Here is a 115,343-nt window from a genome sequence, read left to right as displayed (position 1 = left end):
TAAAGGGAGAATCAATTGTACAAGATAGAAGCTGGGGCAAATTCCTATCTAGGAGCTCAAAGATTAATTTCATTTTATAACACAAAAGAAAAAAACGCCTGTGTAACCATTTGGCACACAGGCGTTTTTGAGCTATTCCCTGTAAAACAGGCTAGAAACGATTACCCTTTCAAGACGCCCAACTCATGGCCTACCTCAATGAAAGCAGCGATGGCGCGGTCAATGTGCTCTTGCGTATGCTCTGCAGACAACTGAACCCTGATGCGGGCTGCGCCTTTAGCTACCACTGGGTAATAGAACCCAACTACGTAAATGCCTTTCTCCAGCATCTTCGCGGCGAAGTCCTGGGCTAGTTTGGCGTCATACAGCATTACCGGCACAATAGGGTGCACGCCCGGCTTAATGTCAAAGCCGGCGGCAGTCATTTTGTCTCTAAAATACAGGGTGTTTTTCTCCAGACGGTCACGCAGTTCAGTGCTGGAGCTCAACAAATCCAACACGGCCAGCGATGCACCTACAATAGAGGGAGCCAAGGAGTTAGAGAACAGATACGGGCGCGAGCGCTGACGCAACATGTCCACAATCTCTTTTCTACCGGAGGTAAAGCCGCCCATGGCGCCGCCCAGGGCCTTGCCCAAGGTACCCGTAATGATGTCCACGCGGCCCATTACGTTGTGGTGCTCATGCGTACCGCGGCCGGTCTTGCCAATAAAGCCGGAAGAGTGGCACTCATCGACCATGACCAACGCTTTGTATTGGTCTGCCAGGTCGCAGATTTTATCCAGCTGGGCAATGGTGCCGTCCATGGAGAAAGAGCCGTCTGTGACAATGATGCGGTGCTTGGCGTCTTGGCTTTCCTGTAGTTTGGCTTCCAGGTCGGCCATGTTATTGTGCTCATAGCGGTAGCGCTGGGCTTTACACAGACGCACGCCGTCAATGATGGACGCGTGGTTCAAGGCATCAGAGATGATGGCACTCTGCTCATCAAACAAAGGCTCAAACACGCCGCCGTTGGCGTCAAACGCAGCCGCGTACAAGATGGTGTCCTCGGTGCCCAGGAACTCGGCAATCTTGGCCTCCAGCTCCTTGTGGATGTCCTGGGTGCCGCAAATGAAACGCACCGAGCTCATGCCGTAGCCGTGGGTGTCAATGGTCTTTTTGGCGGCCTCAATCACCGCCGGGTGCGAGGAAAGGCCCAGGTAGTTGTTGGCGCAGAAGTTCAAAACCTCACCGGTCTGCTGGGTTTTAATCTCAGCGTGCTGGGGAGTGGTGATGATGCGCTCTCTTTTATATAAACCGGCGGCCTCAATGTCTGCCAGCTGTTGCTGTAAATCTGGTTGTAAGGTTTCGTACATGGTTGCTCGTTATTGGTGGTTGGTTATTGGCTCCTGTAAAGAGCGCCTTATCCTCTGTAAAAGTAATCAATCATTTGGGGTTTCCATCGCCTTCTGCTGAGGGGCTGGGTCTTTTGAAAATAGGCCTCGGCCGGGGCGTTTTGGGCGAAGGAGTTTCTTCAGGTGCACCTTCTGCACTTGGCATATCTTCCGTTTTTGGCCTATTTTCTGGATTCTGAGCCGAAAATGATACGTCCTTTGGCTTATCCTGTACAGACTCTGTGCTTAAGGCTGGTCGTTTGAAGACTGGGCGCGGCCTTGGCGGTTTGGCCGAAGGAATTACTTCAATAGTTGGTGCCTCCGGTTGCTCAGGCAAGGGTTGCTTTGAAGAAGATAGCTCTTCAGTGCTTCCCTCCCCTTTCACTTCCGCCGATGGCCTTTTAAACACCGGCCTAGGTCTGGGCGTGGCAGGTTTTGCGTCTGCGGTAGAAGTAGACACAGCTCCTGACTCAAGTTCCGTTTTTGGGCTGTTTTCTGGATTTGAGGCCAAAAACGGTTCCTGGCCATCTACCTCATCAGCCTTGGTTTCAGGGGTAGCCGCAGGACGCTTGAACACGGGTCTAGGTTTGGGCGGTTTAGGCGAATCACCCGCCGGGCTTTCTGCTTTTGGTTCGGGTGCCTTCTCTTTTGTTGGTTGGTCAGGTGCGGCGGCAGATGGCCGTTTGAAAACAGGGCGTGGTCTAGGCGCTGTGACAGGCGTTTCCGGTGCAGACTCAGATTTTTCCTCAGAAGCAGCAATTTCCTCTGCCGCTTGGGCTGGCCGCTTAAAGACCGGTCTGGGCTTGGCTGGTTTAGGGATTTCTTGCGAAACAGCTTCTTCCGTTTTCTTCTCCTCTAGCACTGACGCAGACTGTTGCGCAACTATCTCGGCAGGCTGTCTGGAAACGGGGGCTTGTTCTGAAGTAGGCTCAGCGGGTACAGCAGAAGGCGCGCGGCGGATGACCGGCTTCGGCTTGGCGGGAGCAGCAACAGCTTCTGCGGCGGATACCTGGGCCAGATGGAACCTTCGGCGAACGTCGTTGAGCACCATCTTCACCGAGTTGTAAAAACTATTGGGGTGCATTTGGGCGTATAGCGTCTGCCACTGCGCGTACCGGGGGGCATCCTCGGCCGCGAAGGCCGACTCTTCAATGCGCCGCTTAACCAGAAACTCTGAGAAGGTCATAGAGAGAGTACGCGTGGTTCTATGTTCAAAGATACAAAAGGCTAAGAGCCACGCCCATATTTTTTGATGCCCCAGATATAACGTACATTTGTTTGCTATAATTTCAACCCCGCATGACAACGACCGACGACACGATTCTGGTGATAGGCGCCTGTGGCCAATTAGGCTCTGAACTCACCCTAGAACTGAGAAAATTATACGGCAATGCCAACGTAGTGGCCGCCGACATCCAAGAACCCAAACAAGCCGACCTGCGCGACTCAGGCCCTTTTGCCATTGCCGACGTGCTGGACGCCACTCGCTTGGCAGATCTGTTCGCCCAATACAAGTTCAAGCAGGTCTACCATCTGGCGGCCATTCTTTCTGCCACCGGTGAGAAGAACCCCAAGTTTGCCTGGAAACTCAACATGGACGGCCTCATCAATGTGCTGGATTTGTGTCTGGAGCATAAAGTAGAGCGCGTGTACTGGCCTTCGTCTATTGCCGTCTTCGGGCCAAACACGCCGCGCCAAGACACCCCGCAACATACCGTCATGGACCCCAACACGGTGTACGGCATTAGTAAGCAGGCTGGTGAGCGCTGGTGCGAATACTACTTTGAGAAATACGGCCTGGACGTGCGCAGCTTGCGCTACCCAGGTTTGATTGGTTGGAAAGCGCTTCCGGGCGGAGGTACCACAGACTACGCCGTGGACATTTATCACCAAGCTTTGGACAAAGGCACCTATGAGTGTTTCTTGAGCGAAGGCACCTACCTGCCCATGATGTACATGTCTGACGCCATCAAAGCCACGCTGGATTTGATGCACGCCCCGGCCGAGAAAGTGAAAGTACGTTCAAGCTACAACCTGAGCGCCATCAGCTTCTCGCCGAAGGAGATTACCGCTAGCATTCAGCGTCATTTGCCAGACTTCACCATCACCTATAAGCCAGACAGCCGCCAGCAGATAGCAGACTCCTGGCCGCAGAGCATTGATGACAGCGCCGCCCGCCAAGACTGGGGCTGGCAACCAGAGTTTGAACTGGACACCATGACCGATGACATGCTCCTGAACCTAAAGCAAATGCGCACCGAAGCGGTGGAGAAGTAAGAAGCAGATAAGTACATACAGATATAAGAATCCCTGCTGAAGCAAGACTTCGGCAGGGATTCTTTGTTTTTGCCCTGTTTTCCAGAAAACGGCTCAAAAACAAACATTTCAAATTTTCCTGACCCAAGCCTCTAGACTCAGAAGGCAAGACTTTTAGAAAAACCTTTCCAGCTACAATTCAGTTAGAAATCGCGGCGGCTTCAGGCGCGCAAGGGCTATGATTGTAAACACGCATGAGAAAGGCTGGGAGGTTATCTACCAACAGGCGCACGCCTTGCTGGCCGCCGAGCTTGGCTTTGCCTGGCGAGTGGCAGACCGGCCTTTGCACTTCATGAAAACCTTGGCTGCCATTGCCCAGCATGATGACGGTCAAAAGGACTGGACGAGCAGTTACTACCTCACCGCGGCTGGGGCGCCCGCTAACTTCACGCAGCTGCCTTTCTCTCTGGAACAGGCGCAGCAGGTTATGAAGGAAGCCAAGTTCCAGGGGCACTGGCGAAGTCTGCTCACCAGCATGCACCTGTCCTTTCTGCATGAGAACGTGCGCGGGCAACATAAAACCTGGGACGCCTTTTTAGACGAGCAACTAGCCTTGCAGGGCACCTGCCGCAGACAACTAAAAATCAACAAAAGCCAGGCGCAGTACGCGTATGACTTCATGCAATGGTGTGACCGGTTCTCTTTGATTCTCTGCCGCCGCGAACTCCCCGAAATGGAGCGCGCCCTGGAGATAAGCCAAGGCCCTGACGGCGTAAAATATGAAGTTAAGCAGTTGACCAGCGGTGAGGTGCAGGTACACCCGTGGCCGTTCCAAGACAAGGAACTGGAAGTAAGCGTTGAGGCCTGTTATCTTGCGCAGCTGCGCTTCTCTAATGCCAAAGAGTTGGCCAAAGCCTTACAAGAGGCGCCCGTGAACCTGCTTAGTTGGAAGATCATTCCGCGCTAAGCACGGTCCGTGCCATCTAGGCAGAAGACAATTTCAAGGACTCTGTGGCACCTAACGTATAATCTCAACCTCTCTGGGCTATCCTCGTTAGAAAAAGAAGATTACCCACTAATAAAACAATGGCCATACAAACGTCTTCTGACGCAGAGCTGCGATCAATTATATTTAAGAAGGAACGGGTGCTTGTGAAATTCATTGATGACCAATGCGCCATCTGCAAGCAACTGGCTCCTGCTTTAGAGAGGTTCGCGCGAGACCCCAAATACCAAGGCATCACCTTTCTGCGCATGGAAGCCTCAGAAAACCCCGTGTCCAGCAAGGAGGTGAAACTGACCGGTACCCCCTTCTTCGCTACGTATTACAACGGTACGCTCAAGCACTGCGGCCTGGTCTCCAATGAAGAAGATGTGAAAGCGCTGCTAGACTCGCTGCTTACTTGTTGTGACTAATGCAGTTTGGCTTTTCATTTAACCGCGCCTAGAAGCTTCACCTCTTGGGGTTTAGCCGTATCTTTGGGCATGCGTGTACCGTTTCCTGTTTTCTTCTGGAGTGTGTTGGGCCTAACCTGGATGTCGGGTTGCCAGTCCAATACATCGTTTTCTACCCAGGCCCCTACCGCCGCCGCTGTCACGGAGCAGCCGATGCCCGAGCGCCGCGTGTCTACCATCAACCTGCCGGTCACCTTGCCTACCTTTTTGCTGGAGCAGATGCTGAACGAGCAGTTTACGGGCGTGGTCTACCAAGACGATGACATCACAGATGATGACATGGCCGTGAAAGTGACCAAGACCGGCCCCATCAAACTCAAAGCTGAGTTCAGCAAACTCTATGTGGAGGTGCCTCTACGCATCTGGGCCAAAGGCCGCTGGCAATGGACCGCCTGTGAGCTGTGCAAAAACATCCAGAAGTCTGAGGAAACCGAGTTTGACATGGTGGTGCGCACTGAGAGCCGCCTGCAGATGCTGCCCAACTACCAGATTAAAAGCTATACCACCGGTGACTTCTCCTGGGGAGCGCGCAAACCCACCATTTCCCTGGGCCCGTTGAACATTAACTTGGCCCCGTTTATTGAGCCCAAGCTGAAAGCCCAGATAGCGCCGCTGCTCAAACAACTGGACAGCCAACTACAACAGCAACTCAACCTGCAGAGCTACCTCACCGAGGCCTGGCGCCAGCTGCAGCAACCGCTGTCTGTCCATGACGCCTACAACGCCTGGCTCACGGTAGAACCCAAGGCCATTAGAATCACGCCACTGGAGCTGCAGAAAAACCAACTAAGCTTGAACGTGGGCATTGATGCGTTTATCTCGGTGACCACCGGCAAAAAACCTACCCAGACGCTGCAGCCACAGCTTCCGGCTTTTACCCCGGTGCGCACCCTGCCGCAAGAGGCCCAGATTGCCGTCACTACAGACCTGCCCTACACCTACCTCACGCAGATGGCGCAGAAAGAAGTGAGAAACCAGACTTTTAAATTTGAGGAAGGCAAGCACCAGCTCACCATCCATGACATTGACATCAGTGGGACGGGGTCTAAACTGTTGCTGGCCCTGGACCTAAGCGGAAGCGCCAAATCTGGTTTCATCACCAAGAAGTTTCAGGGAAAGGTCTACTTACAGGGCACGCCCTTTTATGAGGCCGCCAGCCAAAGCATCAAGGTGAAAGACCTCCAGTACGAAGTCAAAACCCGCGACCAGCTCCTGAACACCGCCAACTGGCTGCTGCAAAACAAATTCAGGACGCAGCTAGAAAGCCAGATGACCGTCTCCATCAAGGACCAGATGGCCTCCATCAAACAAGGATTGCAGGACGGGCTCAAAGAAAACCGGTTGCACCAGCACGCGCTCATGCGCGGCAGCGTCCTTTCCTTTGCGCCAGATACGCTGTTCCTCACTCCCACCGGCATCAGGGCCCTGTTCAACGCCTCGGGCAAGGTGGCGCTGTCTTTAGATTAATTCAACGGTAAGATCATTTCCATAAAACTCCCCTTCGGTGTCTACACTTTTGGGGAGTTTTCGTTTTCGGGCTATTTCTTGGAAAACAGGCCAAAAACGGAGACAGAGTCTGCAGATATTGTCTAACTACTTGGGTATAAGTTTCTTTCAACACGACTAACATAGGACGGAACAGCACGCATTGGTGATTCTATTCTATTCTGAATTTAACCATGGCTTCTGGTTCACGTAAGGGGTAAAGCAACTAATATTACGTTTTTCCATTATTCGCCTATGGCTAAATATACATTTAAGGACATCTTCTCGCTGGTGAAGGACTCGGCGGGACAGTTTATGGAGAACAACTCGCTGCGTTTGGCGGCGGCGTTGGCGTATAACACCATCTTCTCGTTGCCCCCGTTACTGTACATTGTGATAGCTACGGCGGGATATTTCTTCGGGGAGAAAGCCGTGTCTGGGCAGTTGTATGACCAGCTGAACGAGTTTATTGGCAATGACGCCGCCTTGCAACTAGAAGAGTCCCTCAAAAACGTGAAGGTAGAAGGCGGTAGCACCGTGGCCACCTGGATAGGGATTGCCACCCTGATTTTTGCCTCTACCACCATCTTTGTGACCCTGCAAGAGTCTCTCAACAACGTCTGGAACCTGAAGACCAAACCCAAAAATGGCATGCTCAAGCTGGCCATGGACCGCATCCTCTCCTTCGGGATGATCTTGAGCGTGGCTTTCTTGCTGCTGGTGAGTTTGGTGATCAGCGCCTTGCTGGGCGTCTTGACCGAGTACCTGCAGCAGCTGTTGCCGGGCATTGCCGTCTTCTTCATCTACCTGCTGGACTTTGTAGTGTCCATGGGGTTTATCACGCTGCTGTTCGCGCTTATTTATAAATACTTGCCAGACGCCATCATACGGTGGCGCGACGTGTGGGTGGGTGCCATGGTTACCGCCTTCCTGTTTTTGCTGGGCAAATACCTCATTGGCTGGTATATTGGCCAGAGCGATTTGGGCAGTACCTACGGGGCCGCTGGTTCCATTGTCATTCTGCTTACGTGGGTGTATTACTCGTCCTTGATTGTCTTTTTTGGCGCCGAAGTCACCCAGCAGTACGCTGACCGGTTCGGCCAGCCCGTGGTGCCCAACCATAACTCGGTGCGCATTGAGGTGCGCGAGGTACCATACGCAGACTCAGATGAGGCTAAGGCTGGACGTCCGCCTGCAGAAGGCAGGTTCAGGAGCTAACTCGTTTTTGCTTTAATTTCCATAAAACGGCCCAGAAACGGAAATAAACCTCCGTGGTTTCTGGGCCGTTTGCTATTTTTGCGGCCTATTCCTTCCCCCTATGGCCGCTGGCATCCATCACCTTGAATTCTGGGTTTCTGACCTCTCCCGCTCCTTTCCGTTTTACCAAGGCTTGTTCCAACGCATAGGCTGGACCCAGCTCAACCACTTTTCCTTCGCCACTAAAAGCTGTGACTTTTACCTGATAGAGAAGCCCGGCATGGTGCGGCAGGATGCAGTGGGCGTTCGGCATGTATGCTTCCAGGCAGAGGATGAGGCCATGGTACATGCAGTGGGTGCTTACTTGAAGGAGATTGGCGCCGACATCGTTAGAGGTCCCGTAGTGATGGACTATTCTGAAGGGTACCTCACCGTTGACTTCCGGGACCCAGATGGCTATGTGCTGGAAGTAGCCTACACACCTCACCACAGCTTCGCGCCTTGAGCAGATATTTTCAACCTTAATGACACATAACTCCTTCATTATCTATTGCTTATCCTTCTTCTTAAGAATTCGCAAAAAACAATGAACCAATCTTCGGGTTATTTCATTTTGGCAGTAGGAAATCTAAATCATATAATTTATTTTAGAAGAACATAGGGGTAAAACAAGATTTAGAGGTCACCATAAAAGAAGGTTGTGGGGCCATGTTAAGGCAGCTTTTCTCCATGTTTTCCGTATAAGATTACCATCCCCTAGTATTTCTGATTCATTTTTCAACTCTGGTATGCGGCGGCTCTTAATGCTCCTCTTCTTCTGTCCGTTATGGACGTATGCTTGCCAAGGCAAACTTGAGCCAGATACCCCGCGCGTAACAGCCAGCAATAACAAACCTAAAAAGGCCGCAGCCAGACCGGCTCCGCAGCGCTTCTACAACAACACCTTAGCGGTAGATGCCTTCTACCAGAAAAACGAGTTCAACCTGGAGTCTAACCCCGAAGTGCGCCGAGCGGCAGATTTCATCTCTAACCCGTTTTTGTTAGAGCCAGAGCCAGCTCTTAAGCATTATGTGGCGCAGGTAAAGTCGCGCTACAAGATTGTGCGGGACACGGTGGCCAACCTGCACAACGCCAAATACATTGACACCCTATTCCACCTAAACTTTGACTCCAGCACGGTAGAACTGTATTACCCTGTGTACACGCAGCAGTACCTACTTTCTTACGCCGATGTAAAGAGCCAGAACCTGACCCTGCGCAACGGCATCAAAGTAGGTATGACCCGTGATGAGCTCATCCAGAAACTGCAAGGCTACAAGCTCTACATCAAAGAGCAGAAGAACGTGATTGAGGTCTGCGACTGGGAACGAAACTCCTGGCTGCGCTTCCATCTCTCCAAAGGCCGCGTGACCAGCATCCAGTATGAGGGGTATGTGGACTAGCTTCAATTAAAAACTATGAATTTGAAATCGGGGTGTGCCTTAATGGTATCCTCGATATAAAGGAAAATGGACTAGGCGAACCAATGCGGTTCGCCTAGTCCATTTTTGACCTATTTTCAGGGAAACAGGCCAAAAACGGCTACTCTCCTCCTCCCAACTTTCCCTTGCTAAGCCACAACCTCGCTCCCAATTCATACTTTCTAGATTTTAATCTCTAATTTTAAATATGGCTTTGGAGGTTAGACAGACAAGAGACGGCTCTACTACATTATTTGTACCTGAGTTGAATGAGCATTACCACTCAGTGCACGGGGCCTTGCAGGAGAGCCTGCATGTGTTCATTAAGATGGGCCTGGAAGATGCCTTGACGCGTACAGCCACTGTGCGCATTCTGGAAGTGGGCTTCGGGACGGGCCTCAATGCCTTGCTCACCTTGCAGCATACGCTGGCCACCAAAGCCGAGGTAGTTTATGACACGCTGGAGAAGTACCCGCTTTCAATGGAGATGGTAAACCAGTTAGGCTTTGACAAATTCATCCTCAACCCAGAGCTGCTGGACTTCTTCACGCCGTTGCACGCCGAGCCTTGGGAACAGCCCGTGGCCATCACACCGCAGTTCATGCTCCGCAAACTGGAAACCGATTTAGAGGCCTTCGCCCCGGCGCCAGAGAGCTATAATTTGGTGTATTTTGACGCCTTCGCGCCAGAGAAACAGCCGCACCTCTGGACGGACGCCATCTTCCAGAAGATGTATGATGCCTTAGCACCCGGCGGGACCCTGGTCACCTACTGCGCCAAAGGCAGCTTCAAGCGCAGCCTCAAAGCGGCCGGTTTCAAAGTAGAGGCTTTGCCGGGCCCTCCGGGCAAGCGTGAGATGACCCGCGGGGGCAAACCAACCTAGTAACAATCCATTAAATACTTGTAAAAAACTGAGAGGCAGGCCATAATTAAAGAGAATGTGGCCATGGTGTTGTATATTCCTGCATACAAACTAACAACTCCACGTTTTACATGAAAACCCTTTATTTCCTGGCGGCCTTTCTACTGGCTGGCTTGGGGTTACAGGCCCAAACGGCTGGGCAACAGGCCAAAGGCAATTATCAGCTGGCGGCCCGCTTCTCCCCAAAAAAATTAGAAAAGATCATCTTCACCACCAACCTGGACCCACACTGGCTTAAGAAGACGGATCAGTTCTGGTACCAATATGAGACCACCAACGGTAAGAACTGGTACGTGGTGGACCCGGCTACCAAGAGCAAGCGCGCCATCTTTGACCTGGACAAAGTAGCGGCGGCCATCACGGTGATTGTAAAAGACCCATTTGACGCCCAGCATTTGCCCATTGAGAACCTCAAGTTCACCGAGGATGAGAAAAGCGTGCAGTTTGAGGTGAAAAGCTCTGTAGATGTGGTGAAGAAAGACCGCATTGACAAAAAGGCCGCCGACTCTCTAGAGAAGAAAACGCACTACTTCCAATACAACCTGGCCACTCGTCAACTGACGGAGTTGAAGGACTACCAAAAACCGAAGCGCAAGCCGATGTGGGCGTCCATCTCTCCAGACCAGAAGTTCATCATCTTTGCCAAGAACTTTAACCTGTACTGGATGGACAAGGCCAACTATGAGAAGGCCTTGAAGAACGAAAAGGACTCTACCATTGTGGAGCACCAACTGACCAAAGATGGCGTGGAGTTCTACAGCTACGGCGGTGACTCTAACGGTGAGACCAACGTAGAGCAGGAGAAAAACAAAAACAACCGCAAGCCTACGTTTGTGCTATGGTCCCCAGACTCCAAGCAATTCATGCTCACCCGCACAGACTCGCGCAAGGTGAAAGACCTATGGGTGATTCATAACACGGCGGCAGGCCGTCCGGCGCTGGAAACCTACAAGTACCAGATGCCCGGCGAGAAGGAAGCACCTATCAGGGAGATGGTGTTGTTCAACTTCGCAGAGAAGACCCACAAGAAAATCAACACGGCCGCTTTCAAGGACCAGGAGGTTTCTGTATGGCCAGCCCCGGCTAAGCAAAGCTCAAGAGATGATGAGTTCCGTCCAAACGTATGGCACGGCACGGCCAACAAAGTGTACTTCACCCGCACCAGCCGTGACTTAAAGAAGATTGACGTTTGCGTATTAGACATTCCGGCTGGCACCGTGAAGCCGTTGATTGAAGAGCGTTTCAATACCTATGTAGAAGTGTCCAGAGTAGGTCTGGTGAACGGTGGCAATGAGATGATTCATTGGTCTGAGCGTGACGGCTGGGGCCATTTCTACCTGTATGACGGTAACGGAAAATTGAAGAACCAGATTACGTCTGGTCCTTTCCACACCGAGGAACTGGTTGCCATTGATGAGAAAGCCCGCGTGTTGTATTTCTCGGCCAACGGCCGCGAAGCCAAGGAAGATCCGTACTTCATGCACCTGTACCGCATCAACTTTGACGGTTCTGGTTTGAAGCTCTTGAACAAAGGCGATTTTGACCACAACATGAGCCTAAGCGACAGCCGCCGCTACTTCGTGGACAATTTCTCTAGAGTGAACACCGTACCGGCAGCCGCTTTGTATGACAACAACGGCAAGAAAGTGATGGACCTGGAGAAATCTGACTTCTCCCGCTTAATGACCACAGGCTACAAATTCCCGGAGCCGTTCAAGGTGAAGGCAGACGATGGCGTGACGGATTTGTACGGCGTTATGTACAAGCCCTATGACTTTGACTCTACCAAGAAATACCCTATCATCCAATACATCTACCCAGGCCCGCAAACCGAGGCCGTAAACAAGGCCTTCAGCCGCGGCATGGACCGCGTAGACCGTTTGGCCCAGCTTGGCTTTATTGTGATTACCGTGGGGAATCGTGGTGGTCATCCGGCCCGTTCTAAGTGGTACCACACCTACGGTTACGGCAACCTACGCGACTACGGCTTGGCAGACAAGAAAGCCGCCGTAGAGCAGTTGGCAGACGAGCATCCATACATTGACGCGAACCGAGTAGGCATCACCGGCCACTCGGGTGGTGGTTTCATGTCTACCGCCGCCATGTTGGTATACCCAGACTTCTTTAAAGTGGCCGTTTCTGGCGCGGGTAACCATGAAAACAACATCTACAACCGCTGGTGGTCAGAGAAACACCATGGCGTGAAAGAAGTGATTACCGCCAAAGGAGATACTACCTTCCAGTACTCTATTGACAAGAATCCAGACTTGGCCAAAAACTTGAAGGGTCGCTTGCTATTGACCCATGGCGATGTGGACAACAACGTGCACCCAGCCAACACCATCAGAATGGCCAACGCCCTGATGAAGGCCAACAAGCGCTTTGACTTTGTCATGATGCCCGGCCAACGCCACGGCTACGGCGACATGACCGAATACTCTTTCTGGATGACGGCTGACTATTTCACCAAGTACCTGCTGGGTGACTTCTCACAGCCCGTTGACATCACAGAGATTAACCGCGATTTAGAGCAAAACAACAAGGCTGGCACCGGCGCACGCCGCGCAACACCCGAAGACGAGGAATAAACTCCTTTTCTTACTCTGATTAAAAAGCCAGTAGCCGTTAAACGCTACTGGCTTTTTGCTTTTAATCTACCCAGGCGCCAGAAATGCGTATGCAACTGGAAATACCCGTGGCCTATGAAAAAGCTCTTCTCCTGTATTTGCCTTGTGCTCCTATTTGGATGTTTCTCCTGCTCCAGAGACAACAACACCCAGTATGAGTCTGTGCCTGTGGTAGAATCTGACAACCAAGTGTTAGGCGTTTCCTCCAAGGCTAAGTATCAGGTGTTTATGGCTAAGTTGCCGATAATGCCACTACCCTTCACCGCCAAGTGTGGGTTCAAATATGATGAGGCCAAGACCCCAGACTCCACTACCGTAGGCAAATATGTAAAGGAGTTTGAGAAGGTCTACAAGAAGATACAGGTGAGCCCCAACGTAGAGGCTATCTTGGCCATCTATCCCACAGACGACCTTCTGCCCCGCCTCAGGACCTTTGACCACCAGGGTGCCGTCCTGGACGAGCAGGACCTCAAGTTCAACCCCTGCGGCGAGGAACCCGGCTTTCAGCACAGCGAGCAGCTCACCATCCAGAAAGACCTCACCATTGTGGTTCTGGACAGCACCGCCCGCTGGCAGTTTGACGCCGCCTACCAGGAGATTCCCAAAACCAGAAAGCTCACCGTAACCAAAAAAATCTTTAAAGTACTGGACTCCGGCGAAATCATAGAAGTCAAGTAAGACCTGATTTTTGTCCGTACTTTTGCCCTTCGCTCTAGTCAACCTGTATATGAAAGAATTCAAGAAATACTTCATCGTGCCTGCCTCACCAAAAGAGGTCTACGAAGCCCTTACCAACCCCACCGTTCTGGAAACCTGGACCGGCGACCCCGCAGAAATGTCCACCACCCCCGGCTCTGAATTCTCACTTTGGGAAGGCAGCATCGTCGGCAAGAATCTGGAATTCGAGCAAAACCGGAAGATTGTGCAGCAATGGTATTTCGGGGAGCAGGAAGAACCCTCCATTGTCACCATCAAAACCCACGCCCACAAACTAGGAACCTCTCTGGAGGTGAAGCAGACCAACATCCCTGATGAGGATTATGAAGACCTGGTAGAAGGCTGGGAAGAAAGCTACGTAGGCAACCTCATCACTTTCTTTGAAGGATAATTTCTTTAGTCCCGAGTCGCGAGTTCTGAGTCACGAGTCAATCTTAGTAACCCCATTTTTGACCTTTTTCCCAGAAAACAGGTCAAAAACGGGGTTTGCTGGTTAAATGCTTACCCGCCCATTCCACTTCCCATTTTTCCTTCTCCTCTTTGTCATCCTGAAAGGACCTTGTGGGCGAACTAGACATGCGTGTCATTTAACGCTAATACTGCCTAAACACTGATTTTCTTTGTAGAGACAACGGCACTGCCTTGTCTCTCACGCATCTCTTTCTTCTGCTAGTTTAATCAGGTGATGTAAACACCCCTCTGCTAAGCTCCGCTCGCTACCTCAAACTCTCGTTTGGGCAATCCTCAAGGGGAGAATTGGTGTTGGTGGCAATATTGCGATGTAGATGATTTTTCTAGTGTCTACTTTCAGGAAAAACGGTATATCTGAGTCGGAGTAATCACCGCATCCAAAGTCAAGTCCAAGGGATGGACGTCTTCAATCTGGGGGATGGGTGGCTCTAGAGACAAACCTTGTTTTTGGCTTGATTTGGGTAAAAGAGCCAGAAAACGGTCATAGAAGCCTTTGCCGTATCCCACGCGATGACCCTGCAAGTCAAAGGCCAACAGCGGCACCAGCACCAAGTCAATCTCCTCTTCTGAAATCTGTTGCGCCTGCACGGGCTCGGGGATTCCCCATTTATTGACAAGCAGCTGGGTGGTGGGCGTAAGCAGGTAGTGCGTCATGCTGCAGTCCTCCAGATGCGAGACAGACGTGGCCACCCGAACCTCCGGAAACTCAGTCCACAGCCTATGAATGATGTGCCAGGTATTGATTTCGCGATGCTGTTGGATAGGCAGAAACACGTGCACCGTCTGCCCGGCGCGTGGGGCAAAGGCCTCGAAAAACCGGTCGGACAGTTGCTGACTGAGCTCCTCCACTTCGGCCTCAGAGAGGCTGCGGCGCTTGGCGAGGTAGGCTTTCCTGAGGTCAGACTTGCGCATGGATTAGTCTTCCTGCAACACAGTGAACTGGTGCGCGAACGGCTGGAACGCCTCTACCAAATGCTGGATGAAGTCTGGGTTGTTGGTCTGGTATGACAGCAGATTGTCCACGCGCTCCTGTAGCACCCCCGTCGGGAAGAGTTTGTCTTTGAGGTTGGCCAGTTGGTTGTAGGCCGTGTCATTCTTGTTCTCGATGGCTTTGTTCAGCTTCTTCTCCAGCATCTGTAGGCTTTGGCTGGCCTTCTGCGCCTCTGCGCCGACGGCTTTCACCAGCGTGGGGTCAATGCTTTGGGCCAGCTCTTCTACCTGCTTGTACGCGGTTTCCAACGCGTGGCGTTGGGCTTCCAGGCTCAGTTCTTCCTGATTCAACAGTTCGGCCAGTCGCTTCTTCAACTCAGGCATTTCCCTGAACATCTCCAAAGGCGTAAGCCCTAGCTTCTCCAAACGCTGGGCGTTGGGCTTGGTCAGGTACATGGCCGAGTTGCGTAACATCACCGCCGGGAACGGCACTTGGAACGCCTCAAAAATCCCTTTCAACTGAAACCAGTACGCCACTTCGGCGCCGCCGCCAATGTAGGCTAGGTTGGGCAGCACCATTTCCTGATACAAAGGCCGCAACACCACGTTCGGGCTGAAGCGCTCTGGATGCTCTTGCAGGTGTTGCAAGATTTCTGCCTCGGTGAAAACCAAAGGAGTGTTCAAGACTTTATAATGACCGTCTTCCTGCACAATGCGTTCGCGCAGTTGGTTATCCAGGTAGAACAGGTTAATCTCACGGGTCATGACCTGCGGCTTGTAGCCTTGGGCTTGCAGAGCCTCATTGGTGCGGGTGATGGCTTTATAGGAGGCCTGCTCCGTCAGTTCTTTCTGCGCTGCGGGGATAAACAGTCTCTTAAAGGCAGGGCTGTCGCCGTCTATGCAGACCACGCCGTACGCCCCAAACAGACCGGTGACAATCTTGCGCGTAGCCTCGGCTAGGGTGGAGCTGTTGGTATAGGCTTCCTCAAACAGTTCGTACTGCTCTGGCAGGGCGTCCAGGATTTCATTCAGGCCATCGGTGGCAAACCGCCCCACGGCGCCTTTCTCCTCGCTCTCCCAGGTATACGTCTTCCCGAAGAGCGTGAAATGGTTCACCTCCGCAAAGTCATGGTCCTCGGTGGCCATCCAATACACAGGCACAAACGTCTGGTCTGGGTAGGCTTGCTGCAGCGCGCGGGCGGCAGTGATGGCCGTCACAATCTTGTAGATGAAGTACAGCGGACCGGTGAAGATGTTGAGCTGATGGCCGGTGGTGATGGTATAAGTCTGCTCCTGGCTTAGCGCCGAGATGTTGGCCTGCACCGCCTCTGGCACCTCTACGCCTTGGTACTGGCGCTGTAGTTCCTCTACCAGAACCTGGCGCTGGGCGGCTGGGTACTGGCGCTCTTCCATAATCTTGGAGAAGGCAGACACCTCAGGAAAATGCTGGTAGAAGGGCTGGAGCTTGGCATCTCTGTTGAGATAATCCACAACCAATTTAGAGAAGGCACCGGTGGCGCTATAGTCAATACAAGAAACTTTCATACGGGGAGCGGTCGTCGTTTTTTAACAACCTGCGCTGCAAAGGTAAACGCTATTTTGAGATTTGCGTTCGGTCTTGTCGGTCTGCCTCCTTAGAACTGGTTCCTTGCAGGAAACCAACAAAAAAACCTCACAAAGCACGGGGCTCTGTGAGGTTCTATACTTTCGTTTTCGGCCTGATTTCTGGAAACTAAGCCAAAAACGGATTATTCTGAAACAGCGTCTGCCGTGGCAATGTGCTTGGACTCATGCACGCCGCTAACCACTTCGCCGTACAGGTCAAAGTCAGAAGAATCCGTGATTTTCACGTTGGCGAAGTCTCCCAGACGCACATAGGCGCTGTCTGCGGGCACCAATACTTCATTGTCTACCTCTGGAGAGTCATACTGGGTACGGCCCACGTAGTAGCCGCTCTCCTTGCGGTCAAACAGAACCTTATAGGTGTTGCCTACTTTAGCCTCGTTCAACTCCATGGAGATGCCCTGCTGTAGTTCCATTATGGTATCGGCGCGCTCCTGCTTCACCTCATCTGGCACGTTGTCCTCCAGGCTGAAGGCGTGCGTGTTCTCCTCATGCGAGTACGTGAAGATACCCAGACGGTCAAAGCGTGACTCCTCCACCCACTGGTACATCTCCTCAAAATCCTTCTGCGTCTCACCGGGGTGACCGGCAATCAAGGTAGTTCTAAGCGCAATGTCTGGCACGCGCTGACGGATGGTGTCTACCAGCTCCAGCGTACGGCGCTTAGAGATACCGCGGCGCATGGTCTTGAGCATATTGTCTGAGATGTGCTGCAAAGGCATGTCCAAGTACTTGCAGATGTTAGAGCGCTCGGCCATCACATCCAAAGCATCCATCGGGAACTGGGACGGGTAGGCGTACTGCATTCTAATCCACTCAATGCCGTTCACATCTGACAAACGCTGTAGCAGTTCGGCTAGCTTGCGCTCACCGTAGTGCTGTAAACCGTAATAGGTCAGGTCTTGGGCAATAAGAATAAGTTCTTTGGTACCCATGTTGGCCAAGCGCGTGGCTTCCTTCACTAGCTCCTCCATGGGGCGGTCCATGTGCTTGCCGCGCATCAAGGGGATGGCGCAGAACGAGCAGGGACGGTTACAGCCCTCAGCTATTTTAAAGTAGGCGTAGTGCTTAGGGGTGGTGATTAAGCGCTCACCTATCAATTCATGCTTGTAGTTGGCCTCCAGTGTTTTCAATAACTGCGGCAACTCCATGGTACCAAAAAAAGCGTCTACCTGCGGAATCTCGGCTTCCAGGGAATCTTTGTAGCGTTGAGAAAGGCAACCGGTCACGTAGAGTTTGTCAATGGCGCCAGCGTCTTTGGCATCTGCGTAGCGCAGAATGGTGTCAATAGACTCCTGCTTGGCATTGTCAATGAAGCCGCAGGTGTTCACAATGATGATGTTGGCGTCGTCTTTCTCAGAGTCATGCACTACATCAAACTCATTGGCCTGCAACTGGCCCATCAGCACCTCTGAGTCTACCAGATTTTTGGAGCAACCCAGGGTGATAACGTTGTATTTGTCTTGTTTAAGGGATCTTACTTTCACGTGCCTTCTACTTTAGCCTGTTGTCTTTGATGGAAGGGCAACAACCAAACAGGCTCTTTTGGTTTAGTCTGCGCCCAATAAACTAGATATTTAAAAGAGAAAACGGCTGTAAGCCTGCTTTCTGTGTCTTGTCTTCTTTGCTATTTTGACCCAGCCGAGTGACTGCGCCAGAAGTAACTATTTCCTTTTCGGCCTCTTTTCTGGAAAACAGCCTAAAAACGGCTTATTTGTTTTTGGAGAACAGAGAGTCCACAAATTCGCGCTTGTCAAACACCTGCAGGTCCTCTACGCGCTCCCCTACACCAATGTACTTGACAGGAATCTTGAACTCGTCTGAGATGCCAATGATGACGCCTCCTTTGGCCGTTCCGTCCAATTTGGTTACCGCTAAAGCAGTTACTTCGGTGGCTTTGGTGAACTCACGGGCTTGGATGACCGCATTTTGACCGGTGCTACCGTCTAAGACTAGCAACACCTCATGCGGCGCGGCGTCAATGACTTTCTGCATCACGCGCTTGATTTTAGTAAGCTCGTTCATGAGACCCACCTTGGTGTGTAGACGACCGGCGGTGTCAATGATAACTACGTCAGCGCCCATCTCCACGCCTTTCTTCACGGCGTCATATGCCACAGAAGCCGGGTCTGTGTTCATGCCGTGGTCCACTACCGGAATGCCCACGCGGTCTCCCCAAATTTTGAGTTGGTCCACAGCGGCAGCCCTAAACGTATCACCCGCACCCAACACTACCTTCTTACCAGCCTTGTGGAACTGGGAGGCCAGCTTACCAATGGTGGTGGTCTTGCCCACGCCGTTTACGCCCACTACCATAATCACGTACGGCTGTCCGCCGGTGTCTGGAAGGGTGAAGTCAGCGGCAATCCCGCCCTTGTTCTCTTCCATGAGCTCCATAATCTCTTCGCGCAGGATGCGGTCCAGGTCAGAAGTGCCCACGTATTTGTCACGGGCTACGCGTTTCTCAATGCGCTCAATGATTTTGACGGTGGTCCCAATCCCCACGTCTGCGTGCACCAGCACCGTCTCCAGCTCATCCAAGACCTCCTCGTCCACTTTGGACTTACCCACCACCGCTTTGCTAAGCTGGTCCAGGAAACTGGTCTTGGTTTTCTCAAGGCCTTTGTCCAGAGATTCTTTTTTGTCTTTACTGAAGAAACCGAAAAGTGCCATAGCGGTGGGTGGGAACGGTTAGGATAGGTTGGAAGTAAAAAGGGTCGAATACCAAAAAAGTCCCTGGTATGGAGGGACTTTTACAGGTATATCTTGATTGCGATATAAGGCAATTATTTTTTAAGAGCGTCTTGAACTTGGTCAATCGGCACCATCTCTTCTCTAAAAGTGTAAGCGCCAGTCTTAGGAGACTTAACTGCTTTAATCACCTTCGCCCAGTCTTTACCAGTGGCGGTCTTTAGGGTTGCTACTACTTTCTTAGCCATGGTTATTTAATTTCTTTATGAACGGTAACTTTCTTCATGAAAGGATTGAATTTCTTCATCTCCATACGCTCAGGAGTGTTCTTTCTGTTTTTGGTAGTGATATACCGAGACATGCCAGGTACGCCGGAGTTTTTCTGCTCAGTGCACTCCAAAATCACCTGAACTCTATTGCCTTTAGCTTTCTTTGCCATCGCGAAGTTGATTTTTTATTTAGGACTGCAAATATACAGCCTTAGTTACTTAATTACAAATACGATACTACTTTTTTAGTCAAGTATCACCTAATGCCCGCGGCACAGCTTCCTAACCTTTTGCAAAGCTACCATTTTTGCGCTATTTCTGCTAAAACAGGCCAAAAACGGTGGACTTTATTCTTCTATTTTAACACCGGCAGTTTGAAATCATCCAGCGCACTTGGCTTTGCCATGGTGGCTTCAATGTCTTTCACGGTTCTGGGCGCGCCTTTGGACAGGTTTTCCCAGCCAGTGTTGGTGATGAGGATATCGTCTTCAATGCGCACGCCTATACCCCACCATTTCTTGTCCACGGGGCTCCCCTCCGGGATATAGATGCCGGGCTCCACCGTGATGACGGTATTATGTTTAAACGGCCCGTAAGAGCCTCTGTCATGCACGTCCAGCCCCAGGTAATGGGACACACCGTGCATGGTGTAGCGGCGGGCCTCTTCCGGTTTCTTGATGATGCCTAGTTTAATCAAACCCTCGGCCATCACCTTCTGAGCGGCCTCATTAGGTGCCTGAAAGGAGTTGCCCACTTTGCACTGCTGGAAACCGGCTTCCTGCGCGGCGTACACCAGTTCATAAATCTGCTTCTGCTCAGGGGAGAATTTGCCGTTGGCCGGAATAGTGCGGGTCACATCGGCGGTGTAGCCATGGTACTCAGCGCCCAGGTCCATCAAAAGCAGGTCATTGCCAATGCGTGGCTTCTCATTCTCAATGTAGTGCAAAATGCACCCGTTGTTGCCAGCCCCTACAATAGAGGGATAGCCTTCATATTCGGCGCCGTATTTCTTGTAGACGTACTCATGAATGCCCTGTATCTCGGTTTCGGACATGTCTGGCTTGGCGGCTTTCATTACCTCCACCTGCCCAATAGCCGACATGGCGATGGCTTTGCGCAACAGCACCAATTCTTCCGTAGTCTTTTCTTCACGCAACTGGTTGAGCATGCCTTCCAGTGAAGACGTGTCTAATTTTTCTCTCGGGATGCTGGCGACTACCGCGGCCCTGGCGGGTGCGTCTTTGGCGGCTACGTAGGCTTTCAGGATGGCATTGTTGGCCAACGCGGGATTGGACTCCATCTGGCGTTTCACCTCTTGCTGTACCTGCGCACCGGCCTGGGCGTCATATTGCCTAATGGCGCTGTAGATTTCCTGATGCTCCAGACTCTTGCCTTCGCGCAACCCTATCTTCTGCTTGAACTGCGCCAACAGGTCATACAGGTCACCGCGGTCTCTGGCTTCATTGCGCACATCATGTGGCAGCTCAAAGAACAGCACCTGTTGCAGGTTGGTGGTGTCCAGCTTAAAGGCGGCGAAGTCTGTGTTAGGAAGCGCAACAGCAAAACCCAGTTGTTGCTTCATTCCCTCGGTGCCCAGGCGCTTGCCGTTCCAGGACTCTGCCTGCGGGTTGCGGGGCTGCGCGAAGACCACTTCATTGGTGCTCTGTCCGTTTATGGTCTGGTTTTCTGAAAACAGAAGCAAAACGGAGTTGGCCTCTTTGTACCCGGTGAGGTAGTAGAAGTCTGGGTTCTGGTGGTAATGGAAGTCCACGTCATTGGCGCGGTTTCTTACCGGGGCAGAAAAGAAAACGGCAACGGAGCGAGCCGGCAGCAGTTGCCGCAGTTGCTCTCTCCGTTGCCGGTGAAATTCTTTGGTTAAAAAGTCCGTGGGCTTGTCTGAGGAAGCCATTGACTGCCCCATCGCCCCAAGCGGAAGCGACACTAGCAGTAAAAACCATAAGTGCCGCATGCTTTTCATATGCTTACTAGTAAACGATGTATCCTTCGTCTTTTGCTTTCTTCAATACAGCCGCAATACCGTTCTTAGAGATGGTACGGATAGCAGAGGTAGAAACTTTCAAAGTCACCCATGCATCTTCTTCTGGGATGTAGAAGCGCTTCTTCTGTAAGTTCGGGAAAAACTTACGCTTTGTTTTGTTGTTGGCGTGCGATACGCGGTTACCTACCTGCGTTCTTTTACCGGTTAAATCACAAACTCGTGCCATTGTATCGTTAGTATCGTTTATTACAAAAGGGACGCAAATATCCGCAAAAAGATAGATAATGTCAAAGCCCCCGCTAAACTTTTTTCTTTAATCCGTTCTAAAAAAGCAGATTAACCGCTTTTACCGTCACCCTTACTTGGGGTATTTGGCTTTTTTTTGGCCTCTTTCTGGTACCCATACGGGCAGTGCTTGCACCCGCTCTGGCAGCAGTAGCCGCGCCGCAGGTGGTACTGCTCCGTGAAAACCATCAAGCCCTGCTCATTGAAATACGTGTCTCCCGGTTGCAAAGGGAGCGGCTTTGGTCTCATGCCACAAAGGTACAAATGAAGTTGCCAATCAGAAAGCAGTAGATCTCTCCTCTCGTTTTCAGGCTACTTTCTGGAAAACAGCTCAAAAACGAAATGGCCCAGGTAAACTTAATTACCAAACTCCCCGGCTTGCCTCAGGCCATTATATAGATGTTTCACCTGGACATCGCCAAAGCCATAAACACCTTCTCTTTTGAAGAACTCCTTGAATACCTCCGGAAAATGGGTAATGCCTGAAGCCAGGATTTCCCTCACTACGCGTTCAGGCCGACCGGAATGGCCATCCCTGGAAACACGGTCTACCTGCGCCTGACACACTTCCTGCAGACGGTGAAAGCAAGCCGAGGTACTCGTTGACAACTCCAGCAAGGTGCGCGCCTCCTGCTGTTGGTACGCCCGCCAGAGGTCATTGCCTAGCTTTACATCCTCCTGCGCGAACGGCACTTTCTGTTGATAGGCCTGCTCCAGCCTTTTGGCAGAAGAACGCCCGAATCCCTGCCAATGATCTTCGCCTTCCTTGATTATCGGGAAGACCCGATAGACCTGTGGTGCTTGCTGCCGGGTGGCCAGCAGTGAGAGGATAAACCAGAGATTAGCTTGGCAAAAGAGGTCGTCCTCAAACCAAAGGCATACCTCTGCGTTGGCAGGCACCTGGATAAGTTTCTCTAGTTCCTTCGCTACTTTCAGAAAATACTCTTCTCGCTTGGCCCCGAAGGTTACAGCCAGATAAGCGGCTCTTTCTTCCCAGAACTGAGCCAAGTTTTGACTGGCAACTGGTCCGTTTACAAGGCCTTCGCGGCATACAATTACCTCACCAGAAAGGTTGGTTTCTTTAAAAGTGGCGGCCAGGCTGTCACCATTCAAGACATGGAATTGCATGGAAGTTGTGTTGAGTTAGGACATGGCATCAAAACAGCGGCATTAGGTTCTACGGCTACGTCAGGCTTGCAGTAGAGGCGGTTCTCTTTCTATTTCCTTATTAAATATACTAAATCTCATATGCTACCCTGTTGCCAAGGGGCTGAAGTAAAGAGTTTTCTTTACTTTTATCACGAAGAAAGAATCTTCGTACAGAATAGAATCTGGATTGCTTTCCTTGTACAGAGGCCGTCCTTCACCACAGTAAACGTTTTAGCATATGGATACATTGTCAATTACCTCTAGCCAACAGGCCATTGAACTGGAAGATAAGTACGGTGCCCACAATTACCACCCGTTGCCGGTTGTATTGAACCGCGGCGAAGGTGTTTTCTTATGGGATGTGGAAGGCAAGCGCTATTATGATTTCCTGAGTGCCTACAGCGCTATGAACCAGGGCCACTGTCACCCGCGCATCATTAGCGCCCTGACGGAGCAAGTCCAACAACTGACCTTAACGTCTCGCGCCTTTTACAATGACAAACTGGGCGCCTGTGAGAAATACCTCTCTGAGCTGTTTGGCTATGACAAGGTCTTGATGATGAACTCTGGTGCCGAGGCCGTAGAAACCGCTCTGAAACTGGCGCGCAAGTGGGGCTACACCCAGAAGGGGATTCCCGCGCATGAGGCAGAGATCATTGTGGTGGAGCACAACTTCCACGGGCGTACCACCGGTATCATCTCCTTCTCTACAGACCCTAGCAGCACTACCGGTTTTGGGCCGTACATGCCTGGTTACAAAGTAGTGCCGTATGACAACCTGGAGGCCCTTGAGCAAGCCTTGCAAGAGAACCTACACGTGTGTGGGTTTATGGTGGAGCCTATCCAAGGAGAGGCTGGCGTGGTGGTTCCCTCTGAAGGCTATCTGGCCAAAGCCCGCGAACTGTGCAAGAAATACAACGTCCTGTTCATTGTAGACGAAATCCAGACAGGCATTGGCCGTACCGGTAAAATGCTGGCCTCTGACTACGAAGACGCCAAACCAGACATCTTGATTCTGGGCAAGGCCCTTTCTGGCGGTGTGTTGCCTATCTCGGTGGCCCTGGCCAATGATGAGGTCATGCTGAGCATTCAGCCGGGCGAACACGGCTCTACCTTTGGCGGGAACCCACTGGCTTGCGCTGTGGCCATGGCTGCCCTAGACGTAATCAAAGACGAAAAACTAACGGAGAATGCCTTCAAGCTGGGTGAGATCTTTAGAAGCCGCATGAACGAGTTAAAAGACCGCCACCCAGAACTGGTGACGCTGGTACGCGGCCGCGGTCTGTTGAATGCAGTCATCATTCAACCTACCGCAGATGGCCGCACTGCTTGGGATGTATGCGTTAAACTGAAGGACAACGGCCTATTGGCCAAACCAACCCACGGCGATATCATCCGTTTTGCGCCGCCGCTGGTCATCACAGAAGAGCAGTTGCATGAGTGCTGTGATATCATTGAGAAGACTCTAGCCGAGTTCTAAATTTCGTCATTCATACTAACTCATAAACAGCCGCCTCCCCAAAAGGCGGCTGTTTTCATTTGAAGCCTATTTTCTGGAAAATAAGCCAAAAACGACGGCGCCCCTCTTTTATCTAAGCCGAAATTCCTTCATAAAAGAATTGTGGCATACCAAGATGCAGGACTGTACCTTTGCGGGGTAGCGCTAATAGGCAGTGCAGATTCTTACGCGTCATGCACACTATTTTGACCGCTCTTTTGTTAAATCAGCAGCGAGTCCGCCTCCCATACAGGCCCACTTGCCCAAAACCGTATAAGCTGCTATGAACCATTTAACCCGTCGGCCCCGCCGAAACCGTAAATCAGACGTCATCCGTAATTTGGTACAGGAGAACCATGTAAGCACGCAGGATCTCATCTACCCGCTTTTTGTCACCGAAGGCCAGAACCAGACCGTGAATATTCCATCCATGCCAGGCATCTCGCGTTTCACGCTGGACAGATTGCTGGACGAGGTAGGCCAATGCGTGGATTTGGGCATCAAGACCTTCGCGCCATTCCCTAACATTCCCGAAGCTAAGAAAGACCGCTTCGCCTTGGAAAGCAAGAATCCAAAAGGTCTCTACCTGCGCACCATCGCTGAGATCAAGCGCCAGTTCCCAGACGTAGTCCTAGCCACCGATGTGGCCATGGACCCGTACAGCTCAGACGGCCATGACGGCGTGGTAGACAACGGCGAAATCATCAACGACGCTTCTCTGGAAGTGCTGGGTCAAATGGCTTTAGCTCAGGCTCAAGCCGGTGCTGATATCATTGCCCCATCAGACATGATGGACGGCCGTGTGGCCCACATTAGGAATGTGTTGGACAAGCACGCCTTTTACAATGTGTCTATCATGAGCTACACCGCCAAGTACGCCAGCGCCTACTATGGCCCGTTCAGAGACGCCTTGGAGTCTGCTCCTAAACACGGCGACAAGAAGACCTACCAGATGAATCCCGCCAACAGCCGCGAAGCCTTGATAGAAGCAGAACTGGACACGCAAGAAGGCGCCGATTATCTGATGGTAAAACCAGCCTTGTCTTATCTAGACGTGATTAAACTGCTACGCGACAATTCCCACCTGCCTATTGTGGCCTACAACGTGAGCGGCGAGTACGCCATGGTGAAAGCCGCCGCCCAGAATGGCTGGATTGACGGCGAAAAGATTATGTTGGAGAACCTCTTGAGCATGAAGCGCGCGGGCGCAGATATCATCTTGACGTACTTTGCCAAAGAGTTTGCTCAATATATGAAAAAATAAAACCGTTTTTTGGCCTGATTTGACCAAAACAGGCCAAAAACGAAAGCAACAAAAAAGGCGGCTTCTGTGCAGAGGCCGCCTTTTTTGTTGATTGATTTAGTGTCGATTATTTGATATAAGCCACGCGTTTGGTTTCGCGTTTTCCGTCTACAGTCAATTGGTACAAATATGTGCCAGAAGCTAGTTCTTGTCCGGCTTTGCCTTTCCCGTTCCAAGTGGCAGTGTGTCTACCAGCCGTCAATTTGCCATTCACCAAGGTAGTCACCGCTTTCCCGGTTAGGTCAAACAAGGTCAAGTTCACCTGAGACGCTTTGGTCAAGGTAAATGGAATAGTTGTCGTCATGCCCTTCCGAAACGGGTTAGGATAGCTTTGTCCTAAACCTGGCGCAATAGCCAGATCCACTTCCTCAGCGGCAGCCAATGGACCGTCATAGCGGGCACTGTAAACCCCATTGCCATGTGTTCCTACAACTACTAAATCATCTGTTGTCCTACTTATAACCATATCTACCGGCACTTGTCCGATTGATGTATTACCTTCTCTCACCCAGTTAGTAGCGGTTCCATCTAAGCTAGAAGTGGCATATAAACCGGTACTAGTTCCTACAAAATATTTAATGTTGCCATTAGTGCTTGGCAAAATGCTCACCCAGCGCGTAGATGGACCGCTGCCAGAACCATTGGGGTTCTCTTCTAAGTTACCAGCAACGGCCGTCCAAGAGTTTCCTCCATCGGTGGTATAGAATAAACTTACAATCCCGTAGTTAGTGAAAGTAGCCACCACTTTGTTGGCATCACGAGGATCAACAGCAATACAGCCTATGTTTCCTGCAGGGAAATTAGATCCTGTTATCTCAATTTTTGTTGGCGCCACACCTAATCCGTATTGAATTTTATATAGCTTTCCAGCTCTAGTACCAAAATAAACCACATTAGCTGGCACCTTACTTACGCCTACAGCAGAGATAACCTCATTAGTATTTAAGGCAGCAATTACATCCCAGCCAACCGTGGTTTGCACCTCACCTCTAGGAAGCGCATCTATGTTCTTATGCCTCCAAAGCGTGTCTCCTGCAGGAAGATAAAGAGTGTGTTCGTTGTTAGGGTCAACGTTGTACGGATTTATAAACAAATACCCTTTTGCCTTTGGCGGATTAATGCGGCTATATTCGCCTGTATATCCATCTTGGTTAAAGATAAATCTATAGATAATAGCGTTTTGGGCAGACACTAACAAGGAATGCTCTGTAACCGCAGCAAATGCTCCATCACCTCCAAAAGCCTCCTGCCAAGGCTGTGTTTCACTTCTCTCTTCTACGTACCAACTTCCATTGTCTTGCATTCCACCAACTATAAAGTTGTCAATGGAGTTTAAGTCCATGGCTACTGTGTAGAACTGAGTAGTTAAGTAACCACGGTTAAGTGACGTCCATTCTACTTGACTTGCTAACACATTGGTTGTTTTACTTATACCACCATCATGCGCAGAGTAAACAACTCTTGGGTTAGTCAAAGAAAATGAAACCTCATGTTGATCTGGATGGTGGGCAGGATATAGATTGTAACTTAAATTATCAGCAACATATCCTCCTATTTTTTTGGTGGTGGAGGTAGACGTGAATCCATTAGTAGATATATAAAGATTTGTTCCCCCTAGAATCACCACATTAGAGTTATCTGGCTTCACTTTTACTACCATGTTATAACCGCCTTGTAAATCTAAATTGCCAGATTTACCGCCAAGCATAGGAATATTAGCACTCAGGTTAGTCCAAGTTCCTCCTGCGCCAGACCCATCTCCAGACAAGTACTCATATTTCCATAGATTGGGAGTTTCTGCTCCAGAAGAATTCTCTGAATAGACAAAATAATAAACAATGTTTTCATTAGATGGAGAAATGTCCATCACAATACGCTCATAAATAGCAGGCCAAGAAGCTGGTGTGATATTTGTCCATGTAGTGCCGTTTGTTGACCTAAAGGCTCCTTTTTCCGTAGCTGTCCCCAATGAGCCAGACAATTGACTGAGACCGGCATACATTACACCGGTAGAACTTATATCAAGGTCTGCAAAATAAGGAGCGTTACCAGAAGAAGGAATATTTGCCCCAAATCCTAATACAGGCGTCCAATTTACTCCTCCATTTACTGACCTACGAATCCCCCCATAAATGGCGGCTAGTACCTCATCCTGTGTTGAGTTTGCAGGGTTAGTAGCTACTCTATAAGTATATTCAAAAGCGTTATTGAAGGTGGTAGTAACAGTGGTCTGGGTGGAGGACAATGGATTCCAAGTCGCGCCATTGTCAACAGATTTAAAAATTCCGTTCCCATAATAACTTGCCCCTGATTTGCTTGCCGAGTTTCCTAATATCTCACCAGAGCCATAGTACCACACGTTTGTCTTTCCCGGTCTCTTATCTTGTGCAACTGTAGTGACACTGTGAAGCTGATTGGGGTCTGTGGTTTTTGACCAAGTAGTGCCTCCGTTAGTACTGCGCCACATGCCACCGGACACTCCGCCAGCCAATAGCACATTCTCATTAGAGACGTCAAACGCAAACGCACGTGTACGCCCACCCACATTATATGGCCCCCGATGGCTCCAATTAGCCGAAGCCATCTTAGTAAATGGGCTTTTCTGGCGCAAAATCTGTTCTGCTGTAGGAATACGCGAAGAGAAAGCCAATTCTCGCTCTCTAATGTTCTCAGGAATTTTACCTGTATTTGGATCTTTTAAGCGCTCAAACTCATAATTATCACGTGCATTAGGATCATCCTTTGTTCCTATTGACTTATTTTTGTGTAGTCTAGCTCCTCTGGCGTCAACAACAATTTTCTCAGCACCTTTTTTAGAAGAGAAGTTTGAAGGGTATAATGGCCCGGGCAAGAAAGAAGCCATGCAAAGAATGGCTCCGAAGAGAAGTAGCAAGGCACTGGACATTCCAAACTGCCGTTGCTGATGCGTAATTTTCATGCAATAAGAATAGAGGTTTTGTTTGTTTTAAGCTTGGTAGTAAAAGGTATGCGGTACAATTTATGGATGTATGCTAAACTCATGCATCACAAAGGCAGTTCCCTCTAAACCAGGTTGACTAATCTTTGCGTCCAATTTTTTTCCTACGGTCACAGCTGGCCTCTCATGAGACGCTTGCAGAGTCATAGGAAAATGCACCGTTAACCGTTGTCCTTCGGCTATGCTGGCGGTAAAAGCCGCGCCATAGCCAATGATTTTTTCTACTAGTACCTCTGCGCGGCAGGGGGATTGTCCGCAGGGGCCAGTATCAGATTTATCCAAAACAGGGAGCACCTTGACCACTTGCAATAGAACATGCACTTGTCCGGGAGCTATGGGCTCTTGGTCTGGCAAGGCTGGTCTGGCCGCAGAAGCGCCTAAGCTTTTGCCTGCTGTTGTAGTGGTACCGTCTTGGGGTTTGTCCATGCGTTGGCAGCTGGTTCCCAGAAGAAAAAGCAGCAAAGTAAAAGAAACCAATACCCTCTTTAGCAACCACATAGAAACCACTTGAAAACAAATATAATGATAATGCACAGGTTTAAAGCAGTTTATCATATCCTTTTTTGACCTTCTGCGTAGGTGTTCACAATCTGGCAGAAGAAAAAGCGCCTGTTTGCCATCATTCCGCAGATTATATCCCCTAGCCTGTTTATATATTATTTTTCTATTTTTTATGCGTGTGCCCCACCTCTACCGGCTCTGCGGATGGTTGCTTTCTTTAGCCTTGCTCTCCTCTTGTGATTTAATAGACTACCACCCCTACGCTGGTAACATAGACTACAAAAACCTTACCCAAGAAAACCTTCATAAAATCAAGGAACTGGAAGCCTCATACTCGGCTGCTACGCCGTTGCGTTTTGCCTTTACCGGAGACACCCAGGGCTACTACTCAGAAACCGAGGACATGGTAGCGGACATGAACCGCCGCGACATCGCCTTTGTGCTGCACGCCGGCGACCTGACCAATTATGCCTTCACAGATGAGTTTGAGCGCATGCACAAGGCGCTAGCCAAGCTTAAGGTACCCTACCTGACGGTGGTGGGCAACCATGACTGCCTAGGCGAGGGCAAGAAACTCTATCAGCGTATGTATGGCCCATTTGATTACTCCTTCACCTTCGGGCCGAACAAGTTTATTTTCCTGAACACCAATTTCCTGGAGTTTGATGACAAGGTGCCAGACGTGACGTGGCTGGAGCAGGAACTGAAGAATGCCCCGGGCACGCCCAACAAATTCGTTATCTCGCACATGGCGCCTAACAACTCAGAGGCCAACCCCAACAAAGAGCAAAAATACGCCAGCCTCATGCGCCAATATGATGTGCAGATTTCCATGCACGGCCACACCCATAATTACCGCCTGGAAGACCTGTACAAGGACGGCATCCCGTACCTAACCGTAGACGCGGCCATTAAGCGCAGCTACATGCTAGTGACGGTAATAGGCAGCACTATAACCTTAGAGCGAATCAAATTCTAGCACATGACACGTCCTTATTCCTCTAAGTCTTTACTGGGCTTCATCTTCCTGTTGCTTCCTTTTCTGGCAAGCGCCCAAGACAAAGCAGACCGACCCAAAAACAAATGGTATGCACCAGATTACCTGGTATTGCAGCATGCAGGCCTCATTGGCTTACTGTCTGCCGGCCCAGGCTATGACTTTGGCAAGCATGACAGAACCAACATGGAAGTAATGTACGGGTTCACGCCCGGCTATGACATCAAGCACACCAACCACACCTTTACGCTGCGCACCTATTACCAGTCTAATCCCAAGCCGCTGTTCAAAGACGTGAAGATTAGCTGGATTAGGGTTGGCGCTGGGTTGAGCTTCACCATGGGCGAACAGTTTGAGCACTTCTTCCCGGAGCGCTACCCAGAAGGCTACTACATCTGGCCTACCGCCGCGCGCTTCCTGCCGTTTGTAGGCACTTCCATTGGCCGTGATTTTGCCGGGAAGGAAAAACCACATTATGCCGAGTTCTACACCGAACTGGGCACCAGTGACGTTATGCTCGTGGACAAATACCGCAACTCGGGCATTTCTATGGGTGATATTGTCAACCTGTCCTTCGGGCTGCGGTACATGCTGTAAGCGTTTTTGGCCTGTTTTCTGGGAAAGAGGCCAAAAACGAAGAACACTTTTCATTTGACCAAGGTGATAGGTTTCTTGACGCCAATCTGCCATTTTTGCGAAGGCTTTCTATCTTTCCCTGAAGCTGTGCGTCTATGAGCTTTCTGTATTTAAAATCCCTTCATATCATCTTTGTAGTGACCTGGTTTGCCGGCCTGTTCTACATTGTGCGCCTGTTTGTGTACTTCGCAGAGACTGCCCAGAAACCAGAGCCCGAAAAATCCATCCTACAGACCCAGTTTGCCTTGATGCAAAAGCGGTTGTGGTACGGCATTACCTGGCCTTCGGCGATTTTGACGGTGATCATGGGATTGAGCTTGTTACATTACTATCCGCAGATACCGGGTTGGCTGTGGGCCAAATTGGGTTTTGTAGTTGGTCTGCTCGCCTATCATCTCTACTGTCACCGCATCTTCAGACAGCACCAGCGCGGCGAAATCAAGCAGTCCTCCACCCAACTAAGGGTCTGGAATGAAGTAGCCACTCTTTTTCTAGTAGCCATCGTCTTCTTGGTGGTGATGAAGAGTGGTTTGGATGCCACCTGGGGCGTGGTGGGGTTCATTGGCCTTTCAGTGGTACTCATGTTGGCCATCATGGCTTACAAAAAACTCCGGAAGGCGTAATTCTCCATCTGCACTAATTATTGCGAAAGCCGTTTTTGGCCTGCTTTCTGAGAAACAAGCCAAAAACGGCTTTTCAATGTACATTCAACTAATCTAGACGGCCTGACTGAACATGGGTTTCTGTGGCGCGCCAGCCGCGGGTGCTTTCAAATACAAGTCAAAGGCAGCGCAAACAGACCTTAGAAAGTTCTTCCCCAAGGCGGTCAGCTGCAATCCAAATGGGTTAAGTTCTATGAGTCCATCCTGCGCCAAGACATGCAAAGCGGGGTAAATGTTTTCCTTCACAAACTCCTGCGAAGCCGTATGCAGCCAAGTCGTTTTGCCGTGGCAGGCAATGTCCAGGATATGGCGGCGCATCTGGGCGTCTAATTCTGTGAGCAGGTAGCCTTTGAACTGCGGCCATTCGCCCATGACTAGCAAGGCGTAATATTCCTCCACGGTTTTCACGTTCTGCATGTAGCCCATGCCCAAATCACTGATGGAAGACACGCCCAAGCCTAGCATGAGTTGGGTCTGATTGGTGGTATAGCCCATGAAGTTTCTATGCAGACGCTCTTCTTTCTGAGCCACGCACAAGGCCTCCTGTGGGAACGCGAAATGGTCCATGCCCACATCCTCATAACCAGCTTCTAACAAAAGCTGAGTTCCTAATTGATAGAGGGCCAGTTTATCGGAGTCTTTGGGCAGGTCTTCTTCTGAGTAAGCACGCTGCGACTTTTCTTTCCAGGGAACGTGGGCGTAGCTATAGTAGGCAATTCGGTCTGGTCTTAGTTTAATCACTTCCTGGAACGTCTGCGCAATGCTTTCCAGCGTCTGGAACGGTAGACCATAGATCAAGTCATAGTTGATAGACGTGTAGCCAATGGCCCGCGCCTGCTGGGTGGCTTGCACCAGATTCGCCAACGGCTGAATTCTATGAATGGCCACTTGCACTTTCTCTGAGAGGTCCTGCACACCGTAACTCACCCGCCTGAAGCCCACGTTGTACAAGGCCTGCAAATGCTCAAGGGTAGTGTTGTTGGGATGCCCCTCAAAGCTGAACTCGTGGTTTGGATGCACCTCGGCGCCGTCTAGTAGGGCTTCAATCAAGCGGGTTAAATGCTCTGGGCTAAAGAACGTGGGTGTGCCTCCGCCTAAATGAATCTCCCGGATGACCGGTTTCTCTGGCAACAGTGCTTTGTACTTGTCCCACTCTTGCAAAACGGCTTTCAGGTAGATGGGCTCTACGCCGTGGTTTTTGGTGATGCGCTTGTTACAGCCACAGTAGGTGCACAGGCTCTCGCAGAAAGGCAGGTGCACGTACAGACTAATGCCTTCCTGCTGATTGGTGGCCTTGAAGGTTTGCAAGAGCACCTCTTGCCAGTCTTGGGTGGCTGGAAGTTGGTCGCCCCAGAAAGGAACCGTTGGATAGCTGGTATACCTTGGTACAGGTACGTTGTATTTTTTAAGCAGAGAAGCAGAGGCCATACGCTGGGGAATTCTTTGTTGGTGGATACAAAGTTCTGGCGTATGGCTAGCGCCCATGACCTGTTTGCGTCATAGCGCAGGTTGATTCTTATCAGTTTTGGACTGGCTTAAAATAAGAAACGGCCCCAAAGGGGCCGGCTCTACACAAACAACCAAAATATTTTTATACCTCGCCCTTAGGCTGGGCTATTCTTGTAACCATCTCAATTTCTGCATCCAGGGACGGGCCAAAGCCTCTAATCCCTTCCGGGCGAAACTCTCTTGTTCTTCTGAAAGGTCTTCCTGCTCCTCTGCCTCTGGCAGGTCTGCGGTTCTCACCTGAAAACCTTTCACCTGCAACAAACTTCTGTCTAAGGCGCAATGGCTGGCATAGATTTCTACCTGCACCGGCACACAGACATTGATCAATCCCAGCACCACTAATGAAGAGAGTAAAAAGAATCGCATATGCGCAGACTGTTGTTAAGGTGTAAACCAAGGTGCCTGTTAAGCGGCCAAGTGTTCAAGTAAAAGACTGTGTTTCTCTCTCACCGTTGCACGCTGTCCTAATCTTTAGGCAAGTAACAATTGGCAAGCCCTATGCCAATTTATAAAAACACTTGATTATCAATTATTTACACAATTAACCACGCCGTGAAAGTGTACGATTATGAACAAGCATGATATGAAACCGAACACCAAACCGTACGGTTTTATGCTGTTTTCTGGGAAGGAGGTGAAAACGGCAAGAACTGAGGTCTCCCGTAAGTTGAGCGCCTGACTGAGCCGCTGGCAGGATTATGGAAGTTAATAAATGCTTGAGCTGTCTTCCTGCAGAACAGCCTCTCTTGTAAAAGAAAGGCTGTTCTGCAGTAGCGTTTTAGTTTTTTTTGATTAGGCAGCGGTTTTCAGTTAGCTCCATTTACCGGACTATAATTGTTTTAGAGAAGCATAACCTACGTTCACGCCTAACGGCTACTGTATCAGTGTTTTTAAAATACTCTTGCTCAAAGTCATCAACTCGTCCCCTGATAACATTTAACCCTTTCTCCTTGGCAACAAATCTATACGTTGCTTTAAAATTCTTTCCTTTTATCGTGTCTTGTTGGCTTGGGTCAACTAGTTTAAAGAACTCATCATAACCACCTATCAATAACTGCATACTTTGTTTAAGCTTAGGTTTTTCTAATGTAACCGTGAGAAAGCAAGTGTCATTCAATCTAACCTCATTACAGTTACTACTCACACTAACATAATAACTACTGTCCTTCATAATTCTCCCAAGCTCATCAAATTTGATAACTTGACTTAATTCCTTTCTGCCATTTGGCTCATACAGATTAACAACATGGTGATCCATTGCCGTAAGACTTCCATCTTCCCTATAGAACTTTACCCACCCAACTGCTATATCGTTTTTATATTGAGCCTCAACCTCTAATTTACCATTGGGGTAATAATACTTTGCAGGCCCTTGAAGAAGGTTATTCTTATACATAATCCTACCCGCAACTTGCCCATGTTCATAATAGTCTATCATTTCCCCTTCATTTAGCCCGTCTTTAAAGTAGGAGATAGTCTCCACTTTGCCACTAGGATAAAAACGCACTCGTTTACCGTGCCATTCTCCATTAAGGATTTCTGTTTGGGCCTTTATTTCTCCATTTGGATAATACTCATACTGCACATATCCTTCCCTATTTGAGCATGATGTGCAAAATAGTGTCATGAGTAGTAAAACAAGCCACTTATTCACTGTCCGGATATTTACAAATTCTTTCACTTTTCAGTATTAATTAAGGCAAAGGAGTGCCTCTAATAATCAGAACAGCCTCTCCTTCACAAGAGAGGCTGTTCTGATTTCTATCCGTTTTCGGCCTGTTTCTATAGAAACAGGCCGAAAACGCTAATCCATCATATCTGCGGGTCTGGGGGCGGCAGGGGCTACGTCTGGGTTCCAGCTCATGGGGTAGTTCTGGTCCAGCAACTCTAAGGCCTCGTTGGTTAAATAGAGCGGCTTAAAGGTGTCAATCATGACGGCCAGTTCATGCGTCTCTTTCTTGCCAATGCTGGCCTCTACCGTACCCGGGTGCGGACCGTGCGGCAGGCCGCTTGGGTGGATGGTAAACGACCCGATGTCCACGCCCTTGCGGCTCATGAAGTTGCCTTCTACGTAGTACAGGATTTCGTCTGAATCTACGTTGGAGTGGTTGTAAGGCGCCGGAATGGCCAATGGATGATAGTCAAACAAACGCGGCACGAAGGAGCACACCACAAATCCCTGCGTCTCAAAGGTCTGGTGCACGGGAGGCGGCTGGTGAATGCGGCCGGTAATGGGCTCAAAGTCATGGATGGACAACGCGTACGGATAGAAGTAGCCGTCCCAGCCCACCACATCCAGCGGTGAGAAGCCATAATGGTACTGATGCAGGAAGCCTTCCTTTTTGATCTGTACCAGATAATCGCCGGGAGCATCATCCTGGATAAGTTCATGCGGCGCTCTAATGTCACGCTCACAGTACGGTGAATGTTCCAGCAACTGCCCGAAGTGGTTTCTATAGCGGCGCACCGTCTCTACCGGACTGAAGCTCTCGGTGATGAGTAGGCGTACGGGGCCTTCGTTCCACTTCCATTGGTGGATGATGGTTCTGGGAATGACTACGTAGTCACCAGCCCGTACCTCCAGGCGGCCCATCTGGGACAGCAACTCACCCGAGCCCTCATGGATAAACACAATCTCATCTGCCAGCGCATTCTTGTAGAAATACGTCATCTCGCGCTCCACCGGCAAGCAGATAGAGATCACGCAGTCATTGTTCATCAAGACCGTCTTGCGCGCGCTCAAATAGTCCTGGCCCGTAGATTCGCCTTTGAAGGGACGCAAATGGTAGGGCGCCAGCGGCACATTGGACTTGGTTGGCGCGTACGGCACCGGTTCATCTATGCGCGTAATCTTGGTAGGCGGGTTCTTGTGGTACAGCAAGGAAGAAACCCCACTGAAGCCCAGGGTACCCACCAACTGCTCATGGTACAGACTGCCGTCGGGCTGCCTGAACTGCGTGTGCCGTTTATGCGGGAAGGTGCCTAGCTTATGATAATATGCCATTACAAAATGAATGATTGAGTGATGGAAGGAATGAGTGAATGCACTCTTGTTTACAGCATCGTTTTTGGCTTGGTTTCCAGGAAACAGGCCAAAAACGACAGAGCGCGCTTAAAAAGTAAAGAAAACAAAAAAGCGCAACAGGTTTGGTTTCCCGTTGCGCTTTCTGGCTTATTTTCCTAAACTAATTTGCCTGGCCTGCCCAAAGGAGTTCAGCGCCTTCTGGAAATCAGCATCCAGTTCGTTGAGTACTGGATAGAAGCCATCAGCCTGATAAATGCTTCTGGCCACAAAGGCTTTCAAATTGTTCTTGATGACTCTGTTAGAGCGCTGTAGTTCTTTCGAGTCTACTTTTACCCCGGCCAGACTGGCGTCTTTTAACATGCTCTGCACCATGGCGTCCGTGACCGTAAAGGTTGACTTAAACTGCGGTAACGGCATTTTCTCCAGTTCTTTCTTATGATCTCTGTAGTAAGTCAAGGCATACTCACGTAGTACGTTCTTGCGGTACAGTTCTACCAGCAGGTTGGTATACTCCATGGTATCCCTCGGCACGAACACGTCTGGCATAATCCCGCCGCCGCCATACACTAAACGGCCTTTGTCTGTCTTGTACTTCAAAGAGTCATTAAACTTGATGCTGTCTTGGCTGAAGAACTCGCCGTGCTTGTAGCGCTCCTCCAACTCGTTTTCATAGTCGTCTGAGGTCTCTGGGCTGTACGGTTTCTGGATGGAACGACCGCTAGGCGTGTAGTACCTGGAGATGGTCAAGCGCAACTCGCCGCCGTCTGACAGAGAGATGGGCACCTGCACCAAACCTTTGCCAAAAGAGCGCCTGCCCACAATCAGGGCACGGTCATGGTCCTGCAGGGCGCCGGCCAGAATCTCTGAGGCACTAGCGCTGCCTTCGTTCACCAACACCACCAGGTCACCGCTTTCAAAGTCGCCGCGGGCGCGGGCGTAGTAGTCAGCATCATATTTAGAGCCTTTGCCGTCTGTGTACACTAGTTTCTTGGTGCCCGAGATAAATTCATCAGCCATGCGCGTGGCATGGTCCAGGTAGCCGCCGGGATTATCCCGTAGGTCCAGCACCAGACGCTTCATGCCTTGTTTTTTCAGGCCCGTGAGCTTCTGCTTAAACTCGTCATAGGTGCCGTTAGAGAAGCGGCTCACTTTGATATATCCGGTCTGGTCATCTACCATGTACCCCACGTCTACAGATACAGACGGAATCTTGCGGCGCGTCACGTTGAAGGCAATCGGTTTTTTCTCGCCGCGGCGTAGGATGGTCAGGGTCACTTTTGAGTTGCGGGGACCGCGCAGCTTGGCGAAGACCTTCTCCGTGGTCAGGTTTCCGCCGGTCATGCTCTCGTTGTCTACTTTGATGATCTTGTCACCGGCCTGAATGCCTACTTGCTCAGAAGGTCCGCCGCTCATGGGCGCAATTACGTACAGCGTGTCTCTAAAGATGTTAAACTCCACGCCAATGCCGTCAAAATCGCTTTCTAAGTAAGACTTGGCCAGGCTCAGTTCTTTGGCCGGAATATAAGACGAATGCGGGTCCAGCTTTTCCAGCATTTGGGCAATGGCGTACTCAGACAACTCCTCGGTGTTGACGGTGTCCACGTACTCGCGGTCTATGTAGCTGAGGATCTCCCTGAACTTAAGGTAGCCGCGGGCCGTGCCTTCTGGGTTGCTGGCGCTGGGCCTGAAAATGGTAGCCCCCAGCAAAACGCCCAATGCCACCGCCAAGCCTAGAAAGAGCGGTAACCGTATTTGGAAAGTGGAATTTTTAATCTTTTCAGCCATGGTAAAAGGTAAAACAGGTAATGGGTGGCAATGTTCTGTCGCAAATACAATTGCTAGATAAGCAGAAAAGATGTAAACCGCCAGATGCCTCCCTCATAATACAAAATTCACCTCTTGAAAGTTGCGTCTGCCAGCTTGCTTACTTGTTTAGGTTAGTGACCATTTTCTTTAAGGCGCGGGCGTAGGTATGGCGGTATTTGCCTCTACCCTGCGTGGTATCTGCGCTGGAGGTGACCGGACGGGCCTGTACCCGGTTTGCCGTGGCCATGGCCACTTGCGTTAACTGGTCATCGGGCCAGGTGTCTTTGAGGGCGCGCAGGCATTTGTAAACCAGCTCGGCGTCTTCAGACTTGGCCTCCAGCAATTGCTTGGTGTAAAAACCGATGGCCTCTAGCAGCTGCGGGTTGCTAGGATCCTGGTAATAATGCCCGAACAGGTGGTTACGTAGCATGACGTTGGCGGCCTGCTGCTGCAGAATAAACAAGTACGGCTCATCTTCATGCACCAGCAGCAGTTCTCTGTATTGGCGGTCTAGTTTGGTCCAAGGGTCCTGCATCACATGCATCATAGACAAGCGCTCCACCTGCTTTAAGGGGTCTTTGGTGTCACCTTCGGGCAGGCTCAGGCTGGCCAGGTTAAAGCCTTCTGGAAAGGTAATGTCAAAGTCTGCCTCTAAGCCCGTTTCATCTTCTGGGGTGCTGGGCGCCGAAGCAGTTTCTGTCTGGGTAGTGGCTTCTGTTTGAATTTCTTCTTTTGGTTCTGGCTTACAGCTGGCAAAACCAAGGCCCAAGGAAATAGCTATTACATATAGGCTTCGGCCGCTCACGTTCATTAAAGTCATATCTGGAGTATTTGTGGCTGTCTGTACACAACAGCATTCTTTTCTAAAGTAAAGCACTTTCTTTCTATTTGAGAAATGGCCGGCCTCATCTTGCCGCTTTCTTTCTAGCCAGGTTCCGTTTTTGGCCTGTTTCCTGGAAATTAGCCCGAAAACGATGCGGTCCTACCCCTCCCAAGGAGATGGGATGCAGTAGCCTGGGTCATGGGGCAGCTACATCACCGGTCCTCGTGCTCGCCAGTTTGGAAGGTGACTTTGTCTGCCTCTAGTTGCTGGCGCTGTTCTGGGGTGAGGGGCTGCAGGTGCTTGAGATCGGGTTGGCCGGCATTGACCCAGGCGGTGTACCAGTAGCTGGCCACCAGGTGCGTGGCTAAGCGCATCTGGCGCTCTACTTGTCCCTGCAGGGCCTGGTGGTACTCCTTGCTGAACTCCCTGGAATAGACTTTGACGGTGGTGCTGCCGCGTTCCTCCAGGCTGTATTTCTTGTCCTCGGCTAAGCGCTGGGTCACTTGCAGCTCAAATGTGAAGACAGAATCCAGGGCAGCGTTGGAGCGGGCTACGATCTCCCAGGAGGTGCGGCTGGGGCTTTTGAGCAATTGAGGCGGACCTAAAAAGAAGTCATAGCCCTGGCTCCAGAGTTCGGGGAGGCGGCTCTCCCAGAGGCCATGGATGCCGCGTTGATTGGTGAACTGGCCGTTGTAGTTCTTGGTGGTGTGCAAAGGCACGCAGGCGTCTGCCACGTAATGTCCTAGTTCCGCGGAAATTCTTAAAATGCGTTGCACATCATGTTGCTTGAAAGCCTCGGTGAGTTGGTACTGCATAAGGTTGATGTGCCAGGGCACGATGCCGTGCCGTTGCAGGCTATCCAACGTGAACTGCTCCACGGCGGCCTCCCAGTTGCGCGGCAGCTTGTGGGCGGCGCTGTCGCCGTAGACGTCCAGGTCAATGAAGTGGCGGGCGCCTTCCTCGGGCACGGCATAGCGGCGTTTGTCGGGGGCCACGGCTTGTTCTGTGAGGTAGGCCACGTGCTGTTTGTAGAAACCTATCATCTCTGGCGGCAAGGTGAAGACCGCCTGCCGATTGATGCGCTGGTGGGCGTAAAATCCCCACGCCCCTGCAGACGTGACAGCCGTAAAAAGGAGTGAGAACAGCAGCAATACTCGTGACATGCAGAATTATACGTGAATCAACGGTTCAGTTTTCCCGGGAAGGCTTCTTATATTGACGGAGCCTTAGACTAAACTCCTCTCCTTTTCATCTTAACCCGAAGACGCCATGGCTACCATCACCCCTATTTTCAGGATATTTGATTACCAGAAGGCTCTTGAGTTCTACGTCTCTTGGCTGGGCTTTAAAGTAGACTGGGAAGACAAGCCTGACAATGCGCCACATTATTTACAGGTCTCCCTGCAAGACATGCACCTGCACCTCACCGAGCACCACGGCGACTGCACCCCCGGCGCCCGGGCCTACATCAGCCTCTTCAAAGACCTCAAGGAATACCACCACCAACTCCTGGCCAAGCCTTACAAGTTCAACCGACCAGAACTAGAAGCCACCACCCTAGGCGGCAACACGCTCGCCATGGAAGTGATAGACCCGTTTGGAAACAGGCTGACGTTTCATGGGAGGTAGAAGGGAAATTAAAGTCTTTTACTTTTGTCATCCTGAAAGGATCTTGTGGCCAAACTAACAAAGCGTTTACTACATGTTGTTACAGCTTGCAACCAAGATCCTTTCAGGATGACAAGGGAGGATTAGATTCTCTTGCAAACCCCTGTCATGTTTCTATCTTGGGAATCGATTCCCGTTTTCAGCTATGGCCAGATTATTTTTCAAATCACTCCTGCTTTCCCTTCTTATGGCAACCTGTGTTCCCGTTTTCAGTTCTTTTGGGCAGGAGGTAGATAAAAACTTTATAGTGGTTAAAAATATCTTGGCCCAATCTCCCAATACACAGGTTCTTCATCTAAAATTAGATAGCCTATACAAAAAGGGAATCCCCTCCAGAAGCAAGCTTTCTTTGGTATTTACCAGAGACATAGATTTTAACCACCAACATCAAAGGGTTAACTTCGGGGTAAACTTTGGTTATTTTCAAATAGACCTAATCACACATAATGATTCTATTCTAATGTCAGTGCTATCTCATAAAGACAATAGAAAACTACGCAGTATCCGCATTCAAGAAGAAGCGATAAATACATATTTAGCTACCAGAAACAGCTTCTACAAAAGCAGTAAAACCAGCAAGGAGGTAGCCGTTGAAATTTCTAAAGAGTTGGTGTATGCCTTTTATTGCGGAGATGGGTCGCCTAAAACAGAAGAGGGAAAACAAATAGAACGGCTGGTCAAAAATTCCAACACTCAGAAATTAGGAGAAATGCTAACCAGTCTGAGTGTGGAAACCCAGTCCTTTGCCGTAACGGGCTTTGAAATGCTTTCTTCTTTAGAAAAGAAAATAACTCCTGATCAGAAACGCATGATCCAGCATATCAAAAACCGTAATTCTGAAGTAGTTGCCTGCAAAGGATGTCTAAGTGGTTTAATAGAGAAGGTGTATTAATCTGTGTTTCTGTTTTTAGCCCCTTTCCGCCAAAACAGGCCAAAAACGAAAAAGCCTCACCTGTTCTGCAACAAGTGAGGCTTTTCTATAATCTATAAGTCGCTTACCGTTTGTTCATACCGGCAAATTTCATGCGGTAGTCGGCATCTACGTCTCCTTTGGAGATTTTGGTGAGCTTGCCTTTTAAGAGGCGCTTCTTGAGGCCAGACAGGTGGTCGGTGAACAGGATGCCTTCAATGTGGTCATACTCATGCTGAATCACACGAGCCGTCAAATCATCAAACTGCTCCACGTGGGTCTTGCCGTCCAGGTCCTGGTACTGAATCTTGACGTACTCCTGGCGCCAAACTTCTTCGCGCACGCCGGGTATGCTCAGGCAGCCTTCGTCAAAGCCCCACTCCTCGCCGGACTCTTCCAGAATCACGGGGTTAATGAACGCTTTCTTCACGCCTTTGTCTTTGTCCTCGTCTTCCATGAACGGGGTGGAGTCAATCACAAACAGACGCACGCTCTTGCCAATCTGCGGAGCAGCCAAACCTACGCCGTGGGCGTGGTACATGGTCTCAAACATGTCTTCTATGAGCTTAGGTAGCTCGGGAGCGTCAAGGGCTATGTCTTTGGCTTTGGCTCTTAGAACCGGATCGCCGTAGGCAACAATAGGGTAGATCATAAGTATTGTCTGCTCTCTAAATAACTCTGTAAAATAATGGTGGCGCTAATCTTGTCCACCGTCTCTTTGTTAGCACGGGCTTTTTTACCCAGGCCCATGTCTACCATGGTCTGAAACGCCATTCTGGAGGTAAAGCGTTCATCATGGGTGACCACGGGTATCTCTGGGAACTGTTTCTGCAGCTTTCTGATGAAACCAACCACGTGCTGGGTGTTGTTGGTGGCGTTTCCGTCCAGGTGCACAGGCATGCCCACCACAAACAGGTCTACCTCCTCCTTTTGCACATAGCTAGTCAAAAAAGCCAGCACGTCCTGGGCGTGCACCGTGTCCAGCGCCGAGGCGATGAGCTGCAAAGGGTCCGTGACGGCTATCCCCACGCGCTTCACTCCATAATCAATCGCCAGAATGCGTCCCATGCGTTTCGTTTTTGACCTGTTTTCTGGAAAATGGCCTAGAAACGACAAAGGTAGCAATTCTAGGCCAAACTGTTTTGACCGCTAGGCCAGTGCCTGTTTCAAACCCTGAGGCTTTTACGTAACTTCCTGCCGTAAAATCATCCGTAACCTCCATGACCTTTTCTATCCCTCCAAGATTTTTACGCAGACAGCTTCTCTTAGTAGCCTTGCTGCTCACGGCGCCGTTCTGGGCAAAGGCGCAGGCCGACTTCCAGAAACTGGATGCCTATTACCAGAAAGCCCTCAAAGACTGGAACGTGCCGGGCATGGCCATTGCCATCGTCAAGAATGACTCCATCGTGTTTGCCAAAGGCTACGGCGTGCTGGACCAGCAGAAAGGCGGCGGCGTGGACGTGAACACCGTCTTCGGGATTGCCTCCAACACCAAGGCCTACACGGCAGCGGCGCTGGCCATTCTGGTGGATGAGGGTAAACTGAAGTGGGACGACAAGGTGATTAAGTACCTGCCCTGGCTCCAGTTGTATGATCCGTTTGTGACCAAGGAAGTCAATATCAAAGACCTCTTGAGCCACCGCATGGGCTACCAGACGTTCTCCGGGGACTTGCTTTGGTACAACACCACCTTCTCTAGAAAAGAAATTTTGGAGCGCGCCAAGTACCTTAAACCCACCTATGGCTTTAGAGACGGCTACGGCTACTCCAACCTGGGCTTTATTGCCGCCGGGCAGGTGATTGAGGCCATCTCGGGGCAGTCCTGGGAGCAGTTTGTGCAGGAGCGCATCATCCAGCCGCTGGGCATGACCCGCACCTATACCAGCGTGAACCAGTTGAATGGCGTGGCCAACGTAGCCACGCCCCATGCCAACCCTGAGAAAGAAAACGGCAAACCCGTACCCACCGTGCTGACTGCCTGGGACAACTGGAATCCCGCCGCCGGTATTTTCACCAACGTGCTGCAAGACGCCAAATGGCTGAAACTTCAATTGAACCGGGGCACCTACAACGGCAAGCGCATTTTCTCTGAAGCCTCCAGCCACATGATGTGGACGCTGCATAACTCTACGCCAGTTCCGGCGCAGGCGCAAACCATCAACCCTTCCACTCACTTCTCAGGCGCGGGCCTGGGTTGGATGCTCAATGACTACCAAGGCCGCAAGATTGTGGTACACGGCGGCGGCCACGAGGGCATGAACAGCCGCACGGTGCTGGTGCCCGAAGAAAAGCTAGGCATTGTCATTTTGACCAACAGCATGAGCAGCATCATGGCGCCCATTGCCACCTACACCGTAGACCAATTCCTGGGCATCACCAACGGCCGCGACTGGAGCCAGTTCAACCTGGACCTAGCCGCCAAGGCCCACGCCGCCCAAAAAGAAGCTGAAGCCAAAAAACCGAAGGAAAAAGCAGAGAAAATCAAAAACGCCCGTGACATGGACGCCTACGTGGGTACGTTCCACAGCCCCATGTACGGAGACGCCGTGGTCACTTTGCAAAACAATAAACTGGTATTGAACTTACCCTCAGCACCAGCCTTAGGCGGGGAGCTTACCTTCTGGAAACAGGACATCTTCCACCTGAACTGGAAAAACAACTTTGCGCTCTTGACGCCTACCAACGTGCGGTTCCTACCCGGCCCAGACGGCACCTTGACCGAGTTGAGGCTAGACGCCAACAACCCAGACTTCCACTTCTCAGAACTGGAGTTCACCCGGGTAAAATAGACCAACGAACTATTTTACAAAGAAGCCTTGGCGGAGAATAGATCCGGCAAGGCTTCTTCGTTTTGGGCTAATCCCTAGAAAACAGGCTAAAAACGGCTAAGAGATATCAAGACCTATCACGCATATCGTCCCCCTTTGTAGAGGGACGAGAAGTGTAGTACTTTTTTAGGTACTTATTCTAAATTCAAATGCACTTGTAAGTTCTTCACCGGCCATGCGACTAATGCCTCGCCGCTGGCTAACGAAGGCATTCCTGCTCATATCTACTGGAAAATTCTGGGAGAAATGCAGGAAAATGCTTATTATTAACAAGGCAAACACTCTGTCAAACAAAACAAACTCAGATTATGACTAAGAAAAGCACACTGGCTATCTGCTTAGCGGTGGCTCTTTCTATGCAGGCGCAAGCCCAAAAGAAAGCCACACCTGCCAAAAAAGCCAACCCAACTGCCATGGCGGCCTCTTCCCAAAAGGGCGGAACGCGCCTGGTGGAGAAAGTGACCCGCAAGAATGGCGAACTGGTGATTCCGTATGAGAAATACGTGTTACCTAACGGCCTGACCGTGGTAGTGCATGAAGACCATTCAGACCCTATTGTACACGTAGACGTGACCTACCACGTAGGTTCTGCCCGTGAAGAGGTAGGCAAGTCTGGCTTTGCACACTTCTTTGAGCACATGATGTTCCAGGGTTCAGACAACGTAGCAGATGAGCAGCACTTTAAGATTGTGTCGCAGTCTGGGGGTACGTTGAACGGAACTACCAACCGCGATAGAACCAACTACTTTGAGACCGTTCCTTCTAACCAGTTGGAGACGGCCATGTGGTTAGAGGCAGACCGCATGGGCTTCTTGCTGGACGCTGTAACCCAGAAGAAATTTGAGGTACAGCGCGAGACCGTGAAGAACGAGCGTGGTCAGAACTATGATAACCGTCCGTACGGCCTGGTATATGAGAAAGCCAGCGCGGCCCTGTATCCATATGGCCACCCGTATTCCTGGACCACCATCGGGTACATTGAAGACCTGAACCGCGTCAACGTAAATGACTTGAAGAACTTCTTCCTGCGCTGGTATGGACCCAACAACGCTACCTTGACCGTAGGTGGTGACGTGACGCCAGCCCAAGTAGTAAAGTTGGCAGAAAAATACTTCGGCTCTATTCCTAAAGGACCAGAGGTGAAGAACATGAAACTAGCGGCCCCGGTATTAACCCAGGACCGTTACATTTCTTATGAGGACAACATCCGCTTCCCAATGTTGCAGATGACCTTCCCTACCGTGCCTAACTACCACCCAGACGAAGTTCCTTTGGACGTGTTGGCAGAAATCATTGGAGGCGGTAAAACCTCTATCTTGTACCAGAACCTGACCAAGGCGCAGAAAGCCGTACAAGCCAGCGCGGGCCATCCAGCGTCTGAACTGGCCGGTGAGTTCACCTTGACCGTGCTTCCGTTACCGGGCAACAGCCTGGCAGACATGGAAAAAGAGCTGCGCAACGCGTTAGTGGAGTTTGAGAAAAGAGGCGTAACGGATGAGGATTTAGAGCGCTTCAAGTCTTCTTATGAGGCAGGCATCATGAACAGCTTGTCTAGCGTGTCTGGCAAGACGTCTACCTTGGCGGCCAACCAGACCTTTACCGGCAACCCTAACTTCTTGACCAACCAGTTGAAAGCCCACCGTGCTGTGACCAAAGCAGACGTGATGCGCGTGTACAACCAATACCTGAAAGGTAAGAAAGCGGTGCTTTTGAGCGTGGTACCAAAGGGCAAGCCTGAAATGGTGGCCAAAGCCGACAACTTTAAAGTGGATCCGTCTGGCTACAAAGCTCCGGCAGACCAATACTCCGGCCTGAAGTACGTGAAAGCCAAAGACACCTTTGACCGTAGCAAGATTCCGGCGGCGGGTGCCAACCCAGTAATCACGGTTCCTCCGTTCTGGAAGCAGAACCTGACCAACGGCATTAAAGTGATTGGCGCTAAAAACGATGAGGTCCCTACTGTGACTTTGTTGTTCACCCTGCAAGGTGGCCACAAACTAGAAGCGCATGATCCCTCTAAAGCAGGTATTGCCTCTATGGTAGCTTCTTTGCTGAACGAGGATTCTGAGAAATTCACGGCAGAGGAAATCAGCAGCAAAATGGAGAAACTGGGCGCGTCTATCAACTTCGGGAGCGGAGCCGAGAGCATGACCGTTTCTGTGCAGACGCCTATGAAGAATTTGGATGCTACCTTGGCTCTGTTAGAAGAGCGCATGTTGCACCCACGCTTCTCACAAGATGACTTTGACCGCTTGAAAAAACAGCGCTTAGAGGCCATCAAAAATCAGAGCACGCAGCCTACGGTAATCGCCAACAACGTGTACAACAAAATGCTGTACGGCGAAGGCCACATCCAGGCCATTCCGGTGATTGGTACCATCCAAACAGTAGAGAGTATCTCTCTGGAGGACGTGAAGAAATTCTACCAGAACTACTTTTCTCCATCAGTAACCAACCTGGTAGTAGTAGGTGATGTAGACCAGAACCAAATCATGCCGAAGCTGGCGTTCTTGAACAAGTGGGCTCCTAAGGCTGTGGCTATGCCAGCTGACAAGACGCCAACCGGTGTTGACAAGACGAAGATCTTCATTGTAGACAAAGAGAAAGCCGCGCAGTCAGAAATCAGAATCGGGTACATGGCTATGCCATATGACGCTACTGGTGAGTACTACAAGGCTAGCTTGATGAACTACGTATTGGGTGGCGCATTCAACAGCCGCATCAACTTGAACCTGCGCGAAGACAAAGGCTACACCTACGGTGCTGGTTCTTACTTCTCAGGCACTGAGACCTCAGGTCCTTACACGGCCTACGCGGGCGTACGTTCTAACGTATCTGACAGCGCTGTGGTAGAGTTCATGAAAGAGATCAAGCGCTTCAGAGAAGAAGGCATCACGGATGAGGAATTAGCGTTCATGCGCAGCGCCATCGGTCAGTCTGATGCCCGCAAGTATGAGACCTCTTTCCAGAAGGCTTCTTTCTTAAACAACATGTTGCGTTACAATTTGGATGCTGACTACGTAGCCAAGCAAAACCAGATTCTGCAGACCATCACCAAGGAAGAAATCAACGCCCTGGCCAAGAAATACCTGCCTGTAGAAAAGATGAACATCATGCTGGTAGGCGACAAAGCTTCTATTAAACCAGGCCTGGAGAAATTAGGCTATGAGGTGGTAGAGTTAGACCCAGAAGGCGTTGTGGTGGCCAAAGCCGCTGCCGTAGCCCCTCCGGTTGAAGTAAAGAAAGAAGAACCTAAGAAAGGCCGAAAAGCCAAAGACACTGTAGGTAGAAGCTTCTAAATATCATTGTCGAGATGTCTTGAGTAGTTTCTACTTTTGACTTCTACTTAAAAAGGCGTTTCCAGACTAGTTCTGGAAATGCCTTTTTTTGTTTTTGGCCTCCTTTCTGGGAATTAGGCTAAAAACGGGTTTATTACCTTAAATCTATTGCAGGAATGAAGCTTTCCGTCCCCTTTGAAGGGGATAGGGGGATGACTTGGTGTAGCTGATTCCTATTTTCTGCTTCTGCCTCCCAACGCCGTTCTTCCCAATTCCTTCTTTCTTACTTTCTACCCGCGTTTGTCACTTTTCTCCTTGATGAGAAAAGTAACCAAAAGAATCAAGAAGAAAAGAAACTCGCTGAACGCTCGGACAGTCTTTTCTTCAGAGAGGTGCACTGTGAGAAGTGACTCGTTTCATGGTGAACTTACGCCTTTGCCACTTTAAGTGTCCTTGATTTCTCCCTCGTGAAAAGAGACTTAAATTGACCAGTCTATTTTCCCTCGGTCAAAGGCAGACGGACTGCGGCGGGAGGCGTTGCAATGCTTGTATCCCCTGCGGGCGGATGGTGTATGGAATTACTGTAGAGACAATGGCATAGCCTTGTCTCTGACGTGTTGCTTATTGCACTTACTATCCTCACCGTCTGCCGTCACTCAAAAGATCTCGTAGCGTCCGGTAGGACCCGCGAGCGTCTGAGCCAACTGCCGTTTTTAGCCTAATTCCTCGAAAACAAGCCAAAAACGACACATGAAAAATATTGCCCGGTATCCAATCCTGAAAATCCAGCTCCAATCCTGTAAATCCTGCTTTAAAAACTCTTCCTCAACTGTACTCCTCCATAGAAACTTCGGCCAGGAGCAGCCTGAAAATACCGGTTCCCGAAGCCGTTTAAGTCATTGCCCAGGCTGTACAGCTCATCCGTGGCATTGTCTACACCGCCGTACACATCCAAGTGCCAGGTCTGCGCGAAGGCCTTTCTGTAGCCGCCTCTTCCGCCTAGTACCAGGTAAGAATCTGCAAAGACCGTGTTGGCGTCGTTGAGTGGTATGTCACTGGTATAATTACCCGTTGCGTTCAGGTAAAAACCTAAACCGCTTTCTACATCAAGTCCTGCCGTTAACACGTGCTCAGGCGTGCCGGTGAGGGTGTTGCCCGAGAAGTTCTGGTCATTGGGCTGATAGTTTCTGAACCGAAAATGGTTGTAGGTGTAGGCGCTCCACAATTTAAGCAGACTCAACGGTTGCTCCGGGGCTTGCACCACGGCAAAACCGAAGGCGGCTTCTATCCCCTGCTGACGGGTGGCCCCGGCGTTCTGGAACACGTCAATGTCCTGTGGCGTGCTTTGAATGAGAATGGTTTCTGAGAGGTTCAACCTAAACCCAACCACGTCATAGGTCAGGCGCTGATTGAATAAATTCCCCCGGATGCCTAGTTCATAGTTAGTGCCTTTCTCGGGTTGCAGGGCGGTGTTGAAACTTCCGTCAGAGGGACGTACTTCGGCCTCGGTGGGCGGTGAGAAGCCGGCACTGATGCTGGCGTGCGCTGAGAGCTGCGGCGAAAAGACCTTCACCAAGGCCGCTCTGGGTGAGAACTGCGGATTAAAGCCCCGGCTGTTTTGGGAACCTAGGCCCGTGCTGCCAGTGGTTACGCGGGTCAAATCATATTGTAACGCATTTAGACTTCCGCCCAGTGTCAGGATAAACTGCGCGGGCAACTCCACTTCAGCCTGCCCGAAGACGAAGCCTTGCGTGGCCACTACTTCGTCGTCAAAAGACAGCGTGCCAGCGGTACCTTTCACGTTCTGGTAATGGCGCGAATTGACGAAACTGCGCTGACCCTCGGCGCCCAAGACAAAGCGGGTGGGCAACTCAGCTACTTGCGTCCGGTAGGTAGTGCGCGTTCTGCCGCCCAGGCTTTGGTTGGTGTTGCGCTCGTAGTCGTTGGTGAAGGGGTGGTTCAAGAAGCTGAAGACGCCAAAGAGACTGGTGCTATTACTCCAACGGTCATTGAACTGATAGCTATGCACCAAGCCCAGGTTCAGGCCGTCCAGGTTAATGGACGCGTTCTGGTCTTTGTTCAATTGCCGGGCTTGGCGCGGGTTGGCCTCATATTGCTCGCGGGTGAGCGCACCCGGCAGTTCATAGTACAAGTCTGAGTACAGCGCATGAAAAGAGAAGGTCTGCTTCTGGCTTGGGTAAAACTGCCCCGACACCAACACCGTCTGCCGGTCCATGGCACTTTGCTCGCGGTAGCCGTCTAGGGTCTGTCTATCATAGCGCAAGAGTAGGTTAGATTTCTCGGTAGCCACGCTGGCGCCTGCAAACCCTCGGCGCAAGCCGTAAGAACCTACCAAACCGCCGGCCATCACACTGCTTTCGGTGAGTTTGGCTGTTTCCAGCAGGACTGTTCCCCCGGTGCCGGCGCCGTAGACGCTTCCGGCGGGACCTTTAATGACTTCTACGTTGCCAATGGTGGCGGCGTCCAGCAGGTTCAAGGGAATGGTGCCATTGGCTTCTACCAGGGGAATCTCGTTGAGGTACACCTTCACATTGCGCACGCCAAACGGCGCCCGCAGACTGCTGCCCCTAATGGACAAGCGGTAACTGGCGGTGGCCCTCTCTTCCATGCGCACGCCGGGCAGGGTGTTGAGCGCGGGTACTAGAGTATTCTCTGAGAAGCGTTGCAGCTCCTTGCTGGAAAGCACCCCAATGGCTCCAGCGCTTTCCTGCAACGGCCGGCGGGTTTCATAGCCGGTCACCACCACTTCGCGCAACCGGGTATTGTCTGGATTTAACAAAATGAGCAGTTCTTGCGAAGCGTCCTGCACCGTCACGGTAACCGGCCTATAGCCGAGAACCGAGGCCGTCACTTCCGTTTGACCGGCTGGCAACTCCAATGAGAACCGCCCTTGGGCATCTGTCACCGCTCCCACGCCCGTGCTTGTGTTTGCGACTGCCGCGCCAGCTAAGGGTTTTCTGGTCTGCGCCTCCAGCACCTTTCCAGTTACCAGTTGTTGCGCCCAAGAAGCAGAGGGGAAAAGATAGAAGGACAGAAGCAGTGTCAGGAAGAAGTGTTTCATGGAAGGACTAATCTACTCATGGAGTTTGAACTAGAATCACAACCTGAAAGCCAGCATAGTGTTTGCTTTCGGCACATGAATTCACTTTAGGGTAAGAGTTACGATGGCAATTGGAGTTCAGCCTTTAGTCTGATGAAAAATATAATTAGGTGGCATTCTGCAAGCTTCGCTTTTGGCCTGTTTTTCGGAAAAGAAGCCAAAACCGAATGTTAACTCCTCCAAAGAAGTTATCGCTTGAAATAGACTTTGAACGTGGTGCTTTGGCCTACTTGGCTCTCTACCTCAATTTTGCCGCCGGCATTTTCTACAATGCGCTTGACAATGTACAAGCCAATACCGGTGCCCTCTACGTGGTCATGCATGCGCTTGAACATAGAGAAAATCTTGCTTAGGTCACTAGGTTTGATGCCCAGACCGTTGTCCCGTACATACAGGATGACATGCTCAGGCGTGGTTTCTGTGGAGATGTGCAGAATGGGGGCACGGTCTGCCGAGCGGTATTTTAAGCCGTTGCTTATAAGGTTGTACACAATGCTGCGCACGTTCTTGGTTGAGAACTGAATAAGGGCATTTGAGCTAAAATCTGTGACCACTTGTGCCCCGGCCTTTTCAATCACTGACTTAAAATCAAGGCAGACTTCAGAGACTACCTCTTCCAGGTTAATAGAGGAGATGTCTTCGCCGGCCTCGCGTTGTATCTTGGCAACCTCGGTAAGGTCAGAGACGGTGCGTTTAAAGCGTTCCACAGACCCATGGATGAGGTGGACCACATGACTCACTACTTCGCGCTGCAGGGTTTCTGGCGGAAGGTCTTGCAACAGGGCTTCTATGAGGCCTTCAATGTTGGAGATGGGCGCCCGCAAGTCATGCGAGGCCGAGTACACAAAATTATCCAGGTCTGCGTTGATGGCCAGCAGTTCGCGGTTTTTGGCTTCTATCTGGTGCCGCGCTTCTACCTGCTCATCTATCCCGATGGCTATGGCAATCACGCCAATGATAGTACCTGCGGCGTCACGCAGCGGGTGGTAGACAAAACTGAAGTACACCTTCTCCAGCACGCCATTCCGCACCAAGCGCACGGGCAATTCATTGTTCACGTATGGAATGCCGGTGTGCACCACGCCATCCAGTAATTCCTTGATGCCTTGGTCCCTCACCTCTGGGATGGCCTCTAGAATTGGTTTCCCTATTACATCTTCGTGCCGTTTTCCCCAGAGTTCACAGATGCCCGGGTTGGCCAGGTCAATCACGTGGTCTGGCCCCGACATGATGCAGATGGCCACCGGGGCCTGTTGGAACAACTCTGTCAGGTAGGCTTGCCGGCGGGCGGTTTCAGCCTGGGCCTGCACACTGGCAATAGAAGTGGCAATCTGTCCGGCTACCAGCTCATGGAAGTCCTGGTACGGCAAGTCATATTCCAGTTTGTTGCTGAGCCCCGCCACAAAGAACCCCAGCAGGTCATCTTGACCGGGCCTAAAGACAGGAACAATCACCGCCCATTCCCCGCCTGCTGGCTGCCTATCCAGCACAAATGCCCCGTTTGTATGCGGGATGATTTCTTTCTGCTTGCTGCGCAGCACGCTGCCCAAGGGCCAATGACCCTTTTGCAACTCCTCAGTCAATAATAGGAAAGGCACCGCATGCTGCGCGGGCAAACCAGCCTGACCCAATAAACGTGCTTCTCCTTCTTTTTCACTTAACAAGTAAATCTGGCTGAACGGCACATCTCCCGCATTCTGCACCAGCACGTCGCAAATAGTCTGGCAGGCATCCTCTAAGGTCTGGATCTGGGCCATGGACTCAGAAATGTCTTTCAGGGATTTGAGCCGGCGCTGGCCCAGCACGGTCATGGTCTCTTCATAACAGGCGCAGAAGATACCGTTCACGCCGCCCTCATCGTCAAACGCGGGGCTATACGAGAACGTCCAGTAGGTGTCCTCCATAAAACCCTTGCGCTTTAAAGGAATATAAAGGCCCTGCGCGTAGAAAGGGGCACCGCCGTTTAAGATGGGTTCGGCAATCTGGCCTAGTTGTTCCCAGGCCTCGGCCCATAGCACCCTGGCAGAGGTGCCCAGCGCCGCCGGATGCTTCTCCCCCAAAGCGGGCAGATAAGCGTCATTGTGGAAGGCATACAGTTCTTTGCTCCACCAGAAAAACATGGGAAACCTGGAGTGCAGAATCAACCTGATGTTGCTTTTCAAGCTCTCTGGCCAGGACTTTGGGTTCCCCAGAGAATGGGAGTCCCAGTCATAGGCACGCATAAGAGCTCCCATCTCCCCGCCTCCCAGAAAAATAGTAGAGGCGTCTTGGGTTATGGAATTATTGGAAATAGGCATACAAAAAGTTAGGGCAGTACAGGGGATTCTCTGGCAACGCGCGGGTGCCAGCCAGGATTCTAGTTCAAGAACTAGTTCTCTACGTAAGAACCGACCAATAAGATATATACTTTTTGCTATCTATTGCATTTTAAAACAAAAGAGCCCCACACGTTTTGGGGCTCTTTTGTAGAAAACAGGCTAAAAACGAAGCTTAGAACCGAAAGAAGGTGTTGGTGCCGCCCACTTTTCCGCCGAAGTTTCTAATGTTGTAAGTAAATGTGACCAGACCGTATCGGCGCAAGACCACCGTCTGAAAGTCTTCCACAAAATTCTCCCTGATGGCCCGGTACGCACCAATGTTCTGGTTTAGCAGGTCATAGACAGAAAACTTGAGCTGGGCGCGGTCATTCTTCATGAACAGGAACGTGACGCCCGCGTTCAAGCGGCCATTGTCCTTGCGCAGGCTCGGGGCTACGTTGGAGTTGTAGGAATAGTCAAAGGTGGCCTCCCAGACCAGGCGCTTGGGCAGGCGCACCACCACGCCGGTTCTGGAGGTCTTGGTGTTAAAGCTGATGTCTGGAATGGCATTGGAGGTGTAGGAACTGTTGCGCAAGCCCAGGGTAAGGGTCTCGTTGAATTCTACTTTGTCATTGAGGTTCATGCTGGCCTTGACGCTGGGGTTCCAGGAGACGTTCTGACCGTAGCTGCGCACGTCATTGACAATAATCAAGGACTTGGCATAGTTGAACCAAACCGAGGCGCCCACAGAGAACTGGCGCTTGCCGTCAAACTTAAAGTCCTTGTTCACGTCTGCGTTGGCGTTCACCTGCCAGTTGCCGTCTGTGTTGACTGGTCTGTACGTCTGCACCTTGGTTACCTGGTCAATGGTTCTGGAACGGGTCACGGCGTCTTTGCTCATGCTCCCAGACAGGTACGCCCAGTAATTGATGGAGTGCTTGGCGTCAAACTTACGGTAGTTCAGGTTCACGGAGTTGGAAATGGTAGGCTTGAGGCCCGGATTCCCTTCTTGAATGAAAAGCGTGTTAGAGTAGTCCGTAACGGGTTGCAGGTCGGCGGCAGAGGGTTCGCGCACGTTCACGTTGTAGCTCAGGTTAAAGCCCTTGTACGCCGCCGTCAAGGACGGGAACACGTAGAAATACTCCTGCGGAATGTCTGCGGCTTTTAAGAACGTATTCTCAATGTTGAGCAAGGTAAAGCGCACGCCCGGCTGTAGGGTAAAGTCTTTGTACTTCCACTTTAAGCTGGTGGTAAGGTAATTGCGCCAGCCGCTGCGCTCTACTTCATCTGAGAGGGCAAATATCTGGTCTGGGTACTCGCCGGTGTCTCTGTTGCCGTCAAAGGTGTTGACCAGGTTCTGGTTCTCAAAATACTCGGTGTTGATCCTGGCCACGCCGCTCAAGGTTTTGCTGATGGGTTCTGTAAACGAGAAGGACGTATTGACCGCCGTGTTGTTCACCTCATTGTCGCGCAGTTGGTCAATATACTCAAAGCGCTGGCTGGGCTTGAAGAAGCGGTCTGCGGCGGTGTAGTACTGCTGCTGGTCCCCCAGGTTGAAGTTGTAGTTCCCGAAGAAGTTGAACTGACGCCCCTTCTTTTTTGCTGACAGTCGGTCAAAGGCCACCTCACCGGTCAAGGTGACATTGTCGCTTTCCAGCAACTGGTGGTTGTCGCTTTCATTTACCAGCTCACCGTAATTGCCGCTGGTGAGCGTGTAGATTTGCTGATTGGACCTGGTTTTGGCCAGCGTTAAGCCCGGCGTGAGGCTGAAGGTGGTGAGGGAGTCTATCTTCCAGTCCAGACGGCCGCCCAGGCGGTGGTTGCGGCTCTCAGAGAACTGGTTTCTGTCGCGGCGGCTGTTGGTGGTGTCGCGCTCCAGGGTTTGCAGAGAGTTGATCAGCTGGCCTAAATCTGCGTCAATGCCACCGAAGAAGTACTGCAGGTTCAGCTTCAAATCCTTCTTTAAGATGGTGTTGAAGTTACCGCCTGCGCCGCTGGACTGCTGAATGCCGTCCTCGGTGCCGCCAAAAGAGATGCCGTTCACGGCAAAGCCGCCGTCGCTGCGCACCATGATGGTGTTCATGCCGCTTCTGCTAAAGCCGCCAATCCTGGAGATGTCCTCAAACCCGAAGGCCGGTCTATTCAAGTTGTTAGAGTAACCCAGCAAGCTAATCTGAGTGGTGTCCCTGAACACGTTCAAGATGCCACCCGCCTCATACAGGTTCTTGGTGCCTTTGCCGGCGTAGGCTTTGCCAAACGCGCCCTGCTTGATGCCTTTTTTGAGCTTTAGGTTAATCACCTGCGGAATCTCATTCACGGGCAGGTCTGGGTCGCGGCGCACGGCGTCTGGGTCATTGACCACCTGCACTTTCTCAATCATGTCGGCCGGCAGATTACGCGAGGCCACCTTAGGGTCATTCCCGAAGAACTCCTTGCCGTCCACCAAAATCTTGTTCACGCGCTTGCCATTCACAGAGATGTCGCCGGCCTGGTCCACGGTCACGCCGGGCAGCTTCTTCAACAAGTCTTCCAGCAAGGCGGTGGGCAGAGTTTTAAACGAGTTGGCGTTGAACTCCAGCGTGTCCTTGCGCACAATGATGGGCGGCGTCTCTGCGGTGATGAGCACCTCGCCCAGCACGTTATCGGCCATGGTCATGCCAATCTCGCCCAGGTCCAGATTCGGTTGCTCGGGCGTGAGCCTGAACTCTTTGCGGTAAGTCTTGAAGCCGGTCATGGAAATGACAATGCGCAGGGGCTGGTTGAGCGCCAGCCCAGGCACCTTGAACGCGCCCTTCTCATCACTTACTCTAAAGGTGACTAACGCAGTGTCTTGGGCGGTGTAGACGGCAATGGTGGCGTAGCCCAGCGGCTCCTTGTGCTGCACGTCCAGCAGCTTGCCCTTCACCTCGCCTTTCTGCGAGAAAGCGTGGCCGGGCAAGAACGTAAGCGCCGCCATAAAGACCAGGAGTAAACATGATTTCATAAAAATGGATTTGACGATGACCAAGTAAAGGTGCTTTTCTTAATGGAGAGTTAATTTTAGCAAAAAGCCCAGGCATCCTTAGCGTCTAGCGCCGTGTTTAACAAAACTTTAACTAGCGCAGCGGTCATCCTTTAAGCAGAGGGGTTACCGTGCAATGAGAAGCATGGATTCTGGAACTTCGTTTTTGGGCTGAATTCTGGAAAACAGGCCAAAAACGAAGATTGGCCTTTCTCAGAAATGCCTTCTTTCAGGAGACGGACCTGTATAACGCTTTGAAAACTAAGCTGGTGAAACTTCGTTGAAAGCAATTCAACCCTATGGGGTATTTCCTTTTCTCGTCACTATTTTCCTACCACTATGAAACGTTCCTTCACTCTTTACACTTCTTGCCTGCTCCTGGCTGCTAGCCTGGGATTTGCCTCCTGCGACAAGGCCCCCAAAGGGGATAAAGCCAAAATCACCGATGAGCAGCAAGCCGCCGAGGCCACCGGCCAGACCTTTCTGGTAGACACCGCGGACTCCCGCGTGCGCTTTATTGGGCACGGCGTGGGCAAGAACCACCCGGGCACCTTCCATTTGGCCTCCGGCGAGGTAGCCGTGGCCAACAACCAGATCACGGGCGGCACCTTCCTCATCAACATCAACTCCCTGGACGTGGAGCAGAAAGAGGAAATGTTCCAAACCAAGCTCAAGCCCCACCTCTTGAGCGGCGACTTCTTTGACGCGGCCAAGTTTGGCACCGCCACCTTTGAGATCACCAAAGTGGCTCCGTATGAGGCCAGCAGCAAGGACACCTCTCTGGTAGAGGGCGCCAATTTTACCGTGAGCGGCAACTTTACCCTGAAAGGCGTGACCAAGAACATCTCGTTCCCGGCGCGCATTGACCTGGATGACAACGGCCTCAAAGCCAAAGCAGACTTTGAGATTGACCGCCGTCAGTGGCAGATGAACTACGGCAATGACAAAACCCTAGGCGACAAGTTCATCTCAGAGACCGTCAACATTGAGTTGGACCTCAAAGCCAAGAAACCCAACGACGTGACCGCCGGCCGGTAATCACCTTTGCCTTTAAAACAAAAGAGCCCGAAGACCAAGCGTTTTCGGGCTCTTTTCATGAAAACAGGCCAAAACCGAAAGTTCCGCCCTGGACGATCAGAACATCTAGCTACTGTCCTAAGCTGACAACTATTTTCTAAGGACGTCCTTCACGGCTTGCTCCACAGTAGACCAAACCGGTGAGGTGGGCGCCACCAAGTCAAAATGGCCGGCGTTGGGCACAATCACTTCCTGGACCAGGTATTGTTTGTGGGAGGAGAACCTGGCTATCCCCTGGGCTTGACTGACCGGCACAATGGGGTCTTTGTCTCCCTGCACCAGACGCACCGGCACTTTCAGGGGTAGGTTTCCCAGCGGCGAGCCTAGGGCGTAGCGGTCGGGGAACTGGTCTGGCAGGCCGCCCATCAGCTGCGGCACGGCGGCATTGCAGCTCCCGGGCGCGGTGGCATAGGCATTTAAATCTGCGATGCCGGCCAAGGCCACCACGCCTTTGACCTTCAGCGGCTTTTTGAGGTAGAGCGGGCTTTCCTTGGGCAGCTTCTGGCGGGTAGCTGTCCAGAGCGCCAGGTGCCCGCCCGCCGAGTGACCCATCACCACCACCTCTTTCACGTTCAGCGGGTGTTGCCTGGCTAGCTGCTTCACAAAATCCACGCCCTGTCCTACATCCAGAAACGTGCCCGGCCAGCCGCCACCCGGGTTGCCCACGCGCCTGAACTCCAGGTTCCAGGTGGCATATCCGGCTTTGGTCAAGGCGGCGCTGAGGTGGTTCATGTACTGGTAATTGTACTGGGCCAGCCAACAGCCCCCATGAATGACCACCACCACTGGGAACGGTCCTTTGCCTTGCGGCAGGCGCAACTCCCCGAACTGCAGGGAGTCTTTTCCATAGGCTATCTTCTGGCCCGGCGCCGGCATGGGCAGCTGCATCAAGTCCTGCCAAGTGACTAGTTTAGGCGCGGCGGTTTGGGCGTGCGCGAACGGGCAGGCAACACACAGAAACAGGAAAAACAGACAAGCGGCAAGGTCCTTCATGGTGGGGCAAAATAGGTTCTGGGTTAGAAGCGAAAGCTACTCATTTTGTTTTGAACCATACCCCTTGAGCTGCAGGCTATAAATCAAAAGAGCCCGACCACTTTCGTTTTCGGGCTCTTTTGATGAAAACAGGGCAAAAACGAGTCTGCCCGGTTTACAAGTTATGTTAGAGAGGTTGAATTATCCTTTGCTGGATTTCGGGTCGCTGCCTCTAGGGAAGGTACGCTCCTCTTCTATCTTACCATCTTGTTTATGGATGATGACGGAACTAGTGTTATGGTTCTTGGCTATCTCAATGGTTTTCTTCACCACTTCCTGCTTGTTGGTACCTGTCACCGAGGCACGCTGTCCGTCCTCCAACTTGCCTTCCCAACCTTCTTCGGTTTTATTCACGTGATATATCTTTCTGTCTGCCATAGCTTTCTGCACGTTTGGTTAGGTGCATTTTTACTGTGGGGAGGAGGAGAAAGTTTCGAGCTCATACAACCTTGGTTTAGATTCATTATATTGAAGAACAGTAAATAAGATTTTATAAATACTTATAATGAAACAATGAAAGATTTTTTAGACAGCGCTTCTGCATTTTCTTTAAGCTTGAAAGAGCTATTCTCTAACTATTCAATTTTAAGATTTCTAAAGGGAATTTCGCCTCTAATCATCATTCTTTTATCTGGAATAACCATTTATGAATTATATAGCTCGCATTTTTACTATGAAAAATTAGAAAAGAAAATATCACTTGTTGATAAAATTAGAAAAGTCAGCATAGATAATACATCGATTAAGCAAAAGGCAGATGATGAATTACTTTTAATTCTCGCCGAGGTTAATCATAGTCCTGTTTCTCAACCTCATTCAATATTCTTTTCCTCAATATTGAGTGAGCAAGCTTTGGATATTTTTTTAAAGATTCTAGGTGCTGTCATTATTCCTTTAGGTGTTATTATAGCTAGTTGGAACGATATTGATTCGACTAGTAAAATAACAGGTGCATTTATTTTTATTGTTTTCTTTGGAGTTACTTCGATTTTTATTCCTACAATTTATAGCTCTTGGGTAAACTTTGCATTAATGCCAGTTTTGCAAATTCTAATCTTACTACCCTTTATGAAGAAGGAGCAAAAAATCATTTAGGGTAAAGTTAGAGTAACTCCAAAAAAATCATCATACACAAAAACCAAAAGAGCCCGAAGACTTTCGTTTTCGGGCTCTTTTCTGGGAAATAGATGAAAAACGGACTTAGTCCATTAGCTTCTTGTAGCGGATGCGCTTAGGCTCAACGTCACCCAGACGTTTCTTCTTGGCTTCCTCGTAGTCAGAGAAGTTTCCTTCAAACCAAACTACCTGTGAGTCGCCCTCGAAGGCCAGGATGTGAGTGGCAATTCTGTCCAGGAACCAGCGGTCGTGGCTGATGACTACAGCGCAACCGGCAAAGTTCTCCAGCGCGTCTTCCAGGGCCCGGATAGCATTCACGTCCAGGTCGTTGGTAGGCTCATCCAGTAGTAATAAGTTGGCGCCTTGCTTTAGGGTCATGGCCAGGTGCACGCGGTTGCGCTCACCGCCCGACAGCACGCCCACTTTCTTCTCCTGATCGCCGCCGCTAAAGTTGAACTTGCTCACGTAAGCGCGGGCGTTCACTTGACGTCCTGCCAGGAGCATGGTCTCGGTACCGCCCGAGATGGTTTCAAAGACAGACTTGTTGGGGTCCAGGCTTTCATGCTGTTGGTCTACGTAGGCGAACTCCACGGTTGGGCCCACGTTGATGGTGCCGGCGTCTGGCGTCTCGCGGCCCGTAATTAATCTAAACAAGGTAGACTTACCCGCACCGTTCGGCCCGATGATGCCCACGATACCCGCCGGTGGCAGGTTGAAGGATAGGTCTTCAAAGAGAAGCTTGTCGCCGTAGGCTTTCTTCAGGTGCTCGGCCTCAATGACCACGTTCCCCAAACGCGGACCGTCTGGGATGAAGAGCTCCAGTCTCTGTTCTTTTTCTTTGGCTTCCTCAGAGGCCATTTTCTCATAGTTGCCTAAACGCGCTTTAGACTTGGCCTGACGTGCCTTCGGACTCATGCGGGCCCACTCCAATTCGCGTTGCAAGGTTTTCTGACGCTTGCTTTCGGTTTTTTCTTCTTTGGCCAGACGCTCAGATTTCTGCTCTAGCCAGCTGGTGTAGTTTCCTTTCCAGGGAATACCCTCGCCGCGGTCCAGTTCCAGAATCCAGCCGGCTACTTTGTCCAGGAAGTACCTATCGTGGGTGACGGCTATGACGGTGCCTTTGTAGTGTTGTAAATGTTGCTCTAACCAAAGCACAGACTCGGCGTCTAAGTGGTTGGTAGGTTCATCTAACAATAACACGTCTGGCTCTTGTAACAACAGGCGGCAGAGGGCTACGCGGCGTTTCTCACCCCCGGATAGGTTACCAATCACGGCTTCGCTTGGCGGCGTGCGCAGGGCGTCCATGGCGCGCTCCAGTTTGCTGTCCAGGTCCCAGGCACCCAGGTGGTCCAGGCGTTCCTGCACTTCGCCCTGGCGGGCAATGAGCTTGTCAAAGTCGGCGTCTTCCTGGGCGAAGGCCTCGTTGATTTCGTCAAACTCCTTTAAGAGGGCCACCGTTTCGGCTACGCCTTCCTGCACAATCTCCATCACGGTTTTGGTAGGGTCCAACTGTGGTTCCTGCTCCAGGTAGCCCACAGAATAGCCCGGCGAGAACGCCACTTCGCCTTGGTAGGCCTTGTCCACGCCGGCAATCACCTTCAGCAATGAAGACTTACCAGAGCCGTTTAGACCCAGCACGCCAATCTTGGCGCCGTAAAAGAAAGAAAGGTAAATGTTTTTAAGAACCTGTTTCTGGGGAGGGTAAATCTTGCTTACCCCCGCCATGGAAAAGATGATGGTTTCGCTGCTCATAGACCTGTTGGGTTGGTTAGATACTGGTGCTTAGCCTCTAAGAAATCGTTTTTGGCTTAGTTTCACAAAAACAGCCCAAAAACGTACAAGAACATTCCCACCATGAAATCAGTATGTATGCAGACGTCCGGCAATGGTTTGTTCTGGCCAAGGCTCGCAAATATCGCAAATTTGGCGGTGCGGGGTTATGAAAATTGACGGCAATTCATAAACTTGTAGAAAATATAGACTATTCATTTTTTAGAAAATAATCCAGTTGATGGAAACCAAAGATTTGTCTGAGGAAGCCCATAAGTTCGGCTACGTGGAGGGAACCCAGGTGTGGCTTAAGCCATTCATGAATTTCCCGGCGCGCCAGGTAGGCGAAGTTAAAGAGGTGCCCGAAGATTCCCTGCTCTACTTCGCGAACCGTTTTGAGAACTTTAGACAGAAGGTAGACAGCCTGCTGGAGAAGATAGAGACCTCTGAGAACAAAGGTTCTTTCTTGATGAAAGTCCTGCACCTGAAAGAACAGGTGGAGAAATATGACGCCATTGGTGACTTTGAGGCCTTGCACCACCGCCTCACCGCGGCCGAGGACGAGATAAAAGACGCCATTGCCAAGAACCGTGACAAAAACCTGTCTACCAAGGTAACGCTCATCCAGCAGGCCGAAGAACTCATTGACAGCATTGACTGGCAGGAGACCTCTGACAAGCTCAAAGAGATGCGCCAGACCTGGATCAAGACCGGCCCCGTTGACAAGAGCCTGACCGACGAACTGGAAGAGCGTTTTAGAACCGCCGTAGAGGCCTTCTTTACCCGTAAGAAAGAGTTTTTCCAGGACAAGAAGGACATGCTTTCCCGCACTATTGACAAATACAAGGCGCTTATTGCCCAGTCAGAGGCGGTCAAGAACTCTGAGGAGTGGGAAGAGACCAGCAAGAAGCTCAAAGACCTGCAAAACCAGTGGAAAGAGATAGGCGGCAACCTGCCCCGCAAGATGTCTAATGACCTCTGGAACAGTTTTAGGGCGGCCAACAACCATTTCTTTGAGCGCCTTAAAAAGCACATCAACAGCCAGAAGACCGAGTCTAAAGACAAGTACTTAGAAGACAACCTAGCCAAGAAAAAAGCCCTTGTAGCCGAGGCCGAGGAACTCCTGGAGAGGCCTACCTCAGAAGCTGTGGCCCGCGCCAAAGAACTCCAAGCCGCCTGGAAGAAAGTTGGCCCTGTCAAGCAAGACGAGTCTGACATTGTCTGGGAAGGATTCTTAGTAGCCTGTGACAAGATATTTGAGCTGAGCAGCCTGGAGCATTACATGCGCAAGCGTCCGTTGCCAGAGGGCAAGAACTCTGAGAATGACCAGATCCATGCCCGCATCAACGCCCTGCGTGAGTTCATCAAGTCTGACAAGGCAGAACTAGAGGTATTGCAAACCAACCTGGACCGCCTGCACCCTAACCAGAGCAATGAAACGTTCAGGACTATGCTGGAAGGAAAGATCAAGAACTTCAATAGAAAACTGCGCACTAAAAACGAGTTGATTGAGCTCTTGAAGAAAAGAACCACCTCTTCCAGCAACAAAATAGCCTAAGTCTATCGTAAGCCGTTTGAGTTTAACTAACAATGAACCAAACGGCTTACGCTATGAAAAAATACCTTCTACTCCCCTTCCTCGTTCTTCCGTTGCTGTCGCAGGCCCAAAGCACCAAGGGTCCTTACATTGGCGTGACCACGCAGTTCCAAAACACGTGGATCATCAATGACGAGCAGTACGAAGACGTCAACTACGAGCATAAGTTTACCACCAAATGGGCGCCCTTCGGCATTACCGCCGGCTACAAGTTCAATGAGAACCACAACCTGCAGGTAGAGCTCATCCGGTCCAAGCAAGGCGAAAACTTTGACATTGTAGACGTGAACGGTGACAAGACCGGCGAAAAGGAGATTGACCTGGTCTACTGGAACGTGCCTTTGCTGTTCAAGTACACCACCACTGGTAGAATGCGCTTTAACTTCCACTTCGGGCCGCAGGTGAGCTTCTTGCAGAAGGGAACGGAGACTAACCGTTTAAACCGGACTGCTACTTATCACCAGAAAGGCGATGAATACAGAGTACCCGGTGGCAATTTCTTGCTGGCCTCTACAGATGAGGAGGACCGCCAGAAGGACAGCCGCGTGGGCAGTTTCAACAAGTATGACTTGGGTGGCGCTGTAGGTGCCGGGGTGGAGTTGGACGTGAACTCCAACACCTACATTAGTGCCAACCTGCGCGGGCATTACAACTTTGTGAACATCCGTAAAGAGGAGAACATCAATGACAAGACCTTGCCCGAAGCCCAAAGAAGAGACCCAGATTGGTACAACCTTCGTCAGAACCTGGTGATTGGCATCCAGGTGGGGGTGCATTTCTTGTTCAACACCGGTGACGGCACCAGCCCGGCCCGCCACGAGTAGGAAAAAACACCCAAAAACCTCAACATTTTTCAGTGTGACGCGTTGTGCAACTATCAATGCCTGCACAGCTTTGAGAAGAATGTTTGATTTGTCAATCTTAATTCTATTTTTGCAACAATTAACAGCTATACTTTAAGGAGATTTTACTATGTATTGGACACTGGAACTAGCCTCTTACCTGGAAGACGCACCATGGCCGGCCACCAAGGATGAATTGATTGACTACTCTATCCGCTCGGGCGCGCCCATGGAAGTAGTAGAAAACCTACAAGCCCTGGAAGACGATGGTCAGCCATACGAGAGCATTGAGGAGGTTTGGCCGGACTACCCGACCAAAGAGGACTTCATGTTCAACGAGGACGAATATTAATAATGAATAATGACTAATGATTAATGATTAAAGGAGCATCTCCAGAACTATTAATCATTAGTCATTAATCACTAGTCATTATTTTGGCCATTTTAGAGATAAGAGAATTGGTTGCGGGGTACGCGGAGCGCGTGCTAATCCGCAACCTTTCTTTTTTAGTGCCCACCCCCACCTTCATTGCCATCATTGGGCACAACGGCAGCGGCAAGTCTACCTTTCTCAAAGCCTTGACCGGCCAAATTCTTTACAAAGGACAGGTGTTGGTGAAAGGCCAGCCTTTGCCCACGCGTACCGGTGCCATGGCCCGCACACTTTCTTATCTGCCCCAGAAGAACAACGTGGCCTTCCCTATTCTGGCGCGTGAGTTGGTGGTGATGGGACTGTTCAGGAAGAAGCGTTTGCTGGAGCCCTATACCGCCGCAGACTACCAGCGCGTAGAAGAGGTATTAGACCAACTGCACATCTCCCACCTCAGTAACAGGACCTTCACAGACCTTTCTGGTGGTGAGCAGCAACTGGTGTGGCTGGCACAACTGATGTTGCAGGAAACGCCATTGGCCTTGCTAGATGAGCCTACCCAGCAACTAGACGTGTACCACAAGAAACGCGTCTTTGACTTGATGACCTCCTGGGTGCAAGACCAGCAGAAGACCGTGCTCTGCATCACGCATGACTTGTTGAACCTGCTCCCTATGCAAGGCTACCTGCTCAACATCTCCCAAGCCAATCCGCAACTAGAGAAGATCACGCCTGAGACGGTATTGGCCCACCAGCAGTTTCTGGAGAACCGACCGGTCTTCGCTCAATAATTCTGTTTAGAATCAATTTTCAGCAAGCCGCTAAGGTCTTTAGAATCAACAGATGTTTGGAAGGGGCTTCGTTTTTAGCCTCTCTTCTGGAAAAGAGGCCAAAACCGACCTTTACCTGGTATTGAGCTTGAGTTTACTTGATGGGAATCCAGACTTGCTCTTCAGAGGCGGGGTTGGTATGGCCTAAGTACTTTTCGCCCATCACCTCAAAATGCGGCCGGTGGTCCAGGGTGTACCCAGACGTAGGTAACCACGTCCCGAAGATATGGCCCGCCGTCACATGAAACTCACTGGAAATGCCCTTGTGTAGAAACACGGCATACTTCCCGGCGGGCACTACCAGCAATTCTAGGCCTTCTGGCAGATGCTCTACAGTGCTCACTTCTACTGCCGCCCACTTCTCAAACTTGGTATTGGGATCCACTACCTGACTAAAGAAGTTGACCGGGTACTCCTGCACTGAATACAACTCCTGTCCCACTCTATGGGCAATCTCGCGGTGGCGCGGCATGAACTGTTGCCAAAGTGCTGGTGCGTTGTTTTCTACCAGGCTGGTGGTGATGCGCAGGCCTGCCAGGCGCTTCTCAGCTAAGTCAACAATCTTTGGGTCTTCCATGAACGGGTAGGATATTGGTTTTAGACGAATAGGCCAATGAGGCAACTGCTAGGGCAACAGACCGGCGCGCTCGGCGGCCAGAATGGCCTCTGCCAGGATCATGTCTTCGGGGGTGGTGAGTTTGATGTTCTGGTAAGAACCTTCCACCAAATGAATCTTATGCCCGAACTTCTCCACCACAGAGGCGTCATCGGTGAACTGGGAGCTCTCACCCTGCTCATAGGCGCGGCGCAGCAACGGCAACCTGAAGCACTGCGGCGTCTGCACCATTTTATAGGCATTTCTATTCACGGCTTTGGAGACGTTGCCCGTCACGCGCCTGATAGAATCCTTCAAGGCTACGGCCACTACGGCGCTTCCCAGTTCGTTGGCTGTCTCAAAGGCGTTATGAATGATATCCTGGGTCACAAAGGGCCGTACGCCGTCATGCACGGCCACCACCCCGTCCTCATAGATGCGCAGGGCCGCCAATCCGTTCTGCACCGACTGGTACCTGGTCTTTCCACCGGCCACTAAACTATGCCGCACCTGAAAACCATGTAGCTGGCAGAGTTCCTGCCAGCGGGCCATTTCGGGTTCTGGCAACACCAGTACAATGGGCATGACCGGATTGTAGGTGTGAAAGCGCAACAGGGTGTGCATTAACACAGGCAGGCCTGCCACCGGCAGAAACTGCTTGGGCAAGGGGGCATTCATGCGGCTGCCAGAGCCGCCGGCCACTACAATGGCATAGGTTGGGTAAGGAGGTGTTTGCATGGACAGTGCAAAATACAGAAAGGAAAGAAGGCCACCAGCAGGATCAAGCGTTTTTGGGCTGTTTTCTGAAAATCAGGCTAAAAACGAAACGGACCAAACCGCAAAAAGAAAGCAACGGTGCTTTAGACGTGGAACAGGTTCTGCAATTTACTATTGGTGCGCAAGCCTGACAGGGCCTCGTCACTCAATGGCTTGTTCAGGAAATCAACCACAAAGTCATACTGCTTGGCGCGCGCAAAATCCTCTGGGTCAACGGTAGAGGAAAGCACCACCACGCGCGTCTCTGGGAACAACACTTGGTATTTACGTAAAAAGCCGTCCAAAAAGTCCCAGCCGTTCATGATGGGCATGTTCAAATCCAGGAAGACCAAGGAAGGCGCCTCGCTTGCGGCTACATCCTGCAATCCTGCTGTCAGGTTCTCAAAAAAATCAAGCCCCTGTTTGCCGTTGGTGAGCTTGACTACCTTTTGGGCGAATCCATTCAGTTCAAGGACCAGCTCACTGAGCATGAGGGCGATCTCATCATCGTCAATTAACAATACTTTGTCCACCATGATCTACTGCGTCTTAAACTGAAGCACAAAGGTAGTTCCTTTATTTACCTCACTGCTTACAAAAATAGTACCGCCCATGGCTTTTATCTGTGAGTGGACAATGTAAAGGCCCATCCCCTTGCTGTCGGCGTGGTCATGGAACCGCTGGTATAGGCCAAAGATGCGGTCTCCGTACCTGTTCAAATCCATGCCCAGGCCGTTGTCTGAGAATGAAAGCTCTAGCATATCTTGGTTACGCTCTGTTTTCAAATGCACCTGCAAAGGTCTTTCTGGAGAGCGGTATTTAATGGCATTGGACAGCAGATTCAAGAGGATGCTATGCAGATAGCCCGCATTACCCACCACCTCATGGCCACCCGAGAAATCTACCTGCACTTGGGCCTGCGCTTCTTGCAATAGACGGTCCAGAGATGCCTGCACTTTCTCAAAGGCAGAGGCCAGAGAGAGGCGTTCCTTCTTGAGGGCTACGTTGTTCTTGATGATGAGAATTTCCAGCAGATCATCAATGACGTGGTTCAGCTTCTGGGTAGACTCCTTGAATTTCTCCACCAACAGCCGGTTCCTGCCTTCGGGAATGGCCTCCAAGTCAATCAGGTTGGAGATGCCCACCAAGTTAGACAGAGGTGCGCGTAGGTTATGCGAGGTGATAAAAGAGAACTGCTTGAGGTCTGCGTTGTTTTGGGTGAGTTCGGCAATCAAGACCTCCCGCTCTGCCAGGTAGTTTTTACGGGCAGTGATGTCTTGGTGCACAAACAACCAGTAGGCGTGCTCACCGGCTTTGTTGTAGATGGGAATGGACTCCAGATGTGCCCAGTATTTCTCCCCGTTTTTTCTGTAGTTGATTAACTCAACCTCGTATGTTTCACCGTGGGCAATGGCCTCACTAAACTTTACCAGGGCTTCTTCTTGAGACCACAGCTCACTAGGGCCGCTCAGCATTTTCAGCTCTTTGCCCAGCACGTCTTCTGGCGTGTAGCCGGTTAACTGGGTAAAAGCGGGGTTCACAAAAATGGTTTCCAGCTCGTTCCCCGGCACAGGGTCTACTTTGCTGATAGCAATTGCGTCTTTGGTGTTGGTGATGACAGACTCCAAAAGCCGAAGCTGCTGCTCCTCTTCTTTTTTCTGGGTGATGTCCGTCAAGAGCACAAAGAACAGGTCTACTTCTGAGTTGGAATCCTCTAAAGGTTGTATCTGTAACCTGAACCAGTATTTCTGACCAGTTTTGGAGTATTGGATCAATTCGCACTCAAAGGGCAGATGCTGGTCCATGTGCACGTGAATCTGCGCAATGGTGGCGGGGTCTGTTTCTTCGCCGTTCATGAGGCTGCCCGGCGATTTCCCCAGCACTTCTGTGAGGGTCCAGCCCATCATGCGGGTAAAGGCGTCATTGACCCAATGCAACTCGCCGCCTAATTGCAGGATAAGCACCCCGTTACTGGTTTCTTTGGCAATAACAGAAAGCTTGCGCAACTCTTCCTCGGCGTGCCGGCGCTCTGTAATGTCATGGACGGCGCCCACCATTCTAACTGCGTTCCCAGCCTCGTCCCTTATGATAAAGCCGCGCTCCTCTATGTAAACGGTGGCACCGTCTTCTCTAATAGACCTGTATTCTATCTGCCATTTATTAGCCTGCCTATCTTGCAAGGTCGCGTCTAACGACTGACTGGTAGATTCTTTGTCCAGGGGGTGCAGAAGGCTTGTCCAGAAATCAAGGGTGGAGTTCTGCGGAGTTCGCTTAAAGCCAAACACCTTCTCAAAGCCTATGCCCCAGTACAGACTGTTGTTTACAATGTCCCAGTCATAGATGGCGTCATTGGTGGCCGCGGTGGCCAGGTGGTACCGGTCATTGCTCTGGCGCAGGGCTTCTTCGGCTAGCTTACTTTCCAGGATGAGCTGCAACAGGTTCCTGATGCTGTCCAGAGAGCTTTCTTCTGCCGGGGTGGGTGCTTTTACCTTACGGTAGTACACCGCCAGCGTGCCCAACACCTGCTGGTTGCCACCAATGATGGGAAAGGACCAGCTCGCCTTTAAGCCATAGGACAAGGCTAGGTCTTTAAAAGCTGACCAACGTTTGTCATTGGCAATGTCTGTGACTATGACTTTTTCCTTAAAGAAGGCCGCTGTTCCACAGGAGCCCACATTGTCTCCAATAGGCGTACCGTTGAGCAACTCACCGTAGCTTGCAGGAAGGCTGGGCGCGGCAAACGTATAGAGCTTGTCGCCTTGCAGGCGCATAAAAGACAGCAGCATGTCCCCGTGGATTTTCTCAATGCCAGACAGGTAAAAGGCAATGGTTTCTTGAAGGGAATAATGGGGCGAGGCGTTGCGTTCCAGGACTTCTTTGCCCAGACGCTCTAAAGCCACAATGCGCTTGTATTCTGCCAGGTCCAGTTCTGCGCGGCTAGAATCTAGGCGAGTTCCCAGCGAAGATGGGTGGGTCTGCTGCTCCCGTAGCAGGTGCAGCTCTCCCTTGGTTACGTACAGTTCTTCCTGCAACCGTTGAAGGCGCTTTTTGGTCTCCTCCAGCTCACGTTCCAACTCCTGCACGTCCTGCTTATTCTGGCCCGCCTTTGGCGAATGGAGGTAAGCGTCTTCTGCAAACAACATATCCCTTTTTAGTCTTCTTTACCTTATAAAACAACCAATCTGCCTTTTGTCATCAGGTACCTGAAAAAAGGCCTTGTAAATACGCTTTGTGGGGGAGGAAAACGGCTGTGCTTATGGGTAGGCGCCTCTAATGATGGCTGGGGAACATCTTACGCGTCAATCAACTTCACAAAATCCAACTCCTAAAGATACTTGGTCTGCATGGAGCCTCAAAAGAACAGCGCTTTATTTTTTTCTACGCCAAACCCACCACCCTAAAAAACAAAAACGCCTTGACCAGAGCCAAGGCGTTTTTGGGTTGTTTTGGCCAAAAGAGGCCAAAAACGAAAGACTATAGAATCAACATCACGTCGCCGTAGCTAAAGAACTTGTACTCTTCTTTAATGGCGGTTCTGTAGGCTTCCATGACCAGGTCATAGCCACCAAACGCCGCAGCCATCATCAACAAGGTAGATTCTGGCATGTGGAAGTTGGTGATAAGGCTGTTGGCAATTTTGAAGTCATACGGCGGGAAGATGAAGCGGTCTGTCCAGCCCTCGTTTGCCTTAAGGCGGTTGTTGGCAGACACAGAAGACTCCATGGCGCGCATAGATGTGGTACCAATGGCACACACGCGCTTCTTGTTGTCTAAGGCGCGGTTCACAATGGCAGCGGTCTCTTCTGTTACAAAGAACTGCTCAGAGTCCATCTTGTGCTTGGTCAAGTCCTCTACGTCTACCGGACGGAACGTACCCAAGCCCACGTGTAAGGTGATAGGTGCTACGTCCACCCCTTTCAACTCCAGGCGCTTTAATACCTCTTTGGTAAAGTGCAGACCGGCGGTTGGAGCGGCTACGGCGCCTGTGATCTCGGCGTATACCGTTTGGTAACGCTCCTGGTCTTCTGGCTCTGGCTCGCGCTTGATGTACTTAGGCAGAGGCGTCTCACCTAGGTCATGAATGGTTTTATAGAACTCCTCATCTGTGCCGTCAAACAAGAACTTGATGGTACGGCCTCTAGAGGTGGTGTTGTCAATAACTTCAGCTACCAGGTCACTTTCGCCAAAATACAGCTTGTTGCCTACCCGTATCTTGCGCGCCGGGTCTACCAACACGTCCCATAAGTGAATGCGCTTATCCAGCTCACGCAACAGGAACACTTCAATCTTGGCACCGGTCTTCTCTTTGTTGCCGTACATGCGCGCCGGAAACACTTTGGTGTTGTTGGTCACCATCACGTCGCCTTCGTCAAAATACCCAATGATGTCCTTGAAGATTTTGTGCTCAATCTTGCCGCTGTCACGGTGTAGCACCATCATGCGGGCCTCGTCACGGTTCTGGGCCGGATGTGTGGCCAATAGACCTTCGGGCAGGTCAAATCTAAACTCTGATAACTTCATATTTAATATTACGGTATTAAAATATCTACAAAAATAGAGGGCAAAGGTAGGCAGATTGTCTTAATTTATTTTACTTTTAGCCAACTAAGTTAACTTAAGGGGTAGAATGATCTATTTACGGCTAGTTTTTGAAAGTCTCCGCTTTGCGATGCAGGCCCTGAAGTCCAACCTGTTACGCACGTTGCTTTCCTTGCTGGGCGTGACCATAGGAATCTTTGCCATCATCTCTGTCTTTACGGTGGTGGACTCTTTAGAGCGAAGCATTAGGCAGAGCATGAGCTTTGTGGGCGAGCGCATCATCTACATTGAAAAGTGGCCCTGGATTTTTAAGGGGGATGACATGCCTTGGTGGGAGTACATGAAGCGTCCGCCGGCTACCGTGCGGGAGTACCGTTACCTAGAAGAAACCCTGGAGAACGATGAGGGCGTGGCCATTGTGTCGCGCCGGGGTGGCAACACCTTCAAGCATTTGAATAACAGCATGACCGGCATCATGATGCAGGGCGTGTCGCTTAACTTTAACCAGGTAGCCGAAGTACCCATTGCAGAAGGCCGCTACTTTACCCAACAAGAGGTAGACGGTTCTCGCAACGTAATCATCATTGGCCATGAGGTGGCAGAGAACCTGTTTCCGCAAGGCAACGGCGTAGGCCAGACCCTTAAGGTGATGGGCCAGCGCTTTACGGTGGTGGGTATCATGGAGAAACAAGGTGCCGGGCTGTTTGAGGGCCTGCCTACCAATGACAAGAACTCGTATGTGCCGTTTGGCGCGTTCGGGAAGATGTTTGCCGGCGGCCCCAGGGGCGTACAACCGTCGCTCATGATAAAAGGGCGGGTAGACGACCCTGGCCTGCAGAACCTGGAGTACGAGGTACGCGGCAAGATGCGCACCATACGCGGCCTCAAGCCGTACCAGAACGACAGCTTTGCCGTAAACCGCTCAGAGATGATGCAAGATGAGATTAGTAACCTCTTTTCCATTATTGGTCTGGCGGGCTGGGTGATTGGCGGCTTTTCTATTCTGGTGGGCGGCTTTGGTATTGCCAACATCATGTTTGTGTCTGTGAAAGAGCGCACCAACATCATTGGTATTCAGAAATCACTGGGGGCTAAGAACTTTTTCATCCTGTTCCAGTTCTTGTTTGAGTCTGTGTTCCTGAGCTTGATAGGCGGCGGCGTGGGCATCTTACTGGTGTCTTTGATCACGTTCATCCCAATGGGGTCATTGGAAATAATCCTGACGCCCGGCAACATACTTTTAGGGTTGGGCGTATCGGTCGTGATTGGGGTATTGTCGGGGATCATCCCGGCGGTGATTGCTTCCCACCTTGACCCCGTGGTGGCCATCCGGTCAAAATAAAATCCTGGATCTTAGTCTGAGTCGCTTCTGCTGGATCTTCAAAAAAGGTCCTGCCGGTGTCTGCGTCTCTTACTTTTGCCCGGTTAACCCGTTGTTCCAAAGGCTTACAGACCTTTATCCTGTACACAACCGCTCTCTTGTTTAGAGGGTAACCATCCTATTTAATTACCCGCTCTGTTTTCTGCGTGTTTTCCAGAAAAGAGGGCAAAAACGATTGATTGATATTATGACGAAGTTGAGAAAAACCAGCAAGACCAAGTTGCAAGACGAGGTAAGCAACGTGGGCAGCGGACAGACCATTGTCCAGCCAGACGCCAATGACAACAAAGTATCCTCTTTGCATGAGGCTAAAAAGATGGCCAAGCGCGAGGTCCCCCAGATCTCTGAGGATGACAAGCGCATTAGAGAGGCGTTCACAGACAAGAACTGGAATGAGATTAAAATAGCAGACTCCTGGCAGATCTTTAAGGTGATGTCTGAGTTTGTAGAGGGCTTTGAGAAGATGGCCAAGATTGGACCGTGCGTGTCTATCTTCGGTTCTGCCCGCACCAAGGCAGACAACCCGTACTACATCATGGCCGAGGAGATTGCCGCCAAGCTGGTGCGCCACGGTTACGGCGTAATCACGGGCGGTGGCCCAGGCATCATGGAAGCCGGTAACAAGGGCGCGCATTCAGAAGGCGGACGCTCTGTGGGCTTGAACATCCACTTGCCGTTTGAGCAGTTCAACAACATTTACATTGATCCAGACAAGCTCATCAACTTTGACTACTTCTTTGTGCGCAAAGTGATGTTCGTGAAATACGCCCAAGGCTTTATTGGCATGCCAGGCGGCTTTGGAACGCTAGATGAGTTGTTTGAAGCCATCACCTTGATCCAGACCAAAAAGATTGGCAAGTTCCCGATTGTGTTGGTGGGCAAAGCCTACTGGCAAGGCATGTTTGACTGGATTAGAGACGTAATGTTGCACCAAGAAAGCAACATCAGCCCAGAAGACATGGACCTGGTACACCTGGTAGACAACGCCACAGACGCCGTTAAGGTGATTGACGATTTCTACAGCAAATACCTGTTGTCTCCCAACTTCTAGGAGAGACTATATGGCAGGCCATTTTTGGCTTGTTTCCCAGAAAAGAGCCCGAAAACGAAAGTCTTCGGGCTCTTTTGGTTTTAGGGCAGATGGTTTGTTTCTGGTGTACTAACTTTGGAGACGGAGCGTTCCTTAATTAGCTTCCATTACATGAACACAGACAGTACCAAACGCCAGAAACAAGCACGCGTCTTGCGTGACTTCCGGAAGGTTCACCGGCTCACGGGGGCTTTGCTGTTCGTGTTCTTTTTTGTCATCTCTATTACGGGTCTGCTATTGGGCTGGAAAAAGCACACGGGTGGCATAATACTAGCCAAAACCTATACGGGCACCTCTACCCACCTGCAAGACTGGCTCCCCGTGGACAGTCTTACTAAAAATGCGTTCAACGCCATACAAGACTCTCTAGGCAAAGACACGTCTATGCTCACCCTGGACCGCATAGACATGCGCCCAGACAAAGGCACCGTCAAGTTCCTGTTTGTGGAAGACTACATAGGCGTACAGCTGGACGCTACCACGGGCAAAGTTCTGCACCTGGAAACCCGCCGCGCCGACTTCATTGAAAACCTACATGACGGCTCAATCTTGGACAGGATTCTTGGCTTGGATAGCGGTGTTTTGAAAGTCATCTACAGCACCATCATGGGCGTGGCTTTACTCATCTTCACCATCACGGGCTTCTGGTTGTGGTACGGCCCCAAGCGCATGAAGCAGGCTGCTGCCAGCACCACTCCTACCTCGCCCAGTAGATCGGCCAAACCACTTAGAGGAAACTAGTATCTTCACTATCTTTCAAAGCGACATCTTTCCTTGAGCTAAAAGACAAAGGTGCTTAACAAGGCATTTTGGGGCTATTTTCTGGAAAAGAGGCTAAAAACGTAAGTAACTGAGGCTGTGAATGAAATAGCAACCAGATGCTATTTCAAATCCCCTTCGGCTTTCTTAGATTTGTTCCCCCAATTCTATCTAAACCCTTTCTTGTGCGTTCATCTGTTATTACTAGGTTGCTAGCAGGTATCCTAGCCTTTCTCTTCTTGCTTTTTTGTTTGCCTGAGAGCGTCTCTGCACAAGGGCAGGGCACGTATTGGTACTTCGGGAATAATGCCGCCTTGGATTTTAGATCTGGCACCCCCAAGCCTCTGCTCAACAGCGCCATGAACACCTCTGAGGGTTGCGCCTCCATTTCAGACGCCCAGGGCAACCTGCTTTTCTACACAGACGGCATCACTGTTTGGAGCCATGACCACAAGGTAATGGCAGACGGTACCGGGTTATTGGGCCACTCTTCCACGGCCCAGGCCGCGGTGGTGGTACCTGCACCGGGCCAGCCCCAGCGGTATTATATTTTCACCAACGCCAACAACGCGCAACCCAATGGCCTTAGGTACAGCACGGTAGACATGTCATTGCAAGGCGGCAAGGGACAAGTGGTAGAAAAGAATGTGTTTCTGGCAGCACCGGTCTCTGAAATGGTTACAGCCGTACAGCACATCAACCGGCAGGACATCTGGGTCATTTGCCATGAATACGGCACAGACGCGTTCAAAACCTTTCTGGTCACTAAAAACGGAGTACAGACGAAGCCTATCATTAGCAAAACAGGCAGGGTGCACAAGTTGGAAAACAACAACACCACCGCCATTGGTTGCATGAAGGCATCTCCAGACGGCCGCCGGCTGGCTGTGGCCTCTTATGCGGTGGGGGTTGAAATTTATGACTTTAACGCCTCAACAGGCACTATTTCCAACCCGATCCCCGTCAATGGCTTTTTCAGTGGATATGGGGCAGAGTTTTCTCCAGACATGTCCAAGCTCTACTACACCACTTCTGGCAACTTAGACTTGATGCAGGTCAACCTTTTGGCGGGCAGCCCGGCACTAGTCGCTTCTTCAGCAGTGAAGATTGCCAATATTGGCCAGGACGGCGCCCAGCGCTACGTGGGCGGAAGCTTACAGATTGGCCCCGATGGGAAAATTTACGTGGCCCGGCCCACCAGTCGGCATCTGGGTGTCATCAACCAACCCAACGCATTGGGCGCGGCCTGCCAGTACGTAGACCAAGGCTTGGATTTGGGTGGCGGCATCAGCATGTGCGGACTACCGGTGTTTGTGCAGAGCTTCTTTTATTATGACGGCGAGCTAAAAATGGCCAACACTTGCTTTGGCGAGGAGACCACTTTTAAACTGAACGTGGCCCCCAACGCCCCGGCGCCCCTGTCCACGCTCTGGGAGTTTGGGGACCCAGCCTCGGGCGTCTTGAACACTTCTACCCAAGCCATAGGCAAGCATAAGTTCACTGCGCCAGGTCAATACAAAGTGAAGCTCACCCGCAAGTTCATCAATACCTTAGAGGAGTATACCATTGAGTTTGTGGTGAACCCCTTGCCCAACGTAAACCTGGGTCTAGACCGCCAGGTTTGCCCGGGCACGCCTGTAACGCTGGATGCCACCGTGGCAGGCGCTATCTCTTACCTCTGGAGCAACGGCCTCACCACGCCTACTCTTACTACGTCTACCCCGGGCACGTACTCCGTGCAAGTAACCTCGGCTACGGGCTGCGTGAATACAGACGAAGTAGTCATCTCCTTGCTACCAGTGCCCGTTCTTGAGTTAGGACCACCCCTGGCCCTTTGCGAAGGGGAAACGACTGTGCTCAACGCCACCCCCACTAACGGCGGAAGTGCCACGTACAAATGGCAGGATGGCAGTACCAACCCTACCTTTACCGTCACTAAGCCTGGCCGTTATGAGGTTACCGTCACCAACGCGCAAGGTTGTTCTACTTCAGATTTCATTAACATAAGCTACAAGCCGCTGCCCATCGTGAATTTGGGTCCGGACCGCATACTCTGCACTAATGACCCGCTCACCTTGGGTACGGCCCAAACGGGTGCCACTTACAAATGGTCCACGGGCGCTACTTCGGCTACTATTTCACCAACGGTAAGCGGCACCTACTGGCAGGAAGTCACCATCAACGGCTGTACCTCCAAAGACGAGGTGAATGTGCTTTTCAACCCATTACCGGTAGTTAACCTAGGCAAGGACACTACCTTGTGCGTAGGCCAAACGCTCCTACTGAATGTGGGCCGCGCCAACGCCATCTATAAATGGAAAGACGGTTCTACGCAATCTACCTTGCTGGTCAATGCGCCCGGCACTTACTGGGTAGACGTCACCAATGAATTTAACTGCATCACCCGTGACGAGATCAAGGTCTTCTATCTCATGCCGCCCACCATTGAGCTAGGCAATGACACCACCATTTGCAACGGCGATGTGCTCACCATCGGGCAGGTACTGCCCAACGTCACTTACAAATGGTCTGATGGTTCTACTAATGCCACTTTGGAGGTGACCAAACCCGGTACATACCGCGTGACCGTCTCTCTGCAGGACATCATCTGTATTGAGTCTGATGCCATCACCATAAAGGCAAAAGACTGCGTAGCCGGCTTGTTTATTCCAAACATTTTCACCCCTAACGGAGATGGCATCAATGACAACTTCTTCATCATGGGCTTGCTGTATCCTAGAAATGTGACAGACGCCGTCCATTGGGAACTGTCTGTCTATGACCGCTGGGGCAAACGGGTCTATCACACCAAGGACTACAGAAATGAATGGGAAGGCAAGGGCTTTTCTGACGGCGTCTACTATTACCATTTAGCCAATAGCCAGGACGGCCGCCTGCTCAAAGGTTGGGTGGAGATTGTCCGGTAATTTCTGTTGCTTTACGGTATGGCTACTCTTTCCCTTGACCAAATCACTGAACCTACCCTGCTCCTGAACGAGCAGATTGTCAAGGCCAACATCCAGCGCATGGCCCAGAAAGCCCAGGGCGCCGGAGTGCGCCTGCGTCCGCATTTCAAGACGCACCAAAGCAGACAGATAGGTGAATGGTTTAGAGAAGCCGGCACCACGGCCATCACGGTCTCCTCGGTGAAGATGGCACAGTATTTCGCAAAGCATGGCTGGCAGGACATTACGGTGGCCTTCCCCTTGAACCGACGACAGTTGCCGCAAATTCAGGAGCTGGCTCAACAGATTACCTTGCATTTGGTCATCACTTCTGTGGACGATGTGGCTTTCCTGCGCGAGCATCTGCAAACCCCAGTAAATATCTGGATTAAGGCAGACACTGGGTACGGCCGCACCGGCATCAAAGCCGAAGACATCGCCACGCTGGATGCGGTTTTGAATGAATTGAGGCAACCATCTGCGCATACGTTTCAAGGCTTTCTGGCCCACGCCGGACATTCCTACAAAGCCCGCGGCCAAGAACAGATTGCGGACGTCCACCAACAGACCTTGGACAAAATGCGTGGCTTGAAAGAGCGCTATTCTTCTGACTGGCCTAACCTGCAATTTTCCATTGGCGACACGCCGTGTTGCAGTGTAATGGAAGACTTTGTTGGCATAGATGAGATGCGCCCCGGCAACTACGTCTTCTATGACCTCACCCAGCATCAGATTGGCTCCTGCAAGTTGCAAGACCTTGCCGTAGCCCTGGCTTGTCCCATAGTGGCTCTGCACCCAGACCGAAACGAAGTCATTCTCTACGGCGGCTCCGTACATTTTTCTAAAGATGCCCTGCCTTTGCCTGACGGGAACATCTTTGGCTTGGTAGTGCCTTTAACGGAGAATGGTTGGGGTGCCCCTCTGCCAGATACGGTAGTGGTTTCTCTTTCACAGGAGCATGGCATTGTGCGCACTACGCCAGCGTTGATGCACCATTTTCAGCAGGGAGGTTTGGTGGGCGTTCTGCCGGTGCATTCCTGCTTGACGGCAGATGTGGCTAGAAGCTATTTAACGTTGACAGGTGAACGGCTTGAGCATTTGAGTGGCGTGGTTCTGTAAGACACTCGTAGGAGCTTCGCACACTACGAGGTCTGGCATTTTAGAAGTCTGCTATTCTTTTCCTCTTTGTCATCCTGAAAGCAACCTCGCCGTTTTTGTCATCCTGAAAGGATTTTGGTAGCGAACTAGACAAGCGCTCAAGTAAACACTGTTACAGCTTGCCCACAAGTTCTTTCCTAGATGACAAAAGTGAGCAGATGCGTTTTTGGCCTGTTTTATGAAAAGTAGGTCAAAAACGCATTTTCCCTTTCCTACTTAGCTGTAGCCGGAGGAGCCGTCACTTGGAAAAATTTGTGGGCTTGTACCATTTCTCCTTGCTCTGCAACACCCATAATGGCTACCCTAAAAGTGTCAAGGTCATCTGAGGTTGTGAACTCAAAGGTGGCCCATCCGTCCTTGTCAGTTTTTAACCCAGGAAACCAACCTAAAGAAACTCTTAAATCTGGGATTGTCTCTTGGCCTGAGCTCTCTTGTTTAACTTCTTGAAGGGTGTAAGGCACATCCAAGTGGGCAAACAAAGCCTGAAAGCCCCTTTTTACCAACCTTTCTCTATGGGCAGCACCCTTGGTATTGACTAAGAATATTCCGTTCCAGGCTAGTTGGTCCAGGTTGTTACGGCTGAGGGTTTCTGTTTTCCAGGCAAGCTGAATACTTTCCAGGTCTTTAGGGTCTAGTTGAAGAATCTCATCAATGTCTTTGACCATGACCCCATCCACCAGGTAAAGCGGCTCTTCCTTAAAAAAGTATTTGGTGAACTGGTCAGTATATAAAATCCGGAGTTGGAATTTTCCTTTCTGCTTGCTCAATCTAAGGTTAGAGGTGACTTCCTGGATGGCGCTTTCTGTGGACGCAAAGTCAATGTACTGGTCTAACTTAAACGTCTTATCCATATGCAACGGAATAGGCTGGTACAGCTTCTCATACCTCTTTACCTCATAGGCCTCTTCAAGAAACTGCACCGCCTCCAGCCGTTGCAGTTCTTGATTAACAGAAGCAGAAATTTTTACGGCGGGGTTTGTAATAGGGCTTTGAGCCTCTTGCAACCTTGTTCCCTTGCCAGATGCTCTAGGGAGCGGGAAAACCTCTGTTTCTTTTAGGTGCTGCCTTTTATTCTCTCCGGCCTCAATGGCTTGCCATAAGGCTTCATCCTGATGGTGTTCACTTTTTACATCTCCCCAGGACCGTTGAGGGTCAGCGTATACAGCCACTGACAGTTGCGCATTCCCTACTCCTGCCTGGCCGCTGGTAAGCCTTACCTTTACTGTTACTTTTTCACGGGGCTGGTATTGTTCTTTTGCAGTGAATACTTCGGCCCGAATTAGCTGCGGTGCATGTATTTCTGCGCGCTCTTCTGCCAGCACCTTGCCTTGGTTATCCAGTAGCAGAAACCGAACCTGCTTATCTCTCACTTCTGAGAGTGGGACTTCTAGTTGGCGCAGGTCATCTGTGACGGCTAAGGGACTGCTGTAAAAAACCTTTCCTCCAGCCTCTGCCAAGAGGAAGGCTGGTTGAGTACCCATGCCCAGCACCTGCACCAAGAGGCTCCCTTCTTGCTGGCCTTTCACAATCAAGCGTTCCTTGGCCGCGGCGGCTAATGCATTTCCCTCTATTAGTGTATCTTTTTCTTCAACAGACGCTAGCTGTTCACCTTGGCTGAGCACTGTATGAGAAGGGGTTAGAACGGGGCTCTTCTCTTTTCGCCAATCCTTGGCATTCATGATTAGAATCTTTTTGGAGAACTGCTGCCCTTGGCTAAAATTCTTCATCCAGGCGGTATAGGCCTTCACCTGGTAATACCCCGAAGCCAGATTTTTGGGCAACGCAACGTCACCAGTCGCAGAGTTGTCGGTTACCAAATGAGCTTGGGAGGTTACCTCTTTACCATTGGCATCCCTCACTTCTACATACACCACCTTGCTCAAGCCTGCAGTATCACGGCCAGACAAGTACACGTTAAACCAAAGCTGCTCACCAGCCAGATAAAATGGTTTGTCATGCTGTAAGGCTATTCGTTCTTGTACCAAGGCTGCCTCTACCCTCCTCACCTGCTCCTGCAATGAAAGAGTTTGGGCGTTGCTATGCTGGCTGAAGAATCCAACAACGTTCAGTAGTACAGCCAACAGGAATAGTCTACTTGATTTTGTTAAACAAGGCATACTGCGCACAATGAAGGTTCTGGTGGACGTCAAATTAAAATCCGAAAGGAGGAATATGCGTGCTGTTGGAGTAAAGCCCTCGGCAGTCTCTGGTTAATACCACAAAGGGTGCGCCAGGCATAGGACCATACAGAGACCGGTTGATGATAATGAATTTCTCATTCACTTCTGAGGTCCCAAAGTAGCCAATGACCACTTCTGAGGGATCTTTGACGTTAAAGAGGTTGCCTCTAATCTGGGCTGGAGCCGGGTCTGTGATACTGCCTACACTGGTCTGTTGCTGTCTGTACAATCGCCAAAACTCATATGCCTTAGGCGTAAGGGAGTATTGCCGTACAATGGCCTGGTACCTGGTCTGCAGGTCAAAGGGCACTACGGCCACTGGCAACTTGATGCGCTGCCCATTGGTTCTACTATCATCTATAGCCTCAATCTGCTTGTTAATGCGCCCGGCGTACGACCAACAGATGGAGGCCGGCGGTGGAAGGATCTCTGGCGGATTGGTCTGGTATTGAAAAATGCCCTCGGTCTCCCATCTATAGGCATTTTGCGCATTGGCCGGGTCATTGACGGTCACGCTTACCTCAAAGGCCGGGGTTTTCTTTTCTACATTTTCGCCGGCGCCATTCTTAACAACTTCTACAAATTCCTTAAAGATAAATTCAAGCTCCTGTATTGGGGGCACCGCTTGCAACACCTCTGGTTGGGACTGGTATTCTTTTCCGTTGGGTAGTTTAATGAAAACAGTGAACACATTGCCCACCTGTGACTCAGTGGACGAAACCAGAAAGCCATAATTACCCTTTATGACAGTGACTTTGTTGTTTTGCAGCTCTGTTTTTTCAGGCACTGGCCATTTGTTCCCCTGCTTGTCTTGCACATACACCTGGGCTCCTGTAATTGGACGACTTACCACTATGCCAGAGGCGCTGTTAAAGGGTTCTGCCGAAGATAAAAGGATAGTACATGCCAACTCTCTCTGCCCGGTCTGTGGGTTTACTTTACTAGTGACGGTTCCATCTACCACCAAGGTATCTTGCTGGGTACCGGTCACCACCTCTATCGGTTCAATGCAGGCAGACAACCAGACCAGTGCCCCTATCAGAAGAAACCGTATGTGTGCGTTTCTCATTTGTTGAATTTGAAGTTATAGGTAAGGGCCGGAACTATGGCCCCTATGACAGACAATTGATAGGCCTGCGGCGTGGTACCCCCGTAAGAAGGCATAAAGTACACCGAATAAGGATTTTTGCGCCCGTACACGTTGTACAAAGAGAAAACCCAACTGTTCTGCCATTTCTTGTTTTTCTTGTTGGTACCGTCCAGGGTAAAGGCCAAATCTAGTCTATGGTAGTTGGGAATGCGGTACTGGTTGCGGCCATTGTAATACAGAAATACCATGCCGCCCACCTTGGCCACCGACTCTGGATAAGTAGCGGGCCGGCCGGTGCTAAACGTAAAATTGCCTGACACACTAAACCGCTTGGCCAGTTGCTGGTTAAGGACCAGCGACAAATTATGCGGCTTGTCATAGTTGGCCGGGTAGCTACGCCCGCCATTGATAGTGCTCACGTCTCTGAATGCTCTGGAGTAAGAATAACTCAACCAACCGGTCAGCCTTTTCTCCTTGCGGCGAGCCATCACCTCAAACCCATAGGCCTTGCCGTCGCCCTGCACTAGTTCTGCATCCAGGGTGGAGTTTAAGACCAGCTGTGCGCCGTCCCGGTAATCCACTACGTTTTGAATCCTTTTATAATACGTTTCTATGGATAGTTCTAGGGTATGTTCCAGCAGGTTTCTATAGTATCCCAGACTTACCTGGTCACCTATCTGCGGTTTTAAGTTGTTGTTGCTGGTCTTCCAGATGTCTACCGGAGAGGCAGACATGGTATTGGAGATGAGGTGCACGTATTGGGCCGTTCTATTCACCCCCAACTTCACTGAACTGTTTTCATTAAGCGTGTACCTAAGGGAAAAGCGCGGCTCAAAGGTAAAGTACTGTTGCATGGCCTCCCCTTTGCTGTAAGATATGGTTCCAATCACCGTGCCTTCTTCCTGCGTTTGTTGCTCCCCCAAAATCAAGGCGTCACCGGGACCCAATTGCCTATACCCAGAATACCGCAGTCCGTAACTGATAGATAGAATCGGGCTGGGCGTATAAACATGCTCTAAAAACAAGGCTCCTTCCAGAGACTTTTCCTCGGGCATTTTCTCTGCTCTAAGAATGGAAGTGGCACTAGGTTGCAAGTCACCTTGGTTAAACAGGTAGTTAGTAACTTCTGCCCCTGCGTTAAAGGCGTGCTTATCACTCAAGCTATAGTTAGCCTCTGCCTTTAGCAATTGGTAGGCAATCCCGAAATCTAAAGTATACCCTGTGGCTTCTTTATTTGAGCTTAACCCATAATCATACTGACCTAGCACACCGGTCAAAGAGGTGCTCAGGGTTCTAGAGAAGTCATGCTGCCATTGAACCGAAGCCAGGTTAGTGCCCCATGTGTACGTAGTGTCTGACCCAAACCTGAAACCGTCTTTGCTTTTGTAGCCAGAGAAACTCAGATGGTCTTTTTCACTTGCCTGTAGCGTAAATTTGGCGTTGGCGTCATAAAAATACCCAGAACTGTTTCTAACTGACTGGTCGGGCACGAACTGTAGCAACCAATCTGGATACGCCACGCGGCCAGCCACTAAGAACGATGCCTTGTTCTTTACCAACGGCCCCTCTACTTGTAGTCTGCTAGCCACCAGCCCCACGCCGCCACTTGCCTTGAAATGTTCCGGGCTTCCTTCTTTCAAGGCAACATCCAAGACAGAGGAAATGCGGCCACCAAATCTGGCCGGCATACCCCCGCTATACAAAGTAACGTCTTCCACCATGTCTGGATTAAACACTGAGAAGAAGCCAAACAGGTGCGAGGAATTGAAGATGGGAGCCCCGTCTTGCAGGATTAAATTCTGGTCAATGCTTCCGCCCCGCACATTGAAACCAGTGGCGCCTTCGCCTACGGTGGTTACCCCGGGCAAGGACAAGATACTGCGCACCACGTCCACTTCCCCTAGAAAGGCAGGCATCATTTTCAATTGCCGCACATCTAGCTTAGCCACGCCCATTTGCAGCCGCTCTACCTGTTGGTTGACAGAAGCTGAGGTCACCACCACTTCCTTTAATTCATTTACTTTTTCAAAAAGAGGAATGGTAATGTATTTATTGCTGCCTAAGGGGACTTTACGGCTGTCTTCGCGCATGCCAAGGGCCAGGGTCTGCAAGGTATAAGTGCCTACCGGCAAAGAGAAAGTAAAAGCTCCGTTGCTGTCGGTTACGGTAATGTTCACGCCTTCTTGCGTTTTCACAGTAGCCCCCTCTACAGGTTCATTGGTCTTGCCGTTCAACACCCTGCCGCTTAACTCCACCTTTCTATTAGGGTTAGCCAGCGCTTGCGTACTTTTCCAAGACACAGAGTCTAAGTTTACAGGCCGACCATATTCTTTAGGCACCACCACTACCGTAAAGGTGTCATACAGAATATAGGAGAGATGGCCTTTCTCCAAAACTCTCTCCAGAACCACCGGTAAAGCTGCCTCATTAAAAGAATCAGTCACCAGTAAGCTGTCTACCCATTCCTGCTTATAGAAAATGCGCACCGAGGCCTGGTGTGCCAAGTCAGCAAACACTTCTTGAATGGGTTTTTGGGAATAAGATGCAGTAATTTTCTTTAAGGGAAGAGCCTGCCCAACGGCAGTATGCGTCACCAGCAATAAACAGAAAAGACCCAGCCAAAGGCCAACAAATTTTTTCATAACCAGCACAAACGGAACCTGATGCGCTCCAAGTCATGAATATACTTTAAAAGAATAGTATCTTGGCTATATATCTACCTTTGATGTTTGATAGCGAATGGTTTATCTCTGACGGAAGGAAGCTTTCAAAAAAGTAGAGATGAGCAATCTACTTTCAGCCTATTTTATGGAAAACAGGCCAAAAACGGCTATGCTCAGCTTCCCAAAGAACAATCACCTTCCGCTAAACTATTCCGCTTAAAATTCGGTTAAGAAGAGATGGATTGCCCGGTGCCATGGTAGCGCGGGAATGCCTACCTTTGCTCTTTAAACCGAACCAAATCGGATGACGCCAAAAGATACGGATGCTACCTCGGTAGCCAAAAAACATACCTCAACCACCGTGGATGTACCCTTCATTGAAGTGTACGGGGCCCGGGAACACAACCTCAAGAACATCTCGCTCAAGATACCGCGCAACCAGCTGGTGGTCTTTACGGGCATCTCGGGCTCTGGGAAATCTTCCCTGGCCTTTGACACCATCTACGCCGAGGGCCAGCGCCGGTACATGGAAACCTTCTCGGCCTACGCCCGCTCCTTTCTGGGGGGCATGGAACGACCCAACGTAGACAAGATTGAAGGGCTTTCGCCGGTAATCTCTATTGAGCAGAAAACCACTTCGCGCAACCCCCGCTCTACCGTGGGCACCATCACTGAGATTTATGACTTCCTGCGCCTGCTGTACGCCCGTACCGCCGAGGCCTTCAGTTATGAGACCGGTGAGAAGATGGTCAAGCAGAGTGATGACCAGATTGTGAACCACATCTTGGAGTACTTCAACGGCAAGCGCACCATCATTCTGGCCCCCGTAGTGAAAGGCCGGAAAGGCCACTACCGCGAGCTGTTTGAGCAGATCCGCAAGATGGGTTTCCTGCGCGCCCGCATTGACGGCGAACTAGTGGAGCTCACGCCTAAGATGCAGGTGGACCGCTACAAAATCCACGACATTGAGATTGTGATTGACAAGCTGGTGCCCTCTGCCGAGGACCGCTACCGCCTGTCTACCTCCATCCAGAACGCCTTGCAACACGGCAAAGGCACCGCTCTGGCCATGGACGCCGACACCAACGAGACGCAGTTCTACTCCCGTCACTTGATGGACCCGGCTACGGGCATCGCCTATGATGACCCAGCGCCTAACACCTTCTCCTTCAACTCGCCGTACGGCGCGTGCCCGGTGTGTAATGGCCTAGGCGAAATCCAGGAACTGACCGAGGAATCCATAGTCCCCAGCAAGAGCGTGAGCATCAGTCGGGGTGGTATTGCGCCGTTGGGCGAGTATCGCGACATCTGGATTTTCTCGCAGATACAGGCCTTGCTCAAACGCCATAAGCTATCGTTGATGGCCCCTATTGAGGACATCCCCGAAGAGGCGTGGCATCAATTGATGTACGGTTTTGAGGAAGAAGACCCGAAAGGCAAGAAAGAACCCTTCGTGTTTGAGGGCGTCATCAACTTCCTGAAGAAACAGCTGGAGTCTGACTCAGACAACGTACGCGCCTGGATTCAGGAATACACCCAGCAGAGCACCTGCCCCGAGTGCAATGGCTACCGCCTGAAAAAAGAATCCTTGCACTTTAAACTGGACAACACCCACATTGGGCAACTCTCTGAAATGGACATCCAACAGCTCGCTGACTGGATTGCCAACCTGGAAGACCGCCTGAATGACCGCCAGAACCTAATTGCACGTGAGCTCCTGAAAGAGATTCGCAAACGCATTGGTTTCTTGGTAGACGTAGGATTGGAATATTTGCACTTACACCGCTCGGTGCGCACCTTGTCTGGCGGCGAAAGCCAGCGGATACGTTTGGCTACGCAGATTGGTACGCAGTTAGTGGGTGTGCTCTACATCATGGATGAGCCCAGCATTGGTTTGCACCAGCGCGACAATGAGAAGCTGATTAAGGCTTTGCAGGATTTGCGTGACCTAGGCAACTCAGTGGTGGTGGTAGAACATGACAAAGACATGATTCTGGCCGCTGATTACGTGGTGGACATCGGTCCGGGCGCCGGCATCCATGGTGGGCAGATTGTGACTGCCGGTACGCCAAAAGAAATGATGGAAAGCGGTACTACTACTGCAGACTATTTGAGCTACAGACGAGGCATTCCGGTGCGCCGTCAAAAGCGCGAAGGCAACGGCAAGAGCGTAATTCTGCGCGGAGCCACGGGGCATAACCTGAAAGACGTGACGCTGGAACTGCCTCTGGGTAAGTTGATTTGCGTGACCGGGGTTTCGGGGAGTGGAAAATCGTCATTGATTCATGACACGCTCTACCCTATCCTGAACAAGCACTTCTTCCATGCCAAGCGCGAACCGCTTCCGTTCAAAGACATTGAAGGCCTCAACCACATTGATAAGGTCATCGAGGTAGACCAAAGCCCGATTGGCCGCACGCCGCGCTCTAACCCGGCCACCTACACCGGGGTGTTCACCGAGATCAGAAGCCTGTTCGCGTCCATGCCTGAGGCTAAGATTAGAGGCTACGCGGCAGGACGTTTCTCCTTCAATGTAAAAGGCGGCCGTTGTGAGACCTGTGAGGGCGCCGGCATGCGTACCATTGAGATGAACTTCATGCCAGACGTGTACGTGCCCTGTGAGACCTGCAAAGGCAAACGCTACAACCGCGAAACCCTGGAAGTTCGCTTCAAAGGCAAGTCGGTGACGGATATTCTGGACATGACCGTGGAGCAGGCTGTAGAGTTCTTTGAGCACCAGCCTAGAATCCTGAGAAAGATTAAGACCTTGAACGATGTGGGCTTAGGCTACATTACCTTGGGGCAGCAGGCCACTACCCTTTCTGGGGGCGAGGCGCAACGTGTGAAACTGGCCACGGAGCTTTCTAAGAAAGACACCGGCCGTACGCTGTACATTCTAGATGAGCCTACTACGGGTCTGCACTTCCAGGACATTGAGCACCTGTCTGACGTGTTGAACCGTCTGGTGGACAAAGGAAACAGCGTGCTCATCATTGAGCACAACATGGACCTCATCAAAGTAGCCGACCACGTGATTGACATAGGGCCAGAAGGCGGCGCCAAAGGAGGTTCTATTGTTGCCCAAGGCACGCCTGAAGAGGTAGCCGCAACCGGCTTAGGTCATACCTCCCGTTTCTTGAAAGACGAGCTCAGCACCAGCCTCTACATAGACGCTCCCGTGTTCATAGCCGATGAGCTCGAAGAAGCCTTTGACGATGCCCCGGTAGACGAGGTGAAGGAGAAGAAGCCCAGAGGCCGCAAGAAGAAAGAGGAAACGGCAGACGCCTCGGTAGCCCCAGCTGTGGTCAAAGAAAAGAAGAAGCCCGGCCCCAAAAAGAAAACCGACTAGCGTTTTTGGCCTGATTCTCTGAAAACAGGCCAAAAACGAAGACAACAGAAAGCCCTCTCTGCACATAAGCAAAGAGGGCTTTCTGTTGATAATCACTTGGCTAAAAGAGTGATGGAGTGGAATGCTGCACCAACCTTTTTGGCTGAGGTTTGATAAAGGACTTCGCTTGAAAAGCAGACTCTGTAAAGAGTGACTATTTTTTGGCGGCGCTGTCTTTCTTAGCGGTAGTGGCAGTAGTATCTTTTACCACGGCAGTGGTGTCTTTTGGAGACTGCGTCTCTGGGTTGGCCAGCGTGCCTTGGCTGTTCGCCTCGGCTACGGCATCGCTGCTGGTATGGCCGGTGGCTGCCTGGTTGTCTGTTAAACCGTAGCCAGTACCTTTATCATCTACGTCTGTAGAGGCTGTGTAAGTATTACAAGCCGAGCCTAGCAATAAGGCACCAGCCACAAAAAATGGCATTATCTTTTTCATATATCTTGTAATGTGTTGCGGCAAAGGTAAATAATTTGGGGCTTATACCACACCCTCTTTCAGGGGTTTATCTAGGTAGGCAGCCAGAAAATTTCAGTAATGACCCCATCACTTTCTAACTAAGACGAAGCCTTCCACCTCTTCCCTTTCAAACAAGAGGTGCGAGTAGTGCCTCGTACTTTTCTTCACTTGCCCTCACTTCTAAAAGTCCCTTTCACTCCATCGTATTTCAATCCTGAACTTCCGTTTTTGGCTTACTTTCTAGAAAAGAGGCCAAAAACGAAGAGCCAACCAGAGACTACTCTGATCGGCTCTCTAAAAGTTATATTGCTAAAGATGACTAGTCTACTTGGTCTTCAATCTTGGTGGCCATGTCTTGGTGTGACTTGAGCATGGGCAGAGATTTAGTGGCAAAGGCTTTTACGGTTGGGGCTTGCGCGTTGGTGCTCTTGGCCGTGAACAGCGCAATGTCCATTTTATGAGCATTCTCCATCATGTCCATATACGCCTCGTCAAAGTCCTTTCCCGTTTTGCCGTTCAATTTGTCCAGCATGCCTTGGTGCATGGGCATTAGGGCGGTGGGCAGTTGCACGTTCATCTGTGAGGCAATGGACATTTGCTCTTGGCTGGCCTTGGTGTGGTGGTCTACCATCATCTGGGCAAAGCGTTTCACCTCGGCGTTCATGGCGTTTTGAGACGCCATCTTACCGGCCTCAATTTCTAGCATGTTGCTGCTGGCCGCCGTCATCATAAAGGTGGCGTCATCCATGCTGGCAATGGTGGCGTCATCTAGCATACCGGCGGCGTTGTCTGTGCTGGTGGCAGTAGTGCTGTTGGTGTCAGTGGAAACGGTAGCGTCTGTGGTGGTTTCGGCGGTGGTGTTGGTGTCAGCGTCTGTGGTGGTGCTGGTACAGGCCGCGCCAAACAACATGGCGCCGGCGGCAATGGATAACAATGATTTTTTCATAGAAGTAGTGTTAATGGTGTGTGGTGTATGCAGTAGGTTGTTTTACTTGACTAGCCAAACGCTAGTTGGCAGCACTTTCAATCTTATCTTCTAATTGGTCTGCCTGGTGTTCATGGGTGCGCAAGTTGGGCAGGGCCCGAATGGCAAAGGCCCGCACGCTGGTAGTAGGCGCGGCGTTGCTCACCATTTCAAACTTGGCCAAGGCTTCTTCATGGGCGTCTTCCATGACGTTCATGTACTTCCGGTCAAATTGGGCGCCCGACAGTTCGCTCAGCTTCTCTACTAGTTTCAAATGTCTGGAGATCATGGCGGTGGGTAGTTCCAGGTTCATGCCCTGTGCCACGGCCTTGAGTTCTTGCTGGGCTTTGGTATGGTAGTCCACCATCATCTGGCCAAACTGCTTCACTTCTGGATTAGACGCTTTTTGCACAGCCATTTGCCCAAGTGCTATTTCCATCATCCCGCTGCTGGCCGCCTCAGTAAGAAAGAGTTCCTCTGTCAAGGGCCTGTTATCATAGAGCATGGTGTTGGACAGCGCGCCCGCTGCACCGGTGTTCATATAGCCGGCGCTACCCGTCTCCTTGGTCACGCCCGCCGCATCGCTTCTGTTCATGACATTGGCAGTGTGGCCGTCTGTAGAGGGCACGGTGTTAGAGGTAGAAGCGTCTATTCTGCTGCACGCAGCAAGGGCCAAAGTGCCTACAACCGCGGTGATGTATCCTGTCTTTCTCATAGCGCTGGTGCTTAAGTTTGTCTGTCTGCTGGTCTCAACACCCTTCCCGTGAGGAGCTATTTAGTTAATACGTTTTTCAACTGGGTGGCCAGGCGTAAATGTCCTTGCAGCACCGGCAGCGTCTTGATGGCATAGCCTCTTAGAGATACGTTTAAATTCCCCTGCGAAGCTCCCTGAAACAACGTCACATCTTGCTGATGGACGGCTTCCATCTCTGTGGCATAGGCTTTCTCAAAGGCGGCGCCGGTCAGTTTAGATACGCGGTCAAATATGGCTTGGTGCTCTGCCCGTAGCGTAGTGGAATAGGCCAAGCCTTGCTGGCGCGCCAGGCTCTGCAGTTCGCTGTTGGCTTTGCTGTGGTGGTTGACCATGATCCTGGAAAACTCCCGCGTCTCAACCGTGACGGCTTTCTGTAAAGCCACTTCGCTTAGTCTTACCTCTAGCTGTCCGCTGCTGGCGGCAGAAGTGACAAACGCTTGGTCTGCCTGCTTGGTAGACTGTGTTTCTGTACCAGTGCCGGTGCCCGTGGGCGCTCCGTCAGTACCAATGCCTAGCGTGGCGCACCCCGTGCTACTGCACAGGATTCCCGCCACCCCCAGGGTGAAGATCCATTTATTCGTCATGCTGCTATTGATTGGTTGTTTGAATTAAGGGTTTAATTGCTCTTCTACTTGTTCTGCCTGTGCCAGATGGGCCCGCAGCATAGGAAGGCTCTTGGTGGCGAAGGCTTTCAATTCTACGTCTGTTCCTTCCTGAGCCATCTCCTCAAAATCTTTGATGGCCTGCTTGTGCTCCTTCATGATCGCCTCCAAGTAGGCCAGGTCAAAAGACGCGCCGTTCTTGCTCATGATCTCGTTGTACAGGTCCTGGTGGTCATCGCCCATTTGGGTGGGCAGCACCAGGTTTTTGAGATCAGCAATTTGCTTGAGTTGAGTGTTGGCCTGGGTGTGGTGGTTGAGGAGGGTCTGCCCCAATTCCCGTACCAACGGAGACGCGCCTTTGCTGGAGGCCAGCCGTCCCAGCTCTGCTTCCATCAGTCCGCCGCTGGTGACTTCGGCTACAAACCAACCGGCTTTTTCATCTTTGCCGGTAGATTCCAGCAGGTTTTCATTGTGCTTTCCGGCAGCATCTACAGAGGTGGAATCTGAGGAACCGCCGCAGCTGGTCAACATTGTCAACAAGGCGCCGCTGAAGAGAAAACACAATCTTTTTTTCATAGTGGTATTTTGTACAAATGGCATACAGGCAGTACCTGCTGGCTATTTTTACGGGCTTGCCATAGGATGGTTTTCATAGGCGTTTTTCAGGTATATTTACCATACTGTTTACCGACAAAGAACTCCAGCTTTTTTAGCTTCGCTTACGTTACCCCAACCTCAAATAGTATTCTCCTTTATGCGGACATTCCTTTTGGCCATTTTACTTCTTTGCAGCAATGTTTCCTTTGGGCAAAAGACGGCCGAAGGGATTTACAGGGGCCGGAAGTCTAGCTTTATGATTTGTTACTTCACGCAGACAGACTCTGTGCTGGAGGTGGAATATTTCTATGAAAAAGGCGGTCATATTTTTGGGCACCTACCGGCCAAGCAGCTACAGCCAACCGCCGCGACTTCTTCTAGAAAACCAGCTTTTACATCTTTGGATCACAGGATCAAAATCTTCAGGGAGAAGGATTATTATTTGATAAAGAGAAAAGGCGGGCCCCGGATGAAAGTCTACAAAACCCTGGAGACGGCAGCAGACATTGCCGTAGTGAGAAACAGAAACAGGCTGTTTGCACTCTCTCATAAGTTGCACAAGGAATTGATTGACACTCCTGGGTTTGAAGAACAGTCCTTTTGGAAAAAGTGGAACAGCTTTAACCTGCAAGAACAGGTCACGCTGGACAACGCTGCCTTCTCAAAAAAGCTGGAAGCGGCGAGATTGGAAATGTTGAAGCCCAAAAAATAATACAGCGACTGAGCATCCCATTTATATTGTTATTATCATTCAAAACGGGAAGAGCCCGCGCCTTTTGCAAGACGCGGGCTCTTTCGTTTTTGACCTATTTTCTAGAAACCAAGCTAAAAACGCTTACTCACCGGTGAAGACTGGTTTGCGCTTTTCATTGAAAGCGGCCACGCCCTCACGGTTGTCTGAAGAGTTGCCGGCAATCTCCTGGCAGTAGGCTTCATAGTCCAACATTTCATCCAGGCTAGACTCAAAGGATTTGTTCAGCATCTTCTTCATGAGGCCGATGGCTTTGGTAGGTGCGCAGGCATAACGCTCGGCAATTTCCTGCACGGCGGCGTCTAGTTCTTCTGGCGCTACTACTTGGTTCACCAAACCTAAGCGCAGGGCTTCATCGGCTTTCACTTTAGTGCCCAGCGTGCTCAGCTCAAAGGCCTTGCGCATGCCCACCAGACGCGGCAAAAAGTAGGATGATCCTGAATCCAACACCAAGCCTACGTTCACAAACACTTCAATCAAGCTCGCCTCAGTACTGGCCACTACATAGTCACAGGCTAAAGCCAGGGAACAACCGGCGCCAGCGGCCACGCCGTTTAGGCGGCAGATAATGGGTTTAGGCAGTTCACGCATGGCCCTGATGATGGGGTTGTAGCGTTTGTGCAGGCTGTCAGCCAAAGAGCGTTTCTCTGCGCCGGCAATGGCTTTCAAGTCCTGGCCGCTGCAGAAGGCCCGGCCCGCGCCGGTCAAAATCACCACGCGCACGTTCACGTCTCTGGTTACTTGCTTGAGGGCGTCTTGCAGTTCATAGCTCTGCTGGTCGTCAAAGGCATTGAAAACCTCTGGGCGGTTAAGAGTGATGGTGGCTATGCCATTGGTGACGCTATATTGTAGAATTTGCTCAGACATGTTGTTTTGGGGCTGTTTTGTGGAAATGAGGTCAAAAACGGTTTTACCAAAAGTACAGATTTGGGTTGGGAGTGCCAACATGTTGCCATTGGCGCTTTTTTTCTGTTTCTTTCCTATCTCAATTTCTTTAATCCCACTCCAACCTAACATGAACAAAACCTATACCCTTTTGCTGGGGGCAGCCTTCTTGGCGCTTCCGGCAATGGCCCAGCAAAAAGCCGAGCCGCTAGATGCGGCCATCGTAGAGAAAATCAAGCAGGAAGGACTGCAGAAGTCGCAGGTGATGGACATTGCGTTCTACCTCACAGACGTGAACGGCCCGCGCCTTTCGGGTTCTACCGGCCTAGCCAAAGCCAACCAGTGGACCAAAGAGAAACTCGCCTCTTGGGGCTTGAAAAATGCCACCATTGAACCGTGGGGAACCTTCGGGAAAGGTTGGGAAGTAGAGAAATCCTACCTGGCCCTGACCAAGCCGTATTACCAGCCCATGATTGGCTCTCCTAAGGCTTGGACGCCTAGCACCAACGGTCCGGTAAAAGGGCAGGTAGTCTTGGTGAAAGCCACCAAAGAAGAAGACCTGGCCCAGTACGCCGGCAAACTGAAAGGCAAGATTGTCATGGCCGAGGTCACCAATCCTATCAAAACAACCTTTGCCCCAGACGGCTCGCGTTACACAGATGAGGCCCTGCACAAAATGGCGGAGCCGGTAGCGCCTTCTGAAGGCAGAGCGCCCATGAGCGAAGAGCGCATGGCCCAGATGCGTGCCCGTCGTGCGTTTGTGACCAAGATGAATGAGATGATTCTCTCTGAAGGTGCTGCTGCCATCTTGAGCTCACGCGGAGGTTCACATGGTACGTTCTTCACTACCAACGGTGCACCATACGCCATGGACGCCAAGCCAGCCTTGCCTGAGTTCGAGATTGCCCAAGAAGACCTGGCCCGCATGAGCCGTTTGTTGAGTGCAGGCATTCCGGTAGAGATTGAACTGGAAAGCAAAACCCGTTTCTTAACCGAAGACCCGCAAGGCTACAACGTTATCGCGGAGATCCCGGGTTCTGACAAGAAACTGAAAAGCGAAGTAGTGATGCTGGGCGGTCACATTGACTCTTGGCACGCCGCCACCGGCGCCACCGACAACGCCGCGGGTGTGGCCGTGATGATGGAAGCCGTTCGCATTATCAAAGCCTTGAACCTACAGCCTAAGCGCACCATCCGCATCGCACTTTGGGGCGGTGAGGAGCAAGGTCTGCACGGATCACGCGGGTATGCCAAGAAGTACATAGGCGATACTAAAACGATGGCCTTGTTGCCACAGCAGGAGAAAATCTCCGCTTATTTCAACCTGGATAACGGTACCGGAAAAATCAGAGGTATTTACACGCAGGGCAATGAGGCCGTGGCTCCGTTGTTCTCTGAGTGGTTAAAACCGTTCAACGCCATGGGCGCCTCTACCGTGACCAACCGCAACACCGGCGGCACCGACCACTTGTCTTTTGACGCGCTGGGTGTACCGGGTTTCCAATTCATTCAGGATGAGATTGAGTACAACACCCGCACCCACCACACCAACATGGACACCTATGACAGACTGCAGCCAGAGGACTTGAAACAAGCCTCTGTAATTGTCGCCAACTTTGTGTACCAAACCGCCAACCGCGCAGAGAAACTGCCGCGCAAACCCATGCCGAAACCGCAGTCATAATAATTAGCATCTTATCTCACCAAAAGCCCGATGTTCTTTCTAGAGCATCGGGCTTTTGCTTTATAAAAGGCATAGTTTGAGTCATGCCATTTTTAGCCTCTTTTCATGAAAACACACCAAAAACGACGACCGCTCTTCTTAAACCGAACCTAACTATCTATTTATCAACCACAACTGATTACTATTAACTAATTCCTGTTTACTGTTCACGGTTTCCTGTAATTGTGTATCTTTACTAATTACCCTATTACGCTTTTATGAGTACTCGCAACGCAAACATGCTTTTGAACGGCATGCTAGTGGTTTCTTTCCTGATTCTTATGCGCAATCTGGAGCACCCAAACATCATTGTACCTGCAATGTCTTTTCTGGGATTTCTTCTGTTTGTTGTGTTTAAGTTTATTATCACGCTCAGAAACCGAAAACAGAAATAACTAAATGGCAATTCCTATGGAGCCTTTCTTCCTGAACCTGTCTCCTCCTAATGAGAACAAGTCTACCATGTCCTGGCTGTACTCAGCTATGGCTACCATTTTTTTGGCGGTAGGCTTCATTGGCTTGTACACTGAATATGCCTCGGGCAAGGCACAGTACTTTGACTACGCGTTGCCGCTTATCCAGAGCGCCTTGGGCATCTCTTATTTGGTAGTATTGATTAGAAAAAAACGCCCCGTGGGTAAAAGCTACGTTCAGGTAGACGACCAACAGATAGAACTTAAACTGGAGCCCGATGAGGATGCCTATACCCTGCCGTGGGAAAGCATTCACCTGCTACGCGTCCAGCCAGACAAACTCATCTACCGCCTCTCCACCGGCCACACCGGCGAAATTGACCTGGAAGACGTCCCAGAAGAACACTTGGAAACCGTCCGTGAAGTCATTCGGCAGGCCGGCAAACACAAAGGCGTCAGTCTTTGATTGAGTCTCTGAGTCGTGAGTCTATATAAAAAACGGGAAGGCCCTGAAGACAAATCTTCAGGGCCTTCCCGTTTTTGTGCTATTTTCTAGGGATTAGGCCAAAAACGGAAATGTGATAATTGGTTGTTAATTGCTGATTACTATTTAAAAGTACATTCTTCGTTTCCTTTTACCCCTACCAACCACCACTACTTCTGTCATCCTAAAAGGACCTTGTGGGCGGACTAGACAGGCGGTTGAATAAGCACGGACTTTCACCTTGAGAATTGCCCGAGAGTTTTAGGCAGTGAGCGCAGCTCAGAAAAGGGTGTTTACATAAGCGGAAGATGTGGATGCGCAGGAGACAAGGCTGTGCCTGGTCTCTACAGAAGGAAATCTGTGTTTAATAGCACTTATTCAACCGCCTGTCTAGTCCGCCCACAAGGTCCTTTCAGGATGACAAGAGAAAAAGAGAGAAAGAGAGAGAGAGAGTGTGTGTGTGTGTTGTGAAGACAATCTTGCGTCTTATGTCCTATATCTTTTGACTCTTAAAAAGGCAAACCCCAAAGAATCACACCTAGCAGAAAACCAAGAATAAAACCGGTGTAGACTTGTTTGGTATTGTGGGCTCCTAAGGCCAACCTGGCAGAGAGAACTGCCCCGGCAATGGCAATCCCTATGACGGCGGGGTAAAACAAATATGGTTCGGGGAGCCAATCATAGAGCAGGACCAAAATCCCCAAGGCACCGCCTACTCCTATGGCATGTGCGCTAATCTTCCAGAATTGGTTAATGACCAGCGTCATGTAGACAGAGGCCGTGATGATGGCCATCACGTAAAAGAAAAGGTCGTCAAAGTAGCTTTGGCGGTAAAAAAGAACCGTGGTAACAGTGTAACAGGCCGCAGCGAACAGCAAGGGCCAGCGCCGGTCTGCCCGGCTCTCTAACGTAAGCGATGAGATTTGTCCCGCCCGCCGCATGGCATACGCGCCCAACCCCGGTATCAGGAAGGTGGTCAGGAAGACCATAATCCAGACCAAGCGTCGCCCTTCCATGGGGAACGTCAAGGCTCCCACCGGCAGGTAGAACAAGATCAGGGCGAACAAGTACGAAGGCAGCAGCAGCGGATGAAACACCACAGACAACGCCATCGCGAGGCGGGAATTCACTTTATAATTAATAATTAAGAATTAATAATTAGGAATTAGCGGCATGCGCACCAGCTCTTCCAAATACAAAAAGTAGGCACAAGTTAAGGTGCAAATGATCTATCTCTCAAATTCTTAATTGTTAATTATTAATTGAAGCGCCAGCGCTTACAGTTCTTTGCGCAAACGCGCTACCGGTATGTTGAGCTGCTCACGGTACTTGGCCACTGTGCGGCGGGCTATGTTGTAGCCTTTCTCGTTGAGCATTTTTTCAATCTTGTCATCTGAGAGAGGCTTGCGCTTGTTTTCCTTCTCAATGATGTCTTTGAGGATGGCTTTCACCTCACGGCTACTGGCCTCCTCGCCGGCGTCGGTGGCAATACCTTCAGAGAAGAAGAATTTCAAAGGAATAATGCCAAACTCCGTCTGCACGCTCTTGCTGTTGGCCACGCGGCTCACGGTTGAAATGTCCATGCCTATGTCCTCGGCGATGTCTTTCAAAATCATGGGCCGCAGCTTGCTCTCATCCCCGTCCAGGAAATACTCATACTGGCGCTTCATGATAGATTCCATGGTGCGCAGGAGCGTATTCTGGCGTTGTTTGATGGCGTCAATGAACCATTTGGCTGAGTCCAGCTTCTGCTTCACAAACGTGACCGTCTCCTTGAGCTTCTTGTCGGTCTTAGAGCTTTTGTCATAGGCGTCAAACATGTCGGCGTAAGAGCGGGAGATACGCAGGTCTGGCGCGTTGCGGGCGTTCAAGGACAGTTGTAACTGGCCTTCTTCATTGGTGATGATGAAGTCTGGAATCACGTACTGCACGCGCGTAGCGCCGCCGCTTCCGCCGGGCTTGGGGTTGAGCTTCAAGATTAAGTCTATCGCCGACTTCAACTCATAGTCCTCCAGCTCCAGTTTCTGCTGAATGCGGGCGTAGTGCTTCTTGGTGAACTCATCAAAGGTGTCATGGATGATCTGCTCAGCTACCTCGGTGATGTCATCTGGGTCGCGGCGCTCTAGTTGCAGGAGCAGACACTCTTGCAGATCACGGGCGGCAATGCCGGGCGGGTCAAAGGCTTGGATGCGGCGCAGCACATCTTCAATTTCCTCTACGCTGGCTTCTATGTTTTGGGAAAAGGCTAGGTCATTGGAGATGGCCTGCAAGTCACGGCGTATGTAGCCTTCCTCGTCAATGCTGCCAATCAACTGTACGCCAATGGCCTGCTGTTTCTCATTGAGGTTCAGGAAGCCCAGTTGGTCCATGAGGGAGTCGGTGAGGGAACCGGTGAAGGCAATGGGCGTCTCGCGCTCCTCTTCCTCACCGGGGCCATCGCCTTGCATTTTATAGCCGGCAATGTCATCATCAGACATATATTCTTCCAGGTTGAGGTCGCCGTCGTCATCGTCGCGGCGCATCTCCTCCTCGGCGTAATCATCTTCGGTATTGTCGAAATCCTCGTCCGCATCCGAGGAGGTGTCCTCCTCGGCGGGGGCATCATCGGCTACGTCACCTTCTTCCAGGGCAGGGTTTACCTCCAGTTCTTCTTTGATGCGGGCCTCCAGCTCAGCGGTAGGCACCTGCAACAGTTTTATGAACTGTATCTGCTGGGGTGATAGTTTTTGGGATAAAAGCTGTTTTAAGTCAAGTCTCTGCATAGGCGAACGGCACCGGCCCCACAAGCGCGGACTAGGCCAAAGTTATGGTTTTTTACTACGGCTTTGCAAAAAAGGTTAATTTTGAATTTCGTGCCAAGGGCACGAGGTATCACGTAGCAAGGATCAGGTAGCAAGACTTTTCTTTTTAAGTACTTCATACTTTGTACGCTTACCTGTTACCTTTGTCCTGATACGTGATACTTGATACGCGCTTCCTATTTGGCGCTACGTGATACTATTATGAAAAGAACAAAAGTAAAAGCATTGCTCCAATCTGCGGAGAGAGGCCACGACGTTTTACTCAAAGGCTGGGTGCGCACCAAGCGCGGTAACAAGTACGTAACGTTTATTGCCGTCAATGACGGTTCTACCATTCATAATATACAGGTGGTGGCAGACATGAATCTGTTCACAGATGAGTCTCTGCGCGACGTGACCACCGGCGCCAGCGTGTCTATAGTAGGAACCTTGGTAGAAAGCCAGGGCAAAGGCCAGTCTGTAGAGATACAGGCCCGCACCATTGAGGTGATTGGCCTGGCAGACCCAGAAACCTATCCTTTGCAGAAGAAAGGCCACTCCCTGGAGTTTCTTCGGGAGATTGCCCACCTGCGTCCGCGTACCAACACCTTTGGCGCGGTCTTGCGCATACGGCACGCCATGGCCTTTGCCATTCACCGCTACTTTAACCACAACGGTTTCTTTTATATTCATACGCCGGTCATCACCGCTTCAGACGCCGAGGGTGCTGGCGAGATGTTCAGAGTAACTACACTTGACCCTATCAACCCACCACGCACCGAAGACGGCCAAGTAGATTTCTCCCAGGACTTCTTCGGAAAATCTACCAATCTGACCGTATCGGGCCAGCTGGAGGGCGAGGTGTGTGCCATGGCGCTTTCTGAGATTTACACCTTCGGGCCAACCTTTAGAGCCGAGAACTCCAACACCAGCCGTCACTTGGCTGAGTTCTGGATGGTGGAGCCTGAGATGGCCTTCTATGAGTTGGAAGACAACATGGACCTGGCCGAGGACTTCTTGCGCTACCTGGTACGCTACGCCCTGGACCACTGCATGGATGACCTTCAGTTCCTGAACGACCTTTATGATAAAGAGCTGCTCAACCGCCTCAACTTTGTGGTGGAGCATGATTTCCAGCGCCTGACCTACTCTGAGGCCATTGCCATCTTACGCGACGCCAAGCAGAAGTTTGAGTACAAAGTAGAATGGGGCACCGACCTGCAGAGCGAGCATGAGCGCTACCTGGTAGAGAAGCACTTCAAGAAGCCGGTGATTTTGACCAACTACCCTAAAGAGGTGAAGTCTTTCTACATGAAGCTCAACGATGACAACAAGACCGTGCGCGCCATGGACGTGTTGTTCCCGGGCATTGGTGAAATCATTGGCGGCTCCCAGCGCGAGGAGAACTATGACAAGCTGGTAGCCCGTATGCAGGAACTCAACATCCCAGAGAAAGAGATGTGGTGGTACCTGGACACCCGCCGTTTCGGGTCTGTCCCGCACAGCGGTTTCGGGCTGGGCTTTGAGCGTCTGTTGCTGTTTGTGACTGGCATGTCAAACATCAGAGACGTGATTCCTTTCCCACGCTTCCCTAAGAGCGCTGAGTTTTAATTGGTTCAGCCACACCAATGAAGTATAAAGGAAGTCCCTACTCTCAATCATAAGAGTAGGGACTTCCTGTTTTAGGCCTCTTTCCTAGAAAATAGGCCAAAAACGGATTTATACTTGAGGCTTAGAAGCATAACAAATTTATTAAAGCCGCACCTTGGTGAAACTTTCTTGATTCCTTTCTACTTTTAGCAAAATAACACAAAACCCATTATTACTATGTTGAAGAAGTACGCAACCTCTCTGCTGTTGGTGTTGGCCCTTTTTGTGGGCAGTGCGCAGGCTCAGTCTTCACAAGACAAGGAGAAAGAAAAGAAAGAGCTGGCCAAGCAAAAGGCCGCTGAGAAGAAAGCCGAAGGCCTAGCCAAGGCCCAGGCCGCCAAGGAAAAAGAGAAAGCCAAGGCCGCCGCTATTAAAGAAAAGGAGGCCGCTAAGAAGGCCGCTGACAAAGAGAAAGCCGCTGCGGCTAAAGCCAAAGAGCAACAGAAGAAAGAAGCCGCTAAGCAAAAAGCGTTAGCCGCCAAAGAAAAGGAAAAAGCCAAAGCCGCTGAGGCCAAGCAAAAGGCTGCTGCCAAAAAATTAGCCGCCAAGGAGAAAGCCGCCGCTGCCAAAGAAAAAGAGGCCGCTAAAAAAGCCGCTGCCAAAGAGAAGAAGAAAGCGTAATCGCATTCCACTTACTATAACCATGAAGAGCCCGCAGGTAAGCGGGCTCTTTCGTTTTTGGGCTGTTTTACCGGAAAGAGGCCAAAAACGGAGAATCTGTTCAATCCCATGAAACGTTCATCATGGCCTCTTGACAGTTCATCTACCTCTCTCTACAGTTCATCCTCTTTTAATTTCATAGCCTTGGCGGGCGGTGCACCTTTGCTCAGAACCTAACCGCAACCGCTATGAAAACCGCTATACTCCTTCTCTCCTTCTTCCTGCTCCTAACCGACCACCAGTTATTTGCCCAGAGCCTGGTAAAAGGCCAGGTAAAAGACACCGACGGTCAGCCTATCATTGGCGCCAATGTCATGCTGAAGGGCGCGTATGACGGAGCTTCTACAGACGCGGCTGGTTCTTTCTCCTTTAAGACCAAAAGCACCGGGGCGCAGGTACTGGTTGTGAGTTACCTGGGCTTTGGCACTTTGGAGAAGTCTATTAACCTGGACCAGCCGCTGGCACCCTTGCACATAATTTTAAAGCCAGATTACCGCCAGTTGCAGGCGGTGCAGATTTCGGCGGGGGCGTTTGAGGCCAGCGATGAGAAGCGCTCCGCCTTGCTTACCTCCAGAGACATTGTCACCACCGCCGGCGCCGCTGCCGACATCATGGGCGCCATCAACGCCTTGCCTGGCACCCAGAAAGTGGGCGAAGAAGGAAAGCTGTTTGTGCGCGGCGGCGACAGCTATGAAACCAAGACGTTTATTGACGGCATGGTGGTGGCCAACCCGTATAGCGCCAGCGTGCCAGACGTGCCTGCCCGCGGCCGCTTCTCCCCGTTCTTGTTTAGTGGCATGGCCTTCAGTTCTGGCGGCTACTCTGCTGAGTACGGACAGGCGCTTTCTTCTGCCCTGCTCTTGCAAAGCCAAGACCTTCCAGATGAATCCCAGACCGGTATCTCTTTGATGAGTGTAGGCGCCAGCCTGTCCCGCACCAAGCGTTGGGAGAATACGTCTTTGGCCGTGTCTGGAGAATACACCAACCTGCAACCGTACATGAGCCTGGTGCCCCAGCGCCAAGACTGGATCAAGATGCCTGAGACCAAAGCCGGGAGTGTAGTCTTCAGACAGAAAACCTCAGCCACCGGCATGTTCAAGTTGTACGGCACCTACACCAGCAGTGAATTAGGCCTTTATCAGGAGAACATCAATGCATCAGAAACACCTACCCGCGTCAACCTGTCCAACCAGAACCTCTTTGTGAACAGCACTTATGAAGAAGTCTTTCAGGAGAAATGGACCTTGCAAACCGGCACTACCTATACCTACACCACCCAAGACATAACGGCTGGCACCACCCAGGTCAATACCGGCACGCATACCTGGAACGGAAAAGCAGTTATGATACGAGACTTGGGACACGCCGTGACGTTGCGCACGGGTCTGGAGACCCAGCTGAGCCACTATGACCAGACCTTCCAGCAGAATCCAAAAGCAGACACACGTAATGGCTTGGTGAACGACCAGAATATAGCGGGCTTTGCCGAGGCCGACGTGTACCTGGGGAGCAAGCTGGTGGCCAGACCAGGCCTGCGCTGGGAGCGCTCTCAGTTTCTGGGCAGAAACGCCTTATCGCCTAGGTTGGCGCTGGCCTATCAAGCGGGCAAAGACGGTCAGGTTTCCTTCGCCTACGGACATTTCTACCAGACGCCAGAACAGGATTACCTCAAGTACCAACAACCGCTCACCTTTGAGAAGGCCGTGCATTACATTTTAAACTACCAGCGCACCTTTAATAAACGCACGCTACGGGTGGAAGGCTACCACAAGCAGTACCAGAACCTCATTAGGTACAACGCTCCAGAGCTCCAGAACGCTACCCAAATTACCAACGGCGGACATGGCTACGCGAGAGGCGTGGAGTTCTTCTTCCGGGACCAGGAAACGATTAAGAAAGGTGATTACTGGATTTCATATTCGTTCCTGGACAGCAAGCGTCTGTACAAAGGCTATCCAGAGTTGGCGCGTCCGTCGTTTGCCTCTTCCCACAACCTGAGCTTAGTGTACAAGCAGATGATAGACCCCATCAAAACCTATGTGGGCACCACCTTCAGCTACACCAGCGGCCGGCCGTTCCACAATCCCAACCAAGAAGGCTTCATGCAGGGACGCACCAAAAGCTACCTGGACCTGAGCGTAAGCGCCAGCTACCTCACCACCATTAAAGGCCACAACGTGATTCTGCACGGCGCTTGCAATAATATGTTAGGCTTTAACAACGTGTTCGGGTACCGCTACGCTGCCACGCCCGGCCAGGACGGTAAGTTTGCCTCGCAACCCATTCTGCCCGATGCCAAGCGCTTCGCGCTGGTGGCCTTGCTTATCTCTCTTCATGATTGAGGGAATGGATGATTGAGTGATTGAGAGATTGACACTAAACAATCAGCAGTCACCAACCATCCGTTTTTGGCCTCTTTCCCAGAAATCAGGCTAAAAACGGATACCTAAAATTCACCAGCAATTGACAATCAACAATTAATTCATAACCAACAACTTAAAATCTACTTCCATGAAAAAATTACTCTTACTTCCGTTGTTACTTCTCGCTTTCTTAGTACAGGCTCAAGGAAATTATCAAGCCGCTTTGGGTGAGGCGCTCACTGAATTAAAAGCCTCCCAATCACCCGAAGAAACCCAAAGCGCAGCCAACAAACTGAGCCGCATTGCCACGGCTGAACCTAAGGCTTGGTTGCCGGCCTACTATGCCACGTATGCCCATATTGTATTGAGCTTCCAGCTGAAGGAAGATACCCAACGAGATGCCATTTTGGACCAGGCACAAACGTTTCTAGACAAGGCCTTGACCCTAGAACCGAAGGAATCTGAACTACACGTCCTGCAAGGCTATCTGCACCAGGCCCGCTTGTCGGTTTCACCTATGAGCCGCGGCATGAAGTATTCTGGCCTCACGCTGGCCTCTTTGGAGAAAGCCAAGGCCCTGAACCCTGAGAACCCCAGAACCTATTTTCTCTTGGGTCAGCACTACTTTAACATGCCCAAAATGGTGGGAGGCGGCAAAGACGTGGCCAAGCCAGTGCTTACCACTGCCGTGGAGAAATACGCGGCTGCCCAACCCGCCACCAGCCTGTCGCCTAGCTGGGGCATGAACAGCGCCAAGGCCTTGTTGGCCAAATGCGAGTAGTCTCTTGTTTTACCCGCGCGCTTCTCCTTTTGGGAGCGCGCGGGTCTTCCCAAAAATCTTTACCTTTCAGCCATGGCCAATTTTGCTATCCCAGACCTGCGTGTAAAATCTATCCTGAAGTGGGTGGCTGTTTTTTCTGGCTTCGCCGTTCTGAACATGTTGCTGTTGTGCGCCAACTGCTTCACTGACGGCATCTGGGTAGTCAGAAACTTTACGTACGCCTTTCTCTTGTTCTCCATCCTTTGGCTGGGCAATGGCTTCTTAGGAACTCTCCTCAACCGGGTGGTCACTTGGGTAGACAATCCAGGGAAGCGCTTTTTAATTACCATTGTCTCTACCACCCTCTTCTCGGCGGTAGCCATTCTGCTGGTCAACTGGGTGTACATTGTGTTGCTAAACGGCCTCTCAGCAGAGCTTTTGCTTTCTATGAGGTTCAGGTGGACCATGCTCACGCAGTTGCTGGTCACGTTCTTCATCACCTTGTCTGTCTACGCCGTTTCCTTTTTGCGAAGCTGGCGCGAGGCGGCCGTCAAGGCAGAACGTTTCCAGAAAGAAAACGCCCTCTCGCAATACGAGGCCCTTAAAAACCAGGTAAACCCGCATTTCCTGTTCAACAGCCTCAACGCCCTCACCAGCCTGGTGCACCCCTCGCCCGATCTGGCCGTCAAGTTCATCAAGCAATTGTCAGAGGTGTACCGCTACGTTCTGGACTCTCAACACAAAGAAGTGGTAGCCTTGGAAGAGGAACTGGCCTTTGCCCAGCGCTACGTGTTTTTACAGCAGATTCGGCACGCTGATGGCTTGCAAGTAACGCTCCCCGAGAAAGTACCCACCGGTTACTTTCTGCCGCCGCTGGCCCTACAGATGCTGCTGGAAAATGCCATCAAACACAACAAGATACTAGCCAATGAGCCTTTGCATATTCAGGTGACGATGGAAGGGAATACTTTGCGGGTAGAGAACAACCTACAGCCCAAGACCCAGCACGAACTGCCCAGCGGCTTGGGCCTTGCCAACATCCAGGCCCGCTACCAGATGCTCACCAACCGGAAAATGGAAGTAGCGTCTACAGATACCTCCTTTATAGTCTGCTTGCCTTTGCTCACTTTCCAGTAACCGTTTTTCGCCTCTTTTCCAGGAAACAAGCCAAAATCAACAATTAACCATCAGCAATTACCAAATGCTCCGCGCCTTAATCCTAGAAGACGAACCCTTGGCCGCCAATCGCTTGACGCAACTTCTGCAGGCCCAGACCGAGGTGCCGCTTGCCGTGGTAGCTACGCTGGCGTCGGTGCAGGAAGCGGTGCAGTACTTTAAGGAACAGCCTTTGCCAGACGTGGCCTTCTTTGACATCCAGCTAGGCGACGGCTTGAGCTTTGAGGTTCTGGAACAGGTAGACGTGCACTGCCCCATCATCTTCACCACGGCTTATGATGCCTATGCCCTGCGCGCCTTCAAAGCCAACAGCATTGACTACCTCTTAAAACCCATTGACGAGGAAGACCTGACCAAGGCCCTCCAAAAACTGCAACGCATTACCGCTTCTTCTGGACCCAGTCAAGCGGCTTCTTTGCACGTACTTCAACAGGCCTTGCAGCAACTACAAAACCCGTCGGCACCGGTGTATAAAAATAGGTTTGTCTTGAAAGTGGGTGAGCATTTGCGGGCCATTCCGGTGGAGGAGATTGACTTTTTCTACAGCTTTGAGAAGGCCACCTTTCTGCAGACCACAGACAACCGCCGCTTTGCCCTAGACTACACCATGGACCAACTGGAGCAACTGGTCAACCCGCAGCAGTTCTTCAGGGTAAACCGCGGCTACCTGGTGCAGTTGCCGGCCATCAAAGATATCATCCATTACACCAACAGCCGCCTTAAACTTGTGCTTCGGCAACATACCCAAGAAGAAGTCTTGGTGAGCCGCGAGCGGGTTTCTACCTTTAGAGCCTGGCTGGACCAATAATCCCGTTTTTGGGCTGTTTTCTGGGAAAGAGGCCAAAAATGGGTGATTGTTGATTATTAATTGCTGATTCACCCTTAGGATCCATAAGCACATTGAATAATCAGTACATTTCACCCCATTCTCTCAATCATTCAACCATTCAATCTCTCAATAAAAAGCATGCTAGATTTTCGGTGGAAGGTTTTTAGAAGCGTGGCCAAGCACCTGAGCTTTACCAAAGCGGCCGGCGAGCTCTTCATTACCCAGCCGGCGGCCACCAAGCGCGTGCAGGAACTAGAGGCCGAGGTGGGTTTGCGTCTGTTCCTACGCAAGGGCAACCGCATCCAGCTCACGCCCGCCGGTGAGACCATGCTGGCCTTTGCTGAGCGAGCACATGCCCTGCAGGAAGAGGTGGCCTTTGCCATGGGTAAGCTCAAAGACCAAGTAAGCGGCCATTTGCGCTTGGGCGCCAGCACCACCATTGCCCAGTACGTGATGGCACCGGTGCTGTCGGCATTCCATCAAAGGTACCCGCACGTGAAACTGTCCTTGCTCAACGGCAACACAGAGGCCATGGAACAGGCACTCATCCATCAGGACATTGACCTGGGCATTGTAGAGGGCCTCAGCCATAGAAGAGAACTCCAGTACACGCCTTTCCTGCCCGACGAGTTGGTGCCTGTGGTCCGTACCGGACACGCACTTACCCAAGCCGGGAGTATCACCTTGCCAGAACTGGCTCGGCAGCCGCTGGTCCTGCGGGAGCGCGGCTCGGGTACGTTAGAAGTCATTGAAGAAGCCCTGCGCGTGCACCAGCTTAGACTACCAGATTTGAATGTGGTGCTGGATTTGGGCAGTTCAGAGACCATCAAGTCGTTTCTTCAGCACTCAGACTGCGTGGCCTTGCTGTCCAGGTATTCCATTCTGCAGGAGTTGGAAACCGGCAAACTGGTAACGCTCCAGCCAGACGGATTTAGGTTGCAGCGGTCGTTTTGGTTTGTCCAGCCGGTGGGCCAGCCCGAAGGACTTTCCCAGCTGTTTCAGCAGTTCTGCCTACACCAGTATAACCTACCGGAATAGCACATCACCATTTCTCATTTGCGAGCGGCATAAAGGACGGGTACTTTTGCATCGTCTTTTCTGCAATACCCATGTCCCTCGCAATCTCCACCCCCAACGTTTCTAAGGCTATTTTCATCATAGCGGGCGCGGTGTGCCTGACACCATGGGTATCGCCACCGGTGGCTTTGGCAGTGGGTGCTATTTTGGCCAATACGGTGGGCAACCCCTTCAGGCCGCTTACTTCCAAGCTCACCAAGAAGCTGTTGCAGTACTCCATCATAGGCCTGGGCTTTGGCATTAACGCGCAGCAGGCCTTACAGGCGAGTCAGGAAGGATTACTCTTGACGGTGGCCTCTATCACGCTCACCTTGACGGCGGGCTACCTGCTGGGCAGGTGGCTGGGGGTAGATTACAAGACGGCGTATCTGGTGAGCGCAGGGACGGCCATTTGTGGCGGCAGCGCCATTGCCGCCGTCTCACCCCTCATCCACGCCGAGGAAAAGCAGATGACCATGGCGCTGGGGACGGTGTTCGTGCTCAACTCGGTGGCCTTGCTGGTCTTCCCGTGGGTGGGCCATCTATTGCAGATGACGCAGCCAGACTTTGGCCTGTGGGCGGCGCTGGCCATTCATGACACCAGTTCGGTGGTGGGCGCGGCGCAGACCTTCGGCGAGGAAGCCTTGCGCGTTGCCACCACCGTGAAACTGGCCCGGGCGCTCTGGATTATTCCGCTGGCCTTGTTCACGGCCTTCGCGTTTAAGCAGTCGGGTGCCAAGGTGGCTATCCCCTATTTCATTGGCGGCTTTGTATTGACCATGCTCATCAGTAGCTACGGCCCCATCAAACTTGAACCGCTGTATGCCGGCATCACCTTTGCTGCCAAGCGTGGCCTTACCTTGACACTGTTTCTGGTGGGCGCCGGCCTAGCCAAGGAGACCTTGCGGCAGGTGGGCATTCGGCCCTTGTTGCTGGGCGTGATTTTGTGGCTGGGTTTGGGAATTTCCAGTCTGCTGGTCATCCAAAGCTTGTAGTTGCGCAAAAGCTGCTGGCCTCTTATCTTGTTCTATGGACTTGAACCAATACCGCCCCAACGACTATCTCCTGAGTTTTGACAAGGCGCGTCTGCAACTGGACGTCATCCATGGCTATTTGGTGCAGAGTTATTGGTCGCCGGGCATCCCGAGGGAAACAGTGGAACGCGCCGTAGAAAACTCTCTGTGCGTGGCTGTGTATCATCAGGAAAAGCAAGTAGCCTTCGCCCGCCTCATCACTGACTATGCCACGTTTGCCTACCTCTGCGATGTGTTTGTACTGGAAGAATCGCGCGGCCAAGGATTGTCTAAATGGATGCTGGAAGCCTTACAAGCCCACCCACAATTGCAAAACCTGCGGCGCTGGCTCTTGGCCACCAGAGACGCCCATAGCCTGTATGCCCAGTTCGGGTTCACCCCTCTCCCCTCTGCCGAGCCTTTCATGCAGTTGCACACGCCCAACGCTTACCAGACCGCCGCTTTTCTGGACCAGAAGTAGAGCGATTGACCGTTTTTGGGCTGTTTCCCGTAAAACAGGCTAAAAACAACATTCTATGACTACGACCCCTTCGGTTTTAACGACTACTTATCCCTTCAAGAACTATATTCTATTCCTGTTTACAGCGGTGTTATTGGGTGCGCAGGCTTGTAGCAGCACCAGCAAATTGCCTCCGGCTCAGACCAGCCTTGAGTTTTATGACAAGTACCGCAACCAAGCCGGTTTTAAATCAAGTAGCATACCCGTGGGTTTGGTGACCAGGATAATAGGCAGCCAGTTAGACGACTCCACCATCGCCATGCTGCAAGGGATTAAGAGCATACGGCTGCTCAGCTACGCACCAGAAAACAACAAGGGCCAGCGCTTTTTGACCAACCGTCTTCTACCCGAAATCCAGAATGTGTACAAGACGCCGTCTTACAGCTCTCTGCCCTTGAACGGACCAGCCGGCTTAGAACTCAAGGTAAAGGAAGACCAGCAAAAGGTAAAAGAAATGGCCGTGTTTGGCCAACGGCGCAACGGGTTTGTGCTCCTGCTAGTGGAGGGCAACATGGACCAGCGCATGATTCAGAAGGTACTGCAGAAAATTGACCCAGACCTGGTGGCCAAGGATTTGTAGACCACTCCGTTTTTAGCCTATTTTCTGGGAAATACCCCAAAAAAGAATATCCCCGAAGAATTGTCCTCGGGGATATTCGTTTTTATTGACTCAAGACTAAACTTCAGGACTCCTTGAAGTACACGGTGAACGTGGTGCCTTTGCCTTCTTCGCTGTCTACTTGAATGCGGCCGTCATGGTTCTCAATGATGCGCTTGACTATGTAAAGGCCAATACCGGTACCTTCTACGTGTGAGTGTAAACGCCGGAACATGCTGAACAGCTTACTCTGTTGGTCTTTTCTGATGCCCAGGCCATTGTCCTGCACGGTGAGCACCACGTAGTCACCCTCGCGGCGGGTTTTCAGGTTGATGACGGCCGGGTGCTGGGGATCACGGTATTTGACGGCGTTGGACACCAGATTGTACAGGATACTGCGTAGGTTCTTGCGTGCATACCTGATGGACTGGACCTCAAAAGAAGCGTTGATTCTGGCTTTGGCCTCATGGATCAAGGGGGCAATGTCCTCCTCTACCCCGGCCAGCACCTCGGCAAACAGGAGTTCTTCTACCGGCTGCTGTTCTGAGTTCTTTTGCACCTTGGTAATCTCGGTGAGGTCCATGATGGTGCCTTTTAACTTGCCAATAGAAGCGGCCACCATTCTTAAAAGTACCTGGTCATCTTCATGCTCGTCTTTGGTAGCGGCGTTGTCAATGAGGGCGGTGGTGAGGGCCTCCAGGTTAGACAGCGGCGAGCGCAAGTCATGAGAGGCGGTGTAGACAAAGTTGTCCAGGTCATTGTTGATGCGTAACAGCTCCTCGTTTTTCTTGACCAGTTGGTCATTAATTACGGCCAGCTGCTCACGGCTTTTCACCTGCTCGGTTACCTCTACGGCAAAGGTCAGCACAGACTCCACTTGGTTCTGGTCATCCAAGATGGGCTCATAGACAATGTTGAAGAACCGGATTACGTCCTCCTCGCCTTGGGCTGAAGCATCAAACTTTACGGGTACCTCTTGGGCAATGTAGGCCTCGCCAGACTGAGACACAATGTGCAGAATCTTCCGGAACGGTTCCCGCTGCGAGGGTGGCAGGGCAGCAAACGCGTCTTCTCCTACTTTGGCTTTGCCGTTGTAAAGGTTGCTTAGATAGGAGTTGACCAACGTATAGGTCATGTCTCTTAACCGCACCAGTCCCACAATGGCGGGTACCTGCATGAAGATGCGCTGCAGCATTTCGGCGTTGCTCTTGAGGCGGTTCTCCATGTCAATGCGCTCCGTAATGTCTGACACAGAGCCAATATAACCTAAGAACTCCCCTTCGTCCTCAAACCGCGGGCTGCCGGTGTTAATCACCCAGCGGTACTCGCCGTCATGGCGGCGCAAACGGTATTCGCTCCTAAATTCCTGGTGGTTGCTAATGGCCTCAGAATATGCTTTGTAAGCCACGTCTGTGTCTCCTGGGTGCAGGAACTGTTCCCAGCCTCGGCCCAGGTTGTCAGCCAAGGTAGAACCCGTAAACTCTAGCCAATGTCGGTTCACGTAGGTGCATTGGTTGTGGGCGTCTGTAATCCAGACCATGACCGGGGTATTGTCTGCCATGTTCCGGAAACGAGCCTCACTTTCCACCAGCGCTTGTTTGGCACGGCGTTCTTCGGCTACATTGCGCACTTCCAAGATATGCCCCACCTGTTCGCCGCGCTGGGTCACAGACCGGATGGCGCAGGACACTGGAATGCTCTTGCCGGCCTTGTCTAAGTAGGTATCTTCAAAGGTGATGGGTTTGCTGGCGGTGTACGGGGATCCTTGCGCCGACGCATCTACTCTGGAAAGCACCACCTCCTGGAACGGCTTCTTGCTAAAGTCCTCCATGTCCAATCCCAGCAGCCGCTGCCCTGCCGGGTTCTGAAAGGTGCAATAGCCTTCATTGTTCAATAGAAACAGGCCCGCCGTGGTGTTCTTGGTGATGAGTTCGGTGAGTTGGTTAGACTGCAGGTATTTGAGTAAGGACCAGGTCACAAAGAAGATGAGCAAACTGATGATGCTGCCCGCCAACAAGATAAGGTTGTGTTCGTCTATGCCAGGGTCATTGGAAAATGACCGCGTGGGCAGGAACTCTATGGTCCAGGTGCGGCCCGCCAACCGCACTTGCTCTGTGCGGTGCAGCTGTCGGCCGCTGGCGTCTAGTTTGGCCGTGGTAGTATCATTGCTGTACAGTAAGTCTGCTGGCTTACTCTGTTTGCCGTCATAGATCCTGATGCTCACATCAGAAAAGTCATCGCGCAGGGTGCCTTCAATCAAGTCCATGGCCCTGAACGGCGCATAGATGAAGCCTTTTAGTTGAGCGCGGCGGTCTGCTATGGTGGTGGGGTTGGCACCGTTGGCGTAGACAGGCAGGTAGATCAAGAACCCGGCTTGAACGCCATTGGTAAACTCCTGCACCAGTTTCACTTTACCGGTGAGGGCGGGCTTCCCGAAGTCCCGGGCGGCTTCCATGGCTTCGCGGCGGGTGGGCTCACTGAACATGTCAAACCCGAAGGCGCGCAGGTTGCGCACGTTCATGGGCTCTATGTACAAGATAGCCGAATATTCTGCGCGCGAATCTTTGGGTAGCACTTGAAATTGCCGAAAGCCCTCTGCCCGAATGCGCTGCTCCAACTTGGGCACCTCTTCTGGCGTGAGCATGGTGGCGTACCCAATGCCCTGCATGCCGGGGTAGTTCTTCTCTACCTCCAGAGACTGCTGGTATTTTCTAAAGTATAGGCGCGTGACCGTGTCTGAGGAAAGGAAAAGCCCTTTGGCTCCTTTCAAGATCTGGACGTAATGGCCCATGCGGCGCTCTAACGAAGTCTTTACCTGGATGGTGCGCAGCTCAAACAGCTTGGCGTCCCGGTCTTGGTCACTGGTTTTGGAGACATAGTACGCGTACAGCGTTATTCCCAGCACCAACGCAAAGGAGCCAATGGCCAGGTAATAGTCTTTTAACCGAGATATAAGCATGCAGGGGGTCTATGTTCTTAGAAGCTTGGTCAAAGGTACGCAATGCACCATGCCGTTTTTGGCCTATTTCCTGGAAATCAGGCTAAAAACGGAAAAGCGCTACTCCGCTAGCTGGCTTTGCAGGTACGTCTGCACTTCTGGCTTGTCATAATCTGCCTCTGAGTCTATGTGCGTCATGAGGTGCCGCATGATCTCTTCTTGCCTTTGTCCGTTGGCCAGCGCCTGAGAATACGGCAAATCTGGTGAAAAGGTCACCATGCTGTACAAAGGCAGCCAGGCGTCTGGGTATTGGGCGGTGATTTTGGACTCTATCTTCTTCTGTAGCAGGAACCTAGGGTCGGCTACTTTGTCGCGCATCTCTATGAAGTTGTACACCGCTAGGTCTGCAATGGCGTCTGTGTTGGGCTTGCGCAGTTCTTGGAACGTCTTGAAGATGGTTTCCCAGTCAGACCCGTGTTCTTCTAAGAGGCCCCGCAGAATGGTACAGTCCTCAAAGCCGGCGTTCATGCCCTGCCCGTAAAAAGGCACAATGGCGTGCGCGGCGTCACCCAGCAATACTACTTTGCCGGCATGGCTCCACGGGAAACACTTGACGGTTACCAGTGAGCCTACTGGGTTCTCAAAAAACTCTTGGGCCAACTCAGGCATGAGCGCCGCCGCGTCTGGAAACATCTTCTGGAAGAAGGCTTCTACCTGCTCTTTTGTCTGTAAGGCTTTAAAGGAGACCTCGCCGTCATAAGGAAAGAACATGGTGCAGGTAAAAGAACCATCCATGTTGGGCAAGGCAATCATCATGTATTGGCCGCGCGGCCAGATGTGCAGTGCGTTCTTCTCTAGTTGCCAGCCCCCGTCCTGCGCGGGCGGAATGGCGAGTTCTTTGTAGCCGTAGTCCAGGTAGCTCTGCTCATAGTTGAACCGCTCCGTCTTCTGCATGGACAGACGCACCATGGAGAAAGCCCCGTCTGCGGCAAAAATCACGTCTGGCTGAATTTTATGCTCCTGCCCCGTGCCCGTATTTAAAAGAGTGACTTCATTGCTGCTCAGCTCCACCTCCAGCACCTGCTCCTGAAAATGAAGCGTCACGTTGGGCTGGGCTTCGGCTAAGTCTAATAGGGCTTTGTTCAAGCCTCCCCGGCTCACCGAGTAAATGGCCTGCCCTGCCTGCCCGTACGGCTGAAAAGAGAGATTGCCCTGCACGTCATGCATCACGCGGCGGTACATGGGAATGGCCACTTTCTTGATGTCCTCAGCAATGCCAATGGTTTCTAGCGCGCGCCAGCCCCGGTCACTCAAGGCCAAGTTGATGGATCTGCCCCCCGCCAACTCGGCGCTGCGCAGATCTGGACGGCGTTCATACACCTCTACCTTGTAGCCTTGCTTGGCCAGATACAAGGACAGCAGACAGCCAACCAGGCCTCCGCCCATGACACTTAACTGAGAATCTTTCTCCATAAATGAGGGGTCCAGGTGAATTTTAGGGCACGCAGTACCCAAACACTAGGGCTCTACGGCTAGAAAGGTTAAACTTGGCTAAATTTCCTGAAATTTCCATCATGCCTACCGCCTCTGCCCCATATGTTCTGCACCTGCCCAGTCCCTTGGGAACGCTTCGCCTGACCGGCAATGACACCCATCTGTTTTCGGCCTCTTTTCCAGAAAACGAGCCAGAAACGGATTCTGATTTTATCCCTGCTATTTTAAGAGAGGCCGAAGCGCAGTTGAACGCCTACTTTGCCGGTGAACGCCAGACGTTTGATTTGCCTTTACAACCGCAGGGCACCACTTTTCAGCAGCAGGTCTGGCAGGCCTTGCAACAGATACCAACCGGCAAGACAGAAACTTACTTGGGCTTGGCCAAGCGCTTTGAGAACCCGGGCGCCGTGCGGGCGGTGGGCGTGGCCAACGGCGCCAATCCGTGGCTGGTCATCGTGCCCTGCCATCGCGTCATTGGCGCGAAGGGAGAACTGGTAGGCTATGCCGGGGGACTCTGGCGCAAGAAATGGCTGCTAGTGCATGAGGCCAAGATGAGCGGTGTGTACCAGACGAGTCTTTTTTAATTGAATGATTGGGAGATTGAATGAGTGAGTGAATAGGTTGATTTGGAGATTTTAAAATAAGGCCCAACTAAACCATTCTCCCAACCAATCCATCTCTCAATGGATTACTCTAAACGTCAGGTTAATCCTAGGCTCCAACGGCTTGGCAGATTTGGGGACTTGGTGTTGCCAGTGATGCTGGGTCTCTCCAGCCATTAACAGAAGGCTGCCTGAGGAAAGTAGCAGCTTCTCCTTTAGGCCAGTCTGCGTGCGGTGCCTGAAATGGAAGCTTCGTTCTTGGCCTAGACTAATAGAGGCGATGACGGGATTCTTTCCTAATTCTGGTTCATCATCTGCGTGCCAGCCCATGCTGTCTTGGCCGTTCCGGTAAAGATTGAGCAGGACGCTGTTAAAGGAGATGCCTGTGGTTTCCAATAGCTTTTCGCGGAGTTGGGACAAGATTGGAAGCCAGGGAAGCGGCTGCCAGGTCAGGCCAGAGTAGGTGTAGGACTTGCCTTCGTCGCCGTACCAGGCGGTGAGCCTGGGCTGCGGAATGGACTTACCAAACAGCTTGATCTCTTCCTGCCGCCAGGCTACTTCTTGTTCCAATGCCCGCCATAAAACTAGCTGCTCCTCTACCGGGATAAACTCAGGGAGCAGGTAGACTTCTGCCCCTGGCATCGACAAAAGCTGGTCGGCGAACTGAGAGGTAAATTCAGGGGAAAGCGGCATAAGTAAAAGATTATTCTACTTTCAAGTCATTGGGACCACGGCGCTTGTCCAAGTACGTCATGATAGGTGTAGCCAAGATTCCGTGCATGATAATGGACACCAGAATGGTAAACCCGGCCACGGCCCAAATCTCGTCTGGGTTCATAAACTTGGCGTGCGCAAAGGCAAAAGACAGGTAAAAGATAGACCCAATCCCCCGTATCCCGAAGAAGCTGATGGCCCAGCGCTCGCTTCGTTTAATCCCGCTGCCAACCAAGCCCACCATGCCAGCCAAGGGCCTAATCAAAAAGATAAAGGATAGACCCACCAGTGCACCCTGCCAGGTCAGCGCGTCCAGTAAGCCATGCCCTAAACTTCCCCCAAACAGTATCAAAACTACCACTACCAACATGCGCTCAATCTGGTCTGTAAAGTCATGCATTTCGCGGTGATAGGTGGTGTCTTTCTCTGAATTTTTGATGGTGAGGCCGGTAATGAACACGGCAATGAACCCGTAGCCGTGCAAGAACTCCGTGAGGCCATAGACCAGCAAGGTGGTGGAGATGGCCACAAAACCGTCCCGTGTTTCGGGGAGGGCACTTTTTCTGGGCAATTTAAAGATGAGGTACGCTATGGCCTTCCCTATCAAGAAACCTACCCCCACGCCTACCACCACCCGGTACAGTACGTCATAACTCAGCCAATGCAAAAGCCAGTTAGGCTCCCCCTCGCCTTGGGCCGCAACGGCCAGCGCAATAGCCAGCCACGTGAATGGGAATGCCATGCCATCATTAAGGCCGGCCTCTGCGGTAAGCGAAAACCGAGTATGGTCCTCTACCTCCTCACTGGGAGGACCCACCTGCACATCGGCGGCCAGAACAGGATCTGTAGGTGCCAAGGCTGCGGCCAACAACACCGCCGAGGCCAGCGGCATTCCCAAGAAGTACCAGGCCAGGGCCACCAATCCTGCAATACATAGCAACATAGTCCAACTCACCAGCCGCAGCGGTACGCGCCAATTCTGCCAAGTAAGTCTTCTGTTGATTTTGATGCCCGTACCCATGAGCGTGATGATGACGCACAATTCTGACAGGCGCAACACCAAGTCGTTTTTCCGGAGCGGGTCTGGGTCTGGCAAGCCCAAGGGTAATTGGTAGATGAAGAGGCCTACCACTATGAACAGAATTGAATAAGACAGCGGCACCTTCTGAAACAACGTAGGCAGCCAGGCCATGGTCAACGCCGCCGCGCCGATGACTACAAACGTAAGAAGGTACAAATCCATAGAGGCTCCTGCTTGGGTGAAAGACTTATACGGGAGCATCGTATAAATACTTATAAAAAAACACGTTCGTTTTTGGCCTGATTTCTAGAAAGCAGGCCAAAAACGAACGTGTTTTTTATAATGACTAATGATTATTGACCAGTGATTAATAGTTGAAGGGTAGCATCATTAGTGTGGGCAAGCCCTCAAATAAGAACAAAATCAAGGTCACCATTCTTTACTTTTACCTATTCAATTAGTATTAATCACTGGTCAATAATCATTAGTCATTCCTAAAGTGTGCTGCCAAAAACTGCCCGAACCGATAGACGTCCTCAAAGGTGTTGTACATAGGTGTGGGGGCCACTCTGATCACGTTGGGTTCACGCCAATCTAATATGAAACCGTTGGCCA

General features: G+C 51.2%; 96 protein-coding genes (1 of these 96 only partly in view). 46 read left to right on the top strand and 50 right to left on the bottom strand.

Annotation, left to right across the window (positions count from 1 at the left end; genetic code table 11):
• Nucleotides 1-161 precede the first annotated feature (161 nt).
• Nucleotides 162-1,355, bottom strand: a complete 1,194-nt coding sequence (kbl, locus tag TH61_RS08335) for a glycine C-acetyltransferase (protein WP_066508218.1) — start codon at nucleotides 1,353-1,355, stop codon at nucleotides 162-164.
• 70 nt (nucleotides 1,356-1,425) lie between these two features.
• Nucleotides 1,426-2,559 carry a hypothetical protein gene (locus TH61_RS08330; protein ID WP_066508216.1) on the bottom strand — a complete coding sequence of 378 codons (1,134 nt, stop codon included), beginning with the start codon at nucleotides 2,557-2,559 and terminating at the stop codon, nucleotides 1,426-1,428.
• A gap of 113 nt (nucleotides 2,560-2,672) precedes the next feature.
• Between TH61_RS08330 and TH61_RS08325 the strand changes: the two genes are divergently transcribed.
• The 11 genes from TH61_RS08325 to TH61_RS08275 all read left to right on the top strand — a co-directional run bounded on the left by TH61_RS08325 (nucleotide 2,673) and on the right by TH61_RS08275 (nucleotide 13,883).
• Complete coding sequence (locus tag TH61_RS08325; protein WP_066508214.1) at nucleotides 2,673-3,650, top strand: NAD-dependent epimerase/dehydratase family protein; 978 nt, start codon at nucleotides 2,673-2,675, stop codon at nucleotides 3,648-3,650.
• 217 nt (nucleotides 3,651-3,867) lie between these two features.
• Nucleotides 3,868-4,596 carry a DUF3891 family protein gene (locus TH61_RS08320; protein ID WP_066508212.1) on the top strand — a complete coding sequence of 243 codons (729 nt, stop codon included), beginning with the start codon at nucleotides 3,868-3,870 and terminating at the stop codon, nucleotides 4,594-4,596.
• A 119-nt stretch (nucleotides 4,597-4,715) separates the two neighbouring features.
• Nucleotides 4,716-5,045, top strand: a complete 330-nt coding sequence (locus TH61_RS08315; protein ID WP_066508210.1) for a co-chaperone YbbN — start codon at nucleotides 4,716-4,718, stop codon at nucleotides 5,043-5,045.
• A 6-nt stretch (nucleotides 5,046-5,051) separates the two neighbouring features.
• Entirely contained in the window at nucleotides 5,052-6,551 is a 1,500-nt protein-coding gene (locus TH61_RS08310) for a DUF4403 family protein (protein WP_082780339.1), read from the top strand.
• A 273-nt stretch (nucleotides 6,552-6,824) separates the two neighbouring features.
• Nucleotides 6,825-7,787, top strand: a complete 963-nt coding sequence (locus TH61_RS08305) for a YihY/virulence factor BrkB family protein (protein ID WP_066508206.1) — start codon at nucleotides 6,825-6,827, stop codon at nucleotides 7,785-7,787.
• Nucleotides 7,788-7,887: 100 nt separating this feature from the next.
• Nucleotides 7,888-8,271 (top strand): VOC family protein, encoded by a 384-nt coding sequence (locus TH61_RS08300; RefSeq protein WP_066508202.1) that lies wholly within the window; start codon nucleotides 7,888-7,890, stop codon nucleotides 8,269-8,271.
• Between the two features lie 283 nt (nucleotides 8,272-8,554).
• The gene (locus tag TH61_RS08295) at nucleotides 8,555-9,208 is read left to right on the top strand and encodes a hypothetical protein (RefSeq protein ID WP_157600658.1); all 654 of its coding nucleotides are present in this window, start codon (nucleotides 8,555-8,557) and stop codon (nucleotides 9,206-9,208) included.
• A 226-nt stretch (nucleotides 9,209-9,434) separates the two neighbouring features.
• The gene (mnmD, locus tag TH61_RS08290; RefSeq protein ID WP_066508197.1) at nucleotides 9,435-10,109 is read left to right on the top strand and encodes a tRNA (5-methylaminomethyl-2-thiouridine)(34)-methyltransferase MnmD; all 675 of its coding nucleotides are present in this window, start codon (nucleotides 9,435-9,437) and stop codon (nucleotides 10,107-10,109) included.
• Nucleotides 10,110-10,219: 110 nt separating this feature from the next.
• Nucleotides 10,220-12,736, top strand: a complete 2,517-nt coding sequence (locus TH61_RS08285) for a DPP IV N-terminal domain-containing protein (RefSeq protein ID WP_066508195.1) — start codon at nucleotides 10,220-10,222, stop codon at nucleotides 12,734-12,736.
• Between the two features lie 114 nt (nucleotides 12,737-12,850).
• On the top strand, nucleotides 12,851-13,453 hold the full coding sequence (locus tag TH61_RS08280; protein ID WP_066508193.1) for a hypothetical protein: 603 nt from the start codon (nucleotides 12,851-12,853) through the stop codon (nucleotides 13,451-13,453).
• 49 nt (nucleotides 13,454-13,502) lie between these two features.
• A complete protein-coding gene (locus TH61_RS08275; protein WP_066508191.1) occupies nucleotides 13,503-13,883 on the top strand; it encodes an SRPBCC domain-containing protein in 381 nt (126 codons plus the stop codon).
• A gap of 416 nt (nucleotides 13,884-14,299) precedes the next feature.
• On the opposite strand, the gene TH61_RS08270 is transcribed toward TH61_RS08275, so the two are convergent.
• The 10 genes from TH61_RS08270 to TH61_RS08230 form a co-directional block, all read right to left on the bottom strand.
• Nucleotides 14,300-14,875, bottom strand: a complete 576-nt coding sequence (locus TH61_RS08270) for a 5-formyltetrahydrofolate cyclo-ligase (protein ID WP_066508190.1) — start codon at nucleotides 14,873-14,875, stop codon at nucleotides 14,300-14,302.
• Between the two features lie 3 nt (nucleotides 14,876-14,878).
• Nucleotides 14,879-16,438, bottom strand: coding sequence for a bacillithiol biosynthesis cysteine-adding enzyme BshC (gene bshC / locus TH61_RS08265; RefSeq protein WP_066508189.1), 1,560 nt, complete (start codon nucleotides 16,436-16,438; stop codon nucleotides 14,879-14,881).
• A gap of 203 nt (nucleotides 16,439-16,641) precedes the next feature.
• The gene (gene rimO / locus TH61_RS08260) at nucleotides 16,642-18,003 is read right to left on the bottom strand and encodes a 30S ribosomal protein S12 methylthiotransferase RimO (RefSeq protein WP_066508188.1); all 1,362 of its coding nucleotides are present in this window, start codon (nucleotides 18,001-18,003) and stop codon (nucleotides 16,642-16,644) included.
• 223 nt (nucleotides 18,004-18,226) lie between these two features.
• Nucleotides 18,227-19,189 carry a signal recognition particle-docking protein FtsY gene (gene ftsY / locus TH61_RS08255; RefSeq protein WP_066508182.1) on the bottom strand — a complete coding sequence of 321 codons (963 nt, stop codon included), beginning with the start codon at nucleotides 19,187-19,189 and terminating at the stop codon, nucleotides 18,227-18,229.
• Between the two features lie 113 nt (nucleotides 19,190-19,302).
• Nucleotides 19,303-19,455 carry a DUF4295 domain-containing protein gene (locus TH61_RS17815; RefSeq protein ID WP_071887815.1) on the bottom strand — a complete coding sequence of 51 codons (153 nt, stop codon included), beginning with the start codon at nucleotides 19,453-19,455 and terminating at the stop codon, nucleotides 19,303-19,305.
• Between the two features lie 2 nt (nucleotides 19,456-19,457).
• Nucleotides 19,458-19,646: a 50S ribosomal protein L33 gene (rpmG, locus tag TH61_RS08250; protein WP_066508181.1), complete on the bottom strand. Its 189-nt coding sequence runs from the start codon at nucleotides 19,644-19,646 to the stop codon at nucleotides 19,458-19,460.
• 185 nt (nucleotides 19,647-19,831) lie between these two features.
• Entirely contained in the window at nucleotides 19,832-21,445 is a 1,614-nt protein-coding gene (locus TH61_RS08245; RefSeq protein WP_066512691.1) for an aminopeptidase P N-terminal domain-containing protein, read from the bottom strand.
• 16 nt (nucleotides 21,446-21,461) lie between these two features.
• Nucleotides 21,462-21,701: a 50S ribosomal protein L28 gene (gene rpmB / locus TH61_RS08240; RefSeq protein ID WP_066508180.1), complete on the bottom strand. Its 240-nt coding sequence runs from the start codon at nucleotides 21,699-21,701 to the stop codon at nucleotides 21,462-21,464.
• 110 nt (nucleotides 21,702-21,811) lie between these two features.
• Nucleotides 21,812-22,009 (bottom strand): DUF5522 domain-containing protein, encoded by a 198-nt coding sequence (locus tag TH61_RS08235; RefSeq protein WP_066508179.1) that lies wholly within the window; start codon nucleotides 22,007-22,009, stop codon nucleotides 21,812-21,814.
• A gap of 108 nt (nucleotides 22,010-22,117) precedes the next feature.
• The gene (locus TH61_RS08230) at nucleotides 22,118-22,888 is read right to left on the bottom strand and encodes a DUF1835 domain-containing protein (RefSeq protein WP_066508177.1); all 771 of its coding nucleotides are present in this window, start codon (nucleotides 22,886-22,888) and stop codon (nucleotides 22,118-22,120) included.
• Nucleotides 22,889-23,147: 259 nt separating this feature from the next.
• Here TH61_RS08230 and rocD point away from each other — a divergent pair, with 259 nt between their 5' ends.
• Both rocD and hemB read left to right on the top strand, forming a co-directional pair.
• Entirely contained in the window at nucleotides 23,148-24,389 is a 1,242-nt protein-coding gene (gene rocD / locus TH61_RS08225) for an ornithine--oxo-acid transaminase (protein WP_066508176.1), read from the top strand.
• Between the two features lie 301 nt (nucleotides 24,390-24,690).
• Nucleotides 24,691-25,671 (top strand): porphobilinogen synthase, encoded by a 981-nt coding sequence (gene hemB, locus TH61_RS08220; protein WP_066508174.1) that lies wholly within the window; start codon nucleotides 24,691-24,693, stop codon nucleotides 25,669-25,671.
• A gap of 106 nt (nucleotides 25,672-25,777) precedes the next feature.
• Here the strand turns inward: hemB and TH61_RS08215 are convergent, their stop codons facing one another.
• Both TH61_RS08215 and TH61_RS08210 read right to left on the bottom strand, forming a co-directional pair.
• Nucleotides 25,778-28,648 (bottom strand): FlgD immunoglobulin-like domain containing protein, encoded by a 2,871-nt coding sequence (locus tag TH61_RS08215; RefSeq protein ID WP_066508172.1) that lies wholly within the window; start codon nucleotides 28,646-28,648, stop codon nucleotides 25,778-25,780.
• Between the two features lie 60 nt (nucleotides 28,649-28,708).
• Nucleotides 28,709-29,113, bottom strand: coding sequence for a hypothetical protein (locus TH61_RS08210; protein WP_157600656.1), 405 nt, complete (start codon nucleotides 29,111-29,113; stop codon nucleotides 28,709-28,711).
• 253 nt (nucleotides 29,114-29,366) lie between these two features.
• On the opposite strand from TH61_RS08210, the gene TH61_RS08205 reads away from it, so the two are divergent.
• The 3 genes from TH61_RS08205 (at nucleotide 29,367) to TH61_RS08195 (ending at nucleotide 31,444) form a co-directional block, all read left to right on the top strand.
• Nucleotides 29,367-30,167 carry a metallophosphoesterase gene (locus TH61_RS08205; protein WP_197464119.1) on the top strand — a complete coding sequence of 267 codons (801 nt, stop codon included), beginning with the start codon at nucleotides 29,367-29,369 and terminating at the stop codon, nucleotides 30,165-30,167.
• Between the two features lie 3 nt (nucleotides 30,168-30,170).
• Entirely contained in the window at nucleotides 30,171-30,782 is a 612-nt protein-coding gene (locus tag TH61_RS08200; RefSeq protein WP_066508163.1) for a hypothetical protein, read from the top strand.
• A gap of 134 nt (nucleotides 30,783-30,916) precedes the next feature.
• The gene (locus TH61_RS08195; protein ID WP_066508161.1) at nucleotides 30,917-31,444 is read left to right on the top strand and encodes a CopD family protein; all 528 of its coding nucleotides are present in this window, start codon (nucleotides 30,917-30,919) and stop codon (nucleotides 31,442-31,444) included.
• A 93-nt stretch (nucleotides 31,445-31,537) separates the two neighbouring features.
• Here TH61_RS08195 and hemN read toward each other — a convergent pair whose 3' ends face one another.
• From hemN to TH61_RS08160, 7 genes are all read right to left on the bottom strand, one after another.
• Nucleotides 31,538-32,911, bottom strand: coding sequence for an oxygen-independent coproporphyrinogen III oxidase (gene hemN / locus TH61_RS08190; RefSeq protein WP_066508159.1), 1,374 nt, complete (start codon nucleotides 32,909-32,911; stop codon nucleotides 31,538-31,540).
• A 186-nt stretch (nucleotides 32,912-33,097) separates the two neighbouring features.
• Nucleotides 33,098-33,358, bottom strand: coding sequence for a hypothetical protein (locus tag TH61_RS08185; protein WP_066508158.1), 261 nt, complete (start codon nucleotides 33,356-33,358; stop codon nucleotides 33,098-33,100).
• Nucleotides 33,359-33,812: 454 nt separating this feature from the next.
• A complete protein-coding gene (locus tag TH61_RS08180; protein ID WP_066508157.1) occupies nucleotides 33,813-34,673 on the bottom strand; it encodes a toxin-antitoxin system YwqK family antitoxin in 861 nt (286 codons plus the stop codon).
• 123 nt (nucleotides 34,674-34,796) lie between these two features.
• Nucleotides 34,797-35,996, bottom strand: coding sequence for a homogentisate 1,2-dioxygenase (locus tag TH61_RS08175; RefSeq protein ID WP_066508156.1), 1,200 nt, complete (start codon nucleotides 35,994-35,996; stop codon nucleotides 34,797-34,799).
• 168 nt (nucleotides 35,997-36,164) lie between these two features.
• A complete protein-coding gene (locus TH61_RS08170) occupies nucleotides 36,165-37,802 on the bottom strand; it encodes a S41 family peptidase (RefSeq protein WP_066508154.1) in 1,638 nt (545 codons plus the stop codon).
• Between the two features lie 139 nt (nucleotides 37,803-37,941).
• Entirely contained in the window at nucleotides 37,942-38,643 is a 702-nt protein-coding gene (locus tag TH61_RS08165; protein WP_157600655.1) for a hypothetical protein, read from the bottom strand.
• A gap of 215 nt (nucleotides 38,644-38,858) precedes the next feature.
• Nucleotides 38,859-39,809 carry a zinc dependent phospholipase C family protein gene (locus TH61_RS08160; RefSeq protein WP_071887814.1) on the bottom strand — a complete coding sequence of 317 codons (951 nt, stop codon included), beginning with the start codon at nucleotides 39,807-39,809 and terminating at the stop codon, nucleotides 38,859-38,861.
• Nucleotides 39,810-39,915: 106 nt separating this feature from the next.
• On the opposite strand from TH61_RS08160, the gene TH61_RS08155 reads away from it, so the two are divergent.
• Both TH61_RS08155 and TH61_RS08150 read left to right on the top strand, forming a co-directional pair.
• A complete protein-coding gene (locus TH61_RS08155; protein WP_066508148.1) occupies nucleotides 39,916-40,275 on the top strand; it encodes a glyoxalase superfamily protein in 360 nt (119 codons plus the stop codon).
• Between the two features lie 184 nt (nucleotides 40,276-40,459).
• Nucleotides 40,460-41,206 carry a hypothetical protein gene (locus tag TH61_RS08150; RefSeq protein ID WP_066508145.1) on the top strand — a complete coding sequence of 249 codons (747 nt, stop codon included), beginning with the start codon at nucleotides 40,460-40,462 and terminating at the stop codon, nucleotides 41,204-41,206.
• 103 nt (nucleotides 41,207-41,309) lie between these two features.
• Here the strand turns inward: TH61_RS08150 and def are convergent, their stop codons facing one another.
• Together def and ruvX are read right to left on the bottom strand one after the other, a co-directional pair.
• A complete protein-coding gene (gene def / locus TH61_RS08145) occupies nucleotides 41,310-41,876 on the bottom strand; it encodes a peptide deformylase (protein ID WP_066508144.1) in 567 nt (188 codons plus the stop codon).
• Nucleotides 41,873-42,292 carry a Holliday junction resolvase RuvX gene (gene ruvX, locus TH61_RS08140; RefSeq protein WP_066508140.1) on the bottom strand — a complete coding sequence of 140 codons (420 nt, stop codon included), beginning with the start codon at nucleotides 42,290-42,292 and terminating at the stop codon, nucleotides 41,873-41,875. Before ruvX ends, def begins: the two co-directional genes overlap by 4 nt.
• A gap of 152 nt (nucleotides 42,293-42,444) precedes the next feature.
• Between ruvX and TH61_RS08135 the strand changes: the two genes are divergently transcribed.
• Nucleotides 42,445-44,013, top strand: coding sequence for a serine hydrolase (locus tag TH61_RS08135; RefSeq protein WP_066508138.1), 1,569 nt, complete (start codon nucleotides 42,445-42,447; stop codon nucleotides 44,011-44,013).
• A gap of 452 nt (nucleotides 44,014-44,465) precedes the next feature.
• On the top strand, nucleotides 44,466-47,351 hold the full coding sequence (locus TH61_RS08130; RefSeq protein WP_369796932.1) for a M16 family metallopeptidase: 2,886 nt from the start codon (nucleotides 44,466-44,468) through the stop codon (nucleotides 47,349-47,351).
• 790 nt (nucleotides 47,352-48,141) lie between these two features.
• Here TH61_RS08130 and TH61_RS08125 read toward each other — a convergent pair.
• From TH61_RS08125 to TH61_RS08115, 3 genes are all read right to left on the bottom strand, one after another.
• Nucleotides 48,142-50,412, bottom strand: a complete 2,271-nt coding sequence (locus tag TH61_RS08125; protein WP_071887813.1) for a TonB-dependent receptor — start codon at nucleotides 50,410-50,412, stop codon at nucleotides 48,142-48,144.
• A gap of 227 nt (nucleotides 50,413-50,639) precedes the next feature.
• Complete coding sequence (locus TH61_RS08120; RefSeq protein ID WP_231862326.1) at nucleotides 50,640-52,748, bottom strand: ATP-binding protein; 2,109 nt, start codon at nucleotides 52,746-52,748, stop codon at nucleotides 50,640-50,642.
• Between the two features lie 193 nt (nucleotides 52,749-52,941).
• On the bottom strand, nucleotides 52,942-55,731 hold the full coding sequence (locus TH61_RS08115; protein ID WP_082780337.1) for a TonB-dependent receptor: 2,790 nt from the start codon (nucleotides 55,729-55,731) through the stop codon (nucleotides 52,942-52,944).
• 357 nt (nucleotides 55,732-56,088) lie between these two features.
• Between TH61_RS08115 and TH61_RS08110 the strand changes: the two genes are divergently transcribed.
• Nucleotides 56,089-56,787 carry a YceI family protein gene (locus TH61_RS08110; protein ID WP_066508131.1) on the top strand — a complete coding sequence of 233 codons (699 nt, stop codon included), beginning with the start codon at nucleotides 56,089-56,091 and terminating at the stop codon, nucleotides 56,785-56,787.
• A 129-nt stretch (nucleotides 56,788-56,916) separates the two neighbouring features.
• On the opposite strand, the gene TH61_RS08105 is transcribed toward TH61_RS08110, so the two are convergent.
• Both TH61_RS08105 and TH61_RS08100 read right to left on the bottom strand, forming a co-directional pair.
• A complete protein-coding gene (locus TH61_RS08105; protein ID WP_231862325.1) occupies nucleotides 56,917-57,819 on the bottom strand; it encodes an alpha/beta hydrolase in 903 nt (300 codons plus the stop codon).
• 180 nt (nucleotides 57,820-57,999) lie between these two features.
• Complete coding sequence (locus TH61_RS08100) at nucleotides 58,000-58,236, bottom strand: DUF2188 domain-containing protein (protein ID WP_066508130.1); 237 nt, start codon at nucleotides 58,234-58,236, stop codon at nucleotides 58,000-58,002.
• 135 nt (nucleotides 58,237-58,371) lie between these two features.
• Here TH61_RS08100 and TH61_RS08095 point away from each other — a divergent pair, with 135 nt between their 5' ends.
• Nucleotides 58,372-58,953: a hypothetical protein gene (locus TH61_RS08095; RefSeq protein ID WP_066508125.1), complete on the top strand. Its 582-nt coding sequence runs from the start codon at nucleotides 58,372-58,374 to the stop codon at nucleotides 58,951-58,953.
• A 105-nt stretch (nucleotides 58,954-59,058) separates the two neighbouring features.
• On the opposite strand, the gene ettA is transcribed toward TH61_RS08095, so the two are convergent.
• Nucleotides 59,059-60,726 (bottom strand): energy-dependent translational throttle protein EttA, encoded by a 1,668-nt coding sequence (ettA, locus tag TH61_RS08090; protein ID WP_066508123.1) that lies wholly within the window; start codon nucleotides 60,724-60,726, stop codon nucleotides 59,059-59,061.
• 259 nt (nucleotides 60,727-60,985) lie between these two features.
• Here ettA and TH61_RS08085 point away from each other — a divergent pair, with 259 nt between their 5' ends.
• The 4 genes from TH61_RS08085 to TH61_RS08070 all read left to right on the top strand — a co-directional run bounded on the left by TH61_RS08085 (nucleotide 60,986) and on the right by TH61_RS08070 (nucleotide 64,344).
• Nucleotides 60,986-62,302 (top strand): DUF349 domain-containing protein, encoded by a 1,317-nt coding sequence (locus tag TH61_RS08085; RefSeq protein WP_066508121.1) that lies wholly within the window; start codon nucleotides 60,986-60,988, stop codon nucleotides 62,300-62,302.
• A 53-nt stretch (nucleotides 62,303-62,355) separates the two neighbouring features.
• Nucleotides 62,356-63,165, top strand: a complete 810-nt coding sequence (locus TH61_RS08080) for an outer membrane beta-barrel protein (RefSeq protein WP_071887812.1) — start codon at nucleotides 62,356-62,358, stop codon at nucleotides 63,163-63,165.
• Nucleotides 63,166-63,313: 148 nt separating this feature from the next.
• The gene (locus tag TH61_RS08075; RefSeq protein WP_022821757.1) at nucleotides 63,314-63,535 is read left to right on the top strand and encodes a DUF2795 domain-containing protein; all 222 of its coding nucleotides are present in this window, start codon (nucleotides 63,314-63,316) and stop codon (nucleotides 63,533-63,535) included.
• An 83-nt stretch (nucleotides 63,536-63,618) separates the two neighbouring features.
• Entirely contained in the window at nucleotides 63,619-64,344 is a 726-nt protein-coding gene (locus TH61_RS08070) for an ABC transporter ATP-binding protein (protein ID WP_231862324.1), read from the top strand.
• Nucleotides 64,345-64,477: 133 nt separating this feature from the next.
• Here the strand turns inward: TH61_RS08070 and TH61_RS08065 are convergent, their stop codons facing one another.
• The 5 genes from TH61_RS08065 to queA form a co-directional block, all read right to left on the bottom strand.
• Nucleotides 64,478-64,960: a GyrI-like domain-containing protein gene (locus TH61_RS08065; protein ID WP_066508118.1), complete on the bottom strand. Its 483-nt coding sequence runs from the start codon at nucleotides 64,958-64,960 to the stop codon at nucleotides 64,478-64,480.
• A 48-nt stretch (nucleotides 64,961-65,008) separates the two neighbouring features.
• Nucleotides 65,009-65,716, bottom strand: coding sequence for a 2-C-methyl-D-erythritol 4-phosphate cytidylyltransferase (locus tag TH61_RS08060; RefSeq protein ID WP_066508116.1), 708 nt, complete (start codon nucleotides 65,714-65,716; stop codon nucleotides 65,009-65,011).
• Nucleotides 65,717-65,838: 122 nt separating this feature from the next.
• Nucleotides 65,839-66,270, bottom strand: coding sequence for a response regulator (locus TH61_RS08055; protein WP_066508114.1), 432 nt, complete (start codon nucleotides 66,268-66,270; stop codon nucleotides 65,839-65,841).
• Nucleotides 66,271-66,273: 3 nt separating this feature from the next.
• A complete protein-coding gene (locus TH61_RS08050) occupies nucleotides 66,274-68,877 on the bottom strand; it encodes a GAF domain-containing sensor histidine kinase (RefSeq protein ID WP_066508113.1) in 2,604 nt (867 codons plus the stop codon).
• A 331-nt stretch (nucleotides 68,878-69,208) separates the two neighbouring features.
• Nucleotides 69,209-70,255 (bottom strand): tRNA preQ1(34) S-adenosylmethionine ribosyltransferase-isomerase QueA, encoded by a 1,047-nt coding sequence (gene queA / locus TH61_RS08045; RefSeq protein WP_066508111.1) that lies wholly within the window; start codon nucleotides 70,253-70,255, stop codon nucleotides 69,209-69,211.
• Nucleotides 70,256-70,361: 106 nt separating this feature from the next.
• Between queA and TH61_RS08040 the strand changes: the two genes are divergently transcribed.
• The 5 genes from TH61_RS08040 (at nucleotide 70,362) to TH61_RS08020 (ending at nucleotide 77,567) form a co-directional block, all read left to right on the top strand.
• Nucleotides 70,362-71,615 carry an ABC transporter permease gene (locus TH61_RS08040; RefSeq protein ID WP_066508109.1) on the top strand — a complete coding sequence of 418 codons (1,254 nt, stop codon included), beginning with the start codon at nucleotides 70,362-70,364 and terminating at the stop codon, nucleotides 71,613-71,615.
• A gap of 355 nt (nucleotides 71,616-71,970) precedes the next feature.
• Nucleotides 71,971-72,705 (top strand): TIGR00730 family Rossman fold protein, encoded by a 735-nt coding sequence (locus TH61_RS08035; RefSeq protein WP_082780450.1) that lies wholly within the window; start codon nucleotides 71,971-71,973, stop codon nucleotides 72,703-72,705.
• A gap of 150 nt (nucleotides 72,706-72,855) precedes the next feature.
• Complete coding sequence (locus tag TH61_RS08030) at nucleotides 72,856-73,485, top strand: PepSY-associated TM helix domain-containing protein (RefSeq protein ID WP_066508105.1); 630 nt, start codon at nucleotides 72,856-72,858, stop codon at nucleotides 73,483-73,485.
• Nucleotides 73,486-73,688: 203 nt separating this feature from the next.
• Nucleotides 73,689-76,430: a gliding motility-associated C-terminal domain-containing protein gene (locus TH61_RS08025; protein ID WP_197464117.1), complete on the top strand. Its 2,742-nt coding sequence runs from the start codon at nucleotides 73,689-73,691 to the stop codon at nucleotides 76,428-76,430.
• A gap of 18 nt (nucleotides 76,431-76,448) precedes the next feature.
• Nucleotides 76,449-77,567 (top strand): alanine racemase, encoded by a 1,119-nt coding sequence (locus TH61_RS08020; protein WP_071887811.1) that lies wholly within the window; start codon nucleotides 76,449-76,451, stop codon nucleotides 77,565-77,567.
• Nucleotides 77,568-77,818: 251 nt separating this feature from the next.
• Here the strand turns inward: TH61_RS08020 and TH61_RS08015 are convergent, their stop codons facing one another.
• The 3 genes from TH61_RS08015 to TH61_RS08005 form a co-directional block, all read right to left on the bottom strand.
• Nucleotides 77,819-79,687, bottom strand: a complete 1,869-nt coding sequence (locus tag TH61_RS08015; RefSeq protein WP_066508103.1) for an MG2 domain-containing protein — start codon at nucleotides 79,685-79,687, stop codon at nucleotides 77,819-77,821.
• 70 nt (nucleotides 79,688-79,757) lie between these two features.
• A complete protein-coding gene (locus tag TH61_RS08010) occupies nucleotides 79,758-80,855 on the bottom strand; it encodes a DUF4249 domain-containing protein (RefSeq protein WP_066508102.1) in 1,098 nt (365 codons plus the stop codon).
• The gene (locus tag TH61_RS08005) at nucleotides 80,852-83,518 is read right to left on the bottom strand and encodes a TonB-dependent receptor (protein ID WP_082780334.1); all 2,667 of its coding nucleotides are present in this window, start codon (nucleotides 83,516-83,518) and stop codon (nucleotides 80,852-80,854) included. Before TH61_RS08005 ends, TH61_RS08010 begins: the two co-directional genes overlap by 4 nt.
• Nucleotides 83,519-83,843: 325 nt before the next feature.
• Between TH61_RS08005 and uvrA the strand changes: the two genes are divergently transcribed.
• Complete coding sequence (gene uvrA / locus TH61_RS08000; protein WP_157600652.1) at nucleotides 83,844-86,888, top strand: excinuclease ABC subunit UvrA; 3,045 nt, start codon at nucleotides 83,844-83,846, stop codon at nucleotides 86,886-86,888.
• A 193-nt stretch (nucleotides 86,889-87,081) separates the two neighbouring features.
• On the opposite strand, the gene TH61_RS07995 is transcribed toward uvrA, so the two are convergent.
• The 5 genes from TH61_RS07995 to TH61_RS07975 form a co-directional block, all read right to left on the bottom strand.
• On the bottom strand, nucleotides 87,082-87,360 hold the full coding sequence (locus tag TH61_RS07995; protein ID WP_157600650.1) for a hypothetical protein: 279 nt from the start codon (nucleotides 87,358-87,360) through the stop codon (nucleotides 87,082-87,084).
• Nucleotides 87,361-87,700: 340 nt separating this feature from the next.
• Nucleotides 87,701-88,327 carry a DUF4142 domain-containing protein gene (locus tag TH61_RS07990; protein WP_066508094.1) on the bottom strand — a complete coding sequence of 209 codons (627 nt, stop codon included), beginning with the start codon at nucleotides 88,325-88,327 and terminating at the stop codon, nucleotides 87,701-87,703.
• 61 nt (nucleotides 88,328-88,388) lie between these two features.
• On the bottom strand, nucleotides 88,389-89,060 hold the full coding sequence (locus TH61_RS07985) for a DUF4142 domain-containing protein (RefSeq protein ID WP_066508092.1): 672 nt from the start codon (nucleotides 89,058-89,060) through the stop codon (nucleotides 88,389-88,391).
• Between the two features lie 56 nt (nucleotides 89,061-89,116).
• Complete coding sequence (locus TH61_RS07980) at nucleotides 89,117-89,683, bottom strand: DUF4142 domain-containing protein (RefSeq protein WP_066508090.1); 567 nt, start codon at nucleotides 89,681-89,683, stop codon at nucleotides 89,117-89,119.
• A 24-nt stretch (nucleotides 89,684-89,707) separates the two neighbouring features.
• Nucleotides 89,708-90,277, bottom strand: coding sequence for a DUF4142 domain-containing protein (locus tag TH61_RS07975; protein ID WP_197464116.1), 570 nt, complete (start codon nucleotides 90,275-90,277; stop codon nucleotides 89,708-89,710).
• A gap of 277 nt (nucleotides 90,278-90,554) precedes the next feature.
• Between TH61_RS07975 and TH61_RS07970 the strand changes: the two genes are divergently transcribed.
• Nucleotides 90,555-91,010, top strand: coding sequence for a hypothetical protein (locus TH61_RS07970; protein ID WP_066508086.1), 456 nt, complete (start codon nucleotides 90,555-90,557; stop codon nucleotides 91,008-91,010).
• Between the two features lie 123 nt (nucleotides 91,011-91,133).
• On the opposite strand, the gene TH61_RS07965 is transcribed toward TH61_RS07970, so the two are convergent.
• Nucleotides 91,134-91,916, bottom strand: coding sequence for an enoyl-CoA hydratase/isomerase family protein (locus tag TH61_RS07965; RefSeq protein WP_066512674.1), 783 nt, complete (start codon nucleotides 91,914-91,916; stop codon nucleotides 91,134-91,136).
• 148 nt (nucleotides 91,917-92,064) lie between these two features.
• Between TH61_RS07965 and TH61_RS07960 the strand changes: the two genes are divergently transcribed.
• Both TH61_RS07960 and TH61_RS07955 read left to right on the top strand, forming a co-directional pair.
• Nucleotides 92,065-93,618: a M20/M25/M40 family metallo-hydrolase gene (locus tag TH61_RS07960; protein WP_066508085.1), complete on the top strand. Its 1,554-nt coding sequence runs from the start codon at nucleotides 92,065-92,067 to the stop codon at nucleotides 93,616-93,618.
• A 438-nt stretch (nucleotides 93,619-94,056) separates the two neighbouring features.
• A complete protein-coding gene (locus TH61_RS07955) occupies nucleotides 94,057-94,536 on the top strand; it encodes a hypothetical protein (protein ID WP_197464115.1) in 480 nt (159 codons plus the stop codon).
• 527 nt (nucleotides 94,537-95,063) lie between these two features.
• On the opposite strand, the gene TH61_RS07950 is transcribed toward TH61_RS07955, so the two are convergent.
• Both TH61_RS07950 and rpoN read right to left on the bottom strand, forming a co-directional pair.
• Entirely contained in the window at nucleotides 95,064-95,684 is a 621-nt protein-coding gene (locus tag TH61_RS07950; protein WP_066508078.1) for a hypothetical protein, read from the bottom strand.
• 147 nt (nucleotides 95,685-95,831) lie between these two features.
• Nucleotides 95,832-97,316, bottom strand: a complete 1,485-nt coding sequence (gene rpoN, locus TH61_RS07945; protein ID WP_066508074.1) for an RNA polymerase factor sigma-54 — start codon at nucleotides 97,314-97,316, stop codon at nucleotides 95,832-95,834.
• Between the two features lie 240 nt (nucleotides 97,317-97,556).
• Here rpoN and asnS point away from each other — a divergent pair, with 240 nt between their 5' ends.
• The 10 genes from asnS to TH61_RS07895 all read left to right on the top strand — a co-directional run bounded on the left by asnS (nucleotide 97,557) and on the right by TH61_RS07895 (nucleotide 107,941).
• Complete coding sequence (gene asnS, locus TH61_RS07940; RefSeq protein WP_066508071.1) at nucleotides 97,557-98,945, top strand: asparagine--tRNA ligase; 1,389 nt, start codon at nucleotides 97,557-97,559, stop codon at nucleotides 98,943-98,945.
• Nucleotides 98,946-99,161: 216 nt separating this feature from the next.
• Nucleotides 99,162-99,605, top strand: coding sequence for a hypothetical protein (locus tag TH61_RS07935; RefSeq protein ID WP_066508068.1), 444 nt, complete (start codon nucleotides 99,162-99,164; stop codon nucleotides 99,603-99,605).
• Between the two features lie 227 nt (nucleotides 99,606-99,832).
• Entirely contained in the window at nucleotides 99,833-101,986 is a 2,154-nt protein-coding gene (locus TH61_RS07930; RefSeq protein ID WP_066508066.1) for a TonB-dependent receptor, read from the top strand.
• A gap of 169 nt (nucleotides 101,987-102,155) precedes the next feature.
• On the top strand, nucleotides 102,156-102,788 hold the full coding sequence (locus tag TH61_RS07925) for a hypothetical protein (RefSeq protein ID WP_066508065.1): 633 nt from the start codon (nucleotides 102,156-102,158) through the stop codon (nucleotides 102,786-102,788).
• 72 nt (nucleotides 102,789-102,860) lie between these two features.
• Nucleotides 102,861-103,904, top strand: coding sequence for a sensor histidine kinase (locus TH61_RS07920; RefSeq protein ID WP_066508064.1), 1,044 nt, complete (start codon nucleotides 102,861-102,863; stop codon nucleotides 103,902-103,904).
• Between the two features lie 64 nt (nucleotides 103,905-103,968).
• Nucleotides 103,969-104,751, top strand: a complete 783-nt coding sequence (locus TH61_RS07915) for a LytTR family DNA-binding domain-containing protein (protein WP_066508063.1) — start codon at nucleotides 103,969-103,971, stop codon at nucleotides 104,749-104,751.
• A 159-nt stretch (nucleotides 104,752-104,910) separates the two neighbouring features.
• Nucleotides 104,911-105,810: a LysR substrate-binding domain-containing protein gene (locus TH61_RS07910; RefSeq protein WP_066508060.1), complete on the top strand. Its 900-nt coding sequence runs from the start codon at nucleotides 104,911-104,913 to the stop codon at nucleotides 105,808-105,810.
• A gap of 71 nt (nucleotides 105,811-105,881) precedes the next feature.
• Complete coding sequence (locus TH61_RS07905; protein WP_066508058.1) at nucleotides 105,882-106,823, top strand: YeiH family protein; 942 nt, start codon at nucleotides 105,882-105,884, stop codon at nucleotides 106,821-106,823.
• Nucleotides 106,824-106,857: 34 nt separating this feature from the next.
• Nucleotides 106,858-107,322 carry a GNAT family N-acetyltransferase gene (locus TH61_RS07900; RefSeq protein WP_066508057.1) on the top strand — a complete coding sequence of 155 codons (465 nt, stop codon included), beginning with the start codon at nucleotides 106,858-106,860 and terminating at the stop codon, nucleotides 107,320-107,322.
• Between the two features lie 55 nt (nucleotides 107,323-107,377).
• Nucleotides 107,378-107,941: a DUF4252 domain-containing protein gene (locus TH61_RS07895; protein WP_071887810.1), complete on the top strand. Its 564-nt coding sequence runs from the start codon at nucleotides 107,378-107,380 to the stop codon at nucleotides 107,939-107,941.
• Nucleotides 107,942-108,044: 103 nt separating this feature from the next.
• Here the strand turns inward: TH61_RS07895 and TH61_RS07890 are convergent, their stop codons facing one another.
• Together TH61_RS07890 and TH61_RS07885 are read right to left on the bottom strand one after the other, a co-directional pair.
• Nucleotides 108,045-110,918 carry a CHASE domain-containing protein gene (locus TH61_RS07890; RefSeq protein WP_066508054.1) on the bottom strand — a complete coding sequence of 958 codons (2,874 nt, stop codon included), beginning with the start codon at nucleotides 110,916-110,918 and terminating at the stop codon, nucleotides 108,045-108,047.
• A 99-nt stretch (nucleotides 110,919-111,017) separates the two neighbouring features.
• Complete coding sequence (locus tag TH61_RS07885) at nucleotides 111,018-112,370, bottom strand: NAD(P)/FAD-dependent oxidoreductase (protein WP_066508052.1); 1,353 nt, start codon at nucleotides 112,368-112,370, stop codon at nucleotides 111,018-111,020.
• Between the two features lie 74 nt (nucleotides 112,371-112,444).
• Here TH61_RS07885 and TH61_RS07880 point away from each other — a divergent pair, with 74 nt between their 5' ends.
• Nucleotides 112,445-112,975 (top strand): methylated-DNA--[protein]-cysteine S-methyltransferase, encoded by a 531-nt coding sequence (locus TH61_RS07880; protein ID WP_304440558.1) that lies wholly within the window; start codon nucleotides 112,445-112,447, stop codon nucleotides 112,973-112,975.
• 96 nt (nucleotides 112,976-113,071) lie between these two features.
• Here TH61_RS07880 and TH61_RS07875 read toward each other — a convergent pair whose 3' ends face one another.
• The 3 genes from TH61_RS07875 to kynU form a co-directional block, all read right to left on the bottom strand.
• Nucleotides 113,072-113,686, bottom strand: a complete 615-nt coding sequence (locus TH61_RS07875; protein ID WP_066508051.1) for an alpha-ketoglutarate-dependent dioxygenase AlkB — start codon at nucleotides 113,684-113,686, stop codon at nucleotides 113,072-113,074.
• Between the two features lie 10 nt (nucleotides 113,687-113,696).
• A complete protein-coding gene (locus TH61_RS07870) occupies nucleotides 113,697-114,989 on the bottom strand; it encodes a sodium:proton antiporter (protein WP_231862323.1) in 1,293 nt (430 codons plus the stop codon).
• A gap of 223 nt (nucleotides 114,990-115,212) precedes the next feature.
• Nucleotides 115,213-115,343, bottom strand: partial view of a kynureninase gene (kynU, locus tag TH61_RS07865; RefSeq protein WP_066512665.1) — the 3' portion only. 1,144 nt of this gene lie beyond the right edge of the window; only the last 131 of its 1,275 coding nucleotides appear in the window; the start codon falls outside the window, past its right edge; the stop codon is at nucleotides 115,213-115,215.

This window comes from Rufibacter sp. DG15C (assembly GCF_001577755.1).
In the GTDB taxonomy this organism is placed as follows: Bacteria; Bacteroidota; Bacteroidia; order Cytophagales; family Hymenobacteraceae; genus Nibribacter.
This window is presented reverse-complemented; position numbering and strand designations above follow the sequence as displayed.

What these genes read in the sequence shown, in the direction of transcription:
- kbl (WP_066508218.1), bottom strand. Translation starts at nt 1,355, where the DNA reads ATGTACGAAACCTTACAACCAGATTTACAGCAACAGCTGGCAGACATT.
- TH61_RS08330 (WP_066508216.1), bottom strand. Translation starts at nt 2,559, where the DNA reads ATGACCTTCTCAGAGTTTCTGGTTAAGCGGCGCATTGAAGAGTCGGCC.
- TH61_RS08325 (WP_066508214.1), top strand. Translation starts at nt 2,673, where the DNA reads ATGACAACGACCGACGACACGATTCTGGTGATAGGCGCCTGTGGCCAA.
- TH61_RS08320 (WP_066508212.1), top strand. Translation starts at nt 3,868, where the DNA reads ATGATTGTAAACACGCATGAGAAAGGCTGGGAGGTTATCTACCAACAG.
- TH61_RS08315 (WP_066508210.1), top strand. Translation starts at nt 4,716, where the DNA reads ATGGCCATACAAACGTCTTCTGACGCAGAGCTGCGATCAATTATATTT.
- TH61_RS08305 (WP_066508206.1), top strand. Translation starts at nt 6,825, where the DNA reads ATGGCTAAATATACATTTAAGGACATCTTCTCGCTGGTGAAGGACTCG.
- TH61_RS08300 (WP_066508202.1), top strand. Translation starts at nt 7,888, where the DNA reads ATGGCCGCTGGCATCCATCACCTTGAATTCTGGGTTTCTGACCTCTCC.
- TH61_RS08295 (WP_157600658.1), top strand. Translation starts at nt 8,555, where the DNA reads ATGCGGCGGCTCTTAATGCTCCTCTTCTTCTGTCCGTTATGGACGTAT.
- mnmD (WP_066508197.1), top strand. Translation starts at nt 9,435, where the DNA reads ATGGCTTTGGAGGTTAGACAGACAAGAGACGGCTCTACTACATTATTT.
- TH61_RS08285 (WP_066508195.1), top strand. Translation starts at nt 10,220, where the DNA reads ATGAAAACCCTTTATTTCCTGGCGGCCTTTCTACTGGCTGGCTTGGGG.
- TH61_RS08280 (WP_066508193.1), top strand. Translation starts at nt 12,851, where the DNA reads ATGAAAAAGCTCTTCTCCTGTATTTGCCTTGTGCTCCTATTTGGATGT.
- TH61_RS08275 (WP_066508191.1), top strand. Translation starts at nt 13,503, where the DNA reads ATGAAAGAATTCAAGAAATACTTCATCGTGCCTGCCTCACCAAAAGAG.
- TH61_RS08270 (WP_066508190.1), bottom strand. Translation starts at nt 14,875, where the DNA reads ATGCGCAAGTCTGACCTCAGGAAAGCCTACCTCGCCAAGCGCCGCAGC.
- bshC (WP_066508189.1), bottom strand. Translation starts at nt 16,438, where the DNA reads ATGAAAGTTTCTTGTATTGACTATAGCGCCACCGGTGCCTTCTCTAAA.
- ftsY (WP_066508182.1), bottom strand. Translation starts at nt 19,189, where the DNA reads ATGGCACTTTTCGGTTTCTTCAGTAAAGACAAAAAAGAATCTCTGGAC.
- TH61_RS17815 (WP_071887815.1), bottom strand. Translation starts at nt 19,455, where the DNA reads ATGGCTAAGAAAGTAGTAGCAACCCTAAAGACCGCCACTGGTAAAGAC.
- rpmG (WP_066508181.1), bottom strand. Translation starts at nt 19,646, where the DNA reads ATGGCAAAGAAAGCTAAAGGCAATAGAGTTCAGGTGATTTTGGAGTGC.
- TH61_RS08245 (WP_066512691.1), bottom strand. Translation starts at nt 21,445, where the DNA reads ATGCGGCACTTATGGTTTTTACTGCTAGTGTCGCTTCCGCTTGGGGCG.
- rpmB (WP_066508180.1), bottom strand. Translation starts at nt 21,701, where the DNA reads ATGGCACGAGTTTGTGATTTAACCGGTAAAAGAACGCAGGTAGGTAAC.
- TH61_RS08235 (WP_066508179.1), bottom strand. Translation starts at nt 22,009, where the DNA reads ATGAGACCAAAGCCGCTCCCTTTGCAACCGGGAGACACGTATTTCAAT.
- TH61_RS08230 (WP_066508177.1), bottom strand. Translation starts at nt 22,888, where the DNA reads ATGCAATTCCATGTCTTGAATGGTGACAGCCTGGCCGCCACTTTTAAA.
- rocD (WP_066508176.1), top strand. Translation starts at nt 23,148, where the DNA reads ATGGATACATTGTCAATTACCTCTAGCCAACAGGCCATTGAACTGGAA.
- hemB (WP_066508174.1), top strand. Translation starts at nt 24,691, where the DNA reads ATGAACCATTTAACCCGTCGGCCCCGCCGAAACCGTAAATCAGACGTC.
- TH61_RS08215 (WP_066508172.1), bottom strand. Translation starts at nt 28,648, where the DNA reads ATGAAAATTACGCATCAGCAACGGCAGTTTGGAATGTCCAGTGCCTTG.
- TH61_RS08210 (WP_157600656.1), bottom strand. Translation starts at nt 29,113, where the DNA reads ATGGACAAACCCCAAGACGGTACCACTACAACAGCAGGCAAAAGCTTA.
- TH61_RS08200 (WP_066508163.1), top strand. Translation starts at nt 30,171, where the DNA reads ATGACACGTCCTTATTCCTCTAAGTCTTTACTGGGCTTCATCTTCCTG.
- TH61_RS08195 (WP_066508161.1), top strand. Translation starts at nt 30,917, where the DNA reads ATGAGCTTTCTGTATTTAAAATCCCTTCATATCATCTTTGTAGTGACC.
- hemN (WP_066508159.1), bottom strand. Translation starts at nt 32,911, where the DNA reads ATGGCCTCTGCTTCTCTGCTTAAAAAATACAACGTACCTGTACCAAGG.
- TH61_RS08185 (WP_066508158.1), bottom strand. Translation starts at nt 33,358, where the DNA reads ATGCGATTCTTTTTACTCTCTTCATTAGTGGTGCTGGGATTGATCAAT.
- TH61_RS08175 (WP_066508156.1), bottom strand. Translation starts at nt 35,996, where the DNA reads ATGGCATATTATCATAAGCTAGGCACCTTCCCGCATAAACGGCACACG.
- TH61_RS08170 (WP_066508154.1), bottom strand. Translation starts at nt 37,802, where the DNA reads ATGGCTGAAAAGATTAAAAATTCCACTTTCCAAATACGGTTACCGCTC.
- TH61_RS08165 (WP_157600655.1), bottom strand. Translation starts at nt 38,643, where the DNA reads ATGACTTTAATGAACGTGAGCGGCCGAAGCCTATATGTAATAGCTATT.
- TH61_RS08160 (WP_071887814.1), bottom strand. Translation starts at nt 39,809, where the DNA reads ATGTCACGAGTATTGCTGCTGTTCTCACTCCTTTTTACGGCTGTCACG.
- TH61_RS08155 (WP_066508148.1), top strand. Translation starts at nt 39,916, where the DNA reads ATGGCTACCATCACCCCTATTTTCAGGATATTTGATTACCAGAAGGCT.
- TH61_RS08150 (WP_066508145.1), top strand. Translation starts at nt 40,460, where the DNA reads ATGGCCAGATTATTTTTCAAATCACTCCTGCTTTCCCTTCTTATGGCA.
- def (WP_066508144.1), bottom strand. Translation starts at nt 41,876, where the DNA reads ATGATCTACCCTATTGTTGCCTACGGCGATCCGGTTCTAAGAGCCAAA.
- ruvX (WP_066508140.1), bottom strand. Translation starts at nt 42,292, where the DNA reads ATGGGACGCATTCTGGCGATTGATTATGGAGTGAAGCGCGTGGGGATA.
- TH61_RS08135 (WP_066508138.1), top strand. Translation starts at nt 42,445, where the DNA reads ATGACCTTTTCTATCCCTCCAAGATTTTTACGCAGACAGCTTCTCTTA.
- TH61_RS08130 (WP_369796932.1), top strand. Translation starts at nt 44,466, where the DNA reads ATGGCGGCCTCTTCCCAAAAGGGCGGAACGCGCCTGGTGGAGAAAGTG.
- TH61_RS08125 (WP_071887813.1), bottom strand. Translation starts at nt 50,412, where the DNA reads ATGAAACACTTCTTCCTGACACTGCTTCTGTCCTTCTATCTTTTCCCC.
- TH61_RS08120 (WP_231862326.1), bottom strand. Translation starts at nt 52,748, where the DNA reads ATGCCTATTTCCAATAATTCCATAACCCAAGACGCCTCTACTATTTTT.
- TH61_RS08115 (WP_082780337.1), bottom strand. Translation starts at nt 55,731, where the DNA reads ATGAAATCATGTTTACTCCTGGTCTTTATGGCGGCGCTTACGTTCTTG.
- TH61_RS08110 (WP_066508131.1), top strand. Translation starts at nt 56,089, where the DNA reads ATGAAACGTTCCTTCACTCTTTACACTTCTTGCCTGCTCCTGGCTGCT.
- TH61_RS08105 (WP_231862325.1), bottom strand. Translation starts at nt 57,819, where the DNA reads ATGAAGGACCTTGCCGCTTGTCTGTTTTTCCTGTTTCTGTGTGTTGCC.
- TH61_RS08100 (WP_066508130.1), bottom strand. Translation starts at nt 58,236, where the DNA reads ATGGCAGACAGAAAGATATATCACGTGAATAAAACCGAAGAAGGTTGG.
- TH61_RS08095 (WP_066508125.1), top strand. Translation starts at nt 58,372, where the DNA reads ATGAAAGATTTTTTAGACAGCGCTTCTGCATTTTCTTTAAGCTTGAAA.
- ettA (WP_066508123.1), bottom strand. Translation starts at nt 60,726, where the DNA reads ATGAGCAGCGAAACCATCATCTTTTCCATGGCGGGGGTAAGCAAGATT.
- TH61_RS08085 (WP_066508121.1), top strand. Translation starts at nt 60,986, where the DNA reads ATGGAAACCAAAGATTTGTCTGAGGAAGCCCATAAGTTCGGCTACGTG.
- TH61_RS08080 (WP_071887812.1), top strand. Translation starts at nt 62,356, where the DNA reads ATGAAAAAATACCTTCTACTCCCCTTCCTCGTTCTTCCGTTGCTGTCG.
- TH61_RS08075 (WP_022821757.1), top strand. Translation starts at nt 63,314, where the DNA reads ATGTATTGGACACTGGAACTAGCCTCTTACCTGGAAGACGCACCATGG.
- TH61_RS08065 (WP_066508118.1), bottom strand. Translation starts at nt 64,960, where the DNA reads ATGGAAGACCCAAAGATTGTTGACTTAGCTGAGAAGCGCCTGGCAGGC.
- TH61_RS08060 (WP_066508116.1), bottom strand. Translation starts at nt 65,716, where the DNA reads ATGCAAACACCTCCTTACCCAACCTATGCCATTGTAGTGGCCGGCGGC.
- TH61_RS08055 (WP_066508114.1), bottom strand. Translation starts at nt 66,270, where the DNA reads ATGGTGGACAAAGTATTGTTAATTGACGATGATGAGATCGCCCTCATG.
- TH61_RS08050 (WP_066508113.1), bottom strand. Translation starts at nt 68,877, where the DNA reads ATGTTGTTTGCAGAAGACGCTTACCTCCATTCGCCAAAGGCGGGCCAG.
- queA (WP_066508111.1), bottom strand. Translation starts at nt 70,255, where the DNA reads ATGAAGTTATCAGAGTTTAGATTTGACCTGCCCGAAGGTCTATTGGCC.
- TH61_RS08040 (WP_066508109.1), top strand. Translation starts at nt 70,362, where the DNA reads ATGATCTATTTACGGCTAGTTTTTGAAAGTCTCCGCTTTGCGATGCAG.
- TH61_RS08035 (WP_082780450.1), top strand. Translation starts at nt 71,971, where the DNA reads ATGGCCAAGCGCGAGGTCCCCCAGATCTCTGAGGATGACAAGCGCATT.
- TH61_RS08030 (WP_066508105.1), top strand. Translation starts at nt 72,856, where the DNA reads ATGAACACAGACAGTACCAAACGCCAGAAACAAGCACGCGTCTTGCGT.
- TH61_RS08020 (WP_071887811.1), top strand. Translation starts at nt 76,449, where the DNA reads ATGGCTACTCTTTCCCTTGACCAAATCACTGAACCTACCCTGCTCCTG.
- TH61_RS08010 (WP_066508102.1), bottom strand. Translation starts at nt 80,855, where the DNA reads ATGAGAAACGCACACATACGGTTTCTTCTGATAGGGGCACTGGTCTGG.
- TH61_RS08005 (WP_082780334.1), bottom strand. Translation starts at nt 83,518, where the DNA reads ATGAAAAAATTTGTTGGCCTTTGGCTGGGTCTTTTCTGTTTATTGCTG.
- uvrA (WP_157600652.1), top strand. Translation starts at nt 83,844, where the DNA reads ATGACGCCAAAAGATACGGATGCTACCTCGGTAGCCAAAAAACATACC.
- TH61_RS07995 (WP_157600650.1), bottom strand. Translation starts at nt 87,360, where the DNA reads ATGAAAAAGATAATGCCATTTTTTGTGGCTGGTGCCTTATTGCTAGGC.
- TH61_RS07990 (WP_066508094.1), bottom strand. Translation starts at nt 88,327, where the DNA reads ATGAAAAAATCATTGTTATCCATTGCCGCCGGCGCCATGTTGTTTGGC.
- TH61_RS07985 (WP_066508092.1), bottom strand. Translation starts at nt 89,060, where the DNA reads ATGAGAAAGACAGGATACATCACCGCGGTTGTAGGCACTTTGGCCCTT.
- TH61_RS07980 (WP_066508090.1), bottom strand. Translation starts at nt 89,683, where the DNA reads ATGACGAATAAATGGATCTTCACCCTGGGGGTGGCGGGAATCCTGTGC.
- TH61_RS07975 (WP_197464116.1), bottom strand. Translation starts at nt 90,277, where the DNA reads ATGAAAAAAAGATTGTGTTTTCTCTTCAGCGGCGCCTTGTTGACAATG.
- TH61_RS07970 (WP_066508086.1), top strand. Translation starts at nt 90,555, where the DNA reads ATGATTTGTTACTTCACGCAGACAGACTCTGTGCTGGAGGTGGAATAT.
- TH61_RS07965 (WP_066512674.1), bottom strand. Translation starts at nt 91,916, where the DNA reads ATGTCTGAGCAAATTCTACAATATAGCGTCACCAATGGCATAGCCACC.
- TH61_RS07960 (WP_066508085.1), top strand. Translation starts at nt 92,065, where the DNA reads ATGAACAAAACCTATACCCTTTTGCTGGGGGCAGCCTTCTTGGCGCTT.
- TH61_RS07955 (WP_197464115.1), top strand. Translation starts at nt 94,057, where the DNA reads ATGGCAATTCCTATGGAGCCTTTCTTCCTGAACCTGTCTCCTCCTAAT.
- rpoN (WP_066508074.1), bottom strand. Translation starts at nt 97,316, where the DNA reads ATGCAGAGACTTGACTTAAAACAGCTTTTATCCCAAAAACTATCACCC.
- asnS (WP_066508071.1), top strand. Translation starts at nt 97,557, where the DNA reads ATGAAAAGAACAAAAGTAAAAGCATTGCTCCAATCTGCGGAGAGAGGC.
- TH61_RS07935 (WP_066508068.1), top strand. Translation starts at nt 99,162, where the DNA reads ATGTTGAAGAAGTACGCAACCTCTCTGCTGTTGGTGTTGGCCCTTTTT.
- TH61_RS07930 (WP_066508066.1), top strand. Translation starts at nt 99,833, where the DNA reads ATGAAAACCGCTATACTCCTTCTCTCCTTCTTCCTGCTCCTAACCGAC.
- TH61_RS07925 (WP_066508065.1), top strand. Translation starts at nt 102,156, where the DNA reads ATGAAAAAATTACTCTTACTTCCGTTGTTACTTCTCGCTTTCTTAGTA.
- TH61_RS07920 (WP_066508064.1), top strand. Translation starts at nt 102,861, where the DNA reads ATGGCCAATTTTGCTATCCCAGACCTGCGTGTAAAATCTATCCTGAAG.
- TH61_RS07915 (WP_066508063.1), top strand. Translation starts at nt 103,969, where the DNA reads ATGCTCCGCGCCTTAATCCTAGAAGACGAACCCTTGGCCGCCAATCGC.
- TH61_RS07910 (WP_066508060.1), top strand. Translation starts at nt 104,911, where the DNA reads ATGCTAGATTTTCGGTGGAAGGTTTTTAGAAGCGTGGCCAAGCACCTG.
- TH61_RS07905 (WP_066508058.1), top strand. Translation starts at nt 105,882, where the DNA reads ATGTCCCTCGCAATCTCCACCCCCAACGTTTCTAAGGCTATTTTCATC.
- TH61_RS07900 (WP_066508057.1), top strand. Translation starts at nt 106,858, where the DNA reads ATGGACTTGAACCAATACCGCCCCAACGACTATCTCCTGAGTTTTGAC.
- TH61_RS07895 (WP_071887810.1), top strand. Translation starts at nt 107,378, where the DNA reads ATGACTACGACCCCTTCGGTTTTAACGACTACTTATCCCTTCAAGAAC.
- TH61_RS07890 (WP_066508054.1), bottom strand. Translation starts at nt 110,918, where the DNA reads ATGCTTATATCTCGGTTAAAAGACTATTACCTGGCCATTGGCTCCTTT.
- TH61_RS07885 (WP_066508052.1), bottom strand. Translation starts at nt 112,370, where the DNA reads ATGGAGAAAGATTCTCAGTTAAGTGTCATGGGCGGAGGCCTGGTTGGC.
- TH61_RS07875 (WP_066508051.1), bottom strand. Translation starts at nt 113,686, where the DNA reads ATGCCGCTTTCCCCTGAATTTACCTCTCAGTTCGCCGACCAGCTTTTG.
- TH61_RS07870 (WP_231862323.1), bottom strand. Translation starts at nt 114,989, where the DNA reads ATGCTCCCGTATAAGTCTTTCACCCAAGCAGGAGCCTCTATGGATTTG.